We start from the raw sequence: 91,011 nt of genomic DNA, 5'->3' as shown, positions 1-91,011 counted from the left end.
CCGCCCGCCGCGCTCAACCGCCGCGCAACGCCCGTATGTTCACCTCAACTGCGCCGCATGCGCCCTCCCGCGCAGCGGGTTCGTGCTTCCACCAATTCTCGCCGTTCCGCCGCCCTTATCGCGTTCGCCACGCCCAAAACCCGACCGGCAGCTATCGGGAACGAAAGCGGACAGGCAGCAAGCGCCCACAATCGGACAATGGTCTACAGGTAAAACTCTCCCTCATCCCCTACCAATTCAGCGCTGAGATTGCGGGCCAACTCGCCGGCAACCATCCGCACGCGCGACGTCGCTTCATCGAAATCAGACGGTGCGTTAAAACTGACCGAGCCGTGTTCGGACCAGCGGAACACCGGCAACCACGCGTTCTGCTGTTCGTCATGTAATTCGGCGTCCGCATCATCGCGCTTTATGACAATGTTCTCGCCACTTACCGGATTCGAGGCTGTCACGTCGCTGCTTGCCAAACGAACGCCATCTAAAGCGCTCACTGCCGCGACCCACTCCCTCACCTCGATAGGCTCTCGATTGCCCGCCTTGTCATGCCGCACGATATGGATCGAATATGCCACCGCCACCTCCACGTCTTCGACGGGAACGTAGTTGAAGCCCCTTTTGCCGCAAAGGGCCAACGACAGCTACCCACCAATTTCGGCTGTTTGGGGCTGGCACGGAAAGAAGTGGTTATGGGTTCACGACCTAATGAGATTGTAAGCTGTCGTGGTCCGCCACCTTCGATGATCCGGTCAGAGAGCGTGATCCATTGCCCTCGCGGTATGCGCATCCAATGCTCATCGCCTCGATAATCGTGACTCAGTTCCGCCACCTTCTGACCGTCGCGCGTGACCTCAAACAGGTAATTCGAGAACGGCTCGTCGCTTTCACGTCCGGCATGTATCACTTCATAAGCGCTCATCGGCTCAGCTTAATTGATTGGCCGATGTCCGCAACTGAGTCCTTGGCTGGCCGGCTACTACCGGAGAGCAGTCACCGCCGAATAACACAACATTGGTGGTTAGCCGACAGGCAGCTTTCATGCCGGTGGAGCGGCAAGACGCCATTGCCACGTGCCTCAGATTGTGGATGTTCGCTTTATGGCAGCCGAACTTTGGATCGACCGAGACACGGGCAACATTCGCATCGGCGATCTTGCGTTGTTGGAACCCAATCAGACGAGAGGTTCGATCGAACCACAAGTCGCTGATTTTTTGGAAAGCTCGCGGGATCACGGCAACGGTTTTGAGTGGCTTTACCTTCGGGGTCTGACATTTGGCGGGCAGCCTGCGGGGCTTTCAATATGTTTCCATGACGGTCGTTTTGAGCAAGCGTCTTGGAACGTCCAGTTGCCAGATGCACCAACGGAAGGCGGTTGGCCCACACGGGAAGCTATTGACTGCGAGCTATTATTCGTTCGCGAAACCATGGCGCGGGACATGGATATCCATGGGAGCGAAATGCCATGGGGGGAAGTGTGGTCCAGCTTCGACGCGAAGGGCTTTATGGCAGCTAACGGGCTTCGCTACCGCCATTCATAGTGGCTGCAACTGGGGCGCTTGCCGCCAGTCTGTTTTTCGCCCGAAAGCTGCCGTTCGGGTTTCAGGCAAACCGACGCGGCGGCGATGATGCGAACGGCGTAAGCTGGTGGGAAGCGGTTAATACGCTTTTGGTTGAGAGTCGCGGAAAGCCGACAGGAGCAGAAGCTTCAACTGATCGTGATTTTATCGATCCGCGTCCCAACCGGAACGCCTCTAACTTTCTCTAAAAGTTGGGCCGCCATCCCCCAATACACTTCGAAATCGGCTATAACCAAGTTCGAAACTTCGTCTTCGCCCCCGAGATAAAGAGGTGTTCGATAGCCGACGCATTGATCGTAAAGAGGGGTCTCACCTCCTGCCACAAGCCATTTATTTAAAAAGCCGGTAGCGGCAACGGCATCGTGTTGCGTCATCAACTCCCCGGTGTGGAAGGTGCTTAAACCGGCAGGAATTTCAAGAGCTTCGCCCGTTCCGGGTTCGAGAAGTAAGATTTGCTGCTCCCCGCCAACGACGCGGGTTTCATCCGTCGCGAACTGGCAACCGAGCCAGCTTGAGCCGAAACAATTGATCCGCTTTGCGAAATTGGGAAACGCTGCGATGGCGAGAGTCGTATATTTCTCCACGTCCTCCGCGCGATGGAGCCGATATGCACCTTCCCAAAATACTCGCGGCGACGATGCACGCGCGTGATCCTGGGTGGTGGATTGCTTACTGGCATTCCTTTTGAGCCAATCGAACAAACGGCCTCTCCTCAAAATCAGTTTTGAGTTTTAGCGCATGCGGGAACGACCGCAATGAGCGGTCAATGTTACAGCCTGGAACGTCCCCTATTGGGCGGATGCGGCCGATCGTGCTCACGACCCAGAAGCGGACGACTGCGCCGTTCCTTCCTCCACTCCGATGCAGTTGTAGAAGGCGTCGAAGTCATGCGCGATGACATTGGCGCTGCCACCGCCTGCGGCCATGTCAATCGTGACGATGGGCCACGGTGCTCCGCTCCGAGTGTCGAACGCGATATACTCACCTCCGCCGTTACCGCCGATGATGAGAAAGCCCTGTAAGTCCGGTTGCCCGTGGTTGCGGCACTCGATTGTTTCCGCGACCACCCCTGCGCCATCCAAGCACAGATTATAGGGCTGATTTGGCAACGGACCTTCGCCACCGTTGCTGAACGCCAGCAGGTCAAGATACCCCTTGGGCAGGTCAGGAGGTGCAACCACCCGAAGCCGCAACAATTCTTCTGCCACCGCGCCATCCACAGCAAACCAGTCGCGTCCTTCGAGCATATCCGCTCCCTCCCATGTCAGTGCATGATCGTACGCTGTCGAGCACAACTCAATCAAAGTCCCGCACTGCTGCAAACCTGATACGCACGCCCCCTTTCGCCCATTTCAGCCACGTGGTCGGTGACATTCCGTAGACTCGCGCGAATGCCTTCGCCAGTCCCTGAGAGTTGTTGTAGTCTAGCGCCTTAGCGGCGCTCGCAATCGTATGATCGCCAGAGAGCAGCATCTCCTCTGCTTCGGCAACGCGATCGCGCGTCGATTTCTCAAGTTCCGTGGCGACTTTCCACTCGGTGGCGGAGGTCCCTACATCGCGGCGAAACGCCTTCGAGAACACGGTTCGGCTATTGTAGCCGCTCTCGCGCGCCGCGTCGCTAATTGACATCCCGCCTTCGAGAAGCGATTTCGCTACCTCTACGCGTTGCGTGGTTTTAGAGACGCGGGCGACGGTCAGAGTCCAGTTCGCGGTTTTGTCCCACGCGGCGCACCATTATCAAACCTTGTCGATCGCCTCTTCTCCCCGCCCTTTGCGGATGGCAGGATGCGGCGATGACGATCCCCTTCCACCGATCGATCCGCGCCCTTCCCGCGCTGATCGCCGCCGCGCTGCTGCTCGCCGGCTGCGACCGGCGAAGCGATGCCGGGCCGGTCATTGTCAGCGTGATCGGGGATAAGCCGCAACTCGCCGATCCGTCGCGCGGCGAGCGCGATCTTTCGGGCCGGTTGTTGCTCGACTCGACCGCGCAGGGGCTGGTCCGGTTCGACGCCACGGGTCAGATCGAACCTGGAATCGCCGAGCGCTGGATCGTCATCGACGACGGGATGAGTTATATCTTCCGCCTGCGCGAGGCGGAATGGAGCGATGGCCGCCCGGTCACCGCCGAGGATGTCGTGATCGTGTTGCGCCGCCAGATTCAACGCGGATCGCGCAATCCGTTGCTGCCGTTCCTGACCGCGATCGACGAGATCGTCGAGATGACCCCGGAAGTGATCGAGGTCCGGCTGAAGCGCCCCCGCCCCGACCTGCTCAAGCTCTTCGCCCAGCCCGAACTCGCCGTCTTCCGGACCCGTCCGCCCGGCGGGAGCGGGCCGTTCCGCATCACCGATGCGGGCAAACGTGATGTGACGCTACACCCCGCATTCGACCCGGCGCGATCGCCCGACGACGTGGTCGCCGAGCCCGGCCCCGCCGCAAATGTGCAATTGATCGGCGAGCGGGCGGCGCGCGCGATCCTCCGCTTCGCGGCACGCGATTCCGATCTGGTCAGCGGCGGCACGTTCATCGACTGGCCGATGCTCGCCCATGTCGATATCGCCCCGACGAATCGCCGGATCGATCCGGCAGCAGGGCTGTTCGGGCTGGCCGTGGTCAGCCGCGAGGGATTTCTCGGCGACGCGCGCAATCGCGCGGCGGTCGCGGCCGCGATCGACCGTGACGCGATCGTCTCCGCCTTCTCGGCCGACTGGACCGGCGCGACGCAATTGTTGCCCGAACAACTCGATTCCGCACGCCCGGCTGCGGCGCCCGACTGGGCCGCGCTGTCGATCGCCGATCGCTTTGCCTTGGCTCGGGCGCGGGTCGCCGAATGGCAGGCGGACAAGGCCGACCCGCCTCGGCTGCGCATCGCCGTACCGTCCGGCCCCGGCGCGACGATCCTCTACGGCATGATCGCGGCGAGCTTGCGCCGCGTCGGGATCGACCCGATCCGCGTCGCACTGGATGCCGATACCGAACTGCGGCTGATCGACGCGGTGGCGCCCTATGACAGCGCGCGGTGGTATCTGGGCACCGCCTGTGCGCCATGCGACGAAACTACGCTGGCGGCGATCGAAGCCGCGCGCGATGCGCCCAGCACGCCGTTACGCGCACGCTATCTGGCCGAGGCTGACGCGGCACTGGCGATCGATGGAGCGTTCATTCCGATCGCCCGTCCTTTGCGCTGGTCGCTGGTCGCGCTCAGGCTGCGGCAGTGGCAAGGGAACTCACGCGCGTGGCACCCGTTGAATCATCTGCGTAACGACACCAACTGAGATGACATGACCAACACAACCAGAATGCAATCCGATGCCGCCGCCAAGATCGCCGGAATGATCCCGATCGGCCGTGACGCCGCTGCGGTGCGCCAGCGCATCGAGGCGATGGAGCATCTGCTCGAGGGACTGTTCACCATTCCCGGCACCAATCGCAAGATCGGGCTCGACGTGATCCTCGACGTGATCCCGGTCGGCGGCGACCTGATCGGGTCGGCGATGGGCGCGTGGATGGTATGGGAAGCCCGCAATCTGGGCATGTCCAAGACCCAGATGGCGCGCATGTTCGGCAATGTCGGGGTCGATTTCCTGCTTGGACTGATCCCCGTGATAGGCATCATCCCCGACTTCCTGTTCCGCTCCAACACGCGCAACCTGAAAATCATAAAACGCCATCTCGACCGGCATCATCCTTCGACGGCGGTGATCAGCAATTGATTCACCGGGCGTTTAATTCGATCGTTTCGCGCTGAGCATGGATCGCTTGGCCAAGCCATATCATAACGTCTTATAGGATATCGGCGGCACGGCTTCCGTGCCGTTTGATGTCACATATCTCCCCAGGCCCGGCACGAACCAACGTCGTCCGCCTTATTTTAAGCCTATGAATTATAACGAATATATTCGTCCGCGCTGAAACCTCAGCCGAAGAAACGGGACATTATCGGTGTCCCATATCTCCCGCCGCTCGACCTCGCAGCGCGCCGCCGGAGTGATTCAACCAGCGCACCGGATGTGGTCCATAGCCCTTGCCGAACCGTGTACCCGCCCGCTCTTTCTTATTGTCGGAACGAGACCGCCACGTCGGCGAAAAGCCCCATGAACGATCAGGCATCCGACGGATGCGTCTGACAGGGAGCTTCATGCTCAAGCGTCTTCAGGGCGACTTGAGCACTTTACTGGACGAAATCGGCCGGCCGATGATGGGTATCCTGTCGGCCGCCGCGCCAGATCTTGAGTTTGGCGCGACCGGCCAGGCCGCCACTCCCTGCCCTGCAGCGCTCGTAACGATGACGCTTGTCGAGGCACAGCCAGACCTCGTCGAGCCAACCCTTGGTTCCGGTAACGCGGATCGCGTTGGCCGGAAGCCCGGGATTGGCCGTCGCGAGCGCCGAGGCGAAACGGGCTACGGTCAGCGGGCGGCGCGACAAGCCGTCCATATCGGGATAGCGCAGAGCGCCGAACAACCGGGTCGATCGTGCAAAATAGTCGACCGGTGTCGTGCCCATGCAGGTGCCGTGCTTGGACCATTCATGCTGGATCAGCTGGACCGAGGGCGTCGCGCAGAGCGCGCCGCGGATCACGGCGCGCGGGACGATCGCGGTGGCTTTGCAATATTGCGGCCATTGCTTGCCGATGCCGTCGGGCCAGAGGCCGTGCAGCGTGAAACCGAAGCGATTGCCCGACCCGCATTGGAGCCGTGCCGATGCTTCTCTGGCGTGGTCGCGGCAATATTGCGGTGCCCAGGTGATCGCGAGCGTATAACCGCCGATCGGGAGAACGCGGCTGGGCTCACGCTGCGACGGCAGATCCGGACGCGGATCGGCCATGGTGGCGGGAACCGAGCATTTATAGGCCTGTGCCTGCGCAACCGCCGGCACTGCGGCGAATGCATAGACGGCGAGCGCCTTCATCGCTCGTTTCATGTTCGGCTAGGCCCGGTCTCGCCGAACCAGACCTTGGTGTCAGGCCGGAACAGCAACGAGATCGCAAATGCCTGGAGTGCTGTGCTGACCAGCTGGAAAATGCCGCGCAGATTAAGCTCAAAGGCGCCGCGCAACACCGAGATGACGAGGAAGAACACCGCAAGCCCGATCAGCACCGTCGCGATCCATTTCGCGACCACGCTGCCTTGGCGCGCAACGAAGTACCAGAGCAGTAGCGTGATGCCGAAACTGATCGCAGTCGACAGCGGCAAGATCCAGGTACCGATGATCGCCTCCTGTGACGCAATCAGCTCCTTTGTCGTCGACCAGGACAGGATGGTGTTGACCACGCCGATGGCGAACGCCGCAAGATAGGCGCGTTCGAAATTCACGATCGATGCTGGCCGATCCATGATCTATTCCCCTTTTGTTCGACTCGGCACGTTAATCCACTTGCGGCGTCGCGCAACCGGAATTTGCGCCGCTGCGGCGCTAATTCAGCGCGGCGAAGTCGAGACCGATATCGGCGGCGGGCGCCGACTGGGTCAGGCGGCCGACGCTGACGTAAGTGACGCCGGTTTCGGCAATCGCGCGAATCGTATCGAGCCGCACACCGCCCGACGCCTCCGTCGGCACGCGACCGCCGACCAACGTCACCGCGCCGCGCAGCATCGGCGGCGCCATATTATCAAGCAGCAAGTGCGTCGCGCCGGCCGCGAGCGCCGGTTCGATCTGGTCGGTCGAATCGACCTCGACGATGATGCGTTCGATCCCCGCCGCCCTGGCCCGGCGCACAGCCTCGGCCACGCCGCCGGCGACCGCGACATGATTGTCCTTGATCATCGCCGCATCCCACAGGCCCATGCGGTGATTGGTCGCGCCACCCATGCGCGTCGCGTATTTCTCCAGCACGCGCAGGCCCGGGATGGTCTTGCGCGTGTCGAGCAGAATTGCACCGGTACCGAGGATCTTGTCGACATAGGCCCTGGTCATCGTCGCGATGCCCGACAAATGCTGCACGGTGTTGAGCGCCGATCGCTCGGCGGTGAGCATTGCCCGGCCATTGCCCTCGAGCCGCATCAGGTCGGTCCCCGCCGCGACTTTCTGCCCATCCTCGACCAGGCGTTCGATCTTCACCTCCGGGTCGAGCGTGCGGAAAAACGCCTCGGCGATCGGCAGGCCGGCCACGACGATCGCGTCACGGCTATCCATCACGCCGGTGAAACGCGCATCCGCCGGGATCACGGCGGACGACGTGATGTCGCCCGTCTCGCCCAGGTCCTCGGCCAGCGTCGAGGCGACGAACGCCCCGAGATCGAAACCGGTGAGATGAAAGGTCATGGGCGGCCTCCGGGAAGGGTGGAGCGTAAACACGGCCCATATCGGCGCGCCCGCGCTTAGGCCAGCGGCTTCGACCGAGACCGCGCATCGGCTAGTATTCCATGACGCCTGGATCCCCTCCCCGTTCGGGCTGATCCTTTCGAAGCCGCCATGCCATAAGCGCACCGCGCCTTTCGGTCCCTCACCGAAAAAGCGCGGTGCGAACTTTATCGGCTGGCCCAGGGCAAATGATGGGGGTGGATCACCGCGCCGCGAAGCGCTCTAAGACGAGTCATAAGATAATCGTCCAAGGGGATTTCCGAATGCGCCGCACTTTCGCCCTGCTGCTCGCCGCCGCCACATTGCTCATGTTGGCGCTCGCCGCCTCGTCGATCGCGGCGACGACCAAGGCCAGCGCCGAAACCAGCTTCGCCGCTTTGTCCAAGCGCTATGTCGCTGGCGTCGCCTTATTCTCCCCCGTCTATGGCACGCCGCTCGGCGACCATCGCTTCGACGACCGGATCGGCGATGTGTCGGCTGCGGCACGCGCGCGACGATTGGCGCATGACGGCGCGCTGCTCGCCGAGCTCGGCCGGATAGACCGCGCGACGCTAAACCGCGAAAGCCAGGTCGACGCGGCGTTGCTCGACAATGCGCTGCGCTACGATTTGTGGGATTTGCAGGTGCTGAAGAGCTGGCAATGGGACGCGCAAATCTACAACGACATCGCCGGCACCGCGCTTTACGGCCTGGCCGCGCGCGATTTCGCTCCCTGGCCCGCACGGCTCAAGGCGGCGACCGCACGGATGGAGGCAATGCCCGCTTTCTATGCCCAGGCGCGGGCCCAGCTGATCCCGGCGCGCGTGCCGGAAATCTATGCGACGACGGTTGCGAAGCAGAATAGCGGCGTGGTCGATATCGCCGAGAGCATGCTTGCGCCGCACGCCAGCGAGCTGAACGCGGCCGACCGCAAGCGCTTCGATGCCGCCCTGGTCACGCTGAAGGCGGCCGCTGCGGAACAGCAGAAATGGCTCGACACGGTGCTGGTGCCGCAGGCCAGGGGTGATTTCCGGCTTGGTGCCGCGCTCTACGATCAGAAGATGAAATACGCGCTGGTCTCGACGCTGACGCGGCAAGAGATCAAGGCGCGCGCGACCAGAGCGGCAAGCGACACCCGCGCCGAGATGTACGGGCTCGCCCGTCGGGTGCTGACCGGCACGCCGGGCACCCCCGCTTTGCCTGATCGGCCGACCGTGGAACAGCAACAGGTGGCGATCGAGGCAGCATTGGCGCGCAGCTATGCACAGCGCCCCGCCCGCACCGGTCTGATGGACAAGGCCAGGGCGACACTCGCCCAGGCGACGGATTTCGTGCGCGCCAAGAACCTCGTGACGATGCCCGACTCCCCGGTGAAGATCATCACCATGCCCAAATTCCAGCAAGGCGTCGCGGTCGCCTATTGCGACAGCCCGGGCGCACTCGAGCAGCAGCTCGACACCTTCTACGCGATCTCGCCGATCCCCGACGACTGGACCGATGCGCAGGCGACCAGCTTCCTGTCAGAATATAACGACTATATGATCCATGAACTGAGCATCCATGAAGCGATGCCGGGCCATTATCTACAGATCGCCCACGCGAACCAGAACAAGTCGGTGCTGCGCGCGGTGCTGTCGTCCGGGCCGTTCGTCGAAGGCTGGGCGGTCTATGCCGAGGGTATGATGGCCGATGCCAATTACATGGACGGCGACCCGCTGTTCAAACTGACCGTGCTCAAGATGCGGCTGCGCTCGATCACCAATTCACTGCTCGACATCGGCATCCAGACCGAGGGGATGACGCGCGACCAGGCGATGACGCTGATGACCAAAGGCGCGTTCCAGCAGGAGCGCGAAGCGGCCGGCAAATGGACGAGAGCGAGCTTGGGGTCGACTCAGCTGCTCAGTTATTTCACCGGCTATAGCGAACATATGGCGATGCGCGAGGAGGCGAAGCAGCGGCTCGGCGCGAAGTTCGACCTGAAGACCTATAACGACGCGGTACTGGCGCACGGATCGCCGCCGGCGCGGTTCGTGCGGCAGTTGATGTTCGACCTGCCGATCGGGTGAGTGCTTGACCCCAAAAATCGCTCTGACCGCGCCCGTCCCCGAAGGGAGGGCGCGGAGAACAAGTTATTCAATCCCCCGTCACCCTGACCGGCCCGAGATCGCCCATGCCGACCGTCCCGCTGGCCATCGCCAGCATCGCATCGAGACTCTTCTTGGCCTGCAAGCGCAGCCCTTCCTCGATCTCGACCCGCGGCTCCAGGTCGCGCAGCGCGAGGTAGAGTTTCTCCAGCGTGTTGAGCGCCATGTACGGGCAGATATTGCAGTTGCAGTTACCGTCCGCACCCGGCGCGCCGATGAAATTCTTCAGCGGCTCGGCCTTTTCCATCTGGTGGATGATGTGCGGCTCGGTCGCGACGATCAGCGTGTCGCCGGGCATGTCGCGGGCATAGGCCAGGATGCCGCTGGTCGACCCGACATAATCGGCGTGGTCGAGGATATAGGGCGGGCATTCGGGATGCGCGGCGACCGGCGCACCGGGGTGTTTCGCTTGCAGCTTGAGCAGCTCGGTTTCGCTGAACGCCTCGTGCACGATGCACACGCCGGGCCATAGTAGCATCTCGCGCCCGGTCTTGCGCGCGAGATAACCGCCGAGATTCTTGTCCGGGCCGAAGATGATCTTCTGATCGAGCGGAATCTGGCTGAGGATCTTTTCCGCCGAGGAGCTGGTAACGATCACGTCGCTCAGCGCCTTCACCTCGGTCGAGCAATTGATATAGGTCAGCGCGATGTGATCGGGATGCGCTTCGCGGAACGCCTTGAACTGGTCGGGCGGGCAGCTATCCTCCAGGCTGCATCCGGCATTCATGTCGGGCAGCACGACGATCTTGTCCGGCGACAGGATCTTGGCGGTCTCGGCCATGAAGCGCACGCCGCAAAAGGCGATCACATCGGCGTCGGTCGCCGCCGCCTTCTTCGACAGGTCGAGGCTGTCGCCGACAAAATCCGCCAGGTCCTGGATTTCCGGCTTCTGGTAATAATGCGCGAGGATGACGGCGTTGCGCTCCTTGCGCAGCCGGTCGATCTCGGCCCGGAGGTCGAGGCCGGTCAGGCTACCGCCAATGCCGCCCCGGCCATTCGATACGCGTGCGTCCATTTACCCATACTCCCGCAGATTACGGGTCTCATGTGGACGGTGCACGCCCCGTGATCAAGGGACCGGTCGGCGGCGGCGGGTAATCGAGCGGCGCCATCGCGGCGCCGGGGGTGCCTGCGGTCGCCACACGATACAGCGCGGCGCCGGCGGACGAATAGGGCAAGGACTCGATCACCAGCTGCAGGCCGACGATCGTGCCGATGCCCCATAACCAGGCGGGGTGGACGCGGCCGGTGCGGCGCAGATCGGCGGCGATGCCGATCAGCGGGAACAGCATGATCGCAATGAAGGTCACCTCATTCGCATAAGGCTTTAGCAACGGCATCGGCAGCAACCGGCCAAAGGCGGGGCCGAGCAGCAGGGCCATGCCGCAATAGTGCAGCCGCCGGTGCCACTCGGTCTGGCGCCGGAGCATGATCGCCGCCGTGGTCAGCCCGGCAAAGGTCAATATGCTCAGCGAATTGAAGACCAGGAACTGCGCCGGCAGGAAGAAGAACGGCGCCTGACCACGTCGCACCATCAGCACCGTGACCATGGTGCCGAGCACGACCATCGCCACCATCCAGACCGCGCCGATCCAGCCGAGCCGCCGGTGCAGCGCCATCGACCCGTTCGCGGCGAAGACGTTCTGCAGAAGATAGAGCACGACCCAGCCCATGAACACGACCGCATGGACATGAACGACCAGCGGCGAGGCGAAGCTCGACCGGCCCATCGCGAGTTGCAGCGAGAAACCGGCCACGATGATGCCGGCCATAACGAACGCCATGATCAGGAAAAGCCGGCTCTCGCGCGCCGCACCTCGCGTCGGTTCGCCTACGGATTGCGCTACTGTGGCCATGAATCACCCCCGCGACTCGAATTGCCCGGCGGGTTCTATCATCGGCGGTGCGGCGGTTCAAATTTGGCGCTGCAGCCCCCCGGGCGAAGGGTGAGGAGTGAAGCCACTCCGGCCCGTTTCCAACCAAACTGTCTCGCTTCCCCGGCGCAGGCCGGGGCCCAGGCGAGGAACGGACTTGGGCAGGGGCTGCGTGACGTAATTTCGACCATCGCGACTGGAGCCCCGGCCTGCGCCGGGGAAGCGGTTCCAATCGGAAAGCCGCCTAGCGCTGGTTGCCAAGCACCTCTTGCAACGAACGCGAACGGTCCATGTGCTCGCTCGGCCCGCGACGTTCGAACGGGAAGCTCACCACGACGCGCACATCGTCCATGCCGGTCGCCTTCAACGGTCCCGAAGCGATGTCGGTCAGGGCGCGGCGAGCATTTTCGCGTGCGACCGCGATATGCTCGGGCTTGATGCCCTCCTTCTGCGCGACGGTCTTCGCGTTGAGTGTTGCCCGACGCATCAGCTGGTCGGCGGCGTCGCGCGTGACGAACAGGCCGCGCGTGCGATCCGCGGTCTGCGCCGACCAGTCGATGTTAGGCGCGGCCGGAACGACATCGGGTGCCCGAATGGTCAGCGTGCGCCGCGCCGCATCCCATTCATAGGAATCCGCCGACAGCCGCGACATATCAACGAAATAGTCGATCGAGAACGGCGCCTTGATCACCTTGTCCGAGGTCAACATGCCGAAACCGCGCGTGTCCGAAGCCGATGCCTGAACCGTGCCGGACAGCGCACCCACCTTGATCGCATTGGCGCCGGAGAATTTGGCGCTGACGATCTTGGTGATTGCCGCACCGTCCTCCTCGCGGCTGATCGCATATTGCTCGGTGTACCGGTCCCACGCCATCCAGCCGCCGACCAGCGCGGCAATGATTACCGCGACGGCAAGAGCGATCTGGGCGATGCGTTTAGTGTCCATCGCTCAGCCCCCCGCGATCGACCAGGCGTCACCGGTCGCGACGACCAGGTCGCGGTCGCGCAAGTCGATCAGATGCGCCAGCACCGACCGCTCGGCGGCCGGAAACAGGCGGCGATCGATGCCGACATACATGCGCTCGACCATCGCCGGGATGGCGCGCGCTTCTTCGCGCAACAGGCGCAGGATCTGGCCCTCACGTTGCTTGCGATGGCCCATCATGCCGCGCACCAACCGCTGCGGATTGTCCACCGGGTCGCCATGCGCGGGATAATAGATCCGGTCGTCGCGCGGGATGAGCTTTTCGAGGCTTGCCATATACGCCGCCATATCACCATCGGGCGGCGAGACGATGCTGGTCGACCAGCCCATCACATGATCGCCGCTGAACAGCGCCTTGGTCTCGGGTAGCACGAAGCAGAGATGGTTCGAAGTATGGCCGGGCGTGGCGAGCGCGGTCAGCGTCCAGCCCTGCCCCGACACCGACTCCCCCTCGGCGAGCACACGATCGGGCGCATAATCATGATCGAACGAAGCGTCCGCGCCCACACCGCCTCGGGGCCCGCCATCGTCGAGCACCAGCGGCGCGCAGCCGATAACCGGCGCGCCGGTCGCGACCTTTAGCGGGCGCGAACCGGGACTATGGTCGCGATGGGTGTGGGTGACGACGATCGCGGTTACCGGCCGCCCGGCGATCGCCGCGATCAACGCGTCGATATGCTCTGGCGTATCGGGCCCGGGATCGATCACGGCGAGGTCGTTCGTACCGACCAGATGCACCTGGGTGCCGGTATTGGTGAACGCCGAAGGGTTGGGTGCGAGCAGCCGGGACACGAGCGGTTCCAGCATCTGCGCCACGCCGGTTTGTTGCTCGCCCATGCGGGTGAAATGGCCGCTGGAGCGCCTGAGCGCAAGGGCGCCGGCCCCGCTATGCGACGACCGGCGCGAGTGCTCCTCCCCTGAAGAGCCCGATTTTGGCTTCAGTCGACCTTGGCCATATCCTGTTCGACTTCGCGGATCGCCTCATCCATCGCTTTAAGCGCTTCGGCGCGATGCTCGCCGCTCAGGTCGCCATTCCTGGTCATGTTCTCGCGTGCGCTGCGCAATCCGCTCAGTGCCGATTGATACGCGTTGCGCTGGATTTCGCGGCTGTTCATCGCGACCGCCGCGCCTTCCCGGGCGACGCGCTCGATGCGGTTGCGGCAGATGATGATCTTGTGCTTGTCGCCATCATTCTTGTTGATGACCATTTCCCGGCGATCACCGCCTTCGCCGCAGTTGATCGACGAGACTTCGGGCATGTTCTTCAACGCCTCCATGCCTTCGAAGTCTTCGGTGTGAATCTTGCCGTCCCTGCCGCGCTTGACGATCTTGATACGCTTGATCTTCTTGCCGTCGAGGTCGGTGGTCGTCGTGGTGGTCACGTCGCGACTATCGTCATCATTCCATTCGGGTGCGGCAGGCGGTGCGGGTGGCACGGGCGCCGCTTCCACCTGCATCGATGCGGGCGCGACGGGGGGCGTGGGGGGTGTCGGCGGTGTCGGCGGTGCGATGTCGAAGTCGGCCAGATTCACACCGGTCGCGATCTCGACATTGTCGCGCATCGCAGCGGCTGCCTTGGTGCCGGAAGCGGTGAAGCCGAGGCCGGCGACGGTCAGCAGGGCCACCGCGGCGACGCCGCTTACCAGGCGAGTGCGCGATGTCTTGTTGGTGGTCAGCATCTTCAGTCTCCCTTTCAGATCGTTTATGGTGTGCAGGTGGCATGCGGCGGACACCGCCCCGCCATGCGCGGATTTAACGATGGCGCAGGCATAGGTGTGGCGTGCGATCGGGCTGAGCCCGGCAAGCACGCCGGCATCGTTGGCGATTTCCTGATCGGCGCGAAAGGCGCGGAACGCGCGCCAGGCGACGGGGTTGAACCAGTGCAGCGCGAGGATGAACAGCGCCGCCCAATTGGCGATCAGGTCGCCGCGCGCATGGTGGCCAAGCTCATGCGCCAGCGCGAGATCGCGTTCCTCGCGGTCGTAACGCTCGGTGAAATCGCGCGGAAAGGCGACATATTTACGCAGGACGCCAAACGCAAGCGGACCGGTCGCGGCATCGGTTTCGATCAAATGGATGCCGCCATCTATCTGTGAACCGCGCACCTGGCGGTCGAGGATGTTGCGGCAGAAACGGAGATGCGACAGCGCATGCCAGCCGAGAAATACCGCCGCGCCCGCCACCCAGAGCGTGACCAGCATAAGGCCAAGCGAAGGGTATTGGGTGGCGGGTGCGGCGGATCCCCCGCCGAGCGGCTCGAGCACATAGATGGTGATCGTCTCGCTCGCGCGGATCACTGGCGCGACTGCGATCTCGCGCCAGGATTCGGGTATCGGTGGCAATAACAGGCGCAGTGCGGGCAGCGCCCACAGCGCATAGGCGACATCGGGGCCGAAGGCGCGGCGGACCGGCCCGCGCAGCGCGAGCACCGCGACCATCAGGATGGTCGACGCGATCAGCGCTTCGAGCGCCCAGCCAGCGAGAATCGAGGCGCTCATGCCTTCAATCCCTTCAGCAGCGCCTCGATCTCGGCGATGTCGGTTGCGGTCAGCTCGTCACGCTCGGCAAGGTGCGCGACCAGCGGGGTCAGCTTGCCCCCGAACAGCCGGTCCATCAGCTTGCGCGATTCACCCGCGACATAATCGCCGCGCGCGACGAGCGGGCGGTAAAGGTAACGCCGGCCGTCCTCCTCGTGCCCGATGATGTTCTTGGCGAGCAATCGGCCGAGTAGTGTCTTGACCGTGTTCGCCGACCAGTCGCGGTCAGCGGGAATGCGTTCGGACACGTCCTGGGCAGTCAGCGGAGCCTCATCCCAGAGGACTTCCATCACCGCGTGTTCAGCGTCGCTTATCCGTTCGGCCATATCGAATCGCTCCCGTACTGACTACGTCCGTAATCGTCGCGATTACATCCGTAGTCAATTGCCTGAACGCCAGGTGAATGGAATAGCGGAACGCATTATCCTTCGGCGTTCGTTTCGAGCGAACGGGGGTTGAAACCAGGCCCCCCAACGTCGAAGCTGCCGAAAAATCAGGAGGGGTTCAAATGCCGCAGTTCACCACCATCGCCACTGGCCTGCGCTTCCCCGAGGGGCCGGTCGCCATGCCTGATGGCAGCATCATTCTGGTCGAGATCGCGGCGGGCCGGATCACGTGGGTGAAGGCCGACGGGGCGATTGAGACGGTCGCCGAACCCGGCGGCGGCCCCAACGGACTGGCGCTTGGCCCAGACGGCAAGCTCTATTGCTGTAACAATGGCGGCTTCAATTATATCGAGCACCCAAGCGGCCTGCTGATTCCGCACGGCCAGCCCGATGATTATTCGGGCGGGCGGATCGAACGCATCGACCTTGCGACCGGCGCGGTGGAGATTCTCTATAAGGACGGGGATTTCGGCTGCGTGCTGCGTGGACCAAACGACATCGTGTTCGACGCGCATGGCGGCTTCTGGTTCACCGATCACGGCAAAACCCGCGCACGCGAGCGCGACATCACCGGCATCTTCTATGCTAAGGCGGATGGCAGCCATCTGGAGGAGGTAATCTTCCCGAGCGAGAACCCCAACGGCATCGGCCTCTCGCCCGACGGCAACACGCTTTACGCGGCGGAAACCTACACCTGCCGGCTAATGGCGTTCCCGATCGTCGCACCCGGCAAGGTCGATCGAGATGCCGGACCGGGCGGCGCGGGCATCCCGCTCTACCGGCCCGCCGGGTTTAAATTCTTCGACTCGCTCGGCATGGAGGAAAACGGCAACATCTGCGTGGCGACGATCGGCGAAAGCGGCATCTCGGTCATCTCACCGGCGGGCGAGCTGGTCGAGTTCATCGCTACGCCCGATCCCTTCACCACCAATATCTGCTGGGGAGGCCCCGACCTTCGCACCGCGTACATCACATTGTCAGGGAGCGGACGGCTGATATCCATGCCATGGCCGCGGCCGGGACTTGCCCTCAACCATTAAGGCAACGCACGTGCGATCACATCGCGAAGGTCATCTCGTCAAGAATATCGGCTGGCTGCGCGCGGCGGTGCTCGGCGCGAATGACGGGATCGTCTCGACCGCCAGCCTGATCGTCGGTGTGGCGGCTGCGCAGACGTCGCAGTCGTCGATCCTGCTGACCGGAGTCGCGGGCCTGGTGGCGGGTGCGATGTCGATGGCGGCGGGTGAATATGTCTCGGTCAGTTCGCAATCCGACACCGAAAATGCCGACCGTGCGCGCGAGCAATCCGAGCTATCCGAAGAGCCCGAGGCCGAACGGCGCGAACTGGCCGCGATCTACCGGCATCGCGGGCTCGACGCCGCGCTCGCGCTGCAGGTCGCGGATCAACTGATGGCGAAGGACGCGCTCGGCGCGCATATGCGCGATGAACTGGGCATCACCGACGATCTCGCCGCGCGCCCCGTCCAAGCGGCGCTCGCTTCGGCGGCGAGTTTTGCGGCGGGCGCTATCCTGCCGGTTCTGTTGGTGTTGCTGTTCAGCGGCGAAGCCCTGATCGAGGCGGTGGTCGCCGCTTCCCTGGTCCTGCTCACCGCGCTGGGGGCGGTCGGCGCGCGAGTCGGCGGCGCGAACCAATGGCGAGGCGCTTTTCGCGTGACCTTTTGGGGAGCCCTGGCGATGGCGGCGACTGCGGGGATCGGCGCGCTGTTCGCGGCGAATGTCTGAAACATGGACGTCGAAGTCTGCCGCGCTCCTTGTCATTGATGACGCGCGGCAGCTTCGGGAACGGTCGACTCATAGCGCCGACCAGCATTATCCCCGACGTTGACCAGCGCCAGCCTGCACGCCTATGCGCTCCGCATCCACAGCCCCGGAGATTGCCCGTGAAGAAGCTTTATCCCGACGCCGCCGCCGCGCTCGAAGGATTGCTCCATGATGGCATGATGATCTGCGCCGGCGGGTTTGGCCTGTGCGGCATCCCCGAACGGTTGATCGATGCGATCCAGGCGGCGGGCATCGGGGACCTGACCATCGCCAGCAACAATGCCGGGATCGACGGCGAAGGCCTGGGCAAGCTGCTCCGCACGCGCCAGGTCAAAAAAATGATCTCCTCCTATGTCGGTGAGAACAAGGAGTTCGAGCGGCAATATCTGAGCGGCGAGCTTGAAGTCGAATTCTGCCCGCAAGGCACGCTCGCCGAACGCTGCCGCGCGGGCGGCGCGGGCATTCCCGGTTTCTACACCAAGACCGGCGTCGGCACTTTGGTCGCCAAGGGCAAGGAAGTGAAGAATTTCGACGGTGAGGATTATATCCTAGAACGCGGCATCCGCGCCGATCTGGCGATCATCAAGGGTTGGAAAGCGGATGAGAGCGGCAATTTGATCTTCCGCAAGACCGCGCGCAATTTCAACGCGCCGATGGCGACTGCGGGAAAGATCTGCGTCGCGGAAGTCGAGGAAGTGGTGCCGGTTGGCAGCCTCGATCCCGACGCGATCCATTTGCCCGGCATCTATGTGAACCGCATGATCATCGGCGCGCCGTACGACAAGAAGATCGAGTTCCGCACAGTGCGCGAGCGCGTCGAGGCGTGATCCTATTTAACCCCATCCGTTCGTTTCGAGCGAAGTCGAGAAACCGGTCCTTGCGCCTGGCTTCTCGACTTCGCTCGAAGCGAACGATGGTGGCCGCAGCGCTAGCGCTTTCGGGTTGCGTAACGGCGCAAACGCCGCCCACCGGCCTCGACCTCAAGGGCGGCAGCTATCTGATTGTCGACAACTCCACCCCGACCGTCCCGGCGACAATGCAATATCTCTACGGCTCGGGCGAAGGCGCGGCGATCAGCGCACAGGCATGGCGTGCGCTGGTCAACTATGTCGGATCGGAAGCGCGCGGCGACTCCGCGAACTCCGCGGTCCTTGCGCGCGATGCGACGCTCGCCGCGCCAAGATGGATCCCTTGCGGCACCAAGCCAAGGGCAGCGGTGTTCGACGTCGATGAAACCGTCCTGCTCAATCTCGGCTTCGAATATAACGACGCCGCCCGCCCCGCCCCCTATGACGAGGCGCGCTGGCAGGCATGGGAGAAGACCGGGGCGACGCAAGTTGCAGCGGTTCCGGGCGCGGTCGAGGCGCTGAACGATCTGCGCAAGATGGGCGTGACGGTGGTGTTCAATTCCAACCGGTCGGCCGGCAACGCCGCGCAGACCGCGGCCGCGATCACCGGCGCGGGACTCGGCTCGGCCGTGCATGGCGAGACCTTGTTCCTTGCCGGCGACGACGCGACGGGAAGCAAGAAAGACGGCCGCCGCGCGACGATCGCCGCGAAATATTGCGTCGTCGCGATGGGTGGCGACCAGCTCGGCGATTTCAGCGATCTGTTCAACGCCGGACTCGCGCCAGCGCCGCGCCGCGCGGCCGTGATGTCCGGTGCGATCTCGGCCAAATGGGGCGCGGGCTGGTTCGTATTGCCCAACCCGGTTTACGGCAGCGCGTTGAAGGGTGGCTTCGAGGACGTGTTCCCGCTCGAAAAGCGCTGGTCCCCGCCAGCCAGTTCGCAGGAGGCAAAATGACCGGCAAGCCCGTTCCGATCGACCTCGTTCCCTATGCCGACCTGCTTGAGGGATCGCGTGAATTCCTGCGCGTCTGGGCAAGCGAAAACGGGCCGGTGACCTGCTTCATCAATCCCGTGCCGATCGGCGCGGACCCCGCCGCGTTCGGCATCGCGCTGGTCGATTGCGTGCGCCACGGCGCGATCACCTATGCGCGTGCGACCGGGGTCAGCGAAGCCGAGGCGCTCGAGCGTATCTGGCTCGGCCTCGATGCCGAGCGTGCCAATCCAACCGATGTCGCGACCCCCGTGCCGGGCGCCAACAAGGAGCTGAACTAGATGGCCCAGGAAACCAAAGGCTGGACCCGCGACGACATGGCGGCGCGCGCGGCGCGCGAGCTGCAGGACGGTTATTATGTCAATCTCGGCATCGGCATCCCGACCTTGGTCGCAAACCATATCCCGGAGGGTGTGACGGTCACGCTGCAGTCGGAAAACGGCATGCTCGGCATCGGCCCCTTCCCCTTCGCGGGGGAGGAAGACGCCGACCTGATCAATGCCGGCAAGCAGACGATCAGCGAATTGCCGCAAAGCGCCTATTTCAGCTCGTCGGACAGCTTCGCGATGATCCGCGGCGGGCATATCGACCTCACCGTGCTCGGCGCGATGGAAGTCGCGGAGAATGGTGACATCGCCAACTGGATGATCCCGGGCAAGATGATCAAGGGCATGGGCGGCGCGATGGATCTGGTCGCCGGCGTCAAGAAGATCATCGTCGTGATGGAGCACAATTCCAAGGCCGGCGACCCGAAGTTCATCCCGGCCTGCACGCTGCCGCTGACCGGCAAGAACGTCGTCGACATGATCATCACCGACCTGGCCGTATTCCAGCGGCCCGACCATGACAGCCCGTTCAAGCTGATAGAGATCGCGCCGGGCGTGAGCGCGGACGAGGTCGCGGCAAAGACGACTGCACATTATCTGACTTGAGGGCTCCATGGCGCTGATCCTGGTTACGGCAAATCGCAATTATTCGAGCTGGTCGCTGCGACCCTGGGTGCTGATGAAGGCACTGGGCATCGCGTTCGAAAACCGGATCGAGCCATTCGCCGCGAGCGACAATTATAGCGCGTTTCGCGCCTTCTCGCCCACCGGCCAGGTGCCGGCGCTGATCGACGGCGACCGCACGGTGTGGGATTCGCTGGGCATCACGCTGTATCTGGCGGATCGTTTCGACAGCGTCTGGCCGACCGATGAAGCGGCGCGAGCCTGGGCGATCTGCGCCGCGGCGGAGATGCATGGCGGGTTCAGCGCGCTACGCAACGATTGCACGATGAATGTCGGGGTGCGCGTCACGCCGAAGCCGGCTTCGCCGGCGCTGGCACGGCAAATCGCGCGGCTTGGCGAGCTGTGGGCGGAGGGGATCGACCGCTTCGGCGGCCCATGGCTCGCCGGTGCCGCGTTCACTGCCGTCGATGCCTTCTACGCGCCGGTCGCGTTTCGCGTGCGCACCTATGGGCTGGATGTCGGCGCGGCGGGCCAGGCCTGGGTTTCGCGCATCCTCGACCATCCGGCGATGCGGCAATGGGAAGCCGAAGCGCTCGCCGAAAGCTGGCGCGAGGCGGATCATGAGGCCGAACTGGCCGCCGCCGGCACGATCACCGCCGATTACCGCACCGGCTGATGCGCGTCCTGCTCACCGGGTCGAGCGGCTGGCTGGGGCGCTATCTCGCGCCGCGATTGCGCGTGGCCGGGCATGAGGTGACCGGTCTCGATGTAGCGCCCGGTCGCGATACGGATGTGATCGGCACGGTCGCCGATCGCGCGCTGATCGATCGTGTCTTCGCCGAGCATGGAATCGAAGCGGTGATCCATGGCGGCGCGCTGCACAAACCCGACATCGTGCGCTATCCGAACCAGACATTCATCGACGTCAATGTCAGCGGCACGCTCAACCTGCTCGAGGCGGCCGTCGCCGCCAAAGCGAGCCGGTTCGTGTTCACCTCGACCACGTCGCTGATGATATCCTCCGTGATCCGCGAAGCACGGACCGACCAGGCGGTGTGGATCGACGAGAGCCTCGCGCCACTCGAGCCGCGCAATATCTATGGCGTGACCAAGCTGGCGGCCGAGCAGATCTGCCGGCTGATCCATGTCGAGCATGGTCTGCCGGTCCTGATCCTGCGCACCGGGCGCTTCTTTCCCGAGGACGACGATACGCACCTCGCGCTGTCGGGCGAGAACATGAAGGCGAACGAGCTGCTCCACCGCCGGCTGACGGTCGAGGACGCGGCCGAAGCGCATCTCGTCGCGCTCGATCGCGCACCGGAGCTTGGTTTCGGAACCTTCATCCTGTCCGCGCCGACGCCGTTCGTGCCCGGCGATGTCGAGGAGCTTAAGGCCGACGCACCGACCGTCATCGCACGGTATTTTCCCGACGCAGCCAAACTCTATGCCCGGCGTGGCTGGTCGCTCCCCGGCTCGATCGACCGGGTTTACGATGCTGGTCATGCCGAATGCGCGCTGGGCTTTCGATGCCGCACCGACTTTGCCGAGATGCTCGCCGCCTTGCGTAACGACGGCGAACTGCCGGTCGCGCACGACCCGGCCTATGTTTCGCCGAAAGAGTAAAGCGGCCGAAATTAATATCGAACGACACGCTGCGCGGTAATGTGGTGCTTCTGGGGAAACGCGGCGTTGCCTATCGCTCACAGCGGAGCTCTATTGATGGTCGGAATTCATGGTTGGCCAATATGACCAAACTCAATGATCAGTTGGGTGTAAATATGATCCCTGCCGCAATGGCTGAACTCGGCATAGTGAACAATAACCAGTTCGTGCTTCGAACTTCACTCGCCGAGTTGGCGCGTGACATTTGTTCTGGTCGGAAGCGGGTGGTGCAATTTCAGGATGATGTGTTTGCCTCGCGGTTTAATGCATATTTGCAGAACAACCTGCTGCACAAAATTGGTGAACCGGTATTCGTCCAACCCGGTTTTGGCGATATCGGCGGAATGATCGTGGATTTACGAGGGCGAGGAGAAGATTCGATTTTCTACGAACATGGCGGCTTGCGGGGCGTCAATCACAACGCGAGCACTACCGACTTACGCGAAGTTATGCGCCGGGCTGGATGGGCCATTCTCGATGGCGTCCGAGGCAAACTATTTTACGAAGAATGGGAGCGGCAAGGAGGACGATGGGCGGAAGCTGAGTAGACAGAGCATACGACGGCGAGTCATATGCGCGACGCGGTCGGTGCTCCCTGGCTCGCGACCGGCTTTCGATGCCGCACCGGCTTTGCCGAGATGCTGGCCGCGCTCCGCCGGGACGCCCCCTTGCCGGTCGCACACGATCCCGCCTACATTTCCCCCAAGGAATAATCGGGGGATTTTCCATGAAGTGGCTGCGCCGTATCGCGACCGTGCTGGTCGCGCTGATCGTGATCCTCGTCGCCATCGTCTATGGCGGCTCCGAATATGTCCTGCGGCGCGGCCATGACATGCCCCAAGTCGCTATCGCCGCGGCGACCGGTACCGAAGCGATTGCCGAAGGCGGTCGCCTGGCCCGGATTACGGGGTGCCGCGACTGCCACGGTTCCAATGGTCAGGGTACCATATTGGTCGACAGCCCCGTCTTCGGACGCGCCGTACCGCCGGCGCTGGCGCGGGTCGCAGCGCGCAGCAGCGATGCCGAACTCGCTCGCGCGATCCGTCATGGCGTGGCGCAGGACGGCAGCGCGCTCTACATCATGCCGACCGGCGCTTATGCGCATCTCGCGGACGAGGATGTCGCGCGCATCATCGCCTGGATCCGCACGCTGAAGCCGGGCGCGTCGGACACCATCGCAACGACCAGCTTCGGGCCGCTCGGCCGCGCGCTCGTGCTGACCGGCGCGCTGCCATCGAGCGTCCATACCCTGCCCGTCGCGGGCAAAAGCCGGCCGGCCGATATCGGCCGGTACATGGTCTCGATATCCTGCGCGGGCTGTCATGACCTGCACAAGGAACGCCCGTCGGACGACGGCAAACAGATCGTGCCCGCGCTCGCCACCGTCGGCGCCAGCTACGATCCCGCCGCTTTCCGGCGGTTATTGCGCACTGGTATCGGCATGACGCCACGCGATCTCGGCATGATGCGCGAGGCGGCTGTGGGCGGGTTGCGCGTGCTGACCGACAGCGAGATCGTCGCGATCCAGGCCTATCTGCGCGCCGAGGCGGAAAAGGCGCCGTCGCAATAAACGACAAGCCGCGCTTTGCCTAGGCGCAGCTTTCGACTAGAGCGCCCGGATGGCTTCCCGTCCGCTCACCCTGTACGAAAAGATCTGGTCCGCTCACGTTGTTGAACGGCGCGATGACGGCACCTGCCTGATCTATATTGATCGCCACCTCGTCCATGAGGTAACCAGCCCGCAAGCGTTCGAGGGACTTCGCGTGGCCGGCCGCAAGGTGCGCCGGCCCGACCTGACGCTGGCGGTGCCCGATCATAATCTGCCGACCACCCCACGCGTCGATGCGCTTGGGGCTATGCTCCCGATCGCCGATCTGGAAAGCGCTCAGCAGCTCGACGCGCTGCGCCGCAATACCACCGAATTCGGCATCGATTATATCGACGCGATCTCGCCCGATCAGGGCATCGTCCATGTCGTCGGACCGGAACAGGGCTTCACCCTGCCCGGCACGACCCTGGTGTGCGGCGACAGTCATACCTCGGCACATGGCGCGATGGGGGCACTCGCCTTCGGCATCGGCACCAGCGAGGTCGAGCATGTCCTCGCCACCCAGACGCTGCTGCTGACCCCGTCCAAGACGATGGAAGTGCGCGTCGACGGCACGCTCGGTTACGGCGTCTCGGCCAAGGACGTGATCCTGTCGATCATCGGCAAGATCGGCGCCGCCGGCGGCACCGGCCATGTCATCGAATTCACCGGCGAAGTGATCCGCAGCCTGTCGATCGAGGGACGGCTGACGATCGCCAACATGTCGATCGAGGGCGGCGCGCGTGCCGGTCTGGTCGCGCCCGACGAGACGACTTTCGCTTATCTCAAGGGCCGCCCGATGGCGCCCAAAGGTGCGGATTGGGACAGCGCCGTCGCCTGGTGGCGCACATTGCCGAGCGATCCGGGTGCGCGATATGACACTGTGGTCCGGCTCGACGCGACCGATATCGCGCCCGCGCTGACCTGGGGCACCAGCCCCGAGGATGTGGTGCCGATCACCGGCCATGTGCCCGACCCCGACAGCTTCGCCGATCCGGCCAAGCGTGAGGCGGCACGCAAATCGCTTGCCTATATGGGCCTGACGCCGGGCACCGCGATGCAGGGCATCGCGGTCGGCCATGTCTTTATCGGCAGCTGCACCAACAGCCGGATCGAGGATCTCCGCGCCGCCGCCGCGGTCGCCAATGGCCGCTCGGTCGCCAACGGCGTGCGCGCGCTGGTCGTGCCCGGTTCGGGTCTGGTCAAGCGCCAGGCGGAGGCTGAAGGACTCGACCGGATCTTCATCGATGCCGGGTTCGAATGGCGCGAACCCGGCTGCTCGATGTGCCTCGCGATGAACCCGGACAAAGTGCCGCCGGGCGAACGATGTGCTTCCACTTCCAACAGAAATTTCGTAGGACGGCAGGGACCCGGTGCGCGGACTCATCTGGTGTCACCCGCAATGGCGGCCGCCGCGGCCGTCACCGGTCGGTTGAGCGACGTCCGCGACCTGATGGGGGACACGAAATGAAACGCGCACTCGTATTGCTGGTCCTCGGCACCGTCCTGAGCGGCATCGCCGCTTATGCCGCCACCGCTCGCACGACGAATGAAGAGCCCGCTCGTCACGGTAAGTAAGCGAGACAAGCCCGTCCCCGCGCGCTAGATGGCGCGATCCAAGGGGAGGAATCGCCATGAAGACCGGGTTGTTTGCCGCCGTTGCCGCCATCGCACTGATGGGCCAGGCCGCCCCGCCCAAATCCGCCGTCCCTGCGCCGATCAAATTATGGCGGCTCGATTGCGGCACCGTTTCGGTCGGTGACCTCAACGCCTTTTCCGACACCATGGCCTATACCGGGAAGACCAGCGAGCTGGTCGCCAGCTGCTATCTGATCAAGCATGGCGACACCTATCTGCTATGGGACGCGGGCCTGCCCGCATCGATGAAGGGCAAGGCGCTCGATCGCAAGGCGGCGATGGATGCCACCGTCACGAAGACGATCGTCGAGCAGCTCACCGAGCTGGGGCTGAAATCGGCGGACATCGCGATGGTCGGCGTCAGCCATTACCATTTCGACCATATCGGCCAGCTCGACAGTTTCCCGGGCGCGAAGCTGTTGATCGGCAAGGGCGATCTCGACGCCGCCAAAGCGGGCGCTCCCGGCGTGAACCCGGCGCCCTTCGCCCCGTGGATCAAGGGAACGGCAAAGTCCGAGGGCGTAACCGGCGACAAGGACATCTTCGGCGACGGCAGCGTGACGATGATCGACCTCCCCGGCCATACGCCCGGGCATCACGCGTTGCTGGTGCGGTTGAAGGATCGCGCCTTCCTGCTCTCCGGCGACACCGCGCATTTCCAGGCGAATTACGACACGAACGGCGTACCGACCTTCAACTATAACCGTGCCGACACGCTTGCCTCGCTCGACCGATTCAAGGCGCTGGCGAAGAATCTCAAGGCGGTCGTGATCATCCAGCATGAGGCGGCCGACGTCGCCAAGCTGCCCGCGTTTCCGAAAGCCGCCGAATAATGGAACCCGTCACGCAAGTTTCCGGCCGCGCTTACCCCTGGGGCGCGAAGAATATCGACACCGATGTGATCATCCCGGCGCACTGGCTGAAGACGATCACGCGCACCGGCCTCGGCAAGGGCGCGTTCGAGACCGTGCGCGCGCAAGAGGATAATATCTTCGACGACCCGCGCTACGCCGGCGCGCCGGTGTTGATCGCGGGCGACAATTTCGGTTGCGGGTCGAGCCGTGAACATGCCGCCTGGGCGCTGGTCGATATGGGCATCGCGGCGGTGATCGCGCCGAGCTTCTCCGACATCTTTTCCGGCAACGCCTTCAAGAACGGCATCGTACCCGTCGTCCTGCCGCAGGATGCGATCGACCGGCTGATCGAGGTTGCGAAAACCGACACCATCACCGTCGACCTGGAAACGATGACCGTGACCACGCCGTTCCAGGACCGCTTCCCCTTTCATCTCGACGCATTCCGTCGCCAATGCCTGATGGAGGGGCTGGACGAAGTCGGCCTGACACTGGCAAGGGATACCGAGATTTCGAAATATGAAGCCGGGGTGGACGAACACCGGCCCTGGATGAGCGGAGAACGGAGACATGCGGGCATTGTTGTCGAAAGCGCCGGGCGGACCTGAAACACTAACCATCGACGAACTACCCGATCCGGTCGCCGCCAGGGGGCAGGTGATCGTCGCGGTCAAGGCGTGCTCGATCAACTATCCCGACGTCCTGATCATCGAGGACAAATATCAGTTCAAGCCGCCCCGCCCGTTCGCGCCGGGCAGCGAGATTTCCGGCGTGATCGAAAGCATCGGCGAAGATGTGTCCGGCTGGGCGGTCGGCGACCGCGTGATCGCGACCACCGGTTCCGGCGGGCTGGTAGAAAAGGCCGCGATCAACGCGACAAGCCTGTTCCGCCTGCCCGAAGGACGTAGTTTCGAAGAAGGCGCGTCGTTGCTGCTGACCTATGCCACGACGATTCATGCGCTGCTCGATCGCGGGCATCTAGGCGAGGGGCAGACCCTGCTGGTGCTCGGCGCGGCGGGCGGCGTTGGCCTCGCCGCGATCGAACTTGGCAAGGCGTTCGGCGCGCGGGTCGTCGCGGCCGTATCCTCGGAGGAGAAAGCGGCTGCCGCCAGGGAAGCCGGCGCCGACGTCACGCTCGTCTATCCGCGCGCACCATTCGACAAGGAACAGTCCAAGGCGCTTGCCGATCAATTCAAGGCGGCGCTCGGCGCGGGTGGCGCGGACGTGGTCTATGATCCGGTCGGCGGGGACTATGCCGAGCCGGCGCTGCGCTCGATCGCCTGGGAGGGGCGCTATCTCGTGGTCGGCTTCCCCGCCGGCATCCCGAAACTGCCGCTCAACCTGACCCTGCTCAAGAGCTGCGATGTATGCGGTGTGTTCTGGGGCGCCTTCGCCGCACGCGACCCAAAGGCCAATACCGCGCATATCGAGCGCTTGTTCCGCTTGTGGAAGGACGGCCAGATCGCCCCGCGCGTGACCGAGGTCTTCGCGTTCGAAGACGGCGGCAAGGCGATCGCCAAGATGGCCGCACGCGGTGCGATCGGCAAACTGGTGGTGAAGGTCGCCGACTGACGCCGGGTCTCGCGCTGGCGGTTATTTACAGGGGGTAGAATGCCGGGTGGACTCGTAGCGCTCCTGGACGACATAGCGGCTCTCGCCAAACTGGCCGCGGCCTCGGTCGATGATGTTGCCGCCGCCGCCAGCCGCGCCGGCGTCAAGGCGGCTGGCGTCGTGATCGACGATACGGCGGTCACCCCGCGTTATGTCGTCGGCCTGCCGCCCAGTCGCGAATTGCCGATCATCTGGAAGATCGCGCTCGGCTCGCTGCGCAACAAGCTGTTGTTCATCCTGCCCGCCGCCCTGGCGCTCAGCGTGTTCGCCCCCTGGGCGGTCACGCCGATATTGATGCTCGGCGGCAGCTATCTCTGCTTTGAGGCCAGCGAAAAGATCTTCGAAGCACTGAGCGGTACGCATCACGCAGCGGAGGTCGCCACGATCGACGATCCGGCCGAACTCGAGGCGCGCCAGGTAAGCGGCGCGGTGCGAACCGATTTCATCCTGTCGGCCGAAATCATGGCCATCGCACTTGGCGACTTGCCCGATCTGTCGTTGGGGGTACGCGCCGCCGCGCTCGGTGCGGTGGCCATCGCGATTACCGTCGCTGTCTATGGCGTGGTCGCGCTGATCGTGAAAATGGACGATATCGGCCTTCATCTCAGCCGCCGTTCCACCGCCGCGCTGCGCATGGTCGGCCGGGGCCTGGTGGCCGCGATGCCAGTGCTGCTCCAGGCGCTGTCGCACCTAGGCGTCGCGGCAATGGTGTGGGTCGGTGGCGGCATCCTGCTCCATGGTCTGGAGGAATTCGGCCTGGGGGCGATCCCGCGCGCGGTTCATCACCTGGCCGAGGCCACCGCGCATGCCTCCCCTGTTGCGCAAGGGGTAATCGAGTGGCTGGTGAGCGCGCTGGGCGCGGCGTTGGCAGGATTGATCGTGGGCGGTGCAATCGTCGGTTTCCTGCACCTTCTGCCGCGCAAGCGGACGCCGTCGGCGGAGGAGCACGCCTGAGGAACGAGTCCTGGGAGCGGGCTGCCTCAAGGCCGACCTCTTATCCCCCACGGCTTCCACGACCCCGGACGCATCTCCCGATCATGCCGTGCCCGCGCGTCCAGCCCCTTCCCTTCGTCCGTCCCCTTCCCTATCTCCCAAGGCGAGACAAAGGCCCAAGGGGACGAACCGGATGACGACCTTCGACGATCGCGAGCGCGCGTTCGAGACCAAATATGCGCGTGACGAGGAGATGCAGTTCCGTGTCACCGCGCGGCGTAACCGCCTGCTTGGTCATTGGGCCGCGGTCCAGATGAAGCTGACCGCGGAAGAGGCCGATGCCTATGCCAAGGCGGTCGTACAGGCGGATTTCGAGGAAGCCGGCGACGAGGATGTGATCCGCAAGCTGGTCAGTGACCTGACCGCGGCCAATGTCGAGATCGACGAAGGTGCCGTGCGCCGCGCGATCGAGGAACACACGATCGAAGCGCGCCGCCAGCTGATGCAGGCGCAATAGCGGGATGGCGATGGCGGCAACCGAGATCGAGGCATTGATCGTCGCAGGAATCCCCGATGCGACGGTCGAGATTACCGATCTGGCCGGCGATGGCGACCATTATGCCGCGCGCGTCGTCGCCGAAAGCTTTCGTGGCGTTTCGCGCGTCGAACGTACCCGTCTGGTCTATGCTTCGCTGGGCGGGCGGATGGGCGGCGAGCTTCACGCGCTTCAGCTGACCACGGCGGTTCCTGAACCCCGCATTTAAAATGGGATGATAACGATGACTGACGACTCCCAAGCCCGTATTGCCGATCTGGTCGGCAAGAGTGACGTCCTGTTGTTCATGAAGGGCAGCCCGCTTTTCCCGCAATGCGGCTTTTCGAGCCGCGCAATCGCGATCCTGCAGCATCTGAACGTCGAATTCGACAGCGTCGATGTGCTGCAGGACCAGGGTGTCCGCCAGGGCATCAAGGCCTTTTCGGACTGGCCGACCATTCCCCAGCTCTATGTGAAGGGTGAATTCGTCGGCGGATCGGACATCATGATGGAGATGTACGAATCCGGCGAGCTCGCGCAGCTGTTCGAGGACCAGGGTGTCGCGAACGCCGAATGAGCGCTTTAGCGCCGATAATCGTAAGAGAATTTTGTGAAGAGCCGGGGCGGGCGGACCCAAGCGAGATCGGAGAAGCTCGGGTCCGCCCTGCTGAAGCGTGAAAAACGCTCGGCGTATCCATAGCGTAGCAGGCGGTGTGCCAGTTTTCCCGCCAGCGCGAAAAACCGCGGCAGACGATGGTTAACGAGCCGGGCACGCCCGTCCGCTGTGTAAGCTTTGCCGACAGTTTCACCGCTCTACCCAAGTCTCGCGCCGCTCGCTAAACCGCCGTCATGACGAATTCGCGTACCGGCGGCCATATCCTGGTCGATCAGCTTGTCGCACAGGGCTGCGACCGCATCTTCACCGTGCCTGGCGAGAGTTTCCTCGCGGTGCTCGACGCGCTGCACGACACACCCGAGATCGATGTCGTGGTGTGCCGTCAGGAGGGCGGCGTCGGCTTCATGGCGTGCGCCGATGGGGCAATGACCGGACGGCCCGGCATCGCTTTCGTCACGCGCGGGCCGGGCGCGACCAATGCGTCGATCGGCGTGCATGTCGCGATGCAGGATTCGCAGCCGATGATCCTGTTCATCGGCGATGTCGATCGCGGCACCAAGGACCGCGAGGCGTTCCAGGAGATCGATTTCACGGCGATGTTCTCGCCCATCGCCAAATGGGCGGCGAAGATCGACGATGCCGCGCGCATCCCGGAATATATCGCGCGCGCCTATGCGACGGCGTTGAACGGGCGGCCCGGCCCGGTCGTGCTGGCGCTGCCCGAGGATATGCTGCTCGATATGGTTGAGGCGGTCGATCGGCCACGCGTGGAGCGAGCCGTCCAGGCATGCGATCCGATTCAGATGTGTAACCTCGGCGGGCTGATTGGCAGCGCCGAGCGGCCGCTCGCCATTATTGGCGGTGCAGGATGGGACAAGGCAGCCGCCGGCGATTTCGCGCGATGGGCCGAACGCAGCGGCGTCCCCGTCGCCGCAGCCTTTCGCCGCCAGGATGCGATCGCCAATGAATGCGGAGTCTGGGCCGGCAATCTCGGCTACGGCCCCAACCCGAAGCTGGTGGCGCGCGTCAAGGCGGCCGATCTGTTGCTGGTCGTCGGGCCAAGGCTCGGCGAGGCGACCACCGACGGCTACACGCTGATCACGCCCGACCATCCGGGTCAGACGCTCATCCATGTCCATCCCGATCCGAACGAACTCGGACAAACCTATCGTGCAGATCTCGCGATTTGCGCTGGGATGGCCGAATTTGCCGGTGCGGTGCTTGCGATCGATATCGAACCGCTGTCGGCGGGCGCGGAAGCGCATGACGATTATCTCGCCTGGTCCACCCCTGCACCGCGCGACATCAAGATGGACCTCGGCCCGTGCGTCGCGACGATGCGCGACACGCTCCCCGCCGACACGATCATCTGCAACGGTGCGGGCAATTATTCGGGCTGGTGGCATCGCTATTGGCGCTATGCCGGACCGACCTGCCAGCTTGCGCCGACCGCCGGCGCGATGGGTTATGGCGTACCGGCGGCGACGGCGGCGGCGCTGCGCCATCCCGACCGGATGGTGGTCGCGCTGGCCGGCGACGGGTGTTTCCTGATGAATGGCCAGGAACTCGCCACCGCGGTCGCGCACGGCGCGAACATGCTGGTGCTGGTGATCGACAACAGCACTTATGGCACGATCCGTATGCATCAGGAGCGGGAATATCCTGGCCGGATTTCGGCCACGCGGTTGCAGAATCCGGACTTCGCCGCGCTCGGCCGGGCTTATGGCTGCTGGGCGGAAACGATCGAGACCACGGCCGAATTCGCAACCGCGCTCGACCGCGCGATGGCGCAGACCGGCGTGCGCCTATTGCATATCAAGACCGATATCGAGGCGATCACCGCCGGCACGACGATCACGGCGCTGCACGGCGGTTAAGCAGTAAAGGCGGTCGATCTCCGTACCCCGCCTTGCGTCACCCCAGCGCAGGCTCGGGTCTCCAGCTTGGAGCGCCCGCGTGCCCAACGCCTGAGATGCCAGCCTTTGCTGGCATGACGGCTGTTACGAAGCACGCCGCCCCGGTTGCCCGGAGCGGCGTCTTTGAAGCGGTATGTCGACGATCAGATATCGTCGCCAAGCGCACCCTTGACCTTGCCGGCGAGCTGCTGCGCCTTGCCTTTGACTTCCTGGCCCGCGCCTTCGTCGCGCGTGTTCGGATTGTCGCTCTTCTGCTTGGCCTTGCCGATCGCTTCGTTCACATTGCCTTTGATCTTGTCGACGAGTTCACCCATGGTAACCTCCTGAAATACAGCCCGTTGACGCCGGGGGTCGGCGACTTTGGGACTTGGGGGAAGAACGGATGAGCGGGGGAGCGGTTCCCGGTGTCTCGATGGGATTCGACGAGATGGGCCGTGCCTGACGGCAGTCGCGCGACCGGTTTCCCCGGCCAGATCTGGATCGACCGCTTTTGCGTCGCGCTACCCAAAGGCGGCACCATCCTCGATCTGGGCTGCGGCGGTGGTGAACCGGTTGCACGTTACCTGATCGACCATGGCTATCGTTACACAGGCGTCGATCGGGACCCGGCGATGATCGAGCTGGCCCATACCAGATTTCCCCGCGATACGTGGATTTTGGGGGATATGCGCACGCTCGCGATCGACGGACCGTTCGAAGGCGTCATCGCCTGGAACAGCCTGACGCAGCTGTCCCGCTCCGATCAGGCGGACATGGTCGAACGCGCAGCGTTGCGGCTGAAACCCGGCGGGCGGCTGTTGTTCAACGCCGAACCCCGCATCGGCGGCGACACCAGCGAGTATCGCAGCGGGTCGCTCTGCGCCGCAGATTTGAGCTCGGCGGACTATAGCGCGGCAATCGCGCGTTGCGGCCTGATCGAGATGGCGCATGTCGCACAGGACCCGGCCTGTGGCGGCGCGGGTGTGTGGCTCGCGCGCAAACCCTAGAGTCTGTTTGAAACTGCGCTGAAGGCGCATTTTGCGGTGCCTTCAAAACTCGCTCTTCCGCGAGTTTTCAAACAAAACCCTAGCCCGTCACGCCCTTCAGAAAGGCGAGCACCGCTGTCCAGTTCGCTTCGGCACCCTTTGGGTTGCGCTTCTCGATCAGCGTTGAAGAGCCATGCACGCCGCCCTCTTTCGGCTGGTAGAACACTTTGCCGGTCCCCGGCACCGCGTCGAAAATCGGCTTGGCGCTCGCGACCTCTTCCGCGTCCCCTGCCGATGTGACGAACACCGGCACCGCCAGTTTTGCCGCCGCTTTACTGATCAGCATCTTGTCGTCGAAATATTCGCCCGGCGAGAAGGACAGCACCGCCTTGACCACGCCGGGATTGGCCGCCGCCAACGGAAACACCAGCGAGGAGGAATAACTGCTGCCCCAGATGATGACCGGCAGCTTCTGCGCCTTGCCCCAATCGACCGCCGCCTGCAGGTCCGGCTGCGCGGCGAGATAACCGGGGTCCTTGCCGACGAGCAGCGCGGTTTCGTTGTCGCCATACATCCCGCCGCCGGACCGCTGATCGATCGCCAGCGCGTCATAGCCGGCGGCGTTCAGCCGCGGCGCGATCGTCGTATATTCACCTTTGCTTGATCCCGCCTGATGAAACAACAGGATCAGCGCCTTGGGTTTGTCGGTCTTGTAGTGCCGCGCGAACACGGTGATGCCGTCATCGGCCTTGATCGTCACGGACGATGCCTGCGACCCGCGCTGCGCGGCATTGCTGCCCGCCGGTTGCACGTTGCACGCCGCCAGGGTCATCATCGCTGCTACCACCACCATCCGCCGCATCGTCGCTCTCCCGTCCCCATAGAAAAAGGGGTGCCGGGCTTTTGGCCCGACACCCCCGTTCATGCAACCGCGCTTAGCCGCAGCACGGCAGACCGCAGCAGATGCCGATCGCACAGCATGCCGCCGTGGCCGCACCGGGTGCCGCGGCAAACGCCGCGCTGGCCGATCCGGCGAAGATGACGACGGCGATTTTGGCAAAACGAATCATGAGAAGTCTCCAGATGAAATTGGTTGAAATGTGGAGTGGCTCAGGCGGTTCGTGGTGGCGGCGGTTCCGGGGTCAACGCCCGCCCCACTCGTCCGGCCGTCACCACGTCGGGGGCCAAGATGGTCGCCACCGGCCATGCATGGACGGCAGGCGGCATAGGCAGAATCGCGGGGCAGCAGGATTGGCAGGCGGCACCGGCCAGCGCCTTGTCGGGGCATCGGCCGGCCGCTTGCAGACAATCGCATCCATCCGACATTGCGTGACCACACATGGTGTTGATCGGTCCCGTCGCCGCACTTGCCGCAGTGGCGGTCATTGCGCCCAGCAACAGCAATGCCAGCAACAGGGCGAACAGGCGGGCCATCGAAATCCTTCTCCTCGAACGGGTAGAAGCAATTCGTCGCGGTATCCGGCGCGGTTACAATAAGATCAAAGGCGCGGTTACAATAAGATCAAATAAGCCCGACAAGCGGGCCGGAAGATCAAATAGGCCCGGCAGGCGGGCCGGAAGATCAAATAGGCCCGGCAGGCGGGCCGGAAGATCAAATAAGCCCGGCAAGCGGGCTGGAAGGATCGGCATAGCGCCGCTTGCCCATCCGCCCCGCAAGATACGCCATGCGGCCCGCCTCGACCCCCGCCTTCATCGCCGCGGCCATCAGGATCGGGTCCTTGGCTTCGGCGATCGCGGTGTTCATCAGCACGCCGTCACAGCCCAGCTCCATCGCCGCCGCCGCGTCCGACGCGGTGCCGACCCCGGCATCGACCAGCACCGGCACGCTCGCACCCTCGACGATCAGGCGGATCGTCACCTGGTTCTGGATACCCAGCCCCGACCCGATCGGCGCACCCAGCGGCATGATCGCCACCGCGCCGACATTTTCCAGCCGCTTCGCCGCGATCGGATCGTCGACGCAATAGACCATCGGCTTGAACCCCTCATTGGCGAGGATTTCGCACGCGCGCAGCGTCTCGACCATGTCGGGATACAGCGTCTTCGCCTCGCCCAGCACCTCCAGCTTGACCAGCTCCCAGCCGCCCGCCTCACGCGCCAGCCGCAGCGTGCGGATCGCCGACTCCGCATCGAAACAGCCGGCGGTATTGGGCAGATAGGTGATCTTTTTCGGGTCGATAAAATCGGTCAGCATCGGCGCGTTGGGGTCCGACACATTGACGCGGCGCACAGCGACGGTGACGATCTCCGCCCCCGATGCCTCGACCGCCGCGGCGTTCTGCGCGAAATCCTTATACTTGCCGGTGCCGACGATCAGGCGCGAGCGAAAGGTCTTGCCGGCGACCGTCCATGTGTCCGCCGCGCTTGCGGTGGTGATCGGCGTCTGGATGGTCATGATGTGCGATGCTCCACGATATTGGCAAGGCCGCCCGCTGTATCGCGGACGAAGAAGCGGCGAACGCCCCAGGGCTCGTCGGTCAGCGGATAGGCGATGTCCAGCCCCTGCGCGACCGCCCGGTCATGGCATTCGTCGACATTGTCGACCCCGACCGAATAATCCGGCTTCAGGGCCGACGGATCGCCGGTGATGACGCTGATCTGCGCGCCTTCATGCCCGGGCGCGCGATAGGTCGAGATGAAATCCAGCTCCATCGCAAGATCGAGCCCAAGCACTTCGGTAAAGAACGCCCGCCCCGCCGCGCTATCATCGGCATAAAGATTCGGCACGATCCGCGACACGCACCCGCTCCCACCCCCACCACCACCACCACCGACGAAATGCACGATCTCCAGCTCGTCGCCATCCTCGACCATCACCTGGCCCAGCGTCGATCGCGGCACGATCTCCAGATTGCGCTCGACCGCGACCTTTTCCGGCACCAGGCCGAGATCGGCGGCAAGCCGCGCGATGGTCAGGCCGGCCGCGACGCGGCGATGCTCGCCATTGACGCGGATCGAGACGGTGCCGTCGGTATGTGTCATTGCTGCTCCGCAAACGACGCGTAATTTGATCACGCGACCGCACGCATATAGGAAACGCTGGCCTGCACCCGCAACAGAAAGTCCTGATCTTGGCCGACACGATTTACGTCCTCAACGGTCCGAACCTCAATCTGCTGGGTCTGCGCGAGCCGGAGATCTACGGCACCGCCACGCTCGACGATATCGCGGGCGATCTCGAGGACCGCGCGCGCGACCTCGACCTGAAGATCGACATGCGCCAGTCGAACCATGAAGGGCATCTGGTCGACTGGCTGCACGAGGCGCAAGGCGAGGGCGCAAAGGCGGTGATCCTCAATGCCGGCGCCTTCACGCACACCTCGGTCGCGCTGCGCGACGCGATCAAGGCGATCGTCACCCCGGTGATCGAGGTGCATCTGTCCAACCCGCACGCGCGCGAATCTTTCCGTCATCGCAGCCATATCGCGCCGGTCGCGAAGGGAACCATCGCCGGCTTCGGCGCGCTTTCCTACCTGCTGGCGCTTGAAGCCGCCGCCCGTCTCTGACAGGACGCGTGCCCAATAAGGGAGCAAAGGGTCGCATGGCCGAAAACGAACAATCCGGAACCGAGAATGAATCGATGCGAATCGATGTCGACCTGGTCCGCCAACTCGCACAATTGCTGGATGACACCAGCCTGACCGAAATCGAAGTCGAGGATGGCGGTCGCAAGATCCGCATCGCACGCAAGGCCGCCGCGGCCGCGGCCGTGCATTACAGCGCGGCGCCGGCACCTGCCGCCACGACATCCGCGACGTTCCTGCCGTCGGCACCCGCCGATACGTTCGCCGCTGCGCCTGTCGCGGTCAATGCGGTCAAGTCGCCGATGGTCGGCACCGTCTATCTCTCGTCCGATCCCGATTCGAAGCCGTTCGTTTCCGTCGGCGAACAGGTCGCGGCGGGCGACACGCTGCTGATCGTCGAGGCGATGAAGGTGATGAACCCGATCCTCGCGCCCAGCGCCGGCACGGTAAAGGCCGTGCTGGTCGAGAATGGCCAGCCGGTCGAATTCGACCAGCCACTCGTGGTTGTCGAATAACTCCATGAAGCAGATCAAGAAGCTGCTGATTGCCAATCGCGGCGAGATCGCGCTGCGCATCCACCGCGCGTGCCATGAAATGGGCATTCAGACGGTGGCGGTGCACTCGACCGCCGATACCGACGCGATGCATGTGCGCCTCGCCGATCAGGCGATCTGCATCGGCCCGCCGCCAGCGATCGACAGCTATCTCAATATCCCGAACATCATCTCGGCCGCCGAAATCTCCGGCGCCGACGCGATCCATCCGGGCTATGGCTTCCTCAGCGAAAACGCCAAATTCGCTGAGATCGTCGAGGCGCACGACATCGTCTTTGTCGGGCCGAAGCCCGAACATATCCGCACCATGGGCGACAAGGTCGAGGCGAAGCGCACCGCCGGCGCGCTCGGCCTGCCGCTCGTCCCCGGATCGGACGGCGCGATCAGCGATATCGCCGAAGCGAAGCAGATCGCCGCCAGGGTCGGTTATCCGGTGATCATCAAGGCCGCATCGGGCGGCGGCGGGCGCGGCATGAAGGTGGTCAACGACCCCGAAAGCCTCGAAACGCAAATGCTCCAGGCCGGCACCGAGGCCAAGGCGGCGTTCGGCGACGCGACCGTCTATATGGAGAAATATCTCGGCAACCCGCGCCACATCGAATTCCAGGTGTTCGGCGACGGCGAAGGCAACGCGATCCATCTCGGCGAGCGCGACTGTTCGCTGCAGCGCCGCCACCAGAAAGTGCTGGAGGAAGCGCCCTCGCCCGTGCTCGGCCAGGAAGACCGTGACCGCATGGGCAATATCTGCGCAAAAGCGATGGCCGATATGGGGTATCGCGGCGCGGGCACGATCGAATTCCTGTGGGAAGACGGTGAATTCTACTTCATCGAAATGAACACCCGGCTGCAGGTCGAACATCCGGTGACCGAAGCGATCACCGGCCTCGACCTGGTGCGCGAACAGATCCGCATCGCCGAGGGCCATCCGTTGACCTTGCGCCAGCAGGACGTGATCTTCCGCGGCCACGCGATCGAGTGCCGCATCAATGCCGAGGACCCGCGCACCTTCGCCCCCTCACCCGGCCTGGTGAAGCAATTCCACGCCCCCGGCGGCATGAACGTACGCGTCGATAGCGGCCTGTACGCCGGCTATAAGGTGCCGCCTTATTACGACAGCATGATCGCCAAGCTGATCGTCTACGGCACCACCCGCCAGGGCGCGCTCCGCCGCCTGCGCCGCGCGCTGGAGGAATTCGTGATCGAGGGGATGAAGACCACCATCCCGCTGCATCAGGCTTTGCTCGACGATCCCGATTTTCAGAATGGAGATTATACGATCAAGTGGCTTGAGGAATGGCTGGCGCGGCAGGAGGGGTAGGCTGTGCGTCAGACGGGGCATCAAGGTTTTCTGATTCAACGCTGGCTTTGGAGGCTGGCATGGAAGCGAAGTTCTCAGAGATGATCAGTGGGAACGATTAAAGGCGTTCGTGCCGGGTGGCCGCAAGGCGCGGTGCAGGCTGCGATGGGCTTACGACGCCGACCGCGTGTGTGATCTGATCCGCAGACAAGGCAGTGAACCGGTCATACCGCTCCGCCGACATCGCAGATACCGGCCTCACTGTGACCGGATCGCCCAGAAGCAACGCTAGCGCATTGAAGGCTTCATCGCCCGGCTCAAGCAATGGCGGCGTATCGCCACCCGATATGACAAAACCGCCGCCAACTTCCTAAGGATTCATCAAGCTCGTCAGCATCCTGCCGGGGCCCAAATGATTAAATCGTCACTACAGCCTAGAGCAGTTGCATTCCGCGCTTCTTGAAGCAACGCACACACACCCCGCCGCGAGCGCCCACAAAATTCCCATGCTCTCCCTCGCAAAAAGCTCGTTTGCATGTATTGCAGTAGCGCGCCGTGAGGCGGATCCGCGCGAATACGTCCCAGCACAAACGACACGGAACGAGATTTTCATCGCCTCTGATCTTTTCATCATCTTCGTGCGAGCCGTCAAAATCGCTCATATCTGGTTTTGTAAATGCGCTCATTCCGGTTTAACCGGTGCGAGCTTGTGCTGCACGATTTTCTTCAGTCGCTCGCGCCAGTGTCCTTCGTCCTCATCGGCTTCAAGTTCGCGAACGAGTCCCTTGAACTTGTCGATCTGGAATTCCTGTTCTGTCACCGATTTGACTCCTGGCTCGCATTGGGCCTCTTATCGGCTGTACCGGATTAGTTGATTCAGAAATAGGGGGCGGGTGGTGGTTGCGCGACTAGAGGTTGAGGCTGATCGTATCTTCTTGGATTTGGAAAACCCCCGACATGACCCTTACGAGCTAGAATCTCAGGTCATCGAATACTTGTGCCGGCACGAGAATATCCTGCCGCTGGCGAGAGACATTGTTGCCAATGGTCTTAATCCGATTGAGCAGTTCGCGCTCATTCCGGATGACGCAGAAAGCAATCCTCCGACCTATTTTGTAGCCGAGGGAAACCGCAGAATCTGTGCGCTCATGCTGCTGCATGATCCTGATCGCGCGCCAGCTAAATTACGAAAGTCATTTGAACAGGCCAGTAAGGGCTGGCCGGGGACAGGCAAGCTCCCGTGCGTCGTTTTCGATGATCGCGCCGCTGTCGATCTGTGGCTAACACGGATTCACGATGGCGAGCAGGATGGTGTCGGCCGCCGTAAGTGGAGTTCTGATCAATCACAACGGCACAGTGGAAGCACCAAAAACAAGATTGCCATGGAAGTCTTGAACTACGCAGAGCGAACCGGCCTGATCTCCGCTGATGATCGTCGCGGAAAACTCACCACAGTCAGCCGATACTTGACGAAAAAGCCCATCCAGGAGGCGCTGGGCTTGGATGTCAGCGATTTGGAGAACATTGGCAAAACGAGGTCGAAAGCCGACTTCGACACGCGGCTAACGAAGTTTCTGGGCGATCTTCAGAGGGGACACGTCAACAGCCGTACCAATGGGGCCGATGCATTCAGCGCCTACGCTCGCGAGCTATCGGCCGTCACATTGTCAGGCACTGGGGAAGTTGCGGTTGAGTCATTGAACAAGGGGAAGACCAGCGCATCCACAGTCCCAAAGCGACGGCGCACGGCCCTTAAGGCGCGAGTCACGCTGCCCTATGAGCACGAAATTATGGACGCGCTAAAAGAACTGGAGAGTCAGAAGCTCACCAACCTCTATGACTCTATCTGCTCAATCCCACTTAACCCGCACGCGCCACTTATTTCCATTGGTATGTGGGCATTTCTGGAGTCATTGACGGCGAGGGCGGGTCGGAGTGTCCTGAATGATTTTCAGGCATTCTTCAGCAAGGAACGGCTGCAGAGTTACGGCCTTTCGAGGGGTAAAGGCGATAAGTCTATCAGCGAAGCGCTGCGCCGAGTGTCAGCCTCAGGTGATGTCACAAAGCACGACCCGACAGCCGCGATGTTCAACGGTGAGCAGCTAGCTAACGATATGGATACGTTGAAGAATGTCATCGTAAAATGTGCGGAGGAGGCGGCTCCAAAGACCTAGTCAGATTTTTGTGGCCGAACGGCCGACAAAACTATAGATGGTTATGGCCCGATCAAATTCCCCGCTTCGATACCCAGGCGGCAAGTCCTGCCTGTACGATCTGACTGCGCACATTCTGAGGCTCAACAGTCTCCAGCGCGGTCACTATGCGGAACCTTACGCGGGAGGCGCCGGACTTGCCTTGGCCCTCCTATTCGACGGCCATGTTAGCGACATTCATTTGAATGACGTGGACAGAACGATCTGGGCGTTCTGGAACAGCGTTCTGAATGAGACGGAGGCGCTCACCCAATTGGTAGAGACGACCCCGGTAGTTATCGGTGAATGGCACCGACAGCGCGAAATCTACCTCAACGCTGCCGACTTTTCCGATCTCAGTGTCGGGTTCGCCACGTTCTTTCTCAACCGCACCAACCGTTCCGGTATTGTGAAGGGCGCGGGGGTCATTGGCGGGCTGTCGCAGGACGGAAACTACAAGATCGACTGTCGATTCAATCGTGGTGAACTCGCGCGGCGTATCCGCCGAATCGCCAAGTATAAATCTCGCATTCATTTGTATCGCTTGGACGCGCTGGACTTCATGGAGGCAGCCGATGCGACGCTTCCGGCGCGGTCTTTCTTCTGCATTGATCCGCCATATTTCAACAAAGGGTCCAGCCTGTACACTAGCTTCTACAATCGAGAAGATCACGCCGCCGTGAGCCAAGCGGTGCTTGGACTGGAGCGTGCGTGGATACTCACTTATGACAACACGCCGGAAATTTCCCACCTCTACAAGGCGAGGCGGCAGTTTGGATTCGACGTGAGTTATTCGGTACAGACCAAGCGCATCGGAACCGAGCTTCTGGTAGCGTCGAAGGGCCTAAAGCTGCCTACCCAAATCCGCGACCGGCTTTTCTATCGTCCGCAGTATCGCGCTGCCTAGTGTTGGCGTGGAGGTGGCGATGACACGAGCCACTACCCCTTTATTTGATCGGAGTAACTAACTGATATATACAGGTATTACTCAATACCCCGAACACTCGTCCCGCGCCAAAGATGTGACACAATACGGTGTGACATATCTCTCAGCCCCAAGACCTCCCGCCACAAAGCCGCGGTTCGATTCAACCATTCCTCAACGCCCGCTATCTCGCCATCCATGGAAACCCGCCCCTCGACCTTCAAACCCGCTTATGTCCGTCAGGCAAAAGAGCTTTATGCCGAGGGCCTGACCGATCGCGAACTTGCCGAGGCGTTCGGCGTCTCGCGCCGCACCATCTTTCGCTGGCGCGCCGCCTATCCTGACTTCGCCGAGGCGACAAAGCTCGGCAAATCCGTCGCCGACGATCGCGTCGAGCGTGCCCTCTACGAACGCGCAATCGGTTATGAGGAGGAGGCGGTGCGTGTCTATCATCCGGCCGGTGCCGAAGAGCCGGTGATCGTGCGCTACAAGCGCGAAGTTCGCGCCGATGTCCCCGCCGCGCTGCAATGGTTACGCGCCCGCCGTCCTGAAGTCTGGGCAAGCTTCACCCCACCGCCTGAGGAGGACAACGACTTCGCCGAGCAGATGCGCAAGGCGGCGGACCGGATCGGCGACCGCGCGGTACCGCAACTGCGTGAAGCGCTACGCCATCATGCACGGAGTAAATGATCCCACCGATTCACCCCCGCCCGCCCGGACGCGCGAACGCCCTCTTTCACCCGCTCCGTCCCTCTGCCAAACATCCGCATCCAAGGGGAGAATCGACCGTGCGCCATCTGTTTGCCGCCACCACCGCTATCGCCACGATCTTTATCGCGGCCGGCCCGCTCGCCGCGCAGGTCAAGACGCCCGACCGGCCCGTCACCGATCCGAAAAGCGTCAACTCCCCCGCCAATCCCGATGCGCGCGCGGTCCCGGTCGAGGATATCGGCACTTCGCGCTCGCTCGGCAGCACGGCGTGGAGCGCCGATGGCAAGCGCATCTTTGTCGCGACCAACCTGACCGGGCGAACCAATATCTGGCGCACCGATACCGCCGGCAGCTGGCCGGTGCAGTTGACTCAGTCGGACGATACGCAGGGCGGCCTCGCGCCGTCGGCCGATGGGAAATATGTCTATTTCCATCAGGATGTCGGCGGCAATGAATATACCGACATCTACCGCGTGCCGGTCGATGGCGGCGCGGTCGAGAACCTGACCAACACCCCCGACCGCCGCGAGGACGGCATGCTGGTCGGGCCGAAGGACGGGCTGGTCGCGCTGAGCGTCAAGCTGAAGAGCGAGGGCCAGTCGAACCTCGCGGTGATGGATCGCGACGGCAAGGTGCGCGTGCTGACCGCCGAGGCCGATGCGCAGTTCGGCTGGGGCGCGGTGGCCTGGGTCGATGGCGGCGCGGCGATCATCGCCAATCGCAACCGGGTCGATTCGGGCATGGCGGAAATCTGGCGGATCGACGTGGCGAGCGGCGCGGCGACCAAATTGCTCGGTAAGGCGGACACCAACTACCAGGCGAACGACGTCACGGCCGACGGCAAATGGATCGCCGCCACCACCGACGAAGGCACCGGCCAGTCTCACGTCGGCCTCTACGATATCGCCGGCAAGAAATGGCGCTGGCTCAAGCCGACCCCATGGGAGCAGGAGGCGAGCAACTTCACGCGCGACGGCACATCGCTGATTTTCAGCACCAACGCCGACACTCGCAGCACGCTGTACCGGTTCGACCTCGCAAGCGGGACCGAGACCGCGCTCGCGATCCCGCCGGGCCTCAACTTTCTCGTCGGTGCGGACCCGCGATCGCCCGACGGCAAGACCCTCCTGGTCAGTCATTCGGGCGCGGATTCGCCGGGTAACCTCTATCTCTACGACCTCGCCGGCGGGGAATCGCGCCCGGCGACTCAACTCGCCATGGCCAGCCTGACCCCGGCGGCGCTGCCCAAGTCGCAGGTCGTCACCTACAAAAGCTTCGACGGCACACTGGTCAGCGCGGTCGTGACCATGCCGGCGAACCTCAAGCGCGACGGCAGCAACCCGGCGATCGTGGTGCCGCATGGCGGTCCGACCGGTCAGACCCAGGACGGTTACAGCCGCTATGCCACCGCCTTTGCCAGCCGCGGCTATGTCGTGATCCAGCCCAATTTCCGCGGCTCGACCGGTTATGGCAAGGCGTTTCAGGAGGCGAACTTCAAGGACCTCGGCGGCGGCGACCTGAAGGATACCGTCGCGGCCAAGACCTTTCTGGTGCAGACCGGCTATGTCGATACAAGGCGCGTCGGCATCTTCGGCGGCAGCTATGGCGGGTTCATGACCTTGATGGCGATCGGCCGCACGCCCGACGAATTCGCCGCCGCGGTGCAATGGTTCGGCATCATCAACTGGCGCACCATGTACCGCGATCAGGACGAGCGGCTAAAGGCCTATCAGCGCGGCCTGCTCGGCACGCCCGAATCCGACCCGAAAGTCTATGACGCCGCCTCTCCGCTCACCTATATCCGCGCCGCCAAGGCGCCGCTCTTGACGATCCAGGGCGAGAACGACATCCGCGTGCCGCGCGGCCAGGCGCAGGAGGTCAACGACATACTGAAGGCCAAGGGCAATGTGGTCGAGACGATCTTCTACCCGGCGGAAGGCCATGGTTTCCAGAAGCGCGAGAACCAGCTCGATTCATTGAAGCGCACCGTCGCGTGGTTCGACAAATATCTGAAACCGGCGGGAGCGGCGGCGAAGTGAAGGCGACGATCTGGCACAACCCGCGCTGTTCCAAATCGCGCGAGGCACTTGCAATCCTGAAGGAAACGCCCGGCCTCGAGGTCGAGGTGATCGAGTATCTCAAGACGCCGCCGACCCGCGCCAGGCTCGCCGCGCTGTATGCGCGCGCGGGCATGACGCCGCGCGAGGGCTTGCGCAAAGCCGAGGACGGCGCGAAGGCGCTGGTCGGCGCAAACGACGACACAATCCTCGACGCGATGGTCGCCGACCCGATCCTGATCGAACGCGCATTGGTCGAAACCGACAAGGGTGTGCGGCTGGGCCGTCCGCCCGAACGCATCCGCGAAATATTGTGAGCGGCCTCGAACCTGGCCGCAATTGCTGGCGGATCGAACGCGTCGACAAGGCGACGGTGCTGATCGACGCGGATCGTTATTTCCGCGCGGCACGCGCGGCGATGCTCAAGGCAAAGCAGCAGATTCTGTTGATCGGCTGGGATTTCGATGCGCGCATCGACCTGGTGCCCGGCGAACATGTCGATGATGGCGCGCCGCACAATGTCGGCGACTTCATCTCCTGGCTGGTCGATCGCAATCCCGATCTCGATGTCTATCTGCTGCGCTGGGATGTCGGCGCGGTGAAGACGCTGCTGCACGGCACGACCATCTTCACCGTGATCAAATGGATGCGCCACCCGCGCATCCACACCAAGCTCGACAGCTTTCACCCGGTCGCCGCCTCGCATCACCAGAAGATCGTAGTGATCGACGATTGCCTCGCCTTTTGCGGCGGGATCGACATGACTGCGGAACGCTGGGACACGCGCGAGCATCTCGATGATCAGCCGGGCCGGATGATGGGCGGCAAACCCTATCAGCCGTGGCACGATGCGACCACGGCGTTGCAGGGGCCGGTCGCCGGAGCGCTGGGCGAGCTATGCCGCGACCGCTGGGCGCTGGCGGGCGGCGACGCGATCGCCGTGCCGGAGGTGTCGGTCGATTGCTGGCCCGACAATCTCGAAGCGGATTTCAGCGATATCGAGGTAGCGATCTCAAGATCGCAACCCGAAATGCCGGGCGTCGCGGCGGCGCATGAAATCGAAACCCTCTATCTCGACCTGATTGCGCGCGCGACACGGCACATTTATGCCGAGAGCCAGTATTTCGCCTCGCGCCGCATCGCCGAGGCGATCGCCACGCGGCTCGACGAGGCGGATGGGCCGGAAGTGGTGATCGTCAACCCGGTCAAGGCCCAGGGCTGGCTGGAACCGATCGCGATGGACACCGCGCGGGCCCGACTGTTCGAGGCGCTGAAGCATCGCGATACGCACGACCGGCTGCGCATGTACCATCCGTACACCGCCGGCGGTGCGCCGATCTATGTCCATGCCAAGATCCTGATCATCGACGATCGCGTGCTGCACGTCGGATCGTCCAATTTCAACAACCGCTCGATGCGGCTCGATACCGAATGCGATGTGACGATCGACGCCGATCGCGGCGCCGACCCAGATTGCATCCGCGCGATCCGCGATGGCCTGATCGCCGAACATCTCGGGCTGGAGATCGACGAGGTCGCGGCCGCAATCGACGAAACCGGGTCGTTGATCGAGACGATCGAACGACTGCGCGGGTCGGGCAAGACGCTGCGGCCCTACGAAGTGCCGGATCTTGGCGATGTCGAGAAATGGCTGGCGGACAATGAAGTGTTCGATCCCGAAGGCCCGAGTGAGATGTTCGAGGTCAGCGTCAAGCGCGGCTTGTTTCGGCGTTTGCGCTTTTGGCGGCGGCGTAAGGGGTGACGAATCTCCCCGCTGTCGCTAGAGCCGCGCCATGAGCGAGATCACACCGCAAATCGTTGCCGAACACGGCCTGTCGCCCGAAGAATATGAGCGTGTCCTGCACGCCATGGGTCGCGCGCCGAACATCACCGAGCTCGGCATTTTTTCGGTCATGTGGTCCGAACACTGCTCTTACAAATCCAGCCGCATCCATCTGAAAAAGCTGCCGACCACTGGCCCGCAGGTTATTTGCGGACCCGGAGAGAATGCCGGCGTGATCGATATCGGCGACGGCCAGGCGGCGATCTTCAAGATGGAGAGCCACAACCACCCGTCATATATCGAGCCCTATCAGGGCGCGGCGACCGGAGTCGGCGGCATCCTGCGCGACGTGTTCACGATGGGCGCGCGCCCTGTGGCGAATCTCAACGCGCTTCGTTTCGGCCGCCCCGATCATCCCAAGATGCGCCATCTGATCGCCGGTGTCGTCCACGGCATTGGCGGTTACGGCAACTGCGTCGGCGTGCCGACGGTCGGTGGCGAAGTGAATTTTCACCGCGCCTATGACGGCAACATCCTGGTCAACGCGATGACCGTCGGCGTCGCCGAGACGAACAAGATCTTCTATTCCGCCGCCAGCGGCATCGGCAATTCTATCGTCTATGTCGGATCGAAGACCGGGCGTGACGGCATCCACGGCGCGACCATGGCGTCGGCCGATTTCTCCGAGGATTCGGAGGAGAAGCGCCCGACCGTGCAGGTCGGCGATCCGTTCACCGAAAAGCTGCTGATCGAGGCATGCCTCGAACTGATGGCCTCGGACGCGATCGTCGCGATCCAGGACATGGGCGCGGCCGGCCTGACCTCGTCCAGCGTCGAAATGGCGTCGAAGGGCGGCGTCGGCATCGAACTCAACATGGATCATGTGCCATGCCGCGAAACCGGCATGACGCCCTATGAGATGATGCTGAGCGAAAGCCAGGAGCGCATGCTGATGGTGCTGAAGCCCGGCCGCGAGGATTTTGCGGAAAGCATCTTCAAGAAGTGGGAACTCGATTTCGCGGTGATCGGCCATGTCACCGATACCGGTCGCATGGTCCTGACCTTCAAGGGCGAGACGGTGTGCGACATCCCGCTTGGGCCACTGGCCGACGATGCGCCGGCCTATGACCGGCCCTGGGTCAAGACCCCGCCGCCGGCACCGCTGTCCAATGTCCCGGCAACGACCGATATCGCGGCCGACCTGCTGACGCTAATGGCCTCACCCGACATCGCCAGCCGGCGCTGGATCTGGGAGCAGTACGACCATATGGTCGGCGGCGACACCGTGCAGCGCCCCGGTGGCGACGCGGCGGTCGTGCGTGTCCATGGCACCAAAAAGGGCCTGGCGATCACCACCGATTGCACGCCGCGCTATTGCTTTGCCGACCCTTATGAAGGCGGCAAGCAAGCGATCGCCGAGGCGTATCGCAACCTCAGCGCGGTCGGTGCCAAGCCGCTCGCCACGACCGACTGCATGAATTTCGGTAACCCGCAGCGGCCCGAGATCATGGGCCAGTTCGTCGGCTGCATCGAAGGCATGGCGGAGGCGTGCAAGGCGCTCGACTTCCCGATCGTGAGCGGCAACGTGTCGCTCTATAACGAGACCAAGAATGACCCGAATAATCCAGATGGGGGCACGGGTTCGGCGATCCTGCCGACGCCGGCGATCGGCGGCGTCGGCCTGCTCGCCGACTGGTCGAAATCTGCGACCATCGCGTTCAAGGCGACCGGCGACGTGATCGTGCTGATCGGCACGCGCCAGGGCCATCTCGGCCAGTCACTATGGCTGCGCGAAGTCCATGGTCGCGAGGAAGGACCGCCACCACCGGTCGATCTCGACGCCGAGCGCCGCAATGGCGAATTCGTGCGCCGCGCGATCGCCGCGGGCGCGCTGACCGCGGTCCATGACGTGTCGGACGGCGGCGTCGCGGTCGCCATCGCGGAGATGGCGCTGGCCGGCAATATCGGCGCGATGCTTCACGCTCCCCTGCCCTGCGGCGTTGCCTGCTCCCTGTTCGGTGAGGATCAGGGGCTCTACATCGCCACGATCGCCGATCATGCGCTGCTCGATACGCTTTCCGCCGCACATGCCGCCGGGGTCGAGATGGAGCGGATCGGCCGGACGATCGCCGATCGGCTGATTTTCGAGCTGACCGACGACGATCATGTCGTGACGCTGGCGCAACTGCGCACCGCGCACGAAGGGTTCTTCCCGGCGTTGATGGGTGAAAACCTGATCGCCTGACGGTAGCCTGGCCGGTGGTTTGTTTTGAAACTGGCGATCCGCGCGATGGTGCGCTGATCGATAGACCCGCCGCGATTCAACCTGTACTTCCCTCCGTGATAATCGGGGGACTATCATGCCAACCTCTTCAACCGCGTCGATCTGGCGCGCGATCGCAATTGCCACGACGATCGCCGGCACGCTCGACCTGCTCGCCGCGTTCATCCTCGCGGTCATCGGGGGCGGCAGCCCGATCGGCGTGCTGCGCGGGGTCGGCAGCGCGGTGGTCGATGCCGACGCCTTCGACAGTGGCGCGGTCCCCGCCCTTATCGGTCTGGCGCTGCATTTTGCGATCATGCTGGTCATGGCATCGGTCTATATCGTCACGGCTTCGCGCATCATGATGATCGATCGTCGGCCGGTGTTCGGCGGGATCGGCTATGGTAGCCTTACATGGCTGGTGATGTATTGGCTCGTCCTGCCGCAGCGCTGGCCAACACTGTTTCCGATCCTCGACCCAAAGGAGATCGCGATTCAGTTATTTTGCCATATCGTGCTGGTCGGCATTCCCATCGCGCTGGTGTCCCGTCGGGCGCGTCGCTGGATTTGAGCCCCAAGTCCGCCAGCTTTTGCGAATCATACGCAAATTTGCTTGCGAGTAGTTCGCATTAGCCCTACCTAGGGGGTGAAGCGGTGGAGCATCCAATGGTCGTCTGCGTTTGTAATGCTATTCGGGAACGTGATGTGCGCGAAGCGGCGCGGCAGGGCGCGACCAGCGCATGCCAGGCCTATCGCGCGCTTGGTCGCCAGCCTAAATGCGGCCAGTGCGTCCCGTTCGCGCGATCCATTATCGATTCAGAACGTGCTGCTGCGTAGCGTTCGCAGGGCTGAAAAACCGCAGAATTCCGCCATTTTTTAACTATTCGCAGACCGTGTGTTGCGCTATCATCTGCGTAATGAACGGAGATATGTGCCATGAAGGGCGACGCGAAAGTCATCGACTATCTGAACGAGGCGCTCAAGAATGAGCTGACCGCGATCAACCAATATTGGCTGCATTATCGGCTGCTCGATCATTGGGGCGTGAAGAAACTCGCCGAATTCGAGCGGCACGAATCGATCGACGAGATGAAGCATGCCGACTGGTTGTCGGAACGCATCCTGTTCCTCGACGGCCTGCCCAATTTCCAGCTGCTCGGGCGCCTGCGCATCGGCGAATCGGTCGAGGAAGTGCTCAAGGCGGATCTCGCGCTCGAGATGGAGGCACTGCCGCTGCTCCGCGACGCGATCGAGCATAGCGAAAGCGTTCGCGACTATGTGAGCCGCGACCTGTTCCGCCGCATCCTCGACAGCGAGGAAGATCATGTCGACACGCTTGAGCGCCAGTTCGAGATGATCGAGCGCATGGGGCTGGAAAACTACATCCAGCTCAACTCGAAGGCCGAAGAAAGCGAATAAGGTTGGTCGCGGCGCTTGCTGGCCGGAGACCGGGCCTCGGTCAGTCAGTCAGCCAGCGGTCGCCGTCCAAAGGCGATCGGGCGGCGTTCGACCAGCGGGTTTGCCTCGCGCTCGAGCAGGGTAAGCGTTTCCTCGAACAACGAACGCAGTTTGACGACGTGCTGCAGCGCCTGTTCGGGCGTGTCGTGACTTTCCACGCAATCGCGCGCGATGGTTTCGATTTGCTCGGCGAGTTCGCCCAGTGGCTCCGCACCAAACTGCCGCGCTTCGCCCTTCAGCGTATGTGACGGGATGATCAGCGCGGCCGCGTTTTGCGCGCGCATCGCCGCCTCGATCGCAGCGACGGACTTCACGCCGTCTTCGCGGAAATACCCCAGGATACGCACGAATCCCGCCCCGAGTTCGCTGCGCGAACGCGAGAAGGCGGTCCAATCGACCAATGTGCTGCCCTCAAATGACACGATCGTCTCCTCCCCTTTGGCCATGAATGCCCCAGAGGTTTCACGCTATCTCTACGCGACGTCCGTAAAGGATGGATTGACGGAAGGGCCGTAGCGGGCCCTATTCTCCCTCACCAGGTCATGCGATCGGTAATATTATTCGGCTGATGCATCCAACATGGATGGATCCCGCTTTACCGATCGAACGGATTTTTCGGCGCGCGCAGGGTCAGGCGCACCGGCACCGCACCAAAGCCCAGGTCGCGGCGGATGCCGTTGATCAGATAGCGTTGATAGCTCATCGGCAACTGGTCGACGCGCGTGCCGAACAGAACGAAGCCCGGCGGGCGCGTCTTGGCCTGAGTGAGGTAACGCAGCTTGATACGCTTGCCGCCCGGCGCGGGCGGTGGGTTGGCTTCGATCGCCTTTTCGAACCAGCGGTTGAGTTCACCCGTGCCGATACGTTTCGACCAGGCCTCGCGCGTTTCGAACGCGACCTTCATCAGCATATCGATGCCCTTGCCGGTCGCCGCCGACACGGTCATCAGCGGCACGCCCCTGACCTGGCTCAGTCCCTCTTCCAACGCCGCCTTGACACCGTTGAACAGGCTGGAGGCATTTTCCGCGACATCCCATTTGTTGAGCGCGACGACCAGCGCACGCCCTTCCTGTAGCGCGCTGTCGGCGATGCGCAGATCCTGCGCCTCAAGCCCGCGCGTGGCATCCAGCAGCAGCACGATGACTTCGGCAAAGTCGATCGCGTGGAGCGCATCGGCGACCGAGAGCTTTTCGAGCTTGTCCTGCACGTTGGCGCGCTTGCGCATGCCCGCCGTGTCGATCAGGCGAACCGCGCGCTCGCCGCGGTCGGGATCGTTCCACAGCCATTCGATCGCGATCGAATCACGCGTGATGCCGGCCTCCGGCCCGGTGATGAGCCGTTCCTGCCCGAGCATCTTGTTGATCAACGTGGATTTGCCCGCATTGGGTCGCCCGACGATCGCCAGCTTGAGCGGCGCGTCGGGGTTTTCGGGATCCTCCTCTTCCTCCTCCTCGATATCGTCATGCTCGATATGGGGGAGAAGCGCGTCGAACAGGTCGCCCATGCCCTCGCCATGCTCGGCGGACAGCGGGACCGGATCGCCAAAGCCGAGCGACAGCGATTCGAGGATACCGGCTTCGCCCGCCTTGCCTTCCGCCTTGTTTGCGACGAGCACGACCGGCGTGTTCGACCCGCGCAGCCAGCGGGCGATTTCCTCGTCGAGCGGCACCAGGCCAACTCGCGAATCGATCATGAACAGTGCGACATCGGCCTGCGCAACGGCCTCTTCGGTCTGCGCGCGCATCCGGCCGGGCAGCGAAGCGGCGTCCTGATCCTCGTAACCGGCAGTGTCGATAATACGGAATTCGAGCCCGACCAGCATCGCATCACCTTCGCGACGGTCGCGCGTCACGCCGGGCCGGTCATCGACCAGCGCGAGCTTCTTGCCGACGAGGCGATTGAACAGGGTCGATTTGCCGACGTTGGGCCGGCCGACAATCGCGACCTTGGGAAGTTTGGACATGAGCGTGCCTTACGCTGCTCCGCAGCAAACGTCACCCCGGCGCTAAACCCGATGCGAACAGGGGCTCCCTCGGCGGAGAAAGAGCCCCTTTCAGGATCACCGATAGGCGGTGATTCGGCCTTTCATGTCGAGCACATAGAGCGTGTTGTTGGCTACGATCGGCGAAAGGCTGATCGAGGCACCGCCCTTGATCGTCGACTGTACTTCGCCATTGCTGACCGACGCAGAGACGATTTCGCCTTCCGAGTTGGTCAGGACGAGGCGATTACCGGCGAGCGCCGGACCGAACCAGGTGATCGGATGTTTGCGCTTCTTGACGTTCTTGTAACCCGGCAGCTGGCTGATCCAGCGCACCAGCCCGGTCGAGCGCGTCAGGCAGACGAGCCGCGCGTCGTCGGTGATGAGGAACAGCCATTCGCCCGCGATCCATGGCGTCGAGATACCGGCGAAATTCTGCGCCCAGACGCGCTGGCCGGTCGCGAGGTCGATCGCCACGGTGCGGCCGCCCTGCCCGACCGCATAGACGCGGCCCTGATCGATCACCGGCGCGGCATCGATATCCGCCAACGACGACACCGATGTCGATATCGCCGAACGCGACAACGCGTCCTGCCACAGCGCGCGGCCATTTTCGTAGCGATAGGCGTTAAGCTCGCCCGAAGAGAAGCCGGCAACGACCGACCCTTGCGCCGCGGCGGGGGCGGCGACGCCGAACACACCTTGCGATTCAAGCGATCCCGACTGAGTCCAGCCAATCGTGCCGTCGGCAAGCGCGACCGCGAACAGCTGGTTGTCCTGGCTCAGCACATAGAGATTGCCGTTGGCGATGGTCGGCGCGCCGCGCAACGGGCCGCCCGGCTTGACACGCCATAGCTCAGCGCCATCCGCGGCATTCAACGCCACAACATCGCCGACGCCGTCGGTGGCATAGAGTTTGCCGTCTTCGAAGCTGACGCCGCCGCCGAAACGCGCGGCCTTTTTAGTGTTTTCCTTGGCGATGGTGGTCGACCAGATTTTTGCGCCGGTGTCGGCAGCAAAGGCGTAAACCGTCGCATCGACATCCATTGCGTACAGCCGGCCGCCGGCGACGACCGGAGGGGCTGCCAGCCGCTGACGGTTGGAACCGCCATTGATATTGGCGCTCCACGCGCGCGACAGCGATTCGCCGAGCGCGACCTGGCCCATCGACTTGGCCGCATTGCCGCCCGGCTGTGCCCAGGAATCATTGACCGTGGGCGGCGGCAACAGCACCTGCACCGCCGCGATGGTCTTGTCCGGCTCGCTCGCGCTTTCCGACAGCAGGATCGGCACGCGATCCCCCAGCACCGGCGTCTTTTTCTGACCGCCCTTGAATATGCCGCAGGCGCTGAGCGCCAGGAGAGCCGCGATCGCGAGCGGCACCCTCTTCCCTGTCATCATGGTGCTTTCTTTTCCTCAGGTGTGTCGACCGCGTCGATACCCAGTACCCCGGCCATCTGAACCGCACGTTGACGGAGCGTGGCGGGAACGGTCTCTTCGCGGGCGATCTGACCGAACAAGGGGCCTGCCAGATCGGGCCGGTTCATCCGCAGATAGGCGGCCGCGACCAGCTCGCCCGCGCTTCCGAACCAGGGATTGCCCTTGACCGCGAGCGGTCGCAGGCGATTGACGATAACATCGGGCTTCAACGTGTCGAATTCGGCCGAGGTCTGACGGATCAGCGCGAGATCGCGGAACGGCTGTGCCAGCGCGGCATCGGCGGCAATCTCAGCAAATTTGGCGGCCGCGCCCTTCACGTCCTGCTTGTCGAGCAACGAATCTGCCTGAGCGAACCGCGCAATGGCCTGATAGCCGTCGACGTTGGATCCGGCGAGTTCCTGAAGCACCTTGGGGTCGGCGGGTTTGGTGCCGGCGTCGTCGACCAGCGCCTGAAGCTGTTCGCCCTGCTTGCCGGCGACTTCGGCACTGTGATGTTGCCAGTATAGAAAGCCGCCAAATGCCGCGAGGCCGAGCACGATCACCACGATCAGCCAGCGGCCATAGCGAGTCCAATAGCTCGCCAGCTGGTCGCGACGGAGTTCTTCATCGACCTCACGCAGGAATGCTTCGTCGGTGTTCGGCGGGACGGCCAAGGCAGGCTCCAGATACGGTGTCGGGACGGGAAGGGCCGGACCTTAGCGGCGGCGGCGGCCAAACGGAAGTGACTCAATCTTCAGGTCAATCGGCACCGGGTCGATCCGCCCGGGTTCAATCGGTCTTGGGCTGATAGGTCTGATCAGGCCCGGGGAAAGCCCGTGACCGAACATCGGTTGCATAGGTTTCGACCGCGGCGGAAATGCGGCCGGCAAGATCGTCGAATTTCTTCACGAAGCGCGGCGTGCGTTCGAACATGCCTAGCATGTCCTCGGTCACCAATACCTGTCCGTCGCAATCCGCCGACGCACCGATGCCGATCACCGGGCAGGACACTTCGGCGGTGACGGTCCGCGCGAGCGGCTCGATAATGCCTTCCGCGACGATCGCAAAGGCGCCCGCATCGGCGATCGCGCGTGCATCGGCGATGATCTTGGCATGTTCGGCATTGGTCCGTCCGCGCGCGCCATAGCCGCCCAGCGCATTCACCGCCTGTGGGGTCAGGCCGATATGACCCATCACCGGAATGCCCCGCGCCGACAGGAATGCGACGGTCGGTGCCATCGCCTCGCCGCCTTCCATCTTGATCGCGGCGGCACCGGTTTCCGACATGACGCGCGACGCCGATACGAAAGCCTGTTCCGGGCTCCCCTCATAACTGCCGAACGGCATGTCGATCACGACCAATGAATGATAACTGCCGCGCACCACCGCAGCACCGTGCGCGCACATCATGTCGAGCGTCACCTGAAGCGTCGATGGGAAGCCATAGATCACCTGTCCCAGGCTGTCGCCGACCAGCAATATGTCGCAATGCGGATCGAGCAGTTGCGCCATCCGTACGGTGTATGCGGTCAGCATCACCAGCGGTTCCTTGCCCTTGCGGTTGAGGATCGCCGGAACGGTCAGGCGCTTCATCGGCACCGGCGTCGGATTGGCGCGGCTGGTTGACGTATCGATCGTATAGGTCGTGGACATGGCCAGCGAACTAGCGGATCGGACGCGTCGATGCCAGCCCGGCAATCACGCGATCGGGCCCCCGGTCATGTGATCCATGCCCGCTTCCGCGCGATGCCGGCGAACCAAAGCTGCAGCATGGCGACGATCGCGATGAAGATCGGAAACACACAGGCGGCGATGAAGCCCTTGACCGCGATCAGGTCGGTGACCGCGAAGATCCAGCCGAATTGCAGGATCACACCGATCAGCGAGGCAATGAAGAAAAGGCGCGCGGTGGCCGAGCGCGCAAGCAGCGCAATACCACCGAGCAGGCCGCCGATCGTCGACACCGCATAGAGCCAGACGAACCAGCTCGGCCGGCTGGCCAGCAGCGTGCGGTCATAGTCGCTCAATTGCGCTTTGGCCGCGTCGGTCATCGCGACATCCATGTAGAAGGCGATCACGCCCATTACCCCCCATAGGGTGATGACGATCGCCACGACCCAGAACCAGACCGGCGGCTTTTCCCGAAGACTTGCCATTTTGCCCCTCCCCATTTGAGGTTCAGCATGACTCTTCGGCAGCAGAAATTCAATCGAGCCCGATTCGGCCCGATTGCTCAGGATCAGGAGCCCAATTCCGCCGCCGCATAGGCATCCGGCTTGAATCCGACCAGGATCGTGGCGCCGGTGTCGAGCACCGGGCGTTTGATCATCGACGGACCAGCGACCATCAACGCGATCGCCTTGCTCTCGTCGATATTGGCCTTGTCGCCATCGGGCAGCGCGCGAAAGGTCGCGCCGGCGCGATTGAGCAGCACTTCCCAGCCGACGATTCCCGCCCAGCGCCGCAGCGTCACCGCATCGATCCCGGCGGATTTATAATCGTGAAAATCATAAGCGACATGATGATTGGCGAGCCAGGTCCGCGCTTTCTTGATCGTGTCGCAATTCTTGATGCCGTACATCACCGTCATAAATCATCCCGCAGGAACCGCCCGAGCGCCACGACCTTTTGCGGCTCCAGGCCGAGCGCCGCATAGAAGCCGAGCGCCGCCGCATTATCATCGCGCACCATGAGCTGCAATTTCGGCGCGCCCTGTTGCCGCAACCAGCGCTCGGCCGCGCCCATCATCGCCCGCCCATGACCACCGCGCCGCGTATCGGGCGCGACCGCGAGGTAATAGATCCAGCCGCGATGCCCGTCGAACCCGACCATCACGCTCGCGACGACCCGGTCCTCGTCATGCATGACGAAGATCGCACTGGCCGGCGTGTCCAGCGCGAGCGTGAAATCGGCCAGCGCGTCGTTCCAGGGACGCGTCAGTCCGCACGCCTCCCATAAGGCGATCACGGCCAGTGCGTCGGCCTGCGTTGCTATCGCGATTCCCGTCATGTCATTTGCCGCGAAAGCCCTGGAAAAATGCTCGTCTCGGCCGCCATCGCCATTTGCCTGGCGGATCGAACGACGGCCCGGTATCTTGCCCGTACCGCTCGGGCCGCCTCACCTGCAAACACTAACGACCCGCGGCACATCGGCGATCCGTCCGCGGCGCTGTCAGCCAGGTAGCGGTCGCGACGCCCCCGATCTTATTTCGGCGAGTTCCGCGCGACCTCATATCCAGGTTTCTTCGCGCAAACCTGGCCGTCAGCGGTCGGCTGAAGCGGCATCTTGCCCGATTGATGATGGGGCGCGACGGTCACGCAATCTTTCCACGCGATCGGGCGGAACATCTTCACCGTCTTGCCCGAGGGCATCGGTACCACAGTGTGCGTGTCGAAGATCGTTTCCGCAAACGCGGGAGCGGGCAGCACAAGGGCGAGCGGCAGCAGAGCGCGAATGATCACGAATATTCCTTCGGATTTTGGTGTTCGATGGCCTGCAGATAGGCGTGCGTCATTGCCGGTCGTTCACCTGCCCGTAACGAACCATTGCCCCGACCGGGCCGGTGCGTTGCCGGATTGTGAGCAATCATTGCTGACGCTGCGCTGCACAAACCCGCGAACCGCAAGCTGTTGACCCTCTACCCGTCCGTTCCTAAGTCCCACGCCATGACCATATTGACCGTGACGACCCGCGTAATCGCATGAGCGCCCCATCAATAATTCTGGTCGAGGACGACCCCGCGCTGCGCACTCTGACGTCACGCGCACTGCAGGAAAACGGCTATCTGGTCAGGCCCGCATCGTCGGCGCCCGAGATGTGGATCGCGTTCGAAGGGGGGCCTGTCGACATGGTCCTGCTCGACATCATGCTGCCCGGAACCAACGGGATCGACCTGTGCCGCCAGATCAGGAAGCAGAGCGACGTGCCGATCATCTTCATCAGTGCGAAGGGGTCGGAAGCCGATCGCGTCGTCGGGCTGGAGATCGGCGCCGACGATTATCTCGCCAAGCCGTTCGGGACGCGCGAGCTGATCGCGCGCGTCCGCGCCGTGCTGCGCCGTGGCGGGATGGAGCGACAGGAGGGCGAAAGCCGCGACAAGGAAGCGCATTTCGATGGCTGGGTGGTCAATTTCCCGCGTCGTGAAATACGCTCGCCAAACGGCGCGCTGGTCGAACTGACCGGCGCCGAATTCGACCTGCTGGCCAGCTTTCTCGGCCAGCCGCAGCGCGTCATCGCGCGCGAGCGTTTGATCGAATTGTCGCGTACGCGGCTCGGCGATTCTTCCGACCGCAGCGTGGACGTGCTGGTCAGCCGGCTGCGCCGCAAGCTTTCCGTTCCAGGAAAGACGGCGCCGATCATGACGGTGCGCGGCATCGGTTACATGCTGAACGTCGAGGTCAGCCGCAGCTGATGCGCCGGGTGCGCGGTTCGCTCGGGCTGCTCGGCCGGATCTTCGCCATACTGTTGCTGACGGTGGTCGTGGAGTTCGGCGCCAGCACCATGCTTTACGAACGCGCCGGCAGCTTTTCGGTGCGCGAAGACGAGGCACGGCGCCTGGCCGAACATCTGGTGATCACCCGCAAACTGCTTGCCGAACGCGAAGCATCCGCGCGCCCGGCAATGGCCAACGAACTGACCACCGATCGTTATTCGATCCATTGGGCGAAGGGATTGCCAGCGCCGCCGCCGCTGACCGGCGATCTGGTCGAGATGCGCGGCCAGATCGTCACCTGGGAACCTGGATTGGCACAGTCTGATCTGCGGCTTGGCCTCGCTGGGGCAAGGCGGGGATCGATCGTGACCGGCGGTTTGAAGTTGCCCGACGGCAGCTGGGTTTATTTCTCCGCGCGCGGCATCGTGCGCGAATGGACGCTCGCGCTCGGCCATATCGCGCTCGCGCTGATCCCCGCGCTAGCCCTGCTGATCGTCGGCGGATTGCTGATCCGGCGCACGCTTCAGCCGATCCAGCGGCTGGCCGAGGCCACCGCGCATCTCGGCTCGGGCACGTATGTAGCGATCGCCGAGAGCGGCACGGTCGAGGTCCGCAACCTGATCCACGCCTTCAACGAGATGCAGTTGCGTATCCACCGATTGATCACGGATCGCACCCAGGCGCTCGCCGCGGTCGGTCATGATATCCGTACGCCCTTGTCGCGCATTCAACTCCGTCTGGATGGCGTTGCCGAACCGCTGGTGCGCGATGCGATCGGTGCCGACGTTGCTGAGATGAATGCGATGGTCGCGTCTCTGCTCGCCTTTCTCAACGGGGAAGACGACCCCGAACAACCGGCGATGATCGATATCGCGGTGCTTGCCACGACGATCGTCGATGAAGTGTCGGATCGTGGCGAGACGGCCAGCTATACCGGACCCGAGCATCTTGAGGTCAAGTTGAGGCAGATCGCGATCCGCCGCGCGCTGAGCAACCTTGTCGAGAACGCGATCCATTATGGCGGCGCGGCGCATGTCAGCATCGAGAAAAAGGCCGATCGAATCATGTTGGCGGTCGAGGACGATGGGCCGGGCATTCCCGAAGATCGGCTGGACGACGTGCTCACCCCGTTCATGCGGCTCGACGATGCACGGGCACGCAACACGCAAGGTCTTGGGCTGGGCCTGGCGATCGTCGCGCTCGCGGTCGAGCGCGAAGGTGGCATGGTCAATCTGTCCAACCGGCCGATCGGCGGCCTGCGCGCAGAAATTTCTCTGCCGAAAGCCTGACAGCAACGATTTCTTACGCAACCGCTGCGGTGCAGCAAAGCACGGCCCCTAACTCACGCTCCTTACCCCGCCCGGCTTCGGGCCAGAGGAGTGAATGGCGTGAACGAGCTTATCGGTCGAGTATTCAGTTTCGAGAAGCAGGTCTTCCCCAACCAGAGCGCGCTTTACGGCAAGCTTGCTGCGGACGGACAATTCCCCAAGGCGCTGATGATCTCGTGTGCGGATTCGCGCGTCGTGCCCGAACAAATCATGCAGGCCGAACCCGGCGACCTGTTCGTGTGCCGCAATGCGGGCAACATGGTCCCGCCGTATAGCAACGCGAACGGCGGCGTGTCCTCGACCGTCGAATATGCGATCGTCGCGCTCGGCGTGCGCGACATCATCGTCTGCGGCCATTCCGGCTGCGGCGCGATGAAGGCGCTGGCCGAGCCCGAGCTGCTCGCGGCGATGCCCAATGTCGCGGCCTGGCTACGCCACGGCCATGCCGCGCAGCAAGTCGTCGCCAATGGCTATCCCGAACTGACCAATGGCGAACGCGTTCGCGCGGTGTCGCTGGAGAATGTCGTCAGCCAGCTTGCCCATCTGCGCACGCATCCTTCGGTCGCGGCGGGCATCGCGCGCGGCGATATCGCGCTGCACGGTTGGTTCGTCGATATCCATGCCGGCCAGGTCCTCGGCCTTGACGGACAAACCGGCCGTTTCGTGACCCTGCGTGAGGATATGCCGCTGCCGATCGCGCTGCCGCATCAACAGCGTTTCGCCTCGGATATCGGTTTCCTGCAGGCAGCCGAATAATGGGAGCACTTAAGTCCAAGATCCTGGCGCGCGATTTCACTGCGTCGATCGTCGTATTCCTCGTCGCGATGCCGTTGTGCATGGGCATCGCGATCGCGTCGGGCGTACCGCCCGAAAAGGGCCTGATCACGGGCATTATCGGCGGGCTCGTCGTCGGCTTTTTTGCTGGTTCCCCGCTGCAGGTCAGCGGTCCCGCCGCCGGCCTGGCGGTGATCGTGTTCGAACTGGTGCGCGATCACGGCCTGTCCGCACTGGGCCCGATCCTGGTGCTGGCCGGCGCGCTGCAGGTCGTCGCCGGCATCTTCAAACTCGGCGGCTGGTTCCGCGCCATCTCACCCGCAGTGGTGCACGGTATGCTCGCCGGGATCGGCGCGCTGATCGTGATCGGCCAGTTTCAGGTCCTGTTCGACGAGAAACCGATGTCGAGCGGACTGGAGAATCTCGCGCTGATGCCGGTACGTCTGTTCGGCCTGTCGGCGATCGATGTGCAGGCGACCGAAATCGCCTTTCTTGTCGGTATCATCACGATCGGCGCGATGCTTGCGTGGGAACGGTTCCGCCCCGCCGCGCTCCGGCTCGTGCCCGGCGCGCTGGTCGGCGTTCTTGTGGCAACGCTTACCGCGATCCTGTTCGATCTCGGCGTGAACCGCGTCGATGTCCCCGCCTCGATCTTCGCAGCAGTGGAAACGCCTGGTTCGGGCTTCTTCGCGATCCTTGGCAGCCCCGCGATCATCGCCACCGCGCTTGCCATCGCCTTCATTGCCAGCGCGGAAACATTGTTGTCGGCAGCTGCGGTCGACCGCATGCACGACGGCGTGCGCACCGATTACGACAAGGAATTGCGTGCGCAGGGCATCGGCAATCTGCTGTGCGGCTTTGCCGGCGCGCTGCCGATGACCGGCGTGATCGTGCGCAGTTCCGCCAACGTGCAGGCGGGTGCGACGACGCGCCTGTCGACCATTTTGCATGGCGCGTGGATCCTCGGCTTCGTCGCGTTGCTGCCTTGGCTATTGCGCGAAATCCCGATGGCGGCGCTGGGCGGTATCCTGGTGGTGACCGGCTGGCGGCTGGTCAGCCTCAGTCATGTCCGTCACCTGTTCAAATCCTATGGCGTTCTTCCGGCGCTGATCTGGGCGGCGACCTTTGTGATGGTGGTGGCGACCGACCTGCTCACCGGCGTGCTTGTTGGTCTTGGCCTGTCGCTGCTCGAACTCTTGCCGCATCTGCGCCGTTTACGCCTGCGCGTCGACGAGGCACACGACGCGACGACCAGCCGGATCAGCCTCAATGGTGCGGCGACGTTCGTCGCACTGCCCAAGCTGAGCCGCGTGCTCGATGCACTGCCGCACGATCGCCCGCTGCGGTTGAACATCGGCAAGCTTGATGCGATCGACCACACCATGGCCGAGATGCTCAGCGACTGGCTGCAGCGGCGACGTGATCGCGGCATGGCGATCGAACTGGAGGGCGGCTCCGGCGCGCTCCGGGCGCGGCTCGCCTGAGCGGTCGGCGGAAATGGTTTGTCACGATCGGGACGCGTCCGGGCAATAGCCGCCAGCTAGAAAAAAGATCCCGAAAGCCAAGCCGCACCACTCCCTCCTTCGCCAAGAAGGAGGGGGCGAGATGCGGTAGCTGGCGGGCGCAGGAGGGATATTCACGCCTTGAAAAGAAGGGGAATATTCCATGATCAATCATATCCTAGCCGCGGCGGCGCTGACCGTCGCGGCCCCTGCCCTCGCGCAGGAGGAAGCGCCGCCCAAGGCGGTTACCGTCACCGGTAGCGTCGGGCTCGTTTCGGACTATCGCTTTCGCGGCGTGTCGCAGACCGACGAGGAAATGGCGCTGCAGGGCGGCGCCACCATCACGCATGAAAGCGGCCTTTACGCCGGCGTATGGGGTTCCAACCTCGCTGGCTGGGGCACGTTCGGCGGCGCCAATATGGAGCTCGACATCTATGGCGGCTACAAGCTGCCGGTCGGCAGCGGCACGCTCGATGTCGGGTTGACCTGGTACATGTATCCGGGCGGCTTTTCGAACACCGATTTCGCCGAACCCTATGTAAAGCTGTCCGGCACTGTCGGGCCGGTCAGCTTGCTAGCCGGCGTCGCCTATGCGCCACCGCAGGAGGCGCTCGGCCGCTGGTTCTATAGCGGCGCGGACAGCGTGCTCGGCGTTCCGAACGATCCGGGCGATAAAGAAGACAATCTCTATGTCTGGGGCGATGCCAGCGCCGGCATCCCCAACACGCCGCTGACGGTCAAGGCGCATCTCGGCTATTCGAACGGCAATGCCGGCCTCGGCCCGAACGGCACCAGCCTTGCCCCGACCGGCAAATATTGGGACTGGATGGTCGGCACCGACGTCGTGGTGGGCCCGGTGACGCTGGGTGTCGCCTATGTCGGTACCGATATCGGCCGCGCCGAATCCGCCTATCTGCTGCCGAACTTCTCTTCGACCAAGGATGGGTCGCAGATCGCCGGCGCGCAGGTCGTATTCTCGGCAACCGCCGCGTTCTGACCGATGGGCGGCGCAGGTCCGCAGGGGTCGGCGCTGCCCATCGACCCATGTCGTCAGACAGGAAATGCTTGGCGCGAACGGTTTTGGCCATAGATGGGATATCGCCGCACGGGAGGTATCGATGTCGAAACAGCATCCGTTCGAATCCAAGATCATATGGGCCGGCAACCGCGGCGAAGGCACGGCCAAGTATCGCGGCTATGATCGCAATTGGGAAATCCGCACGCCGGGCAAACCGGTGATCGCCTGTTCCAACGACCCGCTGCTCGGCGGCGACCCCTCACTTCCCAATCCTGAGGATCTGCTCCTCTCCGCCTTATCGGCGTGCCACATGCTCTGGTACCTGCACCTTGCCAGCCAGGCCGGGATTGTCGTCACCGGCTATGAGGACGATCCGATCGGTATCGGCGAATCGAGCCCCAATGGTGCGGGCCGCTATCTCAGCGCCACGCTGCGCCCCGTCATCCGCGTAAAGGCAGGAGCGGATTTACAGCGTGCCGACGCCATTCATGGCGAAATCCACGCTTATTGTTTCATCGCTCGGTCGGTCAATTTCCCGGTCGCATTCGAGGCGACCTATCAAGAGGATTGATCGCGCTGCGATCAGCCCGCGGAACGTCCGATATCGGCATGGCCACCGCCATGCGAATTTCGGGCGACCATCGCCACGATCGTTTCGAAGAGTTCGCCCTGCGCCTCGCCGGCGGTGATCTCGCCAGTCGCGGCGGCGTGCGACAAGGCTTCTGCGGCACCGAGCATCGCCCATAAGCCGGCCGACGCAATGGTGCCCGCCGCAGCAAAAGGCGCGAGGACAGTCCGGCATTTCTCGATGAACACAATCTCATAGTCGCGTTTGATCTTTCCGAGCTCAGGCGAGCCAGCCAGCGCCGCGATCACCCCCGGTATCTCGCGGCCCTGCAAGAGCACGCAATCGACATAGGATGAGGCGATCACCGTCGCACGCCCTGCAAGCGTCGGTTCGCTCTCGCGAAGTGCTGCATCCATCAGCGCGGTCTGACGCTCGTCGAAGTCCCGATAGAGCGCCACCAGCAGCCCGGACCGTATGCCGAAATGATCATAAACGACCGGTTTCGTCACGCCCGCCCGTTCCGCAAGGCGCCCGAGCGTCAGTGCTTCGGTACCTTCATCGCTGACCAGCTGCCATGCGACATCCATCAGCTGGCGATACCGATCGCCCCTGGCCAGGCGGCGACGGGGCTGCCGATCAATAATCTCTTCAACCGGCACAACGCTTGACATACTTATATACCAAAGGTAACTTACCATAAGTATATAGCCGGTTCGATCGAACCGCAATCGGTAAGCAGGAGTTTACGCCATGCATGCGCTTGTCGCCGTCGCGCATCCCGAACCCGGATCGCTCAGCCACAGCATCGCCGAGCAGATCGCGCTGGGCGCGTCCGAGTCCGCCAGCGTCGAAATTGCAGACCTCGCGGCCGAAGGCTTCGACCCACGTTTTACCGTCGCCGACCTGGCCGTCCATCGGCGGCGAGCGCCGCCTCCGGCCGACGTCGCTGCGGAACAGGCACGGATCGATCGCGCCGACGCGCTTGTGCTGGTCTATCCGGTCTATTGGTGGTCGATGCCCGCCCTGCTCAAAGGCTGGATCGATCGCCTGTTCGCCAATGGCTGGGCGTTCGATTTCAATCCCGATGCCGGGCTGGAGAAGAAGCTTCGCCACTTGCGGGTACATCTCGTCGCGGTCGCCGGTGCCGATGCGTCGACCTATGCGCGGCACGGCTATTTCGGCGCCATGAAGACACAGATCGACCATGGTATCTTCGATTACTGCGGCGCCCGCGTGCTCACGTCCCAATTGTTGGTCGATTCGGAAACACAGGACCCGGTCTCCTATCTGGGTGCCGCTCGCACGATTGGCCGCACCCTCTTCGCCGCGCCCTGTCGATGCGACGACAAAGCGGCGGCCTGAACCTCGCAGCGATGAATTTCACACCGTCACGACGATCTTGCCGAACTGCTCGTTCGACTCCAGGAACCGATGAGCCTCCACGATCTGCTCGAACGGAAAAGTGCGGGCAATCACCGGCTTGAGCGCACCCGATGCGAGGCCGTCGAGCACGAACGTCTTGGCTGCCTCCAACCGCACCGGATCGCCGACGATCTCGTGGATGAGATAACCGCGTAGTGTCAGGCTCTTGGTCAGCACCGCGAACAATGGGAAGGGCGTCGGCTCCGCGCTCAGGGCGCCATATTCGATCAGGATGCCGCCGCGTGACATCGCGGCGGTCAGCGGCTCGAACGCCGGGCCGCCGACCGGGTCGAACACGACGCGCACGCCGTCCACGCCGGCAATCTCGGTCAGCCGCTCGCCCAGATCTTCTTCTGCCAAGGCCACAACATGCGCGGCGCCGGCCTCGATCAACGCCTGCTTCTTGACAGACGTCCGGGTGACCGCAATCGGCGTTGCACCGACCATGTTGGCGATCTGGATCGCAGCAAGCCCGACGCTGCTCGACGCGGCGGTGATGACGACGAAATCGTCGCGGCAAAGCCTGGCGATTTCGATCAACGCGCCATAGGCCGTGACATATTGCATCCAGACTGCCGCCGCCGCTTCCCAACTCAGCGATGACGGATGCTTGACGACGAGATGCGCGGGGAAAGTCGCCACCTCGCCATAAGCAGGCCAGCGGACCATCGACAGCGGCGGCACGACGCTGACCGCATCGCCCGGTGCAAACCCGTCCACGCCTTCGCCGATCGCCACGACAATGCCCGCAGCCTCAAGCCCAAGGCCGGACGGCAATGGCGCGGTCTCGACATAATTGCCCGTTCGCAGCATCGCTTCGGCACGGTTGAGGCCAAGGGCCTTGACGCGAATCTGGACCTCGCCCGGTCCGGGTGGCGGAACATCGACCTGTTCGATGCGCAAAACGTCGGGACCGCCAAGTTCATGAAAACGTACAACGCGTGCCATTCAGCAAACTCCAAATCAGATGAGCCGAATGAACTATGACAATCGCATGATTGCAGATAAATGGCGCCCCAGGGACAACAGTAGAAACCACAGGTTTGCAATATGGATCGCCTCGTCAGCATGGCGGTGTTCGTCAAAGCCGTCGATCTCGGATCGTTTGCCGCTGCGGCGATCGCGCTCGATCTGTCCGGACCAATGGTCGGCAAGCATGTCCGATCGCTCGAGGACCGGCTCGGCGTACGCTTGCTCAACCGGACCACGCGTCGCCAGAGCCTGACGGATTTCGGGCGCGCTTATTATGAGCGCTGCCGCGTGGTGCTCGTCGAAGCGGATGCAGCCGATGCACTCGCCGCCGACCAGTTATCCGAACCACGCGGCAGGCTTCGCGTCACCATGCCGGTGTTGTTCGGCCGGCACTGCGTGACGCCCATTCTGCTGGACCTGGCGCGACGCCATCCCATGCTGGAACTCGATCTGTCGTTCGGCGACCGCATCGCGGACCTGGTGGAAGATGGTCATGATCTTTCCATCCGCACTGGCGCGCTGGTGGACCGGGCCGGGGTAATCGCGCGCCGCGTCGCGCGCCAGCGCATGATTGTCTGTGGGTCGCCCGCGTATCTCCGACTGCATGGACGACCCCGTGATCTTTCGGAAATCGCGCGGCATCAGGGCGTCATTTATCGCCGGTCGGGCCGCATTCGCCCATGGCTGTTTCCACGCATCGGCGAAGCGCCGCTGGAGGTGACGCCAATCAACCGGCTACGGCTCGACGACCTGGACGCGATCGCCGACGCTGCGGCCGCCGGGATGGGCCTTGCCTGGCTGCCGTCATGGCTTGTTCGCGAGCGCCTTCGGACCGGCGCTCTCGTCCAGCTATTCGCTGACCAGCCACAATTTCTCTATGACTGCCATGCGCTCTGGCTGCAGACGCCGCATCTGCCGCTCAGGGTCCGCCTCGCCATTGACGCGCTGGCGGCTGGGTTGCCTGGATATATGGCGTGAGATGAGCCGCCCCCGGGAAAGTCAGATAGGATCCATGACCGGTACCGCTCTTGCGTTGACAGTCGCGGCACTGGCAGTCGGCCATCACCAGCGGGTCCGATGGTATTTCATAACGGATCGCGCCGCACGCACACCCGCCGATATAAGCTTCGCTCACGTCGCTATTCCTGATCAAAATCGCGGCGCGACCGGGTCGTTGGATCGCGCAAGGGGTCAAGCCGCGACGGGAATGTTCCGGGCGTATTCCGCCAGTTGACCATGTAACGCCCTCTGGAATGCTGGCCGCGCTTCACAGCGCCTGAGATAGACATCGAGCGCGGGGAATTCGGCCACGATATCGGTGTGCCGAATGAGCCTGAGCACGGTCGCCATCAGCACGTCCGCCGCAGTGAACCGGTCGAGCAGATAGTCCCGCCCCTCAAGCCAGCCGGCCAGTACGGTCAACCGCGTTTTCACCGCATCCACGGCGCCGGGGCGGCGCAGCTTGACCCATGGTTCGTCATTCTGCTGCAAGTCCATCACCGACAGGTTCTGGATCGGTGGTTCGACCGTGTTGAGCGCAGCGAACATCCAGGTGATTGTGTCAGCGCGGCCGGCCGGGTCAGTCGGCATCAGCGCATCCGACTCCGTTGCAATCTGGTGCACGATGGCGCCCGATTCGAACAACTGCCGACCATCCGCCTCGAACGCAGGCACCATTCCGAAGGGCTGCTGCCGGCGATATTCGGGTGAGTCCTTTTGCCCCAGCGCTATCAACTGAGTCTCATAGCGGAGCCCGGCCTCTTCCAGCGCCCAGCGCACGCGAAGATCGCGAACAAGGCCCTGTGCGAAGAGCGGGGCCCAGCGGAGTCCGGTGACGGTGATCTTATCCATTGATATTTTCCACTTCGGCAAAGCCATTCTCGCCGGTGATAGCGTCGATTTTCTCGAGAACCTTCGGCCAGCCTTCGCTCATGCCCTTGAACGCGACATCGTTGTTGGGTGTGACGAAACCCGAATGCACCAGGCGAAGGCGGGTGCCGCCATCGACCGGGGTCAGCGTCCAACTGACCAGGGTCTCAAGGCGCGAACCATATCCTTGATTGTCGTCATGCCCGCCGCGCCACGAGTGAGTCAGCCGCTGGTTCGGTATCGCGTCCAGCACCTCGCACCGGATGACTCCATCCCATGCCCCGCCCGGCGTTGTCTGGAAGGTGAAATGATTGCCTTTTGCCGGCTCGAACCCGGTCGGTTGCATCAACCAGCGGCCCATCAGTTCAGCGGTGGTCAAGGTCTTCCACATGGTTTCGGGCGTGTGAGGAAACACTTCGTCAACGACGATTTCCCGGCTGTCAGCCATGATTGCTGTGTCACTCACGGGTCAATCTCCTTCAAAAGGTTTCTGAGATCGGTGAACCGGTCGCGCCAGAACACCGCGTAATGATCCATCCATTCCACCAGCGGCGCGAGGCCTTCCGGGTGGGCACGATAATAGACGTTCCGGCCCTGAGGCCGCTCGGTCACCAGACCCGCCCGCCTCAGCGACTTGAGGTGCTGGGAAATGGCGCCCTGCGTCACGCCGCTTCCGCGTGTCAGGTCGACCACGGTGATTTCGTCCGATCTGACGATCCGCTCGAACACGGCGCGCCGGGTGGGGTCGGCGAGCGTGCGCATCACGCCATCGATGCTTGCAATTTCGGTCATGTGAACCCATTAGTCAGTTCTAATTGATTAGTTAATGCTAATGTATGCGGTTTTGATAATGTGACGATTCAGCGCCGCCGGTTGGACATGAGCCTGATCCAGGGCGTCGAATGAAAGGCGCTCATCAACAGATACATCGGGATCATGCCGCTGAATGGTGACCCTCCATGAACCGCCGCGCAGAGCATGTCCGCCGGACCGCTGTCCGGAAGGGCGCTGAGCAGCGCCATGATGGCAAAGGTCGGTGTGGCCGCCAGGGACAGGCAACCAACCACGCCGAGTGCGATTGTGTCGCCAAGATCAGCGTCGCTCATGATCTTTTTACGGCAATGAACGGTGTATCCGCACAAACCGTACCCACCATCCGCGGTTCTTCGCGTGTCGCGATTGCGTATGTCATCGCTCTTAACTCCTGTGCCCGTCATATCGTTATTGGACCGGCGCGCTGGTTGGTGTCGGTGAGCTGAGCTAGACCCCGGGCGTCGGACGGCGGGAGTGACAAGTGTGTCGGGATTGCAATGGATTCGCTGATCACTGCGGCCGCCCACGCACTCGCGGCTGGCGATCCGCTCGGCGCGCTGAAGCGGGTGGCGCTGCGCGACGACGCGCCTGCGCTCGCGCTTCGCGGTACGGCAATGGCGCAGCTCGGCGATCTGGTCCGGGCAAAGGTGCTCTTACGGCAAGCCGCGCGCGCGTTTGGCCCGAAAGAGCCGGTGGCTCGTGCGCGGTGCATCGTGGCCGAGACCGAGATCGCGCTCGCCTCTCGCGATTTGGGCTGGTCCGCCAGGGCGCTCGATGCGGCACGAGCGACGCTCGAACGGCATGGCGACCGGATAAACGCCGCGCAGGCACATTATATCGAGATTCGGCGCTTGCTCCTGATCGGCCGCCTCGACGCGGCCGAACGGAGGCTCGCCGAACTCGATCCAGTACCCTTCCCGCCCGCGTTGAAGGCCGCGCATGAGCTGATCCTTGCCGGGATCGCGATGCGTCGCCTGCGCACGCAAGATGCGCGCGCTGCGCTCACCCGGGCGGGGCGCGCCGCGCATGCCGCCGGCATCCCCGCATTGGTGGCGGAGGTCGAAAGCGCGTCTCTTTTGCTCGACACGCCCGCTGCACGCCTGATCGCGCATGGCGTGGAACGCGTTCTCCTGCTCGAGGAGGTCGAGGCGTTGCAGGCATCGCCGGCGCTCGTGATCGACGCCTGCCGGAACATGATACGCGACCCGGGAACGACGGTCTCGCTTGCTCGACGCCCGGTGTTGTTCGCGCTCGCACGCGCACTGGGTGAGGTCTGGCCGGCAGACGTATCGCGGGACATGCTCGTCGCACGTGCATTCGGGGCGAAGGCCGCCGATGAATCGCATCGCGCGCGGTTGCGGGTCGAAATCGGGCGACTCCGCGCAGAATTGCGGACAATGGCCCGGGTAACCGCCACGAAGCGCGGGTTCGTGCTGGTGCCGCGCGACGCAAGCGAGGTCGTCGTGTTGGCGCGCCCCGTCGAGGAAAAGCATGCCGCCGTGCTTGCCTTCCTTGCCGATGGGGAATCATGGTCGAGTTCTGCCCTCGCCCTTGCGCTCGACGCCAGCCAGCGCACGGTGCAACGCGCGCTCGACTCGCTGACCTTGGGTGGCAAGGTACAGTCGTTCGGTCATGGACGCGCGCGCCGCTGGACGACGCCGCCCATGCCCGGATTCACGACGACCTTGTTACTCCCCGCGCCGCTTTCGGGCATCTAGGAGGGAAGCATGAAAAGATCAGCAGCAGAAATCATCCGTGAATATGGCCCCTTTGCCGGGGTCGATAACGTGCACGGCGTTACCTTCGACGGCCAATATATCTGGCTGGCATCGGGGGAAAAGCTGAACGCCGTCGATCCGGCCAACGGGGAGACGGTCCGCTCAATCGATGTCGCAGCGCACGCCGGCACCGCGTTCGACGGCGAGCATCTGTTCCAGATCGCCGAAGATCGCATCCACAAGATCGATCCGAAGACCGGCCATGTGCTCACCTCGATCCCGGCACCCGGTGGCGGTGGAGATTCCGGCCTTGCCTGGGCCGAAGGCACGCTTTGGGTGGGGCAATATCGGGATCGTAAGATTCATCAGGTCGATCCCGAAACCGGCAAGATTCTGCGCACCATCGAATCCAACCGCTTCGTGACCGGCGTCACCTGGGTCGATGGCAAGCTCTGGCATGCCACCTGGGAAAACGACGAGAGCGAGTTGCGGCGGATCGACCCGACCACGGGAGAAGTTCTGGAGCGGCTCGACATGCCGCCCGGCATGGGAGTGTCAGGCATCGAATCGGATGGCGGCGATCGGATCTTTTGCGGTGGCGGAAAGAGCGGAAAGCTCAGGCTGATACAAGCTGCCATCGCTGTCGAGTAATCCCTGGGACAACTCGCCCACGGTCGGGAAGCGCGTGGCCAGCGCCAGACCGATCTCGGCGGCGGCCATCGCCCAAGCCGAGCGTGAGCTTGGGGTTGCACGCGGCTTTGGTGCGCGACCATAACGCTGTGTGACCAATTGTCCGCCCCACACCCCCGCTCGTCGCGCGGTGCCGTCAAGCCTCCATCATCGCCGCGCCATCACGGACACGAGCGACAGCGCGGCGGCACATGAAGACGAGCCCGGCCCGGCACCGCGACCTGCAGGATCGATCCCGAAGCTCAATCCGAGTCAGGGCTCCAGGCGCGCATGAAACTGTCGAGCGCCGCTTCGACGTCCTGCGTGATCCGATCGGCGCAGAGTCCCTGATCGATGCCCAGCAGCGATTCCTGGAAACAGCTTGACTGGCACATCGAGGCGAACTGGCATGCCGCGACCATCGGATCGCCCCGGCGGAGCCGGCCATCGGCCATGGCGGCAGCGATGAAGCGAGCGAGCCGTTCCTTGCCGCGCCGCGAACCGCGCGCATAGAAGAGTTCGCCGAGTTCGGGGAAACGCCGCGCCTCGCTGATCACCACGCGGTGCAGTGCGATGATCGACGGCGCCAGGATAGTCGCCATCATCGCGTTGCCGAAGCGGCGCAACGCCGGCTCGACCGCTTCGGCATCGTCGAGCTCGATGGTCAGCGCGGCGCCGAAGCGCTCGACAATGTCATCGACCACCGCAGCGAACAGATCCTGCTTGGACGGAAAATAGGACCAGAGCGTGGTCTTCGATCCGCCAACCTCGGACGCGATCGAAGACATGGCCGTCTGGACATAACCATGTTCGAAGAACGCCTCCCGCGCGACGACGACAAAGGCGTGTCGCCGCAACGCGCGCGCGTCCGGTGGTGCGGTTTCGGCGGCTTCGGCGGGGGCAGTACTATCTGGTATCATTTCTTGTTGACAGTCGTAGCGAACAGGATCAGTGGGCCATGATACCAGATAGTATCAGGCCTGACCATGAGTCGATTTCTCTTCATTTCCGTGAGCCTCGCCGCCCTACTCGGCGGATGCGCGAGCGTGCCCAATCTCGGTGCGAAGCCGGAATTGCGGGCGCCGGCAAGCCTCGAGTCGACGCGGACGCTCGCCGCAGCGATTGATCAGCAACGAAATTGGCCAGCGAATGACTGGTGGAGGGCGTTCGGCGATCCGCAACTCGACGGGCTGATCGACGAAGCGTTGAAGGTATCGCCCGATGTCGCCGCCGCGACCGCGCGGATTGCCGCCGCCGAGGCGCTGGCACGGCAGACCGGCGCGGCGCTGCAGCCGGGGCTGACGGTGGACGGCGCGGTCGGCGGCAACAAGCAGAGCAAGAATCTCGGCATCCCGCCGCAGTTCGTGCCCAACGGCATCCAGGACACCGGGCGGCTGACCGCGACGGCATCGTTCAACCTGGATCTATGGGGCAAGAACCGCGCGGCGCTCGCCGCAGCAACATCGGAGGCCGAGGCGGCGCGGGTCGATGCCGACCAGGCGAGGTTGATGCTGACGACCAATATCGCCGCCGCCTATGCCGAGCTGGCGCAATATCATGCCGAGCGCGATGTCGCAGTCGAGGCGCTCAGGGTGCGCGGCGCCAGCGCGACATTGACCGCGCAGCGTGTCGCGGTCGGCGTCGATGCGCGCGGCAGCCAGCGCCAGGCAGAATCGCGCGTGCCCGCCGCCCGCGCCGACATCGCCGCACTCGACGAAGCGATCGCCCTCACCCGCAACCGGCTTGCCGCGTTGGCCGGCGCAGGCCCCGATCGCGGCCTGAGCATTGCGCGGCCGACTATTGTCGCCTCCTCTTCCAGCTTGCCCGACAATGTCGGGATCGACCTGATCGGGCGGCGTCCGGACATTGGCGCGGCGCGGCTCCGCGCCGAGGCGGCGAGCAAACAGATCAAGGTCGCGAAGGCGGACTTCTATCCCAATATCAACCTGACCGCATTGGTCGGGCTGCAGTCGCTTGGCCTTGGACGATTGTTCGAGGGCGGGTCGAGCTACGGCAATGCCGGCCCCGCATTCAGCCTGCCGATCTTCGACGGTGGGCGGATCAAGGGCCGCTATGCCGAGGCGCGCGCCGATTACGACACCGCCGTCGCGCGTTATGACGGCGTGCTGATCACCGCGCTGCATGAGGCCGCCGATGCGGTCGCGAGCCGGCGTGCGCTCGACCAGCGGCTCACCGAGCAACGCGCCTCGCTCACCGCCGCGGCGGATGCGAGCCGGATCGCGGCGTTGCGTTACGAGGGTGGGCTGTCGACTCAGCTGACCGTGCTGACCGCAAATGATTTCGAGCTGACCGCGCGCCGCGCTGTAGTGGACCTGGAGGCGCGGCGCCTCGCACTGGATATCGCGCTGATCCGCGCGCTCGGCGGTGGATACCGCCAGACCAACACGACGGAGACCAAGTAAATGGCCGATGCCCCCAGTGCGGAGCCAACCGCCGACACCGCCGCCGCCCCTGCATCCGACGGCGGGGCACCGCCGACCGCTGGCAAGCGCAGGAAACTGCTGACGATCCTCGCGTTCGTCGTGGTGATCGCTGCGGCGATCTGGGGCCTGTGGTATTTCCTGACCCAGGCCGGCCGGGTGCATACCGACAATGCCTATGTCGGCGCGGATTCGGCGCAGGTGACGTCGCTCGTCTCGGGTGCGGTGACCGAAGTGCGGGTCGGCGGCACGCAGGTGGTCAAAAAGGGCGACATATTGGTCGTGATCGACGCCGCCGATGCCAAGATCGACGTTGCGACAGCCGAGGCCGCGCTGCGTCAGGCGCAGCAACGCTTCGGTCAATCCGCCGCACTCGCCGGGTCGGCGCGGGCAAAGGTGCAGTCGCGCAGTGCCGAGATCGCCCAGGCTCGCGCTCAGCTGGCCGAAGCCAATGCCACGCTTGCGCGCGCGAAAATCGATCTCGACCGGCGCCAGCAATTGATCGGCAGCGGCGCGGCGTCGGGCGAGGAATTGAGCACCGCGCGTGCCGCGTATCAGACCGCGCTCGCCGCGCGCGACCTGGCGCGCGCCGGAATCACGTCCGCGATCGCGACGGAGAACTCGGCCGGCGGCGACGCCGCAGCAAGCGAGGCGCTGGTGCGCGGCACCACGATCGACACCGCGCCCGATGTCGCCACCGCTCGTGCGCGGCTCGACAAGGCACAACTCGATCTCGCGCGTACCGTGATCCGCGCGCCGGTCGACGGCATCGTCACCAACCGCCAGGTGCAGATCGGCCAGCGCATCGCGGCTGGCGCGCCGATCATGACGATCGTTCCGACCGCGACCGCCTATGTCGACGCCAATTTCAAGGAAAGCCAGCTGCGCGAGGTGCGCTTCGGTCAGCCGGTCGAACTGACCTCCGATTTCTACGGCGGCGACGTGGTGTTCCATGGCAAGGTCACCGGCTTTGCCGGCGGAACCGGCGCGGCCTTCTCGCTAATCCCCGCGCAGAACGCGACGGGCAATTGGGTCAAGGTCGTGCAACGCCTGCCGGTGCGTGTGACGATCGATCCGAAGGACCTGCGCGATCACCCGCTTCGCGTCGGGCTGACGATGGATGCGGTCATCGATACGCGCGGCAAATAAGATGGCCGACGCGGCGCTTGAAACGGACGGCAAAGACGCCGAGCCGACACCGCTGAGCGGCGCCAAGCTGCTGCTCGCCGGGGTCGCGCTGGCGCTGGCCAATTTCGTCGTGGTGCTCGACACGACGATCGCCAATGTCTCGGTACCGCATATCGCCGGCGGGCTGGCGATCTCGCCCACGCAAGGGACGTGGGTGATCACCTCCTATTCGGTGGCCGATGCGATCAGCGTGCCGCTGACCGGATGGCTCGCATCACGCTTCGGCACGGTGCGCTGGTTCATCATGTCGCTGATCGGCTTTGGTTTCTTCTCGATGATGTGCGGCCTGTCGGGCAGCCTGTCGATGCTGGTCATTTTCCGCATCCTGCAGGGGTTGTCTGGCGGTCCGCTGATGCCGTTGTCGCAATCATTACTGCTGCGCATCTTCCCCAAGAAGAGCGCCGGCGCGGCAATGGGCTTATGGGCGATGACCACCGTGTGCGCACCGGTCGCCGGGCCGATCCTGGGCGGGCTGATCAGCGACAATTGGACCTGGCCGTGGATCTTCTTCATCAACATCCCCGTCGTCGCGTTGTGCATCTTCGCAGTGTCGCGGCTGGTCACGCCGTTCGAAACGAAAAAAGCCAAGGTCGGCATGGATGTGGTCGGCCTGGTCCTGCTCGTGGTGTGGGTCGGCGCGTTCCAGCTGATGCTCGACACCGGGCGCGAGCATGACTGGTTCTCCTCCCCCTTCGTCGTCGCGATGGCGGTGATCGCCGCGATCGGATTCCCCGCCTTCGTGATCTGGGAGCTGGGCGAGAAGAACCCGATCGTCGACATCAAGGTGTTGCGTCATCGCGGCTTCGCCATCGGTACGATCGCGGTGGCGTTGGGCTACGGGGCGTTCTTCGCCTCGGTGGTCCTGACCCCGTTGTGGCTGCAATCGGTGATCGGCTATACCGCGACCGAGGCGGGTTATGCGACCGCGTTCGTCGGTATTTTCGCGATCGTGATGTCACCGATCGCCGCGCGGCTCATCGGCAAGGTCGATCTGCGTATCACGGTATGCGCTGGGATAACCTGGCTGGCGGTGATGTCCCTGTTGCGCACGGGCTGGAGCACAGATTCAACCTTCTGGGCGTTGTCGATGCCACAATTGTTGCAGGGATTCGGCATGCCGTTCTTCTTCATCGGCCTGACCGCTCTGGCGCTATCGGCGGTCAAGCCGAGCGAAACGACATCGGCGGCAGGCATTATGAGCTTCGTGCGTACCTTGTGCGGTGCGATCGGCACGGCGATGGCGACGACCGCCTGGGACAATGCCAGCCGGGTCAGCCGGTCGGAGATGGTCCCGGCGCTGAACGGGGTGGCCGACCGGATGAACCAGCTCGAAGCGCGCGGCTTGTCGACCGAACAGGCGCGCGGCGCGATCGACCGGCTGGTCGAGGCACAGGCATCGACGGTCGGCGCGACCCATGTCTTCGCGCTGGCGTTTATCGTATTTCTGATCGCCGCCGCGATCGTGTGGGTGGCACCCAGGCCGAAACGCGAAGTGGAGATGGGCGCGGCGCATTGAGGCGCGGTCTTTCCAGCACTGGACGCGACCATAGTGCCGGGGTGGGGCTGGCGCATTGTCGTATCGCCGGGCACATTGTGCAGCGGCAGGCAGACGAAGGACCATCCGTGGCCGACGACATGATCATCCGTACCGCGACGTGTGCCGACTGGCCTGCGCTCTGGCCGATCCTGCGTGCCGTCGCCGCGGCCGGCGATACCTTCACCTATCCGCTCGACCTCGACGAGAGCACCGCCGAGATGTTGTGGATGGAGAAGCCGCCAGGCCGGACGGTCGTCGCAACCGATCGGGCCGGCGCGATCCTCGGCACCGCCAAGATAACCCGGAACCAGGCCGGCCCGGGCAGCCATGTGGCAACGGCAAGCTTCATGGTATCGCCGTCGGGTCGTGGGCTCGGCGTCGGGCGTGCACTGGGCGAGGCGGCTATCGACTGGGCGCAAGAGGCGGGTTTCCGCGCGATGCAGTTCAATGCGGTGGTTTCGACCAACACCGCGGCGGTGCATCTCTGGCGCTCGCTCGGGTTCGAGGTGGTCGGCGTGGTGCCGGGTGCCTTCGCTCATCCAGTGCATGGCGATGTGGCCCTGAACGTAATGCATCGGTGGCTTTGAGGGGGCTGTCGCGGCGTTATATATCTTCGGCGTAAGGGCGCGCGGGGTTTGGCCCGCAATCCTGCTGGTCGGTGCCGAAACGCTAGTGCCCCGCCGTTGATCTCGACCGGCGTGGTCCAGACATAGGCCTGAGTACAGGCCTGCGCGGTGTCGCCATCTGTTGCACAGTCGTGCCTGGATCGCGAGTTACGAACCCGGCGACAGCCAATGCCGGGCCCTGCATCCACGCCATCGCGCAAGCCACCGATAGCCCGGGAATATTCCGCCCTTTAACAGCCACACCGGCCGCCAGCGTGGCGGTCATTCGGAGATGTCGTTCGCATCACCGATCGCGTCGTTATAATGTTCGACCATGTCGTTGAAATCGCCGCCCTCATGGCTGCTACGCAGGTCGCGATAATCGCCGACCATCGCGTTGAGCCGATCGCCGACCAGCCCGTAATTGACATCGACCCGGTCGCCGGCCTTGACCGCCGCCTTGGCCTTGGCCAGTTCATCGCGCTGCGCCGCCAGGGTTTTCTCGAGCGTCGCCAATTGCCCGTCCGCCCGGGTAAATACTGCCGGATTTGCGACGTCATCGGCCCCCTTGAACAAGTCGATCAGCGCCGAGGCCTGTTGCAGCGCAAGCTTGGTGTTGTAGCCGAGCATGTCGCCCTTCGCCTTCAGTGCGGCGAGTTCCACCGCGGTTGCGGCCTTGCGTTCGCGATCGAGGATCGCACCGAACCGTTCCATCGCGGTGAGTGCGGCCTGGAGTTCAGCCTTCATTGCGGAATCTTCCTGCTTGCCGCGCGCCAGACCATCGTCACGATAGGCCTTGCTCTCATAATAGACATCGAGTCCGGCCAGGCGCTTGATCGCCGAGTCGAGTGCGCCAATCAGCGTATCACCCACCTTATCGAGATCGGCCGGCCCGCCGGATTTGGCGCGCGCCGCCTTCAACAATGTGACGCCCTGTTCAAGCCAACCAGTGTTGATCGAAATCGTGTCGGCCGGCGACTGGGTTGATATCGCAGCCTTGTTATAGGATTCGGCGGTCGCCGGCAGGCCGAAGGTGTCGAGCAGCTTGTTATAACCCTCGGTATAAGCGCTGAGCTTTGCCCTCGCGCCCTCGTCGCCCTGTCCCAGCGTAACGCCCGTTCCTGCGCCGGATGGCTGGCCGGGCTTGTTGCACGCCGACAGCGCCAGCGTCGCCGCCACGATCAGAGCGATGTTGTTCCGTTGCAACGCGCGTACCCCCTTTTGTACCTCTACCGAAACGACAGCGCAGGAAGGCCGTTCAGGTTCCCCTAAAGATGACGGGGGTGCGGGGTTTTACGGCTGACATGCGGTGGGCCGTTATCACGCTGCGGCGATCTACCGAAAATGGTCGAGCCAGGCAGCAAGTGGGTGAGGGGATCAGGATCAGGATCAGGATACGAGGGTGACGCGGTCGGCCTTCGCGCCACCCTCAAGGGTCGGACTTGCCCCCCTATTCGTACCGCAGCGCCTTGATCGGGTTGGTCCGCGCGACACGATAGGCATGCGCGCTGATTGTGCCGATCGCAATAATCAGTGCCAGGATTCCGGCCCCCAGGAATGGCACCGGAGTCAGCACCATGCGCGTGTCGAAGCCGTTGAGCCAGCCGCGCATCACCCACCAGGCGAGCGGCCAGGCGATCAGATTGGCGATCAGCACCGGGCGGCTGAACTGCCATACCAGCAACTGCACGATGTCGCGGTTGCCGGCACCCAATACCTTGCGGATGCCGATCTCCTTGGTGCGGCGTTCCGCGGTGAAGGCGGCAAGGCCAAACAGGCCGAGGCAACCGATCACTACTGCAAGGATCGCGAAGGCGCCGAACAACTGCGCGCGCGCCGCATCGCCATTGTACAGGGTGTTGATGATGTCGGTCATGAAGCGGGCGCGGAACGGGATCTCGGGCGCCATCCGTTTCCAGCTCGTTTCGACCCGGCCGGACAGCGCCTTGGGCTCCACACCCTGGAAGCGCACCAGCAGCTGCGAGAAATTGTGCGTTTTGCTGAAGTAGAAATTGGGCTGGATCGGCTCGCGCGCGGAGCGGAAACGCACATCGTTGACCACGCCGATGATGGTCGAGGGTACCAGCCCCAGACTGTCATCGACCAGGCTGGTGCCGATCTGTTTGCCGATCGCATCGGCCGGGTTGGCGTAACCAAGCCGCCGCGCCGCCTCCGCGCTGACCAGGATGTTGACGCCGCGCTGGACCAGCGCTCGCTCGGCCTCGGGCGTGACCGGCAAGGGCAGACTGGCATCGTCCATCGGCTGGTTTTCGATGAAGTTGCGGCCCGCGAGCAGCTTCATGCCCATCGCGGGCACGAAACCCGGATCCACGCCATAAACGCCGAGCTGGATTTTTTCCGGCCGGCCGGCAAGTTGCACGCCGGTCGCCGAATGACGGCCATTGTCGACCGCGATCGTGGTACGACCAACGCTGGTCACGCCGGGGATGCGTTTGATTTCCTGGATCAGCGAGGTCGCGACCTGATCAAGCTGCGGACGTCCGATATTGTCGATCTGAAGCAGCCCTTCGCGACGGAATCCGCCATCGGTACTGCGCGCATAGACCGTCTGGCTATAGACGATCAGGGTGCAGATGATCAGGCCGATCGACACCGCGAACTGACCGACGACGAGGATATTGCGCAGGCGCCCTGATCCTTCCGCGTCGGCCGCCGATTTGTTCGCCTTGAGCACGCGGGCGGGCTCGAAGCGGGACAGGACGAGCGCGGGATAGATGCCGCCGGCGAGGCCGACGAGCAGGGTCAGCAGGATGACCGGACCGATCAGCCCGTCGAGCGCGAAATAGCGGATCGTGATTTGCGCATCGAGAAAGCCGTTGAGCGCGGGCAGCGCCAGTTCGACGATCGCCAACGCGACGACCATCGCGGCGGCGGCGAGCAGGATCGATTCGCCAATGAACTGGGTGATCAATTGCCCACGTGTCGCGCCGAGCACCTTGCGCAACGCGACTTCTCGGGCACGCTGGGTGGCACGGGCAGTGGCGAGGTTGGTGAAGTTGACGCACGCCATGCCGAGGATGAGCAGGGCAATGATCGCGAAGGTGACGATCGTGCCGCGATCGTTGCCCGGCCGCTGCGCGCCATTCTGCGCCTCGCCGAGATGGACATCGCGGATATTGACCAGCTTGAAGTCCTGGAACTTGCTTGGATCCTCGCCTTCGACGACGCTGTCCTTGGGCGGGATGTTGCGCTGTTCCCAGGCGTTCATCTGGCTATTCATCTGGTCGGCATCGGCGCCCGGTTTAAGCTTCACCCAATAGCCGCCCTCCTGCCAGTTCCAGCTGGTCATCATCTCTGGCGTCGTCGCATTATAGACGGCGGGATCGTAGCGCGCGATCATGCCAAAGGCGAGCGAGCTGTTCTTGGGCAGATCCTGATGTACGCCGGTGACGCGATAATCCGCCTTCATGTCGCCACTGGACAGGGTGACGGTCTTGCCCATCGGATCGGCGCTGCCGAACAATTTGGCCGCCGCCCTTTCGCCGAGCACCAGCGCGTGGGGGTCGTCGAGCGCGTGTTTCGGATCGCCTTTGATGAACGGCACTTCGAGCACATCGAACAGATTGGCGTCGGTGAACAATGCGCCGGCGACGGTGCTCGGCTGTCCGTCCTTGATGATTACGATCGCCTGGCTGCTGACAAAAGCCAGATGCTCGACTTGGGGGAAGTCCTTTTTCAGCGCCTGGCCGGAGACATAGCTGGTCTGCTGCAGCTTCATGTCCTCCCCGCCCTGCGGCGTTGCCTTGTAATAGGCCTGGAGCTGGAACACGCGATCGGCATTGGGCAGCCAGCCATCATAGCTGAATTCGTAGCGCACAAAGCCGAGGATCAGCAGGCACGCGGCGATGCCAAGCGCGAGGCCGGCGATGTTGATCGCGGCATAAGCGCGGTTCTTGGCGAGTGCCCGGATGCCGATGGTCAGGTAATTGCGCCACATGGGCTTTCTCCCAGGATCAAATCGAGTTCAGGCCGCGCGCCGTTGCTGCTGCAGGATGCGGCCGTCGAGCATGTTGACCACGCGGCTGGCGTAATCGGCATGCGCCGGGCTGTGCGTGACCATGACGATGGTCGACCCTTCGGTGTTCAATTGCTGGAGCATGCGCATCACCTCCTCGCCATGATTGGTATCGAGGTTGCCGGTCGGTTCGTCGGCAAGGATCAGCTTGGGTTCGGCGACCAACGCGCGGGCGACCGCGACGCGCTGCTGCTGGCCGCCCGACAATTGGCTCGGCCGATGGCGCGCGCGGTGGCCGACGCCGACCCGGTCCATCACCGCATCGGTGCGGGTGCGGCGATCGGCGGCGGAGACATCGTGATAAAGAAGCGCGAGCTCGATATTCTCGCGCACCGACAATTCGTCGACCAGATTGAAGCTCTGGAAGATGAAGCCGATATTCTCCTTGCGGAACGTGGCGAGCTTGCCTTCGCCAAGCCCGGCGACCTCGGTGCCGTTGAATATATAGGAGCCGGACGACGGCGCATCGAGCATGCCCATCAGATTGAGCAAAGTCGATTTGCCGCAGCCCGACGGGCCCATGATCGCGACGAATTCGCCATCGGCAATGTCCAGGTCGATCGCATCGAGCGCGGTCGTTTCGATCGTATCGGTGCGGTAGGTCCGCGAAAGTGAACGCATCTCAAGCATGTTTCAGTCCTTTGCCGTGAGGTCGATATCGAGCCGGTCCTTGTCGACGAAACCGGTATAGGGTGAGGTGATGACGCGCTCCCCGGCGTCGAGGCCTTCGAGCACCTCGATCGAGTCCGGATTGCGCCGGCCGAGACGGACGGTGCGCTTCACCGCCGACTTGCCGTCGGGCGAGACGGCAAACACCCAGTTGCCGCCGGTTTCGTTGTAAAATGCTCCGGCCGGAATCAGCCTGGCGGGTTCAGGGTCGCCGAGTGTCAGCTTGGCCTGCAGCGTCTGACCGCGCTGGATCGCGGCCGGTTCCGCACCATTGAACTGTAGGTCGACCTGGAACTGGCCATTCTGCACCTGCGGATAGATTTTGGTGACGCGCGCGGGATAGGTCTTGCCGGAGAGCTCGACGCTCGCCTTCTGGCCCAGTTGCACGCGGCCGAGATAGAATTCGTCGACACCCGCCATCAGCTTGTTGCGGCCCGGGCTGTCGACCTGGCCAATGCGTTCGCCACGCTTGAGCGACTGGCCGACCTGGATGTCGAAACCCGACAGCTTGCCGCCGACCGGCGCGCGCAGATTGAGCGCCTCCAGGCTGGAACGGGCAAGCGCGAGGCTCGATTGGAGCGAGGCGGACGAAGCGCGCTGCTGCGCCAACTGGCTGCCCTGCAGGCGTTCATCGACCGCCTGGCCGTGACGTACCACTGCGAGGCGTTGCCGTTCGTAGCGGTACTGGTCGCTAGTGTCGGCGAATTGCTTGCCCGCGACAAAACCCTTGGCGGCTAGTGGGGCCTCGCGCTCATATTGGCGGCGCATCTTGTCAGCGGACAGATCGGCCTCGAGCACCGAACGCTGATTGGCGATGCGAGTCTGCGACAGTGCCAGTTCCTGGCTACGCATATTGTTGATCTGTTGTTCGACCTCGGTCTGGCGCGCGAGCACCGAGAGTTGGAGTTCGGCATTGGACAGCACGACAATCAATGCGCCGGGGGCGAGGTCGGCGCCGTCCTCGGCGATGACTTTCTCGACCCGCCCGCCCTCGATCGCGTCCAGGAAGACGGTGAATAATGGCGTGACGCGGGCACGAAGCGGTACGAAATCCTCGAACTTGCCGGTGCGGACGGGCGAGATGGTCAGCCGATCGGCGGCGACGGTCTGCGAGCCGGTGCGCGGGGCATAAAACCAGAAGGCGATCAGCACGACGGCGAGAATGGCAACGATGGCAGCCCATTTGGTCCAACCGGGTATCCGCCGCACTTCGACGGCGCGATCCATACCGGAGCCGGTAACGGCTTTTTTCGGGATGACCTGGTCCTGGGGCATTCGCACAACGCTCATTCGGGTCTTCCTTTCCGCTTCGGAACTAGCAAGCGGCGTGCCAGCCGCTTGCCCAGAGCGGGCCAGAGAGTTCAGTTTCGGCGATCCGGACCAACTGTCCGTTTTCGGACACTTGTGTCCGAAAACGGACGCCAGCACCGCATCGGGCCGCACTCATGCAAAGACCGGTGGTGCCGATGCGATGGTCAGGCACAGGGTGGCGAAAACGGCGCCGGTGACGCTCAGCATGCGGAAGGCGAAGGGGCTTTTCACGGTCATTCTCCAAGTCGGCGTGAGTGCCGATGCAAACAGCATCGCATCGACCGTGCCAGTTTTCAGAAACTGGCTGATTTCAGCCATTTTATGCAATTTTCCGGACCTGTGGCACGGAAATTGATTGTCCGGTTTCGAACACTCACTGTACGGGAGCGGTCACATGGCGAACGAAATGACGAAAGAATTCGATTGCTGCCTGGTCATCGACGATGACGAGGACATCTTGACCGCGGCACGGCTATTGCTGCGCACCATGTTCCGCGAGGTGATCACTGCGTCGAACCCGGATGAGGCGATGGCGGCGGCGGCGGCGCATTCGCCCGACGTGGCGCTGCTCGACGCCAATTTCGCGCGCGGCGCGACAAATGCGGCGGAGGGGCTGGCTCTGCTCGACCGGCTGCTCACCGCCGATCCCGAACTGATCGTGGTGATGATCACCGCGCATGCGGGGGTGAATATCGCGGTCGAGGCAATGAAGCGCGGCGCGACCGATTTCGTGTCCAAGCCCTGGTCGAACGAACGGTTGATGACCACGGTGCGCACCGCCGCCACGCTGCGCCGGTCAAAGCGCACCGTCGCGACCGAACGAGCCAAAGTCGCGGCGGTTGCCGATCCGACGCCAGGCAGCAACCCGCCCCTGATCGGCGCCGCGCCGGGCATGGCGCGGGTCAATTCGCTGATCGCGCGCGCCGCGCCGACCGACGCCAATGTGCTGGTGCTGGGCGAGAACGGCACCGGAAAGGAACTGGTCGCGCGCGCGCTCCACCGCCAATCGCTGCGCGCCGGGCAACCGATGCTGACCGTCGATCTCGGCGCGATCGCCACCGAGTTGATCGATTCCGAGCTGTTCGGCCACGTGAAAGGCGCCTTTACCGATGCCAAGGGCGACCGCATCGGGCGCATCCAGGCGGCAAGCGGCGGCACCTTGTTTCTCGACGAAATCGGCAATCTGCCACTGCATCTGCAACCCAAATTGCTCACCGTGCTCGAACAAAGGCAAGTCACGCCGGTCGGCGCCAACCGTCCGGTGCCGGTCGATATCCGGGTGATCGCTGCGACCAACATGACCCCGGCGCAGTTGCGCGACGATCGCCTGTTCCGGCAGGATCTGCTGTTCCGGCTCAACACGGTCGAGATCGAACTGCCACCCCTGCGTGACCGGCAGGAAGACGTGCCGGCGTTAGTCGATCATTTCCTCCACCATTATGCGAAACGCTACAATCGTCCTGCCCCGACCCTGACGCCGGCGGCGCGCGCGGCGCTGACCGCGCATGACTGGCCGGGCAATGTCCGGGCGCTGCGCCATGCAATCGAGCGCGCGGTGATCCTTGCCGGCGACGCACCGCTCGAACCGGAGGATTTCCCTCTCGGCAGCCCCGTCGCGCCGGCCACATCTTATGCCGCACCCCAAACTGAACTACGCCTCGCGCCCGAAGCCGCGGTTGCCCCTGTCGCGACCGATCTCAATCTCGACCGGGTCGAACGGCAATTGGTCGAGCAGGCGCTGAAGAAACACGCCTATAACATCTCGTCCGCCGCCTCCGAACTGGGCCTGTCCCGCGCCGCGCTGTATCGCAGGATGGAAAAGCATGGGCTTTGATCGCCGCTTCACCCTCGTGCTGGCGGGGTGGATCGTCGGGCTGATCGTCGCGCTGATCGCGCTGCAGCTCGCTTTCCAGACACCCGGCCTCGCGGTGGTGCGCATCCTCGCGGTGGCAATCGTCGCGGCGATGGTGTGGGGTCTATGGCGCCATGTTGAGCGCACCAACATGCTGATCGCGCGCTTCGTCGAAGCGTTGCGGTTCGGTGACGTCACCGCGCGTTTCGACGGGCGCGGCGGGGCCGGTTTCGCTACGCTCGGCAGCGCGCTCGACGACGCGATGCGTAAGCTTCACACGGCGCGCGACGAGGGCGTGCAGGAACTCCGGTTCCTCGAAGCGCTGGTCGACGATGTGCCGGTCGCGTTGCTGACGGTCGACGATGCGCATGGCGTGCGGTTGGTCAACAAGGCCGCGCGGCGACTGTTCGATCATGATCAGGGTACCAGGCCGGAGGATTTCGCGCGTTACGGCGCAACCTTCGCTGCCCGGCTCGCACGAACCGGCAATGCGGGTCAAGAGCTGTTGATCCTGCGCCTGACGGCCGGGCCGCAGCGTGCGATCGTGCGCACCGGAGCGCTCGATCGGCTGGGCCTGCAGGTCCGCGCGGTCACCGTCGAGCCGGTGCAAGGCACGCTCGACGCGGTCGAGATGGCGGCGCAGACCGACCTGGTCCGCGTGCTGACTCACGAGATTCTCAATTCATTGACTCCGGTCACCTCGCTCGCCGGCACGGCGGCGGCGGTGCTCGACACCGATCCGCCGGACATTGACTCAGCGCGCACCGCGATGACCACGTTAGTGCGACGTGCCGAAGGGCTGCGCCATTTCATCGACAGTTATCGCGCGGTGGCCAAGCCGCCCGAGGTCAAGCCGCGCGCGTTCGGCGCCGAACCCTTTGCGCACGAACTCGACCGTCTGTTCGCGGCTGACTGGCCGCAGGTCGCGCTAACCATCGAAGTGGCCCCGAACCTGATACTGGAAGCCGATCCTGACCTGCTCGCCCAGGCGCTGATCAACCTGCTGCGCAATGCCGCACAGGCGACCAGTGAGGCTGGCCGTGACGGCGAAGTGCGCATGACGATCGCGAAACGCGCTGATGGCGGCGTGTTGATGGAGGTCGCGGACAATGGCCCGGGCGTACCCGAGGCGGTGAGGAAAGACGTGTTCCTGCCCTTCTTCACGACGCGAGCGGCGGGCACCGGCGTAGGGCTCAATCTCGTGCGACAAATCGTGATCGCGCATGGCGGGTCGATCGATCTGGTCGACACGGACGAGGGCGCGGTGTTCCGGATCCTGTTGTGAATTCTGAAGCGCCCCGGAGCGTCAGGTCGTGGTAGTCGGCGGCTCCTCGAACAACCACGCGAGCCCTTCCGCTTCCGACGTCACGAAGCGGAGCTTGTCGGACGACAACAACCGCCGCATCTGCATTTTCTGCAGCGCGGATCGCGACCAGATCACCGCGATACGCCCCGCCCTGATCGCATAAGTCGGGATGAGTGCGCTGACGTCGTCGGCGATATCCTGCGACTGAACGGCATAGTCGGTCAGGTCGATCAGGATCCTGCCGCCGAGATCGGTATGACCGGCATTTTCGACCTTGCTCAACAGGGCGGCGGCTTCACGCTGGAAGGCAGTGAGAGTCGCACGGTCCCACAATCCGGAAAGGGTCAATTTGAGTAACCGCCGCCGAGCATCATAATCGAAATTATAGCCCGCCTTCATCATGCTTCCTGATTTACGAAAAACCATCAATATAGTCAGAACATTAACAAGCCTTTTTTGACGGATTATAACCCGTTCGTACTTGCGGTGAGCAAATAGTATACTGACGGGTCATCGTCACCATTCAGCGGCAATTGGCGATACAGTATTAACCAAGGGTCACCCGATGATTACGCAATTACCGCACATCGCGACGGTCGGTCCTGGGCTGTCGTCGGCAAGATACCCTGAAATGGTCAGCGAAGCTCGTCCACCGAACCGGTCGACTTGAGCAGCATCACTCTGACAAAGGCGCTAATCTCTCTGGCCTCTTCGCGCGGGGTCGGATCGAAGGCCAGCCGTTCGAGTTCGGGCCGGAAGGTCGCCCGCAAATCGGCGGACTCGGCGACGATCCCGCGCAGCACCTGCTCCTTCCAGTAATCGTCGTCGGTGGCGAGCACATGGCGGATCGGGTTGGCGGGCGCCGCGCCGATGCTCGCCAGGAATGTATACAGCACTTGGGCGACCGGCCAGTTGATGTCCTCATCCATTCGAGCAGTTCGGGCAGGAGCGGTTCGACCGCCGGATAGCCCAGCGCGATTATCGCGTGGACGCGCTCGGTATCGCTCTTATCGCGCGGCAGCTGGGCGGGGTCATGACCGGCGACAAGCGCGCCCTTGCCCCGCTTCGCGACCTGTTGTGCGGTCAGCCTGATTTGCCCGGCCCCCAGCCGCTCGCGAAGCTGTTCGCCGGAGGTCGTGAGAACCGGTATTTCCACGACGAAAACTGGCCTCGGCTCGCCGATAACTGATAGACCGATCTCGACATCATTGCCCCAGTTCGCACGCCGCCAGCCAGGCCCGCTGCTCGGCAAGACTTGCCGGCCAGGAATTCAACATCAGAGCGTATGAAGGGAGCGGGCGCAACGACATGGAGCCAATAGGGTGGTTTCACCTCCAGCATCGCATGACGAAAGGCTATCGATTCTTCGAGCGCCTCGAAACTGCTGTGCCGCCACGATCAGCCACTTACTCGACCTCAAGGCGTTGCCGGGACGGCCTTGGAATCCGTCCTCGATGCGCTCGCAACGCCAATCTTCCTGCCGCGGCCGTCCTGCGCATCGTCCACGGCGCTGGTGCCATGCGCGCGCGGGGTCGATTGGCGGTCGCACGGTCGATCAGCGGAGAGGTCGTACTCAGTCGCAAGGACTTCGACGTCCCGTTCACCGCAATGCGCGGTCTTCCCTCGCCCCCTCTGCCCTGCTTAAACGAGCCGATGTCCATTCACCGCTTCGCCCTCACCGCCGCTCTCGCCCTGAGCCTGGCCACCCCTTCGCTTGGCCAGTCCGTTTCCGACAGTGTCGATCCGTTCATCGGCACCGGCGGCGAAGGACACACGTTCCCCGGCGCAGTCGCGCCGTTCGGGATGGTGCAATTGAGCCCCGATACCGATACCAGCCATGTCATCCGCGACAGTTACAAATGGGCGGCGGGCTATCGTTATACCGATCCGACGATCCAGGGTTTCTCGCACACCCACTTCTCCGGCGCGGGGCATTCCGACCTGGGCGATTTCCTCGTCATGCCAATCGCTGGCGACAAGGTCGCGCTGGAACCGGGCGATCCGGCCAAACCGGGTTCGGGATACCGCTCGCGCTTCGACCATAAGAGCGAGATCGCCAGGCCGGGCTATTATGCCGTGACGCTAAGCGATCCAGGCATTCGCGCGGAGATGACGGCGGGTACGCGGATCGGGGTGCATCGCTATGCCTTCCCCGTCGGCAAGGCGGCGCATCTGCTGATCGATCTGCGCAGTTCGCTGTATAATTACCCCGGCAAGATCCTGTGGTCGTCACTTCGGTTGAACGCTGACGGGACGGTCACCGGGGCACGCGAGGCACGCGGCTGGGCGCCGGGGCGCAAGCTCTATTTCGCGATGCGCTTCTCGGCACCTTTACGCGACCATGCCTTCGTCAGCACCGAGAAGGACGTGCCGTACAAGGGTTTCCAGGGGCCGGGGCGCGGCAGCGACGCACTCGCCGAAAAAAGCGGTCGGGCGCTGGTCGCACGGCTCGACTTTAGCGTGCTCGATAAGCCGCTCGAGGTGAAGGTCGCGATCTCCTCGGTCGACGAGGCGGGGGCAATCGCCAATCTCAACAGCGAGCCGGGCAGTTTCGACGCGGTGCGGGCGAAAACGCATGCGGCATGGGACAAGGCCCTTGGTGCGCTCGACATCGATGCGCCAGCGCCGATGAAGACCAGCGTCTACACCGCGCTTTATCATACACTGCTCGCGCCCTCGGTCGCGGGCGACGCCGATGGGCGCTATCGCGGCCCTGACGATCAGGTGCATCAGGCTAAAGACTTCACCTTCCGCTCGACCTTTTCGCTGTGGGATACGTTCCGCGCCGAACATCCATTACTGACTTTGGTGCAACCAGAAAAAACCAATAGCGACATCGTCCGTTCGTTGCTCGCCAGCCGCAGATTCAGTCCCGACGGCATCCTGCCGATCTGGCAGTTCCAGGGGCGAGAGACCTGGACGATGATCGGCTATCACGCCGTGCCGGTGATCGCGGATGCGTATCTGAAAGGTGTTCGCGGGTTCGACGCGAAGGAAGCGCTCGACGCTATGGTCGCGAGCGCGAGTTACCCATCCTATGGCGGCCTCGGCGACTATATGAAGCTCGGCTATGTCGCGATCGACCGCGAACCCGAGGCCGCGTCGAAGACCGTCGAATATGCCTATGACGACTGGACCATAGCGCGAATGGCACGGGCGATGGGGCGGCTGGACATCGCCGCGACCTTCGACAAGCGCGCCGCCAATTGGCGCAATACATTCGACGCAAAGACCGGCTTCGTCCGTGCACGCAAGAGCGACGGCAGTTTCCGCGTGCCGTTCGATCCGACCGCGATCAACTACGGGTCGGATTATACCGAGGGCAATGCGTGGCAATATAGCTGGTTCGTGCCGCAGGATCAGGCCGGGCTTGTGCAGGCGATGGGCGGCGACAAGGCGAGCGTCGCCAAGCTCGACGCGATGTTTGATTACGACAATTCGAAACTCGATTATAGCCATGCCGAGGATATCGCCGGGCTGATCGGCCAGTATATCCATGGCAACGAACCGAGCCATCACGTCGCCTATCTGTACAATTATGCCGGGGCGCCGTGGCGGACCCAGGCGCGGCTGACTCAGATCGTCGCGAGCCAGTACAAGCCGACGCCCGACGGCCTGTCGGGCAATGACGACCTTGGCCAGATGTCGGCCTGGCTGGTGTTTACCTCGCTCGGTTTCTACCCCGTCACGCCGGGCAGCCTGGAATATGTCATCGGTCGCCCGTTCGTGAATCGCGCGGCGCTGGCTTTGCCGGGAGGCAAGAAATTCACCGTGATCGCCGACGGGCTGGACGACGCACATCCCTATGTCGGCAGCGTATCGCTCAACGGCCGTCCCCTGACGCGCGGCTTCGTCCGGCACGCCGAGATCATGGCGGGCGGCGAATTGCGGTTCGTGATGCAGGCGCAGCCGAACAGGATATGGGCGACGGCAGCAAGCGACCGGCCGTTTTCCCAGAGCACGGCCCGACGGTGAGGAAAGCCAATCAAAGCCTTGAATCGCACGGTGCAAGAGGTAGGCAAGGACTCAAGGAGCCGCCGATTATTGGCAATCCGGCGCAGCCGCGTGTCGCATCATAGGGCCCTGCTTCGCGCCCGCGGCGCCGGGCGCGGAAGATATCGCATGATGCCCGCCGCGCCCCGCCCGTTCAACTGCGGAGAACCTTGATCAGCGAGGCCAGTTCCTCGTCAGCAAGACCTGCCTGACTGGCCCGGCCAAGCCATTTGTGCACCAGCGCGGGCAGCTCGGTATTGATACCAAGTGCTTCCGAGGTGCGCAGGATGCGCTCGACCGCCGGGATCGAGATGCGCAACGGGCTTTCCGTGATGGCGAAATCGCCAGACTCGATCACTCCGGCCTCATGCTTGAAGAAGGCACCGAAAGTCGGTGATATCTGCTCGACGATCTTGCCGAAGGTCGCGACGCTGGTATCGACGGATTCGGCGATCCGCGCACCGTGCAGGAAACCGCCGAACGCGCCATAGACGTAGGACAGAGTGGCGAGATCCATGAACGCGGCCGCGTCGATCCGCTCACCAAGATGCGTCGGGCTGCCCGCTAACACGGTCAATAACGGCAGCGCCTCGGCGAATATATTTGCCGGACCGGAAAGCAGGATCGGCGTGTCGTTCTGCCCCATCTGGCTCGGTGCCGCCTGGATCGCGCCGTCGAGGTAATTTCCGCCATGGCCGGTGACGAATGCCTCGGCATCGCGCGCATCTTCCGGGCTGCCGGTGCCGAGATTGATCAGCAGCCGGCCGTCGAGCGCGGTCGCCGCACCGTCCGCATCGAGGATGGCTCGTGCCGCCGCATAGTCGAACACACAGATCAGCGTGACCGGGCTGGCTGCGACCGCAGCCGCCGGGCTCGGTGCAAGGTGCGCGCCCTGCGCGACCAGATCGGCGGCCCTGTCCGCGCTGCGGTTCCACAGCGTGACCGATCTGCCCGCGCCGAGCATCAGCTCGGCCAGTGTCAGGCCCATCGAGCCCAAGCCGATTATCGTAACGTCGGTCATTTTCATCTCCTCTTTCGGTGCGGCGAGAGATAGGAAGGCCACGCTCGATCGAGCAAGTACCGACTATTTTGTCAGGTACTCACCTTTTGGGGAGCATCGCTGATATCATGGCGGAAAAACCCTATGCCTGCGGCATCGGCCCGGCGTTCAACGTGGTCGGCGGCAAGTGGAAGGCGGTCATATTGTGGGAACTCAACACCGGCCCGGTACGCTTTGGCGAGCTCAGGCGACGCGTGGTCGGCGTGACCGAGAAGATGCTGATCCAGCAATTGCGCGAACTCGAACGCGACAAACTGGTCACGCGCTCGGTATTCAATCAAGTGCCGCCACGCGTCGATTACGCGCTGTCGGATTGGGGCACGACACTCAACGCGGCACTGGCGCAGGTGGCGGATTGGGGCGAAAGCTATGCCAGGGCGACCGGGCGCTATCCGGTCGATGCTTGATGGAACCCGTGGCCTTGTGGAACAGCCCGGCGGAGATGAGCCATAGCCCAGCGATGACGCCCCTCCTCATCGACGTCCGCCACGATATCAGCGTCAGCCTGCGCGCAAGTCCTTGCGCTGGGTGACGACCGGAATGCCGCTCGCATCGATCTCGAACGCAGCGACATGGAAACCGTGGCGCAGGTTGAGGATGATCATGCCGTTGTTCGCGGCGCGGGTGCGGGTTTCGATATGCGTGTAGCCGCTTGCCAAGGCACGCGCGTGCTGGCGCTCCATCAACGCTTCGGCGACCCCGGCACGGCGCGCGCGTGGGTGAACGCCGCCGAGCCAGCTGTAAAAAAGCGACGCGCCGCGACGATAACCGAGTTTGAACCCGACAATGCCGGCCGCGTCATAGGCCAGCCACAGGTCGGGTTCGGTGGCGCGCGGCAGGCGCGATGCGAGATACTCCTGGTCGAAACCGGGAAATATCTCGGCACAAAGCTCCAGCAGCAGCGCCACCGCATCGGCCGCGCTCGCTTCGAAATGGTCGTATCGGATATCGCCCGGGTCGGGTCATGCCGCCCGTCTAGTGGATTGATCGGAACGAAGGAGTCCGTTTTAGGATTCCCATGGCGGCTGCGGCATGCGACGTTGCGACATGCGCACTGGTATCACGATTGA

The 91,011-nt window shown here is 63.6% G+C and carries 102 protein-coding genes and 2 pseudogenes; 58 read left to right on the top strand and 46 right to left on the bottom strand.

The window, feature by feature from the left end; all coding sequences use genetic code 11:
* Positions 1-203 precede the first annotated feature (203 nt).
* Positions 204-572 (bottom strand): hypothetical protein, encoded by a 369-nt coding sequence (locus ACVWZA_RS17485; RefSeq protein ID WP_457312589.1) that lies wholly within the window; start codon positions 570-572, stop codon positions 204-206.
* 522 nt (positions 573-1,094) lie between these two features.
* Between ACVWZA_RS17485 and ACVWZA_RS17480 the strand changes: the two genes are divergently transcribed.
* Positions 1,095-1,535 (top strand): hypothetical protein, encoded by a 441-nt coding sequence (locus ACVWZA_RS17480; RefSeq protein WP_457312587.1) that lies wholly within the window; start codon positions 1,095-1,097, stop codon positions 1,533-1,535.
* 167 nt (positions 1,536-1,702) lie between these two features.
* Here the strand turns inward: ACVWZA_RS17480 and ACVWZA_RS17475 are convergent, their stop codons facing one another.
* From ACVWZA_RS17475 to ACVWZA_RS17465, 3 genes are all read right to left on the bottom strand, one after another.
* Complete coding sequence (locus ACVWZA_RS17475) at positions 1,703-2,275, bottom strand: T6SS immunity protein Tdi1 domain-containing protein (RefSeq protein WP_457312585.1); 573 nt, start codon at positions 2,273-2,275, stop codon at positions 1,703-1,705.
* 114 nt (positions 2,276-2,389) lie between these two features.
* Positions 2,390-2,821: an SMI1/KNR4 family protein gene (locus tag ACVWZA_RS17470; RefSeq protein WP_457312583.1), complete on the bottom strand. Its 432-nt coding sequence runs from the start codon at positions 2,819-2,821 to the stop codon at positions 2,390-2,392.
* Between the two features lie 49 nt (positions 2,822-2,870).
* A complete protein-coding gene (locus ACVWZA_RS17465; RefSeq protein ID WP_457312593.1) occupies positions 2,871-3,272 on the bottom strand; it encodes a helix-turn-helix domain-containing protein in 402 nt (133 codons plus the stop codon).
* A 95-nt stretch (positions 3,273-3,367) separates the two neighbouring features.
* Here ACVWZA_RS17465 and ACVWZA_RS17460 point away from each other — a divergent pair, with 95 nt between their 5' ends.
* On the top strand, positions 3,368-4,849 hold the full coding sequence (locus tag ACVWZA_RS17460) for an ABC transporter substrate-binding protein (protein WP_457312581.1): 1,482 nt from the start codon (positions 3,368-3,370) through the stop codon (positions 4,847-4,849).
* Positions 4,850-4,855: 6 nt separating this feature from the next.
* Positions 4,856-5,287 (top strand): DUF4112 domain-containing protein, encoded by a 432-nt coding sequence (locus tag ACVWZA_RS17455; protein WP_457312579.1) that lies wholly within the window; start codon positions 4,856-4,858, stop codon positions 5,285-5,287.
* A gap of 458 nt (positions 5,288-5,745) precedes the next feature.
* Here the strand turns inward: ACVWZA_RS17455 and ACVWZA_RS17450 are convergent, their stop codons facing one another.
* From ACVWZA_RS17450 to nadC, 3 genes are all read right to left on the bottom strand, one after another.
* Positions 5,746-6,495: a ribonuclease T2 family protein gene (locus ACVWZA_RS17450; RefSeq protein ID WP_457312577.1), complete on the bottom strand. Its 750-nt coding sequence runs from the start codon at positions 6,493-6,495 to the stop codon at positions 5,746-5,748.
* Positions 6,492-6,908 carry a hypothetical protein gene (locus ACVWZA_RS17445; RefSeq protein WP_457312575.1) on the bottom strand — a complete coding sequence of 139 codons (417 nt, stop codon included), beginning with the start codon at positions 6,906-6,908 and terminating at the stop codon, positions 6,492-6,494. The genes ACVWZA_RS17450 and ACVWZA_RS17445 overlap by 4 nt, the downstream gene beginning before the upstream one ends.
* A 79-nt stretch (positions 6,909-6,987) precedes the next feature.
* Positions 6,988-7,836: a carboxylating nicotinate-nucleotide diphosphorylase gene (nadC, locus tag ACVWZA_RS17440; RefSeq protein ID WP_457312573.1), complete on the bottom strand. Its 849-nt coding sequence runs from the start codon at positions 7,834-7,836 to the stop codon at positions 6,988-6,990.
* A 302-nt stretch (positions 7,837-8,138) separates the two neighbouring features.
* Between nadC and ACVWZA_RS17435 the strand changes: the two genes are divergently transcribed.
* Positions 8,139-9,923, top strand: a complete 1,785-nt coding sequence (locus tag ACVWZA_RS17435; protein WP_457312571.1) for a DUF885 domain-containing protein — start codon at positions 8,139-8,141, stop codon at positions 9,921-9,923.
* A gap of 67 nt (positions 9,924-9,990) precedes the next feature.
* On the opposite strand, the gene nadA is transcribed toward ACVWZA_RS17435, so the two are convergent.
* The 6 genes from nadA to ACVWZA_RS17405 form a co-directional block, all read right to left on the bottom strand.
* Complete coding sequence (gene nadA / locus ACVWZA_RS17430; RefSeq protein ID WP_457312569.1) at positions 9,991-11,016, bottom strand: quinolinate synthase NadA; 1,026 nt, start codon at positions 11,014-11,016, stop codon at positions 9,991-9,993.
* A gap of 28 nt (positions 11,017-11,044) precedes the next feature.
* Complete coding sequence (locus ACVWZA_RS17425; protein WP_457312567.1) at positions 11,045-11,857, bottom strand: hypothetical protein; 813 nt, start codon at positions 11,855-11,857, stop codon at positions 11,045-11,047.
* A gap of 262 nt (positions 11,858-12,119) precedes the next feature.
* Positions 12,120-12,821, bottom strand: coding sequence for a DUF4230 domain-containing protein (locus ACVWZA_RS17420; RefSeq protein WP_457312565.1), 702 nt, complete (start codon positions 12,819-12,821; stop codon positions 12,120-12,122).
* A 3-nt stretch (positions 12,822-12,824) separates the two neighbouring features.
* Entirely contained in the window at positions 12,825-13,697 is an 873-nt protein-coding gene (locus ACVWZA_RS17415; protein ID WP_457312563.1) for an MBL fold metallo-hydrolase, read from the bottom strand.
* A 101-nt stretch (positions 13,698-13,798) separates the two neighbouring features.
* Complete coding sequence (locus ACVWZA_RS17410; protein WP_457312561.1) at positions 13,799-15,358, bottom strand: M56 family metallopeptidase; 1,560 nt, start codon at positions 15,356-15,358, stop codon at positions 13,799-13,801.
* On the bottom strand, positions 15,355-15,723 hold the full coding sequence (locus tag ACVWZA_RS17405; RefSeq protein WP_457312559.1) for a BlaI/MecI/CopY family transcriptional regulator: 369 nt from the start codon (positions 15,721-15,723) through the stop codon (positions 15,355-15,357). The genes ACVWZA_RS17410 and ACVWZA_RS17405 overlap by 4 nt, the downstream gene beginning before the upstream one ends.
* Before the next feature lie 182 nt (positions 15,724-15,905).
* Here ACVWZA_RS17405 and ACVWZA_RS17400 point away from each other — a divergent pair, with 182 nt between their 5' ends.
* The 20 genes from ACVWZA_RS17400 to ACVWZA_RS17305 all read left to right on the top strand — a co-directional run bounded on the left by ACVWZA_RS17400 (position 15,906) and on the right by ACVWZA_RS17305 (position 31,669).
* On the top strand, positions 15,906-16,823 hold the full coding sequence (locus ACVWZA_RS17400) for an SMP-30/gluconolactonase/LRE family protein (RefSeq protein WP_457312557.1): 918 nt from the start codon (positions 15,906-15,908) through the stop codon (positions 16,821-16,823).
* 10 nt (positions 16,824-16,833) lie between these two features.
* Positions 16,834-17,526, top strand: coding sequence for a VIT1/CCC1 transporter family protein (locus tag ACVWZA_RS17395; protein WP_457312555.1), 693 nt, complete (start codon positions 16,834-16,836; stop codon positions 17,524-17,526).
* Positions 17,527-17,684: 158 nt separating this feature from the next.
* Positions 17,685-18,392: a CoA transferase subunit A gene (locus ACVWZA_RS17390; protein WP_457312553.1), complete on the top strand. Its 708-nt coding sequence runs from the start codon at positions 17,685-17,687 to the stop codon at positions 18,390-18,392.
* An 86-nt stretch (positions 18,393-18,478) separates the two neighbouring features.
* Positions 18,479-19,369 carry an HAD family acid phosphatase gene (locus tag ACVWZA_RS17385; protein ID WP_457312551.1) on the top strand — a complete coding sequence of 297 codons (891 nt, stop codon included), beginning with the start codon at positions 18,479-18,481 and terminating at the stop codon, positions 19,367-19,369.
* Positions 19,366-19,686, top strand: a complete 321-nt coding sequence (locus tag ACVWZA_RS17380; protein WP_457312549.1) for a DUF5076 domain-containing protein — start codon at positions 19,366-19,368, stop codon at positions 19,684-19,686. Before ACVWZA_RS17385 ends, ACVWZA_RS17380 begins: the two co-directional genes overlap by 4 nt.
* Positions 19,687-20,337, top strand: coding sequence for a CoA transferase subunit B (locus tag ACVWZA_RS17375; RefSeq protein WP_457312547.1), 651 nt, complete (start codon positions 19,687-19,689; stop codon positions 20,335-20,337).
* A gap of 7 nt (positions 20,338-20,344) precedes the next feature.
* Complete coding sequence (locus ACVWZA_RS17370; protein ID WP_457312545.1) at positions 20,345-21,031, top strand: glutathione S-transferase family protein; 687 nt, start codon at positions 20,345-20,347, stop codon at positions 21,029-21,031.
* Positions 21,031-21,978 carry an NAD-dependent epimerase/dehydratase family protein gene (locus ACVWZA_RS17365; protein ID WP_457312543.1) on the top strand — a complete coding sequence of 316 codons (948 nt, stop codon included), beginning with the start codon at positions 21,031-21,033 and terminating at the stop codon, positions 21,976-21,978. Before ACVWZA_RS17370 ends, ACVWZA_RS17365 begins: the two co-directional genes overlap by 1 nt.
* 122 nt (positions 21,979-22,100) lie before the next feature.
* Positions 22,101-22,565 (top strand): hypothetical protein, encoded by a 465-nt coding sequence (locus ACVWZA_RS17360; RefSeq protein WP_457312541.1) that lies wholly within the window; start codon positions 22,101-22,103, stop codon positions 22,563-22,565.
* A gap of 24 nt (positions 22,566-22,589) precedes the next feature.
* A complete protein-coding gene (locus tag ACVWZA_RS17355) occupies positions 22,590-22,730 on the top strand; it encodes a hypothetical protein (protein ID WP_457312539.1) in 141 nt (46 codons plus the stop codon).
* A gap of 14 nt (positions 22,731-22,744) precedes the next feature.
* The gene (locus ACVWZA_RS17350; RefSeq protein WP_457312537.1) at positions 22,745-23,587 is read left to right on the top strand and encodes a c-type cytochrome; all 843 of its coding nucleotides are present in this window, start codon (positions 22,745-22,747) and stop codon (positions 23,585-23,587) included.
* Positions 23,588-23,636: 49 nt separating this feature from the next.
* Positions 23,637-25,076, top strand: a complete 1,440-nt coding sequence (gene leuC, locus ACVWZA_RS17345; protein WP_457312535.1) for a 3-isopropylmalate dehydratase large subunit — start codon at positions 23,637-23,639, stop codon at positions 25,074-25,076.
* A 163-nt stretch (positions 25,077-25,239) separates the two neighbouring features.
* Entirely contained in the window at positions 25,240-26,076 is an 837-nt protein-coding gene (locus tag ACVWZA_RS17340) for an N-acyl homoserine lactonase family protein (RefSeq protein ID WP_457312533.1), read from the top strand.
* On the top strand, positions 26,076-26,705 hold the full coding sequence (leuD, locus tag ACVWZA_RS17335) for a 3-isopropylmalate dehydratase small subunit (protein ID WP_457312531.1): 630 nt from the start codon (positions 26,076-26,078) through the stop codon (positions 26,703-26,705). The genes ACVWZA_RS17340 and leuD overlap by 1 nt, the downstream gene beginning before the upstream one ends.
* Positions 26,668-27,669 (top strand): NADPH:quinone oxidoreductase family protein, encoded by a 1,002-nt coding sequence (locus ACVWZA_RS17330; protein WP_457312529.1) that lies wholly within the window; start codon positions 26,668-26,670, stop codon positions 27,667-27,669. The genes leuD and ACVWZA_RS17330 overlap by 38 nt, the downstream gene beginning before the upstream one ends.
* Before the next feature lie 39 nt (positions 27,670-27,708).
* Positions 27,709-28,662 (top strand): DUF808 domain-containing protein, encoded by a 954-nt coding sequence (locus ACVWZA_RS17325; protein WP_457312527.1) that lies wholly within the window; start codon positions 27,709-27,711, stop codon positions 28,660-28,662.
* 172 nt (positions 28,663-28,834) lie between these two features.
* Positions 28,835-29,158: a DUF1476 domain-containing protein gene (locus ACVWZA_RS17320; protein WP_457312525.1), complete on the top strand. Its 324-nt coding sequence runs from the start codon at positions 28,835-28,837 to the stop codon at positions 29,156-29,158.
* A gap of 4 nt (positions 29,159-29,162) precedes the next feature.
* Positions 29,163-29,405, top strand: a complete 243-nt coding sequence (locus tag ACVWZA_RS17315; protein WP_457312523.1) for a BolA/IbaG family iron-sulfur metabolism protein — start codon at positions 29,163-29,165, stop codon at positions 29,403-29,405.
* A gap of 15 nt (positions 29,406-29,420) precedes the next feature.
* Complete coding sequence (gene grxD, locus ACVWZA_RS17310; protein ID WP_457312521.1) at positions 29,421-29,753, top strand: Grx4 family monothiol glutaredoxin; 333 nt, start codon at positions 29,421-29,423, stop codon at positions 29,751-29,753.
* Positions 29,754-30,025: 272 nt separating this feature from the next.
* Positions 30,026-31,669, top strand: coding sequence for a thiamine pyrophosphate-binding protein (locus ACVWZA_RS17305; RefSeq protein ID WP_457312519.1), 1,644 nt, complete (start codon positions 30,026-30,028; stop codon positions 31,667-31,669).
* Positions 31,670-31,851: 182 nt separating this feature from the next.
* Here ACVWZA_RS17305 and ACVWZA_RS17300 read toward each other — a convergent pair whose 3' ends face one another.
* Positions 31,852-32,022, bottom strand: a complete 171-nt coding sequence (locus tag ACVWZA_RS17300) for a CsbD family protein (RefSeq protein ID WP_457312517.1) — start codon at positions 32,020-32,022, stop codon at positions 31,852-31,854.
* A gap of 120 nt (positions 32,023-32,142) precedes the next feature.
* Here ACVWZA_RS17300 and ACVWZA_RS17295 point away from each other — a divergent pair, with 120 nt between their 5' ends.
* The gene (locus ACVWZA_RS17295; protein ID WP_457312516.1) at positions 32,143-32,694 is read left to right on the top strand and encodes a class I SAM-dependent methyltransferase; all 552 of its coding nucleotides are present in this window, start codon (positions 32,143-32,145) and stop codon (positions 32,692-32,694) included.
* A 79-nt stretch (positions 32,695-32,773) separates the two neighbouring features.
* On the opposite strand, the gene ACVWZA_RS17290 is transcribed toward ACVWZA_RS17295, so the two are convergent.
* The 5 genes and pseudogenes from ACVWZA_RS17290 to thiS form a co-directional block, all read right to left on the bottom strand.
* Positions 32,774-33,535, bottom strand: coding sequence for an alpha/beta hydrolase (locus ACVWZA_RS17290; RefSeq protein WP_457312515.1), 762 nt, complete (start codon positions 33,533-33,535; stop codon positions 32,774-32,776).
* 73 nt (positions 33,536-33,608) lie between these two features.
* Positions 33,609-33,743 carry a hypothetical protein gene (locus ACVWZA_RS17285; RefSeq protein WP_457312514.1) on the bottom strand — a complete coding sequence of 45 codons (135 nt, stop codon included), beginning with the start codon at positions 33,741-33,743 and terminating at the stop codon, positions 33,609-33,611.
* Between the two features lie 40 nt (positions 33,744-33,783).
* On the bottom strand, positions 33,784-34,107 hold the full coding sequence (locus tag ACVWZA_RS17280) for a hypothetical protein (protein WP_457312513.1): 324 nt from the start codon (positions 34,105-34,107) through the stop codon (positions 33,784-33,786).
* Positions 34,108-34,285: 178 nt separating this feature from the next.
* Positions 34,286-35,053, bottom strand: a pseudogene (locus ACVWZA_RS17275) (bifunctional sulfur carrier protein/thiazole synthase protein); the annotation flags it as partial.
* A 32-nt stretch (positions 35,054-35,085) separates the two neighbouring features.
* Complete coding sequence (gene thiS / locus ACVWZA_RS17270; protein ID WP_457312512.1) at positions 35,086-35,676, bottom strand: sulfur carrier protein ThiS; 591 nt, start codon at positions 35,674-35,676, stop codon at positions 35,086-35,088.
* Between the two features lie 89 nt (positions 35,677-35,765).
* On the opposite strand from thiS, the gene aroQ reads away from it, so the two are divergent.
* The 4 genes and pseudogenes from aroQ to ACVWZA_RS17250 all read left to right on the top strand — a co-directional run.
* A complete protein-coding gene (gene aroQ / locus ACVWZA_RS17265) occupies positions 35,766-36,200 on the top strand; it encodes a type II 3-dehydroquinate dehydratase (protein WP_457312511.1) in 435 nt (144 codons plus the stop codon).
* A gap of 35 nt (positions 36,201-36,235) precedes the next feature.
* Entirely contained in the window at positions 36,236-36,733 is a 498-nt protein-coding gene (accB, locus tag ACVWZA_RS17260) for an acetyl-CoA carboxylase biotin carboxyl carrier protein (protein ID WP_457312510.1), read from the top strand.
* A 4-nt stretch (positions 36,734-36,737) separates the two neighbouring features.
* Entirely contained in the window at positions 36,738-38,090 is a 1,353-nt protein-coding gene (accC, locus tag ACVWZA_RS17255; RefSeq protein WP_457312509.1) for an acetyl-CoA carboxylase biotin carboxylase subunit, read from the top strand.
* 148 nt (positions 38,091-38,238) lie between these two features.
* Positions 38,239-38,485 (top strand): annotated as a pseudogene (locus tag ACVWZA_RS17250) (transposase); the annotation flags it as partial.
* Positions 38,486-38,751: 266 nt separating this feature from the next.
* Here ACVWZA_RS17250 and ACVWZA_RS17245 read toward each other — a convergent pair.
* Entirely contained in the window at positions 38,752-38,889 is a 138-nt protein-coding gene (locus tag ACVWZA_RS17245) for a hypothetical protein (RefSeq protein ID WP_457312508.1), read from the bottom strand.
* Between the two features lie 76 nt (positions 38,890-38,965).
* Here ACVWZA_RS17245 and ACVWZA_RS17240 point away from each other — a divergent pair, with 76 nt between their 5' ends.
* The 10 genes from ACVWZA_RS17240 (at position 38,966) to bfr (ending at position 49,419) form a co-directional block, all read left to right on the top strand.
* Complete coding sequence (locus tag ACVWZA_RS17240; protein WP_457312507.1) at positions 38,966-40,243, top strand: hypothetical protein; 1,278 nt, start codon at positions 38,966-38,968, stop codon at positions 40,241-40,243.
* Between the two features lie 37 nt (positions 40,244-40,280).
* Entirely contained in the window at positions 40,281-41,168 is an 888-nt protein-coding gene (locus ACVWZA_RS17235; protein ID WP_457312505.1) for a DNA adenine methylase, read from the top strand.
* A gap of 216 nt (positions 41,169-41,384) precedes the next feature.
* Complete coding sequence (locus tag ACVWZA_RS17230; protein ID WP_457312504.1) at positions 41,385-41,876, top strand: helix-turn-helix domain-containing protein; 492 nt, start codon at positions 41,385-41,387, stop codon at positions 41,874-41,876.
* Positions 41,877-41,974: 98 nt separating this feature from the next.
* Entirely contained in the window at positions 41,975-43,936 is a 1,962-nt protein-coding gene (locus tag ACVWZA_RS17225; RefSeq protein WP_457312503.1) for a S9 family peptidase, read from the top strand.
* On the top strand, positions 43,933-44,271 hold the full coding sequence (locus ACVWZA_RS17220; RefSeq protein ID WP_457312502.1) for an arsenate reductase family protein: 339 nt from the start codon (positions 43,933-43,935) through the stop codon (positions 44,269-44,271). The genes ACVWZA_RS17225 and ACVWZA_RS17220 overlap by 4 nt, the downstream gene beginning before the upstream one ends.
* The gene (locus ACVWZA_RS17215) at positions 44,268-45,716 is read left to right on the top strand and encodes a phospholipase D-like domain-containing protein (RefSeq protein WP_457312501.1); all 1,449 of its coding nucleotides are present in this window, start codon (positions 44,268-44,270) and stop codon (positions 45,714-45,716) included. Before ACVWZA_RS17220 ends, ACVWZA_RS17215 begins: the two co-directional genes overlap by 4 nt.
* Positions 45,717-45,747: 31 nt before the next feature.
* Entirely contained in the window at positions 45,748-47,982 is a 2,235-nt protein-coding gene (gene purL / locus ACVWZA_RS17210) for a phosphoribosylformylglycinamidine synthase subunit PurL (protein ID WP_457312499.1), read from the top strand.
* 115 nt (positions 47,983-48,097) lie between these two features.
* On the top strand, positions 48,098-48,571 hold the full coding sequence (locus ACVWZA_RS17205) for a hypothetical protein (protein WP_457312498.1): 474 nt from the start codon (positions 48,098-48,100) through the stop codon (positions 48,569-48,571).
* 95 nt (positions 48,572-48,666) lie between these two features.
* Complete coding sequence (locus ACVWZA_RS17200) at positions 48,667-48,837, top strand: (2Fe-2S)-binding protein (RefSeq protein ID WP_457312497.1); 171 nt, start codon at positions 48,667-48,669, stop codon at positions 48,835-48,837.
* Positions 48,838-48,936: 99 nt separating this feature from the next.
* Positions 48,937-49,419 carry a bacterioferritin gene (gene bfr / locus ACVWZA_RS17195; protein WP_457312496.1) on the top strand — a complete coding sequence of 161 codons (483 nt, stop codon included), beginning with the start codon at positions 48,937-48,939 and terminating at the stop codon, positions 49,417-49,419.
* A 44-nt stretch (positions 49,420-49,463) separates the two neighbouring features.
* Here the strand turns inward: bfr and ACVWZA_RS17190 are convergent, their stop codons facing one another.
* The 9 genes from ACVWZA_RS17190 to ACVWZA_RS17150 form a co-directional block, all read right to left on the bottom strand.
* Positions 49,464-49,904: an Hpt domain-containing protein gene (locus tag ACVWZA_RS17190; protein ID WP_457312495.1), complete on the bottom strand. Its 441-nt coding sequence runs from the start codon at positions 49,902-49,904 to the stop codon at positions 49,464-49,466.
* A gap of 149 nt (positions 49,905-50,053) precedes the next feature.
* Positions 50,054-51,421, bottom strand: a complete 1,368-nt coding sequence (gene der, locus ACVWZA_RS17185) for a ribosome biogenesis GTPase Der (RefSeq protein WP_457312494.1) — start codon at positions 51,419-51,421, stop codon at positions 50,054-50,056.
* A gap of 96 nt (positions 51,422-51,517) precedes the next feature.
* On the bottom strand, positions 51,518-52,840 hold the full coding sequence (locus tag ACVWZA_RS17180) for an outer membrane protein assembly factor BamB family protein (RefSeq protein WP_457312493.1): 1,323 nt from the start codon (positions 52,838-52,840) through the stop codon (positions 51,518-51,520).
* Positions 52,837-53,532, bottom strand: a complete 696-nt coding sequence (locus ACVWZA_RS17175) for a tetratricopeptide repeat protein (protein WP_457312492.1) — start codon at positions 53,530-53,532, stop codon at positions 52,837-52,839. The genes ACVWZA_RS17180 and ACVWZA_RS17175 overlap by 4 nt, the downstream gene beginning before the upstream one ends.
* Positions 53,533-53,647: 115 nt before the next feature.
* Positions 53,648-54,511, bottom strand: a complete 864-nt coding sequence (gene panB, locus ACVWZA_RS17170) for a 3-methyl-2-oxobutanoate hydroxymethyltransferase (protein WP_457312491.1) — start codon at positions 54,509-54,511, stop codon at positions 53,648-53,650.
* Between the two features lie 65 nt (positions 54,512-54,576).
* Positions 54,577-55,014, bottom strand: a complete 438-nt coding sequence (locus tag ACVWZA_RS17165) for a hypothetical protein (RefSeq protein WP_457312490.1) — start codon at positions 55,012-55,014, stop codon at positions 54,577-54,579.
* Positions 55,015-55,097: 83 nt separating this feature from the next.
* Positions 55,098-55,448, bottom strand: a complete 351-nt coding sequence (locus tag ACVWZA_RS17160) for an arsenate reductase (RefSeq protein ID WP_457312489.1) — start codon at positions 55,446-55,448, stop codon at positions 55,098-55,100.
* Positions 55,445-55,867: a GNAT family acetyltransferase gene (locus ACVWZA_RS17155; RefSeq protein WP_457312488.1), complete on the bottom strand. Its 423-nt coding sequence runs from the start codon at positions 55,865-55,867 to the stop codon at positions 55,445-55,447. The genes ACVWZA_RS17160 and ACVWZA_RS17155 overlap by 4 nt, the downstream gene beginning before the upstream one ends.
* 194 nt (positions 55,868-56,061) lie before the next feature.
* Positions 56,062-56,319 (bottom strand): hypothetical protein, encoded by a 258-nt coding sequence (locus tag ACVWZA_RS17150; protein ID WP_457312487.1) that lies wholly within the window; start codon positions 56,317-56,319, stop codon positions 56,062-56,064.
* Positions 56,320-56,558: 239 nt separating this feature from the next.
* On the opposite strand from ACVWZA_RS17150, the gene ACVWZA_RS17145 reads away from it, so the two are divergent.
* The 6 genes from ACVWZA_RS17145 (at position 56,559) to ACVWZA_RS17120 (ending at position 62,483) form a co-directional block, all read left to right on the top strand.
* Positions 56,559-57,269, top strand: coding sequence for a response regulator transcription factor (locus ACVWZA_RS17145; RefSeq protein ID WP_457312486.1), 711 nt, complete (start codon positions 56,559-56,561; stop codon positions 57,267-57,269).
* A complete protein-coding gene (locus ACVWZA_RS17140) occupies positions 57,269-58,579 on the top strand; it encodes an ATP-binding protein (protein ID WP_457312485.1) in 1,311 nt (436 codons plus the stop codon). Before ACVWZA_RS17145 ends, ACVWZA_RS17140 begins: the two co-directional genes overlap by 1 nt.
* A gap of 99 nt (positions 58,580-58,678) precedes the next feature.
* On the top strand, positions 58,679-59,374 hold the full coding sequence (locus ACVWZA_RS17135) for a carbonic anhydrase (protein ID WP_457312484.1): 696 nt from the start codon (positions 58,679-58,681) through the stop codon (positions 59,372-59,374).
* A complete protein-coding gene (locus tag ACVWZA_RS17130) occupies positions 59,374-60,876 on the top strand; it encodes a SulP family inorganic anion transporter (protein ID WP_457312483.1) in 1,503 nt (500 codons plus the stop codon). The genes ACVWZA_RS17135 and ACVWZA_RS17130 overlap by 1 nt, the downstream gene beginning before the upstream one ends.
* Before the next feature lie 181 nt (positions 60,877-61,057).
* Positions 61,058-61,891 carry a TorF family putative porin gene (locus ACVWZA_RS17125; protein WP_457312482.1) on the top strand — a complete coding sequence of 278 codons (834 nt, stop codon included), beginning with the start codon at positions 61,058-61,060 and terminating at the stop codon, positions 61,889-61,891.
* Positions 61,892-62,012: 121 nt separating this feature from the next.
* Entirely contained in the window at positions 62,013-62,483 is a 471-nt protein-coding gene (locus tag ACVWZA_RS17120) for an OsmC family protein (RefSeq protein ID WP_457312481.1), read from the top strand.
* A gap of 11 nt (positions 62,484-62,494) precedes the next feature.
* Here the strand turns inward: ACVWZA_RS17120 and ACVWZA_RS17115 are convergent, their stop codons facing one another.
* Positions 62,495-63,151, bottom strand: coding sequence for a TetR/AcrR family transcriptional regulator (locus ACVWZA_RS17115; RefSeq protein WP_457312480.1), 657 nt, complete (start codon positions 63,149-63,151; stop codon positions 62,495-62,497).
* A gap of 79 nt (positions 63,152-63,230) precedes the next feature.
* Here ACVWZA_RS17115 and ACVWZA_RS17110 point away from each other — a divergent pair, with 79 nt between their 5' ends.
* Positions 63,231-63,842: an NAD(P)H-dependent oxidoreductase gene (locus tag ACVWZA_RS17110; RefSeq protein ID WP_457312479.1), complete on the top strand. Its 612-nt coding sequence runs from the start codon at positions 63,231-63,233 to the stop codon at positions 63,840-63,842.
* An 18-nt stretch (positions 63,843-63,860) separates the two neighbouring features.
* Here the strand turns inward: ACVWZA_RS17110 and ACVWZA_RS17105 are convergent, their stop codons facing one another.
* Positions 63,861-64,850 (bottom strand): zinc-dependent alcohol dehydrogenase family protein, encoded by a 990-nt coding sequence (locus tag ACVWZA_RS17105; RefSeq protein WP_457312478.1) that lies wholly within the window; start codon positions 64,848-64,850, stop codon positions 63,861-63,863.
* A 102-nt stretch (positions 64,851-64,952) separates the two neighbouring features.
* On the opposite strand from ACVWZA_RS17105, the gene ACVWZA_RS17100 reads away from it, so the two are divergent.
* Positions 64,953-65,852 (top strand): LysR family transcriptional regulator, encoded by a 900-nt coding sequence (locus ACVWZA_RS17100; protein ID WP_457312476.1) that lies wholly within the window; start codon positions 64,953-64,955, stop codon positions 65,850-65,852.
* Here the strand turns inward: ACVWZA_RS17100 and ACVWZA_RS17095 are convergent.
* The 5 genes from ACVWZA_RS17095 to ACVWZA_RS17075 form a co-directional block, all read right to left on the bottom strand.
* Positions 65,794-66,009, bottom strand: a complete 216-nt coding sequence (locus tag ACVWZA_RS17095; RefSeq protein ID WP_457312475.1) for a GFA family protein — start codon at positions 66,007-66,009, stop codon at positions 65,794-65,796. The genes ACVWZA_RS17100 and ACVWZA_RS17095 overlap by 59 nt on opposite strands.
* Positions 66,010-66,065: 56 nt before the next feature.
* The gene (locus ACVWZA_RS17090; RefSeq protein WP_457312474.1) at positions 66,066-66,653 is read right to left on the bottom strand and encodes a glutathione S-transferase family protein; all 588 of its coding nucleotides are present in this window, start codon (positions 66,651-66,653) and stop codon (positions 66,066-66,068) included.
* Positions 66,654-66,717: 64 nt separating this feature from the next.
* Positions 66,718-67,209 (bottom strand): SRPBCC family protein, encoded by a 492-nt coding sequence (locus ACVWZA_RS17085; RefSeq protein WP_457312473.1) that lies wholly within the window; start codon positions 67,207-67,209, stop codon positions 66,718-66,720.
* Positions 67,206-67,535, bottom strand: a complete 330-nt coding sequence (locus ACVWZA_RS17080; RefSeq protein ID WP_457312472.1) for an ArsR/SmtB family transcription factor — start codon at positions 67,533-67,535, stop codon at positions 67,206-67,208. The genes ACVWZA_RS17085 and ACVWZA_RS17080 overlap by 4 nt, the downstream gene beginning before the upstream one ends.
* A 68-nt stretch (positions 67,536-67,603) precedes the next feature.
* Positions 67,604-67,849, bottom strand: a complete 246-nt coding sequence (locus ACVWZA_RS17075) for a hypothetical protein (protein ID WP_457312471.1) — start codon at positions 67,847-67,849, stop codon at positions 67,604-67,606.
* A gap of 204 nt (positions 67,850-68,053) precedes the next feature.
* On the opposite strand from ACVWZA_RS17075, the gene ACVWZA_RS17070 reads away from it, so the two are divergent.
* Complete coding sequence (locus ACVWZA_RS17070; protein ID WP_457312470.1) at positions 68,054-69,274, top strand: helix-turn-helix domain-containing protein; 1,221 nt, start codon at positions 68,054-68,056, stop codon at positions 69,272-69,274.
* Positions 69,275-69,283: 9 nt separating this feature from the next.
* A complete protein-coding gene (locus ACVWZA_RS17065; protein WP_457312469.1) occupies positions 69,284-69,925 on the top strand; it encodes a Vgb family protein in 642 nt (213 codons plus the stop codon).
* Positions 69,926-70,206: 281 nt separating this feature from the next.
* Here ACVWZA_RS17065 and ACVWZA_RS17060 read toward each other — a convergent pair whose 3' ends face one another.
* Complete coding sequence (locus ACVWZA_RS17060; RefSeq protein ID WP_457312468.1) at positions 70,207-70,863, bottom strand: TetR/AcrR family transcriptional regulator; 657 nt, start codon at positions 70,861-70,863, stop codon at positions 70,207-70,209.
* Positions 70,864-70,929: 66 nt separating this feature from the next.
* Between ACVWZA_RS17060 and ACVWZA_RS17055 the strand changes: the two genes are divergently transcribed.
* From ACVWZA_RS17055 to ACVWZA_RS17040, 4 genes are all read left to right on the top strand, one after another.
* Positions 70,930-72,366, top strand: coding sequence for an efflux transporter outer membrane subunit (locus ACVWZA_RS17055; RefSeq protein WP_457312467.1), 1,437 nt, complete (start codon positions 70,930-70,932; stop codon positions 72,364-72,366).
* Complete coding sequence (locus ACVWZA_RS17050) at positions 72,367-73,533, top strand: HlyD family efflux transporter periplasmic adaptor subunit (protein WP_457312466.1); 1,167 nt, start codon at positions 72,367-72,369, stop codon at positions 73,531-73,533. It abuts the gene before it with no gap.
* A 1-nt stretch (position 73,534) separates the two neighbouring features.
* The gene (locus ACVWZA_RS17045) at positions 73,535-75,088 is read left to right on the top strand and encodes a DHA2 family efflux MFS transporter permease subunit (protein WP_457312465.1); all 1,554 of its coding nucleotides are present in this window, start codon (positions 73,535-73,537) and stop codon (positions 75,086-75,088) included.
* Positions 75,089-75,195: 107 nt separating this feature from the next.
* The gene (locus tag ACVWZA_RS17040; protein ID WP_457312464.1) at positions 75,196-75,696 is read left to right on the top strand and encodes an N-acetyltransferase family protein; all 501 of its coding nucleotides are present in this window, start codon (positions 75,196-75,198) and stop codon (positions 75,694-75,696) included.
* Positions 75,697-75,996: 300 nt separating this feature from the next.
* Here the strand turns inward: ACVWZA_RS17040 and ACVWZA_RS17035 are convergent, their stop codons facing one another.
* The 5 genes from ACVWZA_RS17035 to ACVWZA_RS17015 form a co-directional block, all read right to left on the bottom strand.
* On the bottom strand, positions 75,997-76,920 hold the full coding sequence (locus ACVWZA_RS17035) for a DUF3829 domain-containing protein (protein WP_457312463.1): 924 nt from the start codon (positions 76,918-76,920) through the stop codon (positions 75,997-75,999).
* A 244-nt stretch (positions 76,921-77,164) separates the two neighbouring features.
* Complete coding sequence (locus ACVWZA_RS17030; protein ID WP_457312462.1) at positions 77,165-79,672, bottom strand: ABC transporter permease; 2,508 nt, start codon at positions 79,670-79,672, stop codon at positions 77,165-77,167.
* A 27-nt stretch (positions 79,673-79,699) separates the two neighbouring features.
* The gene (locus tag ACVWZA_RS17025) at positions 79,700-80,380 is read right to left on the bottom strand and encodes an ABC transporter ATP-binding protein (RefSeq protein ID WP_457312460.1); all 681 of its coding nucleotides are present in this window, start codon (positions 80,378-80,380) and stop codon (positions 79,700-79,702) included.
* Between the two features lie 3 nt (positions 80,381-80,383).
* On the bottom strand, positions 80,384-81,709 hold the full coding sequence (locus ACVWZA_RS17020; protein ID WP_457312459.1) for an efflux RND transporter periplasmic adaptor subunit: 1,326 nt from the start codon (positions 81,707-81,709) through the stop codon (positions 80,384-80,386).
* 153 nt (positions 81,710-81,862) lie between these two features.
* Positions 81,863-82,048: a hypothetical protein gene (locus tag ACVWZA_RS17015; RefSeq protein WP_457312458.1), complete on the bottom strand. Its 186-nt coding sequence runs from the start codon at positions 82,046-82,048 to the stop codon at positions 81,863-81,865.
* 88 nt (positions 82,049-82,136) lie between these two features.
* On the opposite strand from ACVWZA_RS17015, the gene ACVWZA_RS17010 reads away from it, so the two are divergent.
* Both ACVWZA_RS17010 and ACVWZA_RS17005 read left to right on the top strand, forming a co-directional pair.
* Positions 82,137-83,564 carry a sigma-54-dependent transcriptional regulator gene (locus ACVWZA_RS17010; RefSeq protein WP_457312457.1) on the top strand — a complete coding sequence of 476 codons (1,428 nt, stop codon included), beginning with the start codon at positions 82,137-82,139 and terminating at the stop codon, positions 83,562-83,564.
* Positions 83,554-84,867 carry a sensor histidine kinase gene (locus ACVWZA_RS17005; protein ID WP_457312456.1) on the top strand — a complete coding sequence of 438 codons (1,314 nt, stop codon included), beginning with the start codon at positions 83,554-83,556 and terminating at the stop codon, positions 84,865-84,867. The genes ACVWZA_RS17010 and ACVWZA_RS17005 overlap by 11 nt, the downstream gene beginning before the upstream one ends.
* 21 nt (positions 84,868-84,888) lie before the next feature.
* Here the strand turns inward: ACVWZA_RS17005 and ACVWZA_RS17000 are convergent, their stop codons facing one another.
* Positions 84,889-85,290 carry a hypothetical protein gene (locus ACVWZA_RS17000; RefSeq protein WP_457312455.1) on the bottom strand — a complete coding sequence of 134 codons (402 nt, stop codon included), beginning with the start codon at positions 85,288-85,290 and terminating at the stop codon, positions 84,889-84,891.
* Between the two features lie 233 nt (positions 85,291-85,523).
* Positions 85,524-85,817, bottom strand: coding sequence for a DUF5071 domain-containing protein (locus ACVWZA_RS16995; RefSeq protein WP_457312454.1), 294 nt, complete (start codon positions 85,815-85,817; stop codon positions 85,524-85,526).
* Between the two features lie 104 nt (positions 85,818-85,921).
* Between ACVWZA_RS16995 and ACVWZA_RS16990 the strand changes: the two genes are divergently transcribed.
* Positions 85,922-86,077 carry a hypothetical protein gene (locus tag ACVWZA_RS16990; protein ID WP_457312453.1) on the top strand — a complete coding sequence of 52 codons (156 nt, stop codon included), beginning with the start codon at positions 85,922-85,924 and terminating at the stop codon, positions 86,075-86,077.
* A 419-nt stretch (positions 86,078-86,496) separates the two neighbouring features.
* Entirely contained in the window at positions 86,497-88,863 is a 2,367-nt protein-coding gene (locus ACVWZA_RS16985) for a GH92 family glycosyl hydrolase (RefSeq protein WP_457312591.1), read from the top strand.
* Between the two features lie 172 nt (positions 88,864-89,035).
* Here ACVWZA_RS16985 and ACVWZA_RS16980 read toward each other — a convergent pair whose 3' ends face one another.
* A complete protein-coding gene (locus tag ACVWZA_RS16980) occupies positions 89,036-89,908 on the bottom strand; it encodes an NAD(P)-dependent oxidoreductase (protein WP_457312452.1) in 873 nt (290 codons plus the stop codon).
* Between the two features lie 101 nt (positions 89,909-90,009).
* On the opposite strand from ACVWZA_RS16980, the gene ACVWZA_RS16975 reads away from it, so the two are divergent.
* Positions 90,010-90,348: a winged helix-turn-helix transcriptional regulator gene (locus ACVWZA_RS16975; protein ID WP_457312451.1), complete on the top strand. Its 339-nt coding sequence runs from the start codon at positions 90,010-90,012 to the stop codon at positions 90,346-90,348.
* 93 nt (positions 90,349-90,441) lie between these two features.
* On the opposite strand, the gene ACVWZA_RS16970 is transcribed toward ACVWZA_RS16975, so the two are convergent.
* Entirely contained in the window at positions 90,442-90,849 is a 408-nt protein-coding gene (locus ACVWZA_RS16970) for a GNAT family N-acetyltransferase (protein ID WP_457312450.1), read from the bottom strand.
* Positions 90,850-91,011 lie beyond the last annotated feature (162 nt).

The organism is Sphingomonas sp. UYAg733 (assembly GCF_054057355.1).
This window is presented reverse-complemented; position numbering and strand designations above follow the sequence as displayed.

What these genes read in the sequence shown, in the direction of transcription:
- ACVWZA_RS17165 (WP_457312490.1), bottom strand. Translation starts at nt 55,014, where the DNA reads ATGGCAAGTCTTCGGGAAAAGCCGCCGGTCTGGTTCTGGGTCGTGGCG.
- ACVWZA_RS17070 (WP_457312470.1), top strand. Translation starts at nt 68,054, where the DNA reads ATGGATTCGCTGATCACTGCGGCCGCCCACGCACTCGCGGCTGGCGAT.
- ACVWZA_RS17190 (WP_457312495.1), bottom strand. Translation starts at nt 49,904, where the DNA reads ATGGCCAAAGGGGAGGAGACGATCGTGTCATTTGAGGGCAGCACATTG.
- ACVWZA_RS17005 (WP_457312456.1), top strand. Translation starts at nt 83,554, where the DNA reads ATGGGCTTTGATCGCCGCTTCACCCTCGTGCTGGCGGGGTGGATCGTC.
- der (WP_457312494.1), bottom strand. Translation starts at nt 51,421, where the DNA reads ATGTCCAAACTTCCCAAGGTCGCGATTGTCGGCCGGCCCAACGTCGGC.
- ACVWZA_RS17425 (WP_457312567.1), bottom strand. Translation starts at nt 11,857, where the DNA reads ATGGCCACAGTAGCGCAATCCGTAGGCGAACCGACGCGAGGTGCGGCG.
- ACVWZA_RS17320 (WP_457312525.1), top strand. Translation starts at nt 28,835, where the DNA reads ATGACGACCTTCGACGATCGCGAGCGCGCGTTCGAGACCAAATATGCG.
- ACVWZA_RS17140 (WP_457312485.1), top strand. Translation starts at nt 57,269, where the DNA reads ATGCGCCGGGTGCGCGGTTCGCTCGGGCTGCTCGGCCGGATCTTCGCC.
- ACVWZA_RS17375 (WP_457312547.1), top strand. Translation starts at nt 19,687, where the DNA reads ATGGCCCAGGAAACCAAAGGCTGGACCCGCGACGACATGGCGGCGCGC.
- ACVWZA_RS17000 (WP_457312455.1), bottom strand. Translation starts at nt 85,290, where the DNA reads ATGATGAAGGCGGGCTATAATTTCGATTATGATGCTCGGCGGCGGTTA.
- ACVWZA_RS17460 (WP_457312581.1), top strand. Translation starts at nt 3,368, where the DNA reads ATGACGATCCCCTTCCACCGATCGATCCGCGCCCTTCCCGCGCTGATC.
- grxD (WP_457312521.1), top strand. Translation starts at nt 29,421, where the DNA reads ATGACTGACGACTCCCAAGCCCGTATTGCCGATCTGGTCGGCAAGAGT.
- ACVWZA_RS17230 (WP_457312504.1), top strand. Translation starts at nt 41,385, where the DNA reads ATGGAAACCCGCCCCTCGACCTTCAAACCCGCTTATGTCCGTCAGGCA.
- ACVWZA_RS16980 (WP_457312452.1), bottom strand. Translation starts at nt 89,908, where the DNA reads ATGAAAATGACCGACGTTACGATAATCGGCTTGGGCTCGATGGGCCTG.
- ACVWZA_RS17360 (WP_457312541.1), top strand. Translation starts at nt 22,101, where the DNA reads ATGACCAAACTCAATGATCAGTTGGGTGTAAATATGATCCCTGCCGCA.
- ACVWZA_RS17120 (WP_457312481.1), top strand. Translation starts at nt 62,013, where the DNA reads ATGTCGAAACAGCATCCGTTCGAATCCAAGATCATATGGGCCGGCAAC.
- ACVWZA_RS16995 (WP_457312454.1), bottom strand. Translation starts at nt 85,817, where the DNA reads ATGGATGAGGACATCAACTGGCCGGTCGCCCAAGTGCTGTATACATTC.
- ACVWZA_RS17315 (WP_457312523.1), top strand. Translation starts at nt 29,163, where the DNA reads ATGGCGATGGCGGCAACCGAGATCGAGGCATTGATCGTCGCAGGAATC.
- ACVWZA_RS17330 (WP_457312529.1), top strand. Translation starts at nt 26,668, where the DNA reads ATGCGGGCATTGTTGTCGAAAGCGCCGGGCGGACCTGAAACACTAACC.
- ACVWZA_RS17350 (WP_457312537.1), top strand. Translation starts at nt 22,745, where the DNA reads ATGAAGTGGCTGCGCCGTATCGCGACCGTGCTGGTCGCGCTGATCGTG.
- ACVWZA_RS17065 (WP_457312469.1), top strand. Translation starts at nt 69,284, where the DNA reads ATGAAAAGATCAGCAGCAGAAATCATCCGTGAATATGGCCCCTTTGCC.
- ACVWZA_RS17110 (WP_457312479.1), top strand. Translation starts at nt 63,231, where the DNA reads ATGCATGCGCTTGTCGCCGTCGCGCATCCCGAACCCGGATCGCTCAGC.
- ACVWZA_RS17020 (WP_457312459.1), bottom strand. Translation starts at nt 81,709, where the DNA reads ATGAGCGTTGTGCGAATGCCCCAGGACCAGGTCATCCCGAAAAAAGCC.
- ACVWZA_RS16985 (WP_457312591.1), top strand. Translation starts at nt 86,497, where the DNA reads ATGCGCGGTCTTCCCTCGCCCCCTCTGCCCTGCTTAAACGAGCCGATG.
- leuD (WP_457312531.1), top strand. Translation starts at nt 26,076, where the DNA reads ATGGAACCCGTCACGCAAGTTTCCGGCCGCGCTTACCCCTGGGGCGCG.
- ACVWZA_RS17010 (WP_457312457.1), top strand. Translation starts at nt 82,137, where the DNA reads ATGACGAAAGAATTCGATTGCTGCCTGGTCATCGACGATGACGAGGAC.
- ACVWZA_RS17050 (WP_457312466.1), top strand. Translation starts at nt 72,367, where the DNA reads ATGGCCGATGCCCCCAGTGCGGAGCCAACCGCCGACACCGCCGCCGCC.
- ACVWZA_RS16975 (WP_457312451.1), top strand. Translation starts at nt 90,010, where the DNA reads ATGGCGGAAAAACCCTATGCCTGCGGCATCGGCCCGGCGTTCAACGTG.
- ACVWZA_RS17075 (WP_457312471.1), bottom strand. Translation starts at nt 67,849, where the DNA reads ATGAGCGACGCTGATCTTGGCGACACAATCGCACTCGGCGTGGTTGGT.
- ACVWZA_RS17055 (WP_457312467.1), top strand. Translation starts at nt 70,930, where the DNA reads ATGAGTCGATTTCTCTTCATTTCCGTGAGCCTCGCCGCCCTACTCGGC.
- ACVWZA_RS17300 (WP_457312517.1), bottom strand. Translation starts at nt 32,022, where the DNA reads ATGGGTGAACTCGTCGACAAGATCAAAGGCAATGTGAACGAAGCGATC.
- ACVWZA_RS17435 (WP_457312571.1), top strand. Translation starts at nt 8,139, where the DNA reads ATGCGCCGCACTTTCGCCCTGCTGCTCGCCGCCGCCACATTGCTCATG.
- ACVWZA_RS17340 (WP_457312533.1), top strand. Translation starts at nt 25,240, where the DNA reads ATGAAGACCGGGTTGTTTGCCGCCGTTGCCGCCATCGCACTGATGGGC.
- ACVWZA_RS17415 (WP_457312563.1), bottom strand. Translation starts at nt 13,697, where the DNA reads ATGGGCGAGCAACAAACCGGCGTGGCGCAGATGCTGGAACCGCTCGTG.
- ACVWZA_RS17285 (WP_457312514.1), bottom strand. Translation starts at nt 33,743, where the DNA reads ATGATTCGTTTTGCCAAAATCGCCGTCGTCATCTTCGCCGGATCGGCC.
- ACVWZA_RS16990 (WP_457312453.1), top strand. Translation starts at nt 85,922, where the DNA reads ATGACCGGCGACAAGCGCGCCCTTGCCCCGCTTCGCGACCTGTTGTGC.
- ACVWZA_RS17455 (WP_457312579.1), top strand. Translation starts at nt 4,856, where the DNA reads ATGACCAACACAACCAGAATGCAATCCGATGCCGCCGCCAAGATCGCC.
- ACVWZA_RS17235 (WP_457312505.1), top strand. Translation starts at nt 40,281, where the DNA reads ATGGTTATGGCCCGATCAAATTCCCCGCTTCGATACCCAGGCGGCAAG.
- ACVWZA_RS17200 (WP_457312497.1), top strand. Translation starts at nt 48,667, where the DNA reads ATGGTCGTCTGCGTTTGTAATGCTATTCGGGAACGTGATGTGCGCGAA.
- ACVWZA_RS17450 (WP_457312577.1), bottom strand. Translation starts at nt 6,495, where the DNA reads ATGAAACGAGCGATGAAGGCGCTCGCCGTCTATGCATTCGCCGCAGTG.
- ACVWZA_RS17365 (WP_457312543.1), top strand. Translation starts at nt 21,031, where the DNA reads ATGCGCGTCCTGCTCACCGGGTCGAGCGGCTGGCTGGGGCGCTATCTC.
- ACVWZA_RS17060 (WP_457312468.1), bottom strand. Translation starts at nt 70,863, where the DNA reads ATGATACCAGATAGTACTGCCCCCGCCGAAGCCGCCGAAACCGCACCA.
- ACVWZA_RS17125 (WP_457312482.1), top strand. Translation starts at nt 61,058, where the DNA reads ATGATCAATCATATCCTAGCCGCGGCGGCGCTGACCGTCGCGGCCCCT.
- leuC (WP_457312535.1), top strand. Translation starts at nt 23,637, where the DNA reads ATGGCTTCCCGTCCGCTCACCCTGTACGAAAAGATCTGGTCCGCTCAC.
- ACVWZA_RS17205 (WP_457312498.1), top strand. Translation starts at nt 48,098, where the DNA reads ATGCCAACCTCTTCAACCGCGTCGATCTGGCGCGCGATCGCAATTGCC.
- accB (WP_457312510.1), top strand. Translation starts at nt 36,236, where the DNA reads ATGGCCGAAAACGAACAATCCGGAACCGAGAATGAATCGATGCGAATC.
- ACVWZA_RS17115 (WP_457312480.1), bottom strand. Translation starts at nt 63,151, where the DNA reads ATGTCAAGCGTTGTGCCGGTTGAAGAGATTATTGATCGGCAGCCCCGT.
- ACVWZA_RS17290 (WP_457312515.1), bottom strand. Translation starts at nt 33,535, where the DNA reads ATGCGGCGGATGGTGGTGGTAGCAGCGATGATGACCCTGGCGGCGTGC.
- ACVWZA_RS17470 (WP_457312583.1), bottom strand. Translation starts at nt 2,821, where the DNA reads ATGCTCGAAGGACGCGACTGGTTTGCTGTGGATGGCGCGGTGGCAGAA.
- ACVWZA_RS17155 (WP_457312488.1), bottom strand. Translation starts at nt 55,867, where the DNA reads ATGACGGGAATCGCGATAGCAACGCAGGCCGACGCACTGGCCGTGATC.
- ACVWZA_RS17030 (WP_457312462.1), bottom strand. Translation starts at nt 79,672, where the DNA reads ATGTGGCGCAATTACCTGACCATCGGCATCCGGGCACTCGCCAAGAAC.
- thiS (WP_457312512.1), bottom strand. Translation starts at nt 35,676, where the DNA reads ATGACACATACCGACGGCACCGTCTCGATCCGCGTCAATGGCGAGCAT.
- ACVWZA_RS17145 (WP_457312486.1), top strand. Translation starts at nt 56,559, where the DNA reads ATGAGCGCCCCATCAATAATTCTGGTCGAGGACGACCCCGCGCTGCGC.
- bfr (WP_457312496.1), top strand. Translation starts at nt 48,937, where the DNA reads ATGAAGGGCGACGCGAAAGTCATCGACTATCTGAACGAGGCGCTCAAG.
- ACVWZA_RS17305 (WP_457312519.1), top strand. Translation starts at nt 30,026, where the DNA reads ATGACGAATTCGCGTACCGGCGGCCATATCCTGGTCGATCAGCTTGTC.
- purL (WP_457312499.1), top strand. Translation starts at nt 45,748, where the DNA reads ATGAGCGAGATCACACCGCAAATCGTTGCCGAACACGGCCTGTCGCCC.
- ACVWZA_RS17400 (WP_457312557.1), top strand. Translation starts at nt 15,906, where the DNA reads ATGCCGCAGTTCACCACCATCGCCACTGGCCTGCGCTTCCCCGAGGGG.
- ACVWZA_RS17100 (WP_457312476.1), top strand. Translation starts at nt 64,953, where the DNA reads ATGGATCGCCTCGTCAGCATGGCGGTGTTCGTCAAAGCCGTCGATCTC.
- nadC (WP_457312573.1), bottom strand. Translation starts at nt 7,836, where the DNA reads ATGACCTTTCATCTCACCGGTTTCGATCTCGGGGCGTTCGTCGCCTCG.
- ACVWZA_RS17130 (WP_457312483.1), top strand. Translation starts at nt 59,374, where the DNA reads ATGGGAGCACTTAAGTCCAAGATCCTGGCGCGCGATTTCACTGCGTCG.
- ACVWZA_RS17015 (WP_457312458.1), bottom strand. Translation starts at nt 82,048, where the DNA reads ATGGCTGAAATCAGCCAGTTTCTGAAAACTGGCACGGTCGATGCGATG.
- ACVWZA_RS17405 (WP_457312559.1), bottom strand. Translation starts at nt 15,723, where the DNA reads ATGGCCGAACGGATAAGCGACGCTGAACACGCGGTGATGGAAGTCCTC.
- ACVWZA_RS17280 (WP_457312513.1), bottom strand. Translation starts at nt 34,107, where the DNA reads ATGGCCCGCCTGTTCGCCCTGTTGCTGGCATTGCTGTTGCTGGGCGCA.
- ACVWZA_RS17420 (WP_457312565.1), bottom strand. Translation starts at nt 12,821, where the DNA reads ATGGACACTAAACGCATCGCCCAGATCGCTCTTGCCGTCGCGGTAATC.
- ACVWZA_RS17370 (WP_457312545.1), top strand. Translation starts at nt 20,345, where the DNA reads ATGGCGCTGATCCTGGTTACGGCAAATCGCAATTATTCGAGCTGGTCG.
- ACVWZA_RS17445 (WP_457312575.1), bottom strand. Translation starts at nt 6,908, where the DNA reads ATGGATCGGCCAGCATCGATCGTGAATTTCGAACGCGCCTATCTTGCG.
- ACVWZA_RS17385 (WP_457312551.1), top strand. Translation starts at nt 18,479, where the DNA reads ATGGTGGCCGCAGCGCTAGCGCTTTCGGGTTGCGTAACGGCGCAAACG.
- ACVWZA_RS17160 (WP_457312489.1), bottom strand. Translation starts at nt 55,448, where the DNA reads ATGACGGTGATGTACGGCATCAAGAATTGCGACACGATCAAGAAAGCG.
- panB (WP_457312491.1), bottom strand. Translation starts at nt 54,511, where the DNA reads ATGTCCACGACCTATACGATCGATACGTCAACCAGCCGCGCCAATCCG.
- ACVWZA_RS17480 (WP_457312587.1), top strand. Translation starts at nt 1,095, where the DNA reads ATGGCAGCCGAACTTTGGATCGACCGAGACACGGGCAACATTCGCATC.
- ACVWZA_RS17380 (WP_457312549.1), top strand. Translation starts at nt 19,366, where the DNA reads ATGACCGGCAAGCCCGTTCCGATCGACCTCGTTCCCTATGCCGACCTG.
- ACVWZA_RS17025 (WP_457312460.1), bottom strand. Translation starts at nt 80,380, where the DNA reads ATGCTTGAGATGCGTTCACTTTCGCGGACCTACCGCACCGATACGATC.
- ACVWZA_RS17080 (WP_457312472.1), bottom strand. Translation starts at nt 67,535, where the DNA reads ATGACCGAAATTGCAAGCATCGATGGCGTGATGCGCACGCTCGCCGAC.
- ACVWZA_RS17325 (WP_457312527.1), top strand. Translation starts at nt 27,709, where the DNA reads ATGCCGGGTGGACTCGTAGCGCTCCTGGACGACATAGCGGCTCTCGCC.
- accC (WP_457312509.1), top strand. Translation starts at nt 36,738, where the DNA reads ATGAAGCAGATCAAGAAGCTGCTGATTGCCAATCGCGGCGAGATCGCG.
- ACVWZA_RS17180 (WP_457312493.1), bottom strand. Translation starts at nt 52,840, where the DNA reads ATGATGACAGGGAAGAGGGTGCCGCTCGCGATCGCGGCTCTCCTGGCG.
- ACVWZA_RS17105 (WP_457312478.1), bottom strand. Translation starts at nt 64,850, where the DNA reads ATGGCACGCGTTGTACGTTTTCATGAACTTGGCGGTCCCGACGTTTTG.
- ACVWZA_RS17410 (WP_457312561.1), bottom strand. Translation starts at nt 15,358, where the DNA reads ATGAGCGCCTCGATTCTCGCTGGCTGGGCGCTCGAAGCGCTGATCGCG.
- ACVWZA_RS17355 (WP_457312539.1), top strand. Translation starts at nt 22,590, where the DNA reads ATGCGCGACGCGGTCGGTGCTCCCTGGCTCGCGACCGGCTTTCGATGC.
- nadA (WP_457312569.1), bottom strand. Translation starts at nt 11,016, where the DNA reads ATGGACGCACGCGTATCGAATGGCCGGGGCGGCATTGGCGGTAGCCTG.
- ACVWZA_RS17045 (WP_457312465.1), top strand. Translation starts at nt 73,535, where the DNA reads ATGGCCGACGCGGCGCTTGAAACGGACGGCAAAGACGCCGAGCCGACA.